At 58.1% G+C, this 115,343-nt stretch carries 98 protein-coding genes and 9 pseudogenes (1 of these 107 running past the window's edge); 44 read left to right on the top strand and 63 right to left on the bottom strand.

Features of this window, described 5'->3' with window-relative positions:
• From ABIE33_RS18375 to ABIE33_RS18355, 5 genes are all read left to right on the top strand, one after another.
• Positions 1-2,539, top strand: partial view of an efflux RND transporter permease subunit gene (locus tag ABIE33_RS18375; protein ID WP_429127707.1) — the 3' portion only. Its footprint begins 620 nt before the window's first position; the window shows 2,539 of its 3,159 coding nt (coding positions 621-3,159); its start codon lies off the left edge, out of view; it ends in the stop codon at positions 2,537-2,539.
• Between the two features lie 152 nt (positions 2,540-2,691).
• Entirely contained in the window at positions 2,692-3,984 is a 1,293-nt protein-coding gene (locus tag ABIE33_RS18370; protein ID WP_429127705.1) for an adenylate/guanylate cyclase domain-containing protein, read from the top strand.
• A gap of 404 nt (positions 3,985-4,388) precedes the next feature.
• Positions 4,389-4,676 carry a hypothetical protein gene (locus ABIE33_RS18365; protein ID WP_429127702.1) on the top strand — a complete coding sequence of 96 codons (288 nt, stop codon included), beginning with the start codon at positions 4,389-4,391 and terminating at the stop codon, positions 4,674-4,676.
• A 103-nt stretch (positions 4,677-4,779) separates the two neighbouring features.
• Complete coding sequence (locus ABIE33_RS18360; protein ID WP_429127700.1) at positions 4,780-5,241, top strand: transposase; 462 nt, start codon at positions 4,780-4,782, stop codon at positions 5,239-5,241.
• A 165-nt stretch (positions 5,242-5,406) separates the two neighbouring features.
• Positions 5,407-5,991 (top strand): hypothetical protein, encoded by a 585-nt coding sequence (locus tag ABIE33_RS18355; protein WP_429127698.1) that lies wholly within the window; start codon positions 5,407-5,409, stop codon positions 5,989-5,991.
• A 399-nt stretch (positions 5,992-6,390) separates the two neighbouring features.
• On the opposite strand, the gene ABIE33_RS18350 is transcribed toward ABIE33_RS18355, so the two are convergent.
• From ABIE33_RS18350 to ABIE33_RS18300, 11 genes are all read right to left on the bottom strand, one after another.
• Positions 6,391-7,647 (bottom strand): glycerate kinase type-2 family protein, encoded by a 1,257-nt coding sequence (locus ABIE33_RS18350; protein WP_429127695.1) that lies wholly within the window; start codon positions 7,645-7,647, stop codon positions 6,391-6,393.
• 3 nt (positions 7,648-7,650) lie between these two features.
• Complete coding sequence (gene urtE, locus ABIE33_RS18345; protein ID WP_429127692.1) at positions 7,651-8,346, bottom strand: urea ABC transporter ATP-binding subunit UrtE; 696 nt, start codon at positions 8,344-8,346, stop codon at positions 7,651-7,653.
• Positions 8,346-9,095 carry an urea ABC transporter ATP-binding protein UrtD gene (gene urtD / locus ABIE33_RS18340; RefSeq protein WP_429127690.1) on the bottom strand — a complete coding sequence of 250 codons (750 nt, stop codon included), beginning with the start codon at positions 9,093-9,095 and terminating at the stop codon, positions 8,346-8,348. The genes urtE and urtD overlap by 1 nt, the downstream gene beginning before the upstream one ends.
• Positions 9,092-10,189 (bottom strand): urea ABC transporter permease subunit UrtC, encoded by a 1,098-nt coding sequence (gene urtC, locus ABIE33_RS18335; protein WP_429127966.1) that lies wholly within the window; start codon positions 10,187-10,189, stop codon positions 9,092-9,094. Before urtC ends, urtD begins: the two co-directional genes overlap by 4 nt.
• 58 nt (positions 10,190-10,247) lie before the next feature.
• Positions 10,248-11,141, bottom strand: coding sequence for an urea ABC transporter permease subunit UrtB (urtB, locus tag ABIE33_RS18330; protein ID WP_429127688.1), 894 nt, complete (start codon positions 11,139-11,141; stop codon positions 10,248-10,250).
• Between the two features lie 53 nt (positions 11,142-11,194).
• Positions 11,195-12,448: a transporter substrate-binding domain-containing protein gene (locus ABIE33_RS18325; protein WP_429127685.1), complete on the bottom strand. Its 1,254-nt coding sequence runs from the start codon at positions 12,446-12,448 to the stop codon at positions 11,195-11,197.
• 70 nt (positions 12,449-12,518) lie between these two features.
• A complete protein-coding gene (locus ABIE33_RS18320) occupies positions 12,519-14,039 on the bottom strand; it encodes an amidase (protein ID WP_429127684.1) in 1,521 nt (506 codons plus the stop codon).
• Between the two features lies 1 nt (position 14,040).
• A complete protein-coding gene (locus tag ABIE33_RS18315) occupies positions 14,041-14,931 on the bottom strand; it encodes an alpha/beta fold hydrolase (protein ID WP_429127681.1) in 891 nt (296 codons plus the stop codon).
• A gap of 360 nt (positions 14,932-15,291) precedes the next feature.
• The gene (pyk, locus tag ABIE33_RS18310) at positions 15,292-16,710 is read right to left on the bottom strand and encodes a pyruvate kinase (RefSeq protein ID WP_429127678.1); all 1,419 of its coding nucleotides are present in this window, start codon (positions 16,708-16,710) and stop codon (positions 15,292-15,294) included.
• A 168-nt stretch (positions 16,711-16,878) separates the two neighbouring features.
• Complete coding sequence (locus tag ABIE33_RS18305) at positions 16,879-17,745, bottom strand: enoyl-CoA hydratase (protein WP_429127675.1); 867 nt, start codon at positions 17,743-17,745, stop codon at positions 16,879-16,881.
• Positions 17,742-19,034, bottom strand: coding sequence for a CaiB/BaiF CoA transferase family protein (locus ABIE33_RS18300; protein WP_429127673.1), 1,293 nt, complete (start codon positions 19,032-19,034; stop codon positions 17,742-17,744). The genes ABIE33_RS18305 and ABIE33_RS18300 overlap by 4 nt, the downstream gene beginning before the upstream one ends.
• Positions 19,035-19,209: 175 nt before the next feature.
• On the opposite strand from ABIE33_RS18300, the gene ABIE33_RS18295 reads away from it, so the two are divergent.
• Positions 19,210-20,082 carry a LysR family transcriptional regulator gene (locus ABIE33_RS18295; RefSeq protein WP_429127670.1) on the top strand — a complete coding sequence of 291 codons (873 nt, stop codon included), beginning with the start codon at positions 19,210-19,212 and terminating at the stop codon, positions 20,080-20,082.
• Positions 20,083-20,249: 167 nt separating this feature from the next.
• Here ABIE33_RS18295 and ABIE33_RS18290 read toward each other — a convergent pair whose 3' ends face one another.
• Entirely contained in the window at positions 20,250-21,689 is a 1,440-nt protein-coding gene (locus ABIE33_RS18290) for an amidohydrolase (protein ID WP_429127667.1), read from the bottom strand.
• A gap of 36 nt (positions 21,690-21,725) precedes the next feature.
• Positions 21,726-22,643 (bottom strand): GntR family transcriptional regulator, encoded by a 918-nt coding sequence (locus ABIE33_RS18285; protein ID WP_429127664.1) that lies wholly within the window; start codon positions 22,641-22,643, stop codon positions 21,726-21,728.
• A gap of 75 nt (positions 22,644-22,718) precedes the next feature.
• Between ABIE33_RS18285 and ABIE33_RS18280 the strand changes: the two genes are divergently transcribed.
• From ABIE33_RS18280 to ABIE33_RS18255, 6 genes are read left to right on the top strand one after another with little or no spacing between them, the layout of a single operon-like run.
• On the top strand, positions 22,719-23,879 hold the full coding sequence (locus ABIE33_RS18280) for a C45 family autoproteolytic acyltransferase/hydolase (RefSeq protein ID WP_429127661.1): 1,161 nt from the start codon (positions 22,719-22,721) through the stop codon (positions 23,877-23,879).
• 46 nt (positions 23,880-23,925) lie between these two features.
• Positions 23,926-25,497 carry an ABC transporter substrate-binding protein gene (locus tag ABIE33_RS18275; protein WP_429127659.1) on the top strand — a complete coding sequence of 524 codons (1,572 nt, stop codon included), beginning with the start codon at positions 23,926-23,928 and terminating at the stop codon, positions 25,495-25,497.
• 3 nt (positions 25,498-25,500) lie between these two features.
• Positions 25,501-26,451 (top strand): ABC transporter permease, encoded by a 951-nt coding sequence (locus ABIE33_RS18270; RefSeq protein WP_429127656.1) that lies wholly within the window; start codon positions 25,501-25,503, stop codon positions 26,449-26,451.
• Positions 26,448-27,263 (top strand): ABC transporter permease, encoded by an 816-nt coding sequence (locus ABIE33_RS18265; RefSeq protein WP_429127654.1) that lies wholly within the window; start codon positions 26,448-26,450, stop codon positions 27,261-27,263. The genes ABIE33_RS18270 and ABIE33_RS18265 overlap by 4 nt, the downstream gene beginning before the upstream one ends.
• A gap of 2 nt (positions 27,264-27,265) precedes the next feature.
• Positions 27,266-28,867 (top strand): ABC transporter ATP-binding protein, encoded by a 1,602-nt coding sequence (locus ABIE33_RS18260; RefSeq protein WP_429127651.1) that lies wholly within the window; start codon positions 27,266-27,268, stop codon positions 28,865-28,867.
• Positions 28,868-28,921: 54 nt separating this feature from the next.
• On the top strand, positions 28,922-29,269 hold the full coding sequence (locus tag ABIE33_RS18255) for a hypothetical protein (RefSeq protein WP_429127649.1): 348 nt from the start codon (positions 28,922-28,924) through the stop codon (positions 29,267-29,269).
• A gap of 169 nt (positions 29,270-29,438) precedes the next feature.
• Here ABIE33_RS18255 and ABIE33_RS18250 read toward each other — a convergent pair whose 3' ends face one another.
• Together ABIE33_RS18250 and ABIE33_RS18245 are read right to left on the bottom strand one after the other, a co-directional pair.
• Positions 29,439-30,344, bottom strand: a complete 906-nt coding sequence (locus tag ABIE33_RS18250) for an alpha/beta fold hydrolase (RefSeq protein ID WP_429127646.1) — start codon at positions 30,342-30,344, stop codon at positions 29,439-29,441.
• A 175-nt stretch (positions 30,345-30,519) separates the two neighbouring features.
• Positions 30,520-31,662 (bottom strand): carbon-nitrogen hydrolase family protein, encoded by a 1,143-nt coding sequence (locus tag ABIE33_RS18245; RefSeq protein WP_429127643.1) that lies wholly within the window; start codon positions 31,660-31,662, stop codon positions 30,520-30,522.
• A 306-nt stretch (positions 31,663-31,968) separates the two neighbouring features.
• Here ABIE33_RS18245 and ABIE33_RS18240 point away from each other — a divergent pair, with 306 nt between their 5' ends.
• Together ABIE33_RS18240 and ABIE33_RS18235 are read left to right on the top strand one after the other, a co-directional pair.
• A complete protein-coding gene (locus ABIE33_RS18240; protein WP_429127640.1) occupies positions 31,969-32,838 on the top strand; it encodes a LysR family transcriptional regulator in 870 nt (289 codons plus the stop codon).
• Positions 32,839-33,145: 307 nt separating this feature from the next.
• Positions 33,146-34,072 carry a LysR family transcriptional regulator gene (locus ABIE33_RS18235; RefSeq protein WP_429127638.1) on the top strand — a complete coding sequence of 309 codons (927 nt, stop codon included), beginning with the start codon at positions 33,146-33,148 and terminating at the stop codon, positions 34,070-34,072.
• Positions 34,073-34,194: 122 nt separating this feature from the next.
• Here ABIE33_RS18235 and ABIE33_RS18230 read toward each other — a convergent pair whose 3' ends face one another.
• Positions 34,195-35,076: an alpha/beta fold hydrolase gene (locus ABIE33_RS18230; protein WP_429127636.1), complete on the bottom strand. Its 882-nt coding sequence runs from the start codon at positions 35,074-35,076 to the stop codon at positions 34,195-34,197.
• 591 nt (positions 35,077-35,667) lie between these two features.
• Between ABIE33_RS18230 and ABIE33_RS18225 the strand changes: the two genes are divergently transcribed.
• Positions 35,668-36,678 carry an enoyl-CoA hydratase/isomerase family protein gene (locus ABIE33_RS18225; protein WP_429127633.1) on the top strand — a complete coding sequence of 337 codons (1,011 nt, stop codon included), beginning with the start codon at positions 35,668-35,670 and terminating at the stop codon, positions 36,676-36,678.
• 273 nt (positions 36,679-36,951) lie between these two features.
• On the opposite strand, the gene ABIE33_RS18220 is transcribed toward ABIE33_RS18225, so the two are convergent.
• A complete protein-coding gene (locus ABIE33_RS18220; protein WP_429127631.1) occupies positions 36,952-38,208 on the bottom strand; it encodes an MFS transporter in 1,257 nt (418 codons plus the stop codon).
• A gap of 446 nt (positions 38,209-38,654) precedes the next feature.
• Positions 38,655-39,584 (bottom strand): LysR family transcriptional regulator, encoded by a 930-nt coding sequence (locus ABIE33_RS18215; RefSeq protein WP_429127629.1) that lies wholly within the window; start codon positions 39,582-39,584, stop codon positions 38,655-38,657.
• 382 nt (positions 39,585-39,966) lie between these two features.
• Between ABIE33_RS18215 and ABIE33_RS18210 the strand changes: the two genes are divergently transcribed.
• The 3 genes from ABIE33_RS18210 to ABIE33_RS18200 all read left to right on the top strand — a co-directional run bounded on the left by ABIE33_RS18210 (position 39,967) and on the right by ABIE33_RS18200 (position 41,865).
• A complete protein-coding gene (locus tag ABIE33_RS18210) occupies positions 39,967-40,557 on the top strand; it encodes an NADPH-dependent FMN reductase (protein WP_429127626.1) in 591 nt (196 codons plus the stop codon).
• A 239-nt stretch (positions 40,558-40,796) separates the two neighbouring features.
• Complete coding sequence (locus ABIE33_RS18205; protein WP_429127624.1) at positions 40,797-41,270, top strand: DUF1348 family protein; 474 nt, start codon at positions 40,797-40,799, stop codon at positions 41,268-41,270.
• 4 nt (positions 41,271-41,274) lie between these two features.
• On the top strand, positions 41,275-41,865 hold the full coding sequence (locus ABIE33_RS18200) for a TetR/AcrR family transcriptional regulator (protein ID WP_429127622.1): 591 nt from the start codon (positions 41,275-41,277) through the stop codon (positions 41,863-41,865).
• Between the two features lie 302 nt (positions 41,866-42,167).
• On the opposite strand, the gene ABIE33_RS18195 is transcribed toward ABIE33_RS18200, so the two are convergent.
• Both ABIE33_RS18195 and ABIE33_RS18190 read right to left on the bottom strand, forming a co-directional pair.
• On the bottom strand, positions 42,168-44,159 hold the full coding sequence (locus tag ABIE33_RS18195; RefSeq protein WP_429127620.1) for a pyridoxamine 5'-phosphate oxidase family protein: 1,992 nt from the start codon (positions 44,157-44,159) through the stop codon (positions 42,168-42,170).
• A gap of 390 nt (positions 44,160-44,549) precedes the next feature.
• Entirely contained in the window at positions 44,550-45,164 is a 615-nt protein-coding gene (locus tag ABIE33_RS18190) for a pyridoxamine 5'-phosphate oxidase family protein (RefSeq protein ID WP_429127963.1), read from the bottom strand.
• Positions 45,165-45,270: 106 nt separating this feature from the next.
• Between ABIE33_RS18190 and ABIE33_RS18185 the strand changes: the two genes are divergently transcribed.
• The 3 genes and pseudogenes from ABIE33_RS18185 to ABIE33_RS18175 all read left to right on the top strand — a co-directional run bounded on the left by ABIE33_RS18185 (position 45,271) and on the right by ABIE33_RS18175 (position 47,445).
• Positions 45,271-46,197 (top strand): LysR family transcriptional regulator, encoded by a 927-nt coding sequence (locus ABIE33_RS18185; protein WP_429127618.1) that lies wholly within the window; start codon positions 45,271-45,273, stop codon positions 46,195-46,197.
• An 86-nt stretch (positions 46,198-46,283) separates the two neighbouring features.
• Positions 46,284-46,631: pseudogene (locus ABIE33_RS18180) on the top strand (ABC transporter permease); the annotation flags it as partial.
• Positions 46,631-47,445, top strand: a pseudogene (locus ABIE33_RS18175) (ABC transporter permease). The pseudogenes ABIE33_RS18180 and ABIE33_RS18175, both read left to right, overlap by 1 nt.
• Before the next feature lie 164 nt (positions 47,446-47,609).
• Here ABIE33_RS18175 and ABIE33_RS18170 read toward each other — a convergent pair.
• From ABIE33_RS18170 to ABIE33_RS18160, 3 genes are all read right to left on the bottom strand, one after another.
• Positions 47,610-48,941 (bottom strand): epoxide hydrolase family protein, encoded by a 1,332-nt coding sequence (locus tag ABIE33_RS18170; protein WP_429127615.1) that lies wholly within the window; start codon positions 48,939-48,941, stop codon positions 47,610-47,612.
• A 265-nt stretch (positions 48,942-49,206) separates the two neighbouring features.
• Positions 49,207-50,532: an acetamidase/formamidase family protein gene (locus ABIE33_RS18165; protein WP_429127612.1), complete on the bottom strand. Its 1,326-nt coding sequence runs from the start codon at positions 50,530-50,532 to the stop codon at positions 49,207-49,209.
• 1,020 nt (positions 50,533-51,552) lie between these two features.
• Positions 51,553-52,836 (bottom strand): epoxide hydrolase family protein, encoded by a 1,284-nt coding sequence (locus tag ABIE33_RS18160; RefSeq protein ID WP_429127610.1) that lies wholly within the window; start codon positions 52,834-52,836, stop codon positions 51,553-51,555.
• A 407-nt stretch (positions 52,837-53,243) separates the two neighbouring features.
• Between ABIE33_RS18160 and ABIE33_RS18155 the strand changes: the two genes are divergently transcribed.
• Both ABIE33_RS18155 and ABIE33_RS18150 read left to right on the top strand, forming a co-directional pair.
• On the top strand, positions 53,244-54,155 hold the full coding sequence (locus ABIE33_RS18155; protein WP_429127607.1) for a LysR substrate-binding domain-containing protein: 912 nt from the start codon (positions 53,244-53,246) through the stop codon (positions 54,153-54,155).
• Between the two features lie 130 nt (positions 54,156-54,285).
• Entirely contained in the window at positions 54,286-55,599 is a 1,314-nt protein-coding gene (locus ABIE33_RS18150; RefSeq protein WP_429127604.1) for an epoxide hydrolase family protein, read from the top strand.
• Between the two features lie 1,126 nt (positions 55,600-56,725).
• On the opposite strand, the gene ABIE33_RS18145 is transcribed toward ABIE33_RS18150, so the two are convergent.
• Together ABIE33_RS18145 and ABIE33_RS18140 are read right to left on the bottom strand one after the other, a co-directional pair.
• Positions 56,726-57,934 (bottom strand): MFS transporter, encoded by a 1,209-nt coding sequence (locus tag ABIE33_RS18145; RefSeq protein ID WP_429127602.1) that lies wholly within the window; start codon positions 57,932-57,934, stop codon positions 56,726-56,728.
• Between the two features lie 58 nt (positions 57,935-57,992).
• Complete coding sequence (locus ABIE33_RS18140) at positions 57,993-58,982, bottom strand: AraC family transcriptional regulator (RefSeq protein ID WP_429127960.1); 990 nt, start codon at positions 58,980-58,982, stop codon at positions 57,993-57,995.
• Between the two features lie 457 nt (positions 58,983-59,439).
• On the opposite strand from ABIE33_RS18140, the gene ABIE33_RS18135 reads away from it, so the two are divergent.
• Both ABIE33_RS18135 and ABIE33_RS18130 read left to right on the top strand, forming a co-directional pair.
• Positions 59,440-60,180, top strand: a complete 741-nt coding sequence (locus ABIE33_RS18135; RefSeq protein WP_429127600.1) for a response regulator — start codon at positions 59,440-59,442, stop codon at positions 60,178-60,180.
• Positions 60,177-61,505 (top strand): ATP-binding protein, encoded by a 1,329-nt coding sequence (locus ABIE33_RS18130; protein ID WP_429127597.1) that lies wholly within the window; start codon positions 60,177-60,179, stop codon positions 61,503-61,505. Before ABIE33_RS18135 ends, ABIE33_RS18130 begins: the two co-directional genes overlap by 4 nt.
• Before the next feature lie 180 nt (positions 61,506-61,685).
• Here the strand turns inward: ABIE33_RS18130 and ABIE33_RS18125 are convergent.
• A pseudogene (locus ABIE33_RS18125) lies at positions 61,686-62,050 on the bottom strand (organic hydroperoxide resistance protein); the annotation flags it as partial.
• A gap of 277 nt (positions 62,051-62,327) precedes the next feature.
• On the opposite strand from ABIE33_RS18125, the gene ABIE33_RS18120 reads away from it, so the two are divergent.
• Positions 62,328-62,897 carry a hypothetical protein gene (locus tag ABIE33_RS18120; protein WP_429127594.1) on the top strand — a complete coding sequence of 190 codons (570 nt, stop codon included), beginning with the start codon at positions 62,328-62,330 and terminating at the stop codon, positions 62,895-62,897.
• A complete protein-coding gene (locus tag ABIE33_RS18115) occupies positions 62,894-63,643 on the top strand; it encodes a hypothetical protein (RefSeq protein WP_429127592.1) in 750 nt (249 codons plus the stop codon). The genes ABIE33_RS18120 and ABIE33_RS18115 overlap by 4 nt, the downstream gene beginning before the upstream one ends.
• Here ABIE33_RS18115 and ABIE33_RS18110 read toward each other — a convergent pair.
• Both ABIE33_RS18110 and ABIE33_RS18105 read right to left on the bottom strand, forming a co-directional pair.
• A pseudogene (locus ABIE33_RS18110) lies at positions 63,606-63,722 on the bottom strand (4-carboxy-4-hydroxy-2-oxoadipate aldolase/oxaloacetate decarboxylase); the annotation flags it as partial. The gene ABIE33_RS18115 and the pseudogene ABIE33_RS18110 sit on opposite strands and share 38 nt — an antisense overlap.
• A gap of 124 nt (positions 63,723-63,846) precedes the next feature.
• Positions 63,847-64,737, bottom strand: a complete 891-nt coding sequence (locus tag ABIE33_RS18105; RefSeq protein ID WP_429127590.1) for a LysR family transcriptional regulator — start codon at positions 64,735-64,737, stop codon at positions 63,847-63,849.
• Between the two features lie 102 nt (positions 64,738-64,839).
• On the opposite strand from ABIE33_RS18105, the pseudogene ABIE33_RS18100 reads away from it, so the two are divergent.
• From ABIE33_RS18100 to ABIE33_RS18090, 3 genes and pseudogenes are all read left to right on the top strand, one after another.
• A pseudogene (locus ABIE33_RS18100) lies at positions 64,840-65,713 on the top strand (SDR family oxidoreductase).
• Positions 65,714-65,755: 42 nt separating this feature from the next.
• On the top strand, positions 65,756-66,229 hold the full coding sequence (locus ABIE33_RS18095; protein ID WP_429127587.1) for an AtaL-like protein: 474 nt from the start codon (positions 65,756-65,758) through the stop codon (positions 66,227-66,229).
• A 69-nt stretch (positions 66,230-66,298) separates the two neighbouring features.
• Positions 66,299-66,564: pseudogene (locus tag ABIE33_RS18090) on the top strand (NAD(P)H-binding protein); the annotation flags it as partial.
• A 41-nt stretch (positions 66,565-66,605) separates the two neighbouring features.
• Here the strand turns inward: ABIE33_RS18090 and ABIE33_RS18085 are convergent.
• The 7 genes from ABIE33_RS18085 to ABIE33_RS18055 all read right to left on the bottom strand — a co-directional run bounded on the left by ABIE33_RS18085 (position 66,606) and on the right by ABIE33_RS18055 (position 73,458).
• Positions 66,606-67,133, bottom strand: a complete 528-nt coding sequence (locus ABIE33_RS18085) for a haloacid dehalogenase (protein ID WP_429127586.1) — start codon at positions 67,131-67,133, stop codon at positions 66,606-66,608.
• A 28-nt stretch (positions 67,134-67,161) separates the two neighbouring features.
• Positions 67,162-68,211: a LacI family DNA-binding transcriptional regulator gene (locus tag ABIE33_RS18080; protein ID WP_429127583.1), complete on the bottom strand. Its 1,050-nt coding sequence runs from the start codon at positions 68,209-68,211 to the stop codon at positions 67,162-67,164.
• Positions 68,208-69,020, bottom strand: a complete 813-nt coding sequence (locus ABIE33_RS18075; RefSeq protein WP_429127581.1) for an ABC transporter permease — start codon at positions 69,018-69,020, stop codon at positions 68,208-68,210. Before ABIE33_RS18075 ends, ABIE33_RS18080 begins: the two co-directional genes overlap by 4 nt.
• Entirely contained in the window at positions 69,020-69,841 is an 822-nt protein-coding gene (locus tag ABIE33_RS18070) for an ABC transporter permease (protein ID WP_429127578.1), read from the bottom strand. The genes ABIE33_RS18075 and ABIE33_RS18070 overlap by 1 nt, the downstream gene beginning before the upstream one ends.
• A 97-nt stretch (positions 69,842-69,938) precedes the next feature.
• The gene (locus tag ABIE33_RS18065; RefSeq protein WP_429127575.1) at positions 69,939-71,072 is read right to left on the bottom strand and encodes an extracellular solute-binding protein; all 1,134 of its coding nucleotides are present in this window, start codon (positions 71,070-71,072) and stop codon (positions 69,939-69,941) included.
• Between the two features lie 179 nt (positions 71,073-71,251).
• A complete protein-coding gene (locus ABIE33_RS18060; RefSeq protein WP_429127574.1) occupies positions 71,252-72,331 on the bottom strand; it encodes an ABC transporter ATP-binding protein in 1,080 nt (359 codons plus the stop codon).
• Between the two features lie 290 nt (positions 72,332-72,621).
• Complete coding sequence (locus tag ABIE33_RS18055) at positions 72,622-73,458, bottom strand: inositol monophosphatase family protein (protein WP_429127571.1); 837 nt, start codon at positions 73,456-73,458, stop codon at positions 72,622-72,624.
• 144 nt (positions 73,459-73,602) lie between these two features.
• Between ABIE33_RS18055 and ABIE33_RS18050 the strand changes: the two are divergent.
• Positions 73,603-73,896 (top strand): annotated as a pseudogene (locus ABIE33_RS18050) (transposase); the annotation flags it as partial.
• Between the two features lie 110 nt (positions 73,897-74,006).
• Here ABIE33_RS18050 and ABIE33_RS18045 read toward each other — a convergent pair.
• The 8 genes from ABIE33_RS18045 to ABIE33_RS18010 form a co-directional block, all read right to left on the bottom strand.
• A complete protein-coding gene (locus ABIE33_RS18045) occupies positions 74,007-75,056 on the bottom strand; it encodes a 4-oxalomesaconate tautomerase (protein WP_429127569.1) in 1,050 nt (349 codons plus the stop codon).
• Positions 75,049-75,720 (bottom strand): 4-carboxy-4-hydroxy-2-oxoadipate aldolase/oxaloacetate decarboxylase, encoded by a 672-nt coding sequence (locus ABIE33_RS18040; RefSeq protein WP_429127566.1) that lies wholly within the window; start codon positions 75,718-75,720, stop codon positions 75,049-75,051. The genes ABIE33_RS18045 and ABIE33_RS18040 overlap by 8 nt, the downstream gene beginning before the upstream one ends.
• Positions 75,720-76,451, bottom strand: coding sequence for a PIG-L deacetylase family protein (locus tag ABIE33_RS18035; RefSeq protein WP_429127563.1), 732 nt, complete (start codon positions 76,449-76,451; stop codon positions 75,720-75,722). Before ABIE33_RS18035 ends, ABIE33_RS18040 begins: the two co-directional genes overlap by 1 nt.
• 21 nt (positions 76,452-76,472) lie before the next feature.
• Entirely contained in the window at positions 76,473-77,441 is a 969-nt protein-coding gene (locus ABIE33_RS18030) for a VOC family protein (protein ID WP_429127561.1), read from the bottom strand.
• Between the two features lie 3 nt (positions 77,442-77,444).
• Positions 77,445-78,452, bottom strand: coding sequence for an NAD(P)-dependent oxidoreductase (locus ABIE33_RS18025; protein ID WP_429127558.1), 1,008 nt, complete (start codon positions 78,450-78,452; stop codon positions 77,445-77,447).
• 11 nt (positions 78,453-78,463) lie between these two features.
• Entirely contained in the window at positions 78,464-79,990 is a 1,527-nt protein-coding gene (locus ABIE33_RS18020) for a tripartite tricarboxylate transporter permease (RefSeq protein ID WP_429127555.1), read from the bottom strand.
• Positions 79,991-79,995: 5 nt separating this feature from the next.
• Complete coding sequence (locus ABIE33_RS18015) at positions 79,996-80,451, bottom strand: tripartite tricarboxylate transporter TctB family protein (protein ID WP_429127552.1); 456 nt, start codon at positions 80,449-80,451, stop codon at positions 79,996-79,998.
• A 69-nt stretch (positions 80,452-80,520) separates the two neighbouring features.
• Entirely contained in the window at positions 80,521-81,555 is a 1,035-nt protein-coding gene (locus ABIE33_RS18010) for a Gfo/Idh/MocA family protein (protein WP_429127549.1), read from the bottom strand.
• Positions 81,556-81,734: 179 nt separating this feature from the next.
• Between ABIE33_RS18010 and ABIE33_RS18005 the strand changes: the two genes are divergently transcribed.
• Complete coding sequence (locus ABIE33_RS18005; RefSeq protein ID WP_429127547.1) at positions 81,735-82,772, top strand: cupin domain-containing protein; 1,038 nt, start codon at positions 81,735-81,737, stop codon at positions 82,770-82,772.
• A 103-nt stretch (positions 82,773-82,875) separates the two neighbouring features.
• Complete coding sequence (locus tag ABIE33_RS18000; RefSeq protein ID WP_429127545.1) at positions 82,876-84,129, top strand: flavin-dependent oxidoreductase; 1,254 nt, start codon at positions 82,876-82,878, stop codon at positions 84,127-84,129.
• 399 nt (positions 84,130-84,528) lie between these two features.
• On the opposite strand, the gene ABIE33_RS17995 is transcribed toward ABIE33_RS18000, so the two are convergent.
• Complete coding sequence (locus tag ABIE33_RS17995) at positions 84,529-85,521, bottom strand: ABC transporter substrate-binding protein (protein WP_429127542.1); 993 nt, start codon at positions 85,519-85,521, stop codon at positions 84,529-84,531.
• A gap of 158 nt (positions 85,522-85,679) precedes the next feature.
• On the opposite strand from ABIE33_RS17995, the gene ABIE33_RS17990 reads away from it, so the two are divergent.
• On the top strand, positions 85,680-86,162 hold the full coding sequence (locus tag ABIE33_RS17990; RefSeq protein ID WP_429127539.1) for a MarR family winged helix-turn-helix transcriptional regulator: 483 nt from the start codon (positions 85,680-85,682) through the stop codon (positions 86,160-86,162).
• Positions 86,163-86,250: 88 nt separating this feature from the next.
• Here the strand turns inward: ABIE33_RS17990 and ABIE33_RS17985 are convergent, their stop codons facing one another.
• The 4 genes from ABIE33_RS17985 to ABIE33_RS17970 form a co-directional block, all read right to left on the bottom strand.
• Positions 86,251-87,162, bottom strand: coding sequence for a fumarylacetoacetate hydrolase family protein (locus tag ABIE33_RS17985; RefSeq protein WP_429127536.1), 912 nt, complete (start codon positions 87,160-87,162; stop codon positions 86,251-86,253).
• On the bottom strand, positions 87,159-87,779 hold the full coding sequence (locus ABIE33_RS17980; protein ID WP_429127534.1) for an NADPH-dependent FMN reductase: 621 nt from the start codon (positions 87,777-87,779) through the stop codon (positions 87,159-87,161). The genes ABIE33_RS17985 and ABIE33_RS17980 overlap by 4 nt, the downstream gene beginning before the upstream one ends.
• Positions 87,776-88,468, bottom strand: a complete 693-nt coding sequence (locus ABIE33_RS17975; RefSeq protein WP_429127531.1) for a hypothetical protein — start codon at positions 88,466-88,468, stop codon at positions 87,776-87,778. Before ABIE33_RS17975 ends, ABIE33_RS17980 begins: the two co-directional genes overlap by 4 nt.
• 105 nt (positions 88,469-88,573) lie before the next feature.
• Entirely contained in the window at positions 88,574-89,629 is a 1,056-nt protein-coding gene (locus ABIE33_RS17970) for a Bug family tripartite tricarboxylate transporter substrate binding protein (protein ID WP_429127528.1), read from the bottom strand.
• Positions 89,630-90,010: 381 nt separating this feature from the next.
• Between ABIE33_RS17970 and ABIE33_RS17965 the strand changes: the two are divergent.
• Positions 90,011-90,259: pseudogene (locus tag ABIE33_RS17965) on the top strand (30S ribosomal protein S1); the annotation flags it as partial.
• Positions 90,260-90,499: 240 nt separating this feature from the next.
• On the opposite strand, the gene ABIE33_RS17960 reads toward ABIE33_RS17965, so the two are convergent.
• The 5 genes from ABIE33_RS17960 to ABIE33_RS17940 form a co-directional block, all read right to left on the bottom strand.
• Complete coding sequence (locus ABIE33_RS17960) at positions 90,500-91,309, bottom strand: citryl-CoA lyase (RefSeq protein ID WP_429127525.1); 810 nt, start codon at positions 91,307-91,309, stop codon at positions 90,500-90,502.
• Positions 91,306-92,490, bottom strand: a complete 1,185-nt coding sequence (locus ABIE33_RS17955; protein ID WP_429127522.1) for a CaiB/BaiF CoA transferase family protein — start codon at positions 92,488-92,490, stop codon at positions 91,306-91,308. Before ABIE33_RS17955 ends, ABIE33_RS17960 begins: the two co-directional genes overlap by 4 nt.
• Positions 92,487-94,025, bottom strand: a complete 1,539-nt coding sequence (locus ABIE33_RS17950; RefSeq protein ID WP_429127519.1) for a tripartite tricarboxylate transporter permease — start codon at positions 94,023-94,025, stop codon at positions 92,487-92,489. Before ABIE33_RS17950 ends, ABIE33_RS17955 begins: the two co-directional genes overlap by 4 nt.
• Position 94,026: 1 nt before the next feature.
• Entirely contained in the window at positions 94,027-94,518 is a 492-nt protein-coding gene (locus tag ABIE33_RS17945) for a tripartite tricarboxylate transporter TctB family protein (RefSeq protein WP_429127516.1), read from the bottom strand.
• A gap of 64 nt (positions 94,519-94,582) precedes the next feature.
• Positions 94,583-95,560 (bottom strand): Bug family tripartite tricarboxylate transporter substrate binding protein, encoded by a 978-nt coding sequence (locus ABIE33_RS17940; protein WP_429127513.1) that lies wholly within the window; start codon positions 95,558-95,560, stop codon positions 94,583-94,585.
• Positions 95,561-95,682: 122 nt separating this feature from the next.
• On the opposite strand from ABIE33_RS17940, the gene ABIE33_RS17935 reads away from it, so the two are divergent.
• Positions 95,683-96,480 carry an IclR family transcriptional regulator gene (locus tag ABIE33_RS17935; RefSeq protein WP_429127510.1) on the top strand — a complete coding sequence of 266 codons (798 nt, stop codon included), beginning with the start codon at positions 95,683-95,685 and terminating at the stop codon, positions 96,478-96,480.
• Between the two features lie 333 nt (positions 96,481-96,813).
• Here ABIE33_RS17935 and ABIE33_RS17930 read toward each other — a convergent pair whose 3' ends face one another.
• The 7 genes and pseudogenes from ABIE33_RS17930 to ABIE33_RS17900 form a co-directional block, all read right to left on the bottom strand.
• On the bottom strand, positions 96,814-97,557 hold the full coding sequence (locus ABIE33_RS17930; protein WP_429127957.1) for an alpha/beta hydrolase: 744 nt from the start codon (positions 97,555-97,557) through the stop codon (positions 96,814-96,816).
• Positions 97,558-98,318: 761 nt separating this feature from the next.
• Positions 98,319-98,450, bottom strand: a pseudogene (locus tag ABIE33_RS17925) (transposase domain-containing protein); the annotation flags it as partial.
• A gap of 427 nt (positions 98,451-98,877) precedes the next feature.
• Positions 98,878-99,816 (bottom strand): bifunctional methylenetetrahydrofolate dehydrogenase/methenyltetrahydrofolate cyclohydrolase FolD, encoded by a 939-nt coding sequence (folD, locus tag ABIE33_RS17920; RefSeq protein WP_429127507.1) that lies wholly within the window; start codon positions 99,814-99,816, stop codon positions 98,878-98,880.
• Between the two features lie 2 nt (positions 99,817-99,818).
• Positions 99,819-100,568 (bottom strand): amino acid ABC transporter ATP-binding protein, encoded by a 750-nt coding sequence (locus ABIE33_RS17915; RefSeq protein WP_281436429.1) that lies wholly within the window; start codon positions 100,566-100,568, stop codon positions 99,819-99,821.
• Positions 100,569-100,577: 9 nt separating this feature from the next.
• On the bottom strand, positions 100,578-101,264 hold the full coding sequence (locus tag ABIE33_RS17910; protein ID WP_429127504.1) for an amino acid ABC transporter permease: 687 nt from the start codon (positions 101,262-101,264) through the stop codon (positions 100,578-100,580).
• A complete protein-coding gene (locus ABIE33_RS17905; protein ID WP_192441347.1) occupies positions 101,261-102,019 on the bottom strand; it encodes an amino acid ABC transporter permease in 759 nt (252 codons plus the stop codon). The genes ABIE33_RS17910 and ABIE33_RS17905 overlap by 4 nt, the downstream gene beginning before the upstream one ends.
• A gap of 57 nt (positions 102,020-102,076) precedes the next feature.
• Positions 102,077-103,000 carry a transporter substrate-binding domain-containing protein gene (locus tag ABIE33_RS17900; protein WP_429127501.1) on the bottom strand — a complete coding sequence of 308 codons (924 nt, stop codon included), beginning with the start codon at positions 102,998-103,000 and terminating at the stop codon, positions 102,077-102,079.
• Positions 103,001-103,089: 89 nt separating this feature from the next.
• On the opposite strand from ABIE33_RS17900, the gene ABIE33_RS17895 reads away from it, so the two are divergent.
• Positions 103,090-104,091 carry a LysR family transcriptional regulator gene (locus ABIE33_RS17895; protein ID WP_192441351.1) on the top strand — a complete coding sequence of 334 codons (1,002 nt, stop codon included), beginning with the start codon at positions 103,090-103,092 and terminating at the stop codon, positions 104,089-104,091.
• Here ABIE33_RS17895 and ABIE33_RS17890 read toward each other — a convergent pair.
• Positions 104,079-105,059, bottom strand: a complete 981-nt coding sequence (locus ABIE33_RS17890; RefSeq protein ID WP_246806899.1) for an asparaginase — start codon at positions 105,057-105,059, stop codon at positions 104,079-104,081. The genes ABIE33_RS17895 and ABIE33_RS17890 overlap by 13 nt on opposite strands.
• A 174-nt stretch (positions 105,060-105,233) precedes the next feature.
• Between ABIE33_RS17890 and ABIE33_RS17885 the strand changes: the two genes are divergently transcribed.
• Genes ABIE33_RS17885 through purU form a run of 6 tightly spaced genes read left to right on the top strand, consistent with a single transcriptional unit; the run spans position 105,234 to position 112,604 of the window.
• Entirely contained in the window at positions 105,234-106,646 is a 1,413-nt protein-coding gene (locus tag ABIE33_RS17885) for an aspartate ammonia-lyase (protein WP_429127497.1), read from the top strand.
• Complete coding sequence (locus tag ABIE33_RS17880; RefSeq protein WP_192441358.1) at positions 106,643-107,899, top strand: sarcosine oxidase subunit beta family protein; 1,257 nt, start codon at positions 106,643-106,645, stop codon at positions 107,897-107,899. Before ABIE33_RS17885 ends, ABIE33_RS17880 begins: the two co-directional genes overlap by 4 nt.
• Before the next feature lie 8 nt (positions 107,900-107,907).
• The gene (locus tag ABIE33_RS17875; RefSeq protein ID WP_192441360.1) at positions 107,908-108,195 is read left to right on the top strand and encodes a sarcosine oxidase subunit delta; all 288 of its coding nucleotides are present in this window, start codon (positions 107,908-107,910) and stop codon (positions 108,193-108,195) included.
• Positions 108,192-111,155, top strand: coding sequence for a sarcosine oxidase subunit alpha family protein (locus ABIE33_RS17870; RefSeq protein WP_429127493.1), 2,964 nt, complete (start codon positions 108,192-108,194; stop codon positions 111,153-111,155). Before ABIE33_RS17875 ends, ABIE33_RS17870 begins: the two co-directional genes overlap by 4 nt.
• Positions 111,148-111,681: a hypothetical protein gene (locus ABIE33_RS17865; protein WP_429127491.1), complete on the top strand. Its 534-nt coding sequence runs from the start codon at positions 111,148-111,150 to the stop codon at positions 111,679-111,681. The genes ABIE33_RS17870 and ABIE33_RS17865 overlap by 8 nt, the downstream gene beginning before the upstream one ends.
• Before the next feature lie 38 nt (positions 111,682-111,719).
• On the top strand, positions 111,720-112,604 hold the full coding sequence (gene purU / locus ABIE33_RS17860; protein WP_429127489.1) for a formyltetrahydrofolate deformylase: 885 nt from the start codon (positions 111,720-111,722) through the stop codon (positions 112,602-112,604).
• A gap of 310 nt (positions 112,605-112,914) precedes the next feature.
• Here the strand turns inward: purU and ABIE33_RS17855 are convergent, their stop codons facing one another.
• The gene (locus tag ABIE33_RS17855; RefSeq protein WP_429127954.1) at positions 112,915-113,205 is read right to left on the bottom strand and encodes a hypothetical protein; all 291 of its coding nucleotides are present in this window, start codon (positions 113,203-113,205) and stop codon (positions 112,915-112,917) included.
• A gap of 255 nt (positions 113,206-113,460) precedes the next feature.
• On the opposite strand from ABIE33_RS17855, the gene ABIE33_RS17850 reads away from it, so the two are divergent.
• Positions 113,461-115,011, top strand: a complete 1,551-nt coding sequence (locus ABIE33_RS17850) for a KAP family P-loop NTPase fold protein (RefSeq protein ID WP_429127486.1) — start codon at positions 113,461-113,463, stop codon at positions 115,009-115,011.
• Positions 115,012-115,207: 196 nt separating this feature from the next.
• Here the strand turns inward: ABIE33_RS17850 and ABIE33_RS17845 are convergent.
• A partial coding sequence (locus tag ABIE33_RS17845) for a transposase domain-containing protein (RefSeq protein WP_429127951.1) occupies positions 115,208-115,343 on the bottom strand: 136 nt, incomplete at its 5' end.

The following is a 115,343-nucleotide window of genomic DNA, read 5'->3' as shown; positions in this document are numbered from 1 at the left end:
AGCGCTTCGCGCCCAGAACGCACAAGTTTCGGCCGGCGTTTTAAACCAACCACCCATTCAAACCGATGCTGCCTACGAAATCAACGTTCAGGCTCTCGGTCGTCTGACTACGCCTGCACAATTCGGTGACGTAATCGTGAAGTCCGACAGTTCTGGCCGCGTCACCTTCATCCGTGACATCGCTCGTGTGGAACTCGGTTCGATCGACTACGGTTCAATCGCTTACGCCGACCATTACCCCTCCGCGCCTTGGTTTGCCATTGCCACACCGGGTGCGAACGTCGTCGAGGTCGAACACGCTATCTGGGACAAGATGGCGGAACTGAAGAAATCATTTCCGTCAGACATGGACTACATGAGGATTTATGATCCGACGACGTTCGTCAGCCAGTCCATCCACGAAGTCATTGAGACAATCATCATCGCGGTCATTCTGGTCGTGGGCGTGGTCTTCATCTTCCTTCAGAATTGGCGGGCGACAATCATCCCCGTGATCGCAATCCCGATCTCACTGATCGGCACATTCATCATTCTCTCCGTGCTCGGTATCTCGATTAACAACCTTTCGCTGTTCGGCATGATCCTTGCGGTGGGAATTGTCGTCGACGATGCGATCGTCGTGGTCGAAAACGTCGAAAGGAATATGTCTCTCGGCATGTCGCCGCGGGAAGCAGCGCACAAGACGATGGACGAGGTGTCCGGAGCACTGGTCGCCATCGCAGCGACACTATGCGCCGTCTTTGTTCCGTCGGCCTTCATCAGCGGGATTTCGGGCCTGTTCTTCACGCAGTTTGCGGTTACCATCTCGGCATCGACGCTAATTTCCCTCATCGTCTCGCTGACCCTGAGCCCGGCTCTTTGCGCTGCCTTCTTGAAGTCACACCACGCCCATCAAAAGTCGCGCGGTGTTAAACGCGTCGTCGACAGCATTTTTGGACGTTTCAATTCGGGCTTCGAATGGCTGTCGTCGGGTTATGGCAAGATGACGGCAAGGCTTGTACGCGCGACAGCGATCGTCGGCATCGCATACATCGGGCTGATCGGCCTGACAGGTTTCCAGATGTCGCGACTGCCGGAAGGCTTCATTCCCGAACAGGATATCGGCTATCAGGCTGTTGTGCTGATCCTCCCACCGGGCTCAAGTCTCGAGCGGACGGACGAGGTTATCCACCAGGTCAAGGAAATCATTCTGAAAGTCCACGGTGTTGAGCACATGTCCCCAGTCGCGGGCCTTGACGTCACAACCAACACAATCGCCCCGAACGTCGGAACGATCTTTTATTCGCTGCCGTCCCTCTATGACAAGCACGTTCCCGGCATCACTGCCGCGACGATGCTTCCGAAAGTCCGCGCAGCCCTCGCCGGGATCAAAGACGCCGTCGTCATCGTGGTCAACCCTCCTGCCGTTCAGGGTCTAGGAGCCGCAGGTGGTTTCAAGTTGATGGTGGAGGACCGTGGGGACCACACGGCTCAGGAACTTGCCGACGCAACGAATACTCTCGTGGCCGCCGCCAACAAAGATCCGGCATTCGCTGGAGTGTTCACGCTCTACAATGCCGGCGCACCCTCACTCTTTGCCGACATCGATCGTGAAAAGGCGCAGAAACTCGGCCTGACGCCAAGTGACGTCTTCTCAACATTGCAGTTCTATCTCGGCTCGCAATACGTGAACGACTTCAATTATCTGAACCGCACGTATCAGGTTGTCGCCCAGGCGGATCAGCATTTCCGGAAAACCGCCGACGACATCGGCCGACTAAAAGTCCGCAACGCAAGCGGTGACATGGTTCCGATCAGCGCGGTTGCGAGCTTCCGGGACAGCACCGCGCCTTACCGTCAGCCGCGTTACAATCTGTACCCAGCAGCCGACGTCCTGGGGTCCGCAGCACCGGGCGTCGCCTCCGGCACGGCGCTTGAAAGGATGGAAGAGTTAGCCCAACAGGTACTGCCTCCCGGCTTCGAGATCGAATGGACGGAACTCTCCCACCAGCAAAAGCAGCAGGGCATTCCGACGATCGCGGTTTTCGCCGCTGCCGCGTTCTTCGTCTTCCTCGTGCTGGCGGCACAATATGAAAGCTGGAAACTGCCGCTGGCAATTGTTCTGATCGTGCCGATGTGCCTATTGGCGTCCGCCACCGGATTGAGCATTCGCGAACTTCCGATCGACATTCTTGCGCAGATCGGTTTCGTGGTGCTGGTCGGTCTCGCGGCAAAGAACGCGATCCTCATTGTCGAGTTCGCTCACCAACGTGAACGTGATGGCGATACACCCGAAGAAGCCGCCACCGCCGCCGCCCAGGTCCGCCTACGCCCGATCTTGATGACCTCCTTCGCGTTCATCCTGGGTGTCTTCCCGCTTGTCGTCGCGACGGGCGCTGGAGCGGAAATGCGCCAGTCCCTGGGTACTGCGGTGTTCTACGGAATGCTCGGCGTGACGATTTTCGGCCTGATCTTCACCCCCGCCTTCTACACATTCATCCAGAAACTGGGCACCAAGTCACGCACAGTGACGACGAATGGAGAGTCGGCTTACCGTTAGCTGACACGTCAAGCGGGTCCAATTGTTCCGCTTGACCCGGGCACCGATGATCGCCGGCGATGGGGTCCCATCGTCGGCGCCAAACAAAGCTCCATCGCTTTTCGGAAAGACCGCGCACGGCGCCTCTTCGACACAGACCAAGAAAGTGTTTCATGAACACGACCCCCACAAATCTGAGCTTCGTTCCTGGAGACGGTCAGTGGCCTCATCAGCGTCATAGCGTTCTCGACTGGTTGATGAATGAAACGCGAACGGAACGCTATATTGATAATCTCTTCGTCGATCTTTGCGAGCGACTGAACGCCGCCGGAATTCCGATTACGCGCGCAACGCTACATTTTCGCACCTATCATCCGCAATGGCTGGGCGCGCGGATATTCTGGCATGCTGGAAACGCGCAGGCGACGATCCATACCTTTGACTACGGCATGGAGAAGACCCCAGAATTCCTCCTGAGCCCGGCATTCGAGATCTACCAGGGATCCAGCGAAGTTAGACAACGTTTGGAAGAGGGACCATTTGAGCGCTCCTGGCCTCTTCTAAATGAGCTCGTTGAGCAAGGCTCCACGGATTACGTTGCCTGGCCGATGGACCATACTCTTGGCAGGAGACACTTCGTGAGTTTTTCGACGAGGGAGGCAGGCGGCTTCAAACTGGAACACTTCGCGTTCCTGAAAGACCTGGTCCCGGCGCTCTCATTGATAACCGAGATAAGGTTGAAAAACGTTCTCGCGAGAACGTTGCTTGAAACCTATGTCGGTCCCCATGCCAGCGAGCAGATACTCGCGGGCGCGACCACTCGCGGAAGCGGCGCTACCGTTAGCGCGGCGATCTTGATTTGCGACCTTCGGGATTTCACACAAATCTCCGATCTTTGGCAACGCGACGATGTGATCGAAATGTTGAACGCGTATTTCGATGCCATATCGGAGCCGATAGAGAAGAACGGGGGCGAAATTCTGAAATTTCTGGGTGACGGGCTTCTCGCAGTTTTTCCCCTCACTCACGCGCGCGCCTGTGCAGACCTTCTCGATTCCATCAGGCAGGCTCGAGGCAACATGGCCGCTCTGAACGAACAGAACCATGTCCGGAACAGGCCGATGCTGAATTACGGCATCGGCGTCCATGTCGGAGACGTCATGTATGGCAACATCGGATCCAGTAAGCGGCTTGATTTCACGGTAATCGGCCCGGCGGTTAACATCGCCTCGCGGCTGGAAAGTTTGACCAAGGAAATCGGACGCTCAGTGCTGGTATCCGGTGCCTTCGCGGATGAAGCACGCTGCTATACCGGGTTGGAGCGCATGGGCCTGTTTCCGTTGCGCGGGCTTGGTGAACCTATCGAGGTGTTCGCACTAAACGAAGCGAACGAGACTTGCGAACCGCCGGGTGACTCCTCTGTGATAACCGCGATCAGTCTCCCGCAATCCAGCCATGCGGCCTAGCTGTGGAGCCGGGAAAACAGAAGACGTCGATCGGCGAACTCGCGGCATGTTTTCAAGGGTGGATCCCTGCGTAGTGAATGCGGCCCGGCACAACGTGCTCGACCATCAATGGTTCGCCCCTGCATCAACAGAAACTCGTTGTGTCGCCAGGCCAAAGCACAACGCCTGAAAACCACCCAAACAACCGTATCGTAAGCGCGCGGAGGACCCGTCGACTTCGTTCAAACGTTAGACGTCGCAACCACTCTCCATTTTCAACGCGAGTGGCGGACACAATCGCCAACCCTTTCAGGTGGCCTGGGCTTGCTTGCACTCCGGCATCCATTGGAGCGATCGCGCTTCGCGAAGCGGCGGTGGAGAGCTCCTAGAGTCACCTACTACCTCTGCCGATAGGAACAATCGAGGTGAAGATCGCTGTTCGTCGTGATCTAACGACACCGCGATTGACGAAGGCTTCACCCGTGACGGTCGAACCGCCGAAGGAAAGATTGGCATTCCTAGCGAAGAATTTGATGGAGGCCGAAGGGAACGAATTCAGGACCTGCGGCGAGAGCGTCCTTACCGACCGACCATTTATCAATTGGCCACAACATTCTCGCATATCGTTGATTTATAACTTCTTCTTCCGAAGGATTTCTTCAGACACCGCTTACGACCGCGGCGATCTCACCCCCTTTCCCGATCCATATTGAAATGGCTCGCCTACCGAATGATAGGCAACAAAGAGCCGCTTTGGTGTGTTGACTCTGCAATTCACTCCGTTGAGAACGATTACGGCTACAGAGGGAACGTATGATGGCTGACGAAAATGCAATGGAATCGATTGTTCCTGTCGTCGACGGGAATGCGCCAGTGAAGGCTGCACGCAAGCAAAACAATTCACCAAGGCAGGCGAAAGCGGCCGGGGTAAAAAGGCAGGTCCCGCAGGAGACTTCGGAAAAAAAAGCGCCCGCTAAGGCTCGACTCACCGAACAAGAAAAGCTTGCGAAGCTTAAGCTGATTGAAGAACAGGTCAGTGGCGGCAAGACGAAAATCAAGGACGCGATCAAGAGCGCCGGGATCTCGGAACAAACCTACTATCAGTGGAAGCGAACCGTGATGCCTGTTGCTGAGACCAAAGACGAGCCTAGCTCAGGTGGAGACGATCTCGCCAATCTCATCCAACTTGAATCGGAGAACCAGCGCCTCCGTGTGCTTCTTGCCGAAAAACTGCGCGCGGAAAACGCGGAACTGAAGAAGAGGCTTGGGTTGGCGTGAGCCATTGAGATCGTTGTCAGTTTCATGGCCTTACAAGTCCCCTCGCCTTTCGATCAGCGGGCAGGTTGGTTGAAGCGGGTGAAGATGCGCTATATCTGTCGCCAAATTGCAGCTGCGGGGCTCGATACCGCCGGCTCGTACGATGCGTGTTAGGGACTACAAGGCATGAAATCGCGACACCCGAAATTCGTCATTGAATTCAAATCAAGCCGGCGGCAAACAAAGGCGCGCTCGAACTCCATTTGGGGAGATACCGACCTTAAAGCCCTGGCCCGCGAAGTTGAAACAGACTCATCTCAACTGTTTATCGCACCGCATACCGACAGTGCGCCGCCCTTCGCGGACGCCCAGATTTCCGACACGCGCAGCAAACTCGAAGTGCAAAGTGTTTCGGGCTCCATCACAGCCGCTTCGCCCGAGGGTCCTGGCGAAGGATTGGCAAATCCTGAAGAGGGCGTCGGTCTGTCTTCAGTTCCAGAGATTGCGAAGTGTGAACTGGATTCAAAGGTCGCGTCGACGATCGCTCCACCAAAACGTGCCAAACGGGGGCGCATGGTCACGCGCATAGGCGCTCCGAAGCGTATTGGTGTTGAGGTGGATGCACCCACGACACCCGCCGAAATCAATATGATCGACGAAATCGCCGCCCTTGACGCAGAGAACAAGCGCCTGAAGGCCGAGCTGGCCAAGCGGATTCACGCCGAGAACTTGCAACTCAGAATAATGCTTTCCCGATTCATACCCCAGTAGAAAACAGACTGTGACCGCACGACCGGCAATTCGCTGCGCGCGAAAGCCAAAGCCTGCGGCAGACGTTGCCGCTTTTGTTCAGCTGCTTGAGCGCGCGTCTTCGGCGATATGACGATCGGCAAACCAGCGCAACGCTTGCGCCGGCAGCCAATGGCAATGGCAATGGCAATGGCAATGGCAATGGCAATGGCAGATCCACCCTACCCGTTTCCGCGTCAACGCTTCGTCCACAACATGCGCGCAGGTGACCACATATCGGCCCAGCGCTAACCAGCCCGTACCATGGACGGCGCCCCTCATCGCGGATACGGGCGACCGGTTTAGTGTAGTGCAACGTCATGGGAGCGTTCCTTCGCGCAACAACTTCACAATCTTTTGTCCGACGAGAACTCCGAGCGTCTACTCGATAAGAATCGCCCGGAAATCATTGACGTTGACGCCAGTCGGGCCGACAACGAAGAGGTCATTAACCCGCTCAAAAGCCGTCCAGGAATCGTTCTGGAGGAGACACGCACGCGGATCAATACCCGCATCGAGCATTCGTCTCACCGACTTGTCGTCGGCGAACGCACCCGCATTGTCTTCAGAACCATCGATACCATCGGTGTCCGCGATAAGCGCTGTCACGCGGGACACACCGTCCAGCTCAATAGCAAGCGAGAGTGCGAATTCGCTATTTCTTCCGCCTTTTCCATACCCACGCATGCTTACCGTCGTCTCACCACCCGATAGTAGCAGCACTGGTTTCTTAAAGGGGCGGTCCCGTAATGCGATTTCCCTCGCGATGGCGGCATGGACGCCGCCAACAATGCTAGCTTCCCCTTGTATGGAATCCGAGAGGATGATCGCATCAATACCCCTGACCCTAGCTTCGGCCGCCGCAGCCTCGAGCGATCCGGCCGCGGATGCGATCAAAAAGGCTTCATTGCCCTGGAACCGAGGGTCATCCGGGTCAAAGGAGTCGGCCCTTTCCGACCGCAGGTGCATCATGACAGATACCGGCAGATCGATCCGATATTGTTCGATGAAGGCAAGGGCATCCATCCGGGTCGTCCTATCCGCGACCGTTGGCCCAGAAGACACTAGCGAAATGCAATCGCCAGGAATATCCGAGGCAATGAGCGAAACGACCTTGGCGGGGTATGCGCTTGCCGCCAATCCTCCGCCTTTCATTGTCGAGATGTGTTTCCTGATGGCATTCATGACCTCGATCGGCGCGCCCGATCGCAGCAAGGACGTGTTCACGGCTATTTCATCGTTTAATGTGAGGTCACCCCCGGGTGATGGTAGGAGCGCGGAACCGCCGCCGCAGATCAACGCGATGACGAGGTCATCTTTCGTCAGACCTGACACAGCCGAAACGAGGCGTTGTGTGGCCCGCAGACCGGCTGCGTCCGGAATGGGATGGGCGGCTTCAATGACCTCTATCCGTTCAGTTGGCGCGCCGTAGCCATAACGGGTAACGACGACGCCGCTCAAAGGGCCCTCCCATGCTCGTTCCAACGCCGCGGCCATTTGCGCCGCCCCTTTTCCAGCGCCAACCACGATCGTTCGACCTCTTGGCCGTTGTGGCAAAAACCGCGGTATGATGGCGTGCGGATCCGCCGCCCGTACAGCGGCCTGAAAACAATTCACCAGAAGCTCTCGTGCAAGCATCAGTCAGATCACCAAATGACGATGAATAAGGTCGTCTGAGAGGGTGTCCATTTTGCCGGACGCCACAATCCTTCCCTTTTCCATCATTGCGAAAAAATGCCCCGCGCGTCGAGCAAACTCGACATTCTGTTCGACGAGGAGGATCGAGATACCCGCTTCGCTATTTAACTTGACGATGAGGTGCTCGATTTCCGCCACGATGTTTGGCTGAATTCCTTCGGTAGGTTCGTCCATCAGTAGGAGCTTGGGATCCGAAGCCAGCGCGCGCGCGATGGCTAACTGTTGTTGCTGGCCACCTGACAAAAGGCCTCCGGGGCGCTCAAGATTGTCCATGAGGTATGGAAAAAGATCGCCGACGACGTCTGGGATTTTTGTGCGACCATCTGAGCGCGCATAGGTGCCCATCAGGATGTTTTCCTTCACAGAAAAATCCGGAATGATCTCTCTCCCCTGGGGAACATACGCCATGCCGGCACGTGCCCTCTGGTGGCTGGGCTTATGGGCGATTTCCTCGCCAAAGAAATGAATCATTCCAGTGGCGCGGTCGGTCAAACCCATCAAGGTGTTGAACAGCGTCGTCTTACCCGTACCATTCCGCCCCAGCACCACGGTGATATACGGGTGCATCACCGAAAGGGAGACGGAGTGCAAGATATGGCTTCGTCCATAGAAACTATCGAGGTTCGCGAGATGTAGCATCAGTGTATCCTCTGCGTTCCGAGGTAGGCATCCTTGACCTTCTGATCTTGTTCGATCATTGCGATAGAACCTTCCGCCAGCACGCGCCCCATATGCATGACAGTGATGATTTCAGCGATTTCGCGAATGAATGCCATGTCGTGCTCAACAACCAGAATAGTGTGCTTGCCTTTCAAGCGGTTGATGATCTCGGCGGTGCGCTGGGTCTCGGTCTGCGTCATTCCAGCGGTAGGTTCATCCAGCAAAAGGATCTTGGGGTTCTGAACAATCAGCAAGCCAAGTTCCAGCCACTGAGTTTGGCCATGGCTAAGCACTGCCGCCTGGCAATCCGCCTTATCGGAGAGATTGATCATCAGAAGAGTTTCATCCACTCTCGCCTGTTCCTCGTCGCCAAAACGGAAGCCCATATTGGCGAACACGCCCCGTTTTTGACAACTCGCGACAAGAAGGTTCTCGCGTACACTGAGGTCGCGAAATACCGTTGGGATTTGAAACTTTCGGCCTATTCCAGCACGCGCGATCGCGTGCTCATCCCAATTCGTGATCTCGACATCATAGAGTGACACACGGCCCTGGCTGCTTGCCGTCTTGCCGGAGATCAGATCCATCAATGTTGTCTTGCCGGCGCCGTTCGCCCCGAGCAGCACGCGGAGCTCCCCCTCCATAATTTCAGTCGAAACACCGTCGACCGCCTTAAAGCCTGAAAAAGAGACGCCGAGATCCTTGATAGAGAGTGCGACTGGCATCACGCATTCCTCCTTATGAGTGTCGGTTCCTGCCCGGCATTGACATTGGCTGCACCATTTTTGTTGTCCCGGCGCGTCAGACGGTCAGCGATGTCTTTCCCAAGACCGGCAAGTCCGCGAGGAAGGAAGAGGACGACGAGGATGAAAATCAAACCAATGATGGCCTTCCACGCTTCCACGAGGGCGTCGGTCTCGCTTACACCCGCCTCGATGACATTGATCAGGATTGCGCCTATACAAGCGCCTAGCAAGGATGATCGCCCGCCCAGCGCGGCCCATACGACCATAGTGATCGAAAACGACAGGTCGAGAAAAGTTGGTGACGCGAACTCGGTCACCACCACGAACAGCATTCCGGCGATCGCGGCGATGCCTGCTGAGACACAGAAGAAGAACACTTGATATACCGGTACATCAAAGCCAAGATAGCGGGCCCGGTTCTGATCGTCACGAATGGCCTGAAGGATTAGGCCCGCACGCGTTTCAGTTAGCAATCGAGAGCCAACCAACGCGATGCAGCATATAGCGGCGACCAGGTAATAGGTAGTGCTCGAATACGCATCGAACTCGTAGCCACCGACTGTAAGCCAACCAAGATCGGTCAGACCGTTGAAGCCATTGGTAAGCGACTGCATATTGACCACGAGTAGTCGCACCAGAAGGACAAGCGCGAGAGTAACGATCGAGATAAACACCCCGGCGATCCGCTTACGGAACAAAAGATTTCCAAGGAGGTAGGCGACGACGAGCGGCAGCGCGATACCCATGACGATACCAAACGTCTGCGACTGGAACGGCAGCCAGAGAAACGATACCTTGGTGATGCAGCAGAGTTCCGTGGGCGCTCCCGGCTCCGCATTCCAGAGCATGAAATCTGGAATCGGTTTGTCAGAACCCTGCGCCAGGCTTGTCGGGCTCGCGAGCTTCAACGACATTGCCAGCATGTAGGCGCCCATTCCGAAGAACAGCCCCTGTCCCAGATTAAGGATGCCGGCGTAACCCCAAGAAAGCGCGATCGCGATCCCAAGCATGCCGTAGACCAGAAACTTCGCGATGCGGTTTAAACCGAAGTCGTCCAGGAAAAGCGGCAACGCCATGACGACGATAACAAACAGAATATAGCAAAGGACCTCTATTCTTCTCGACGTGATCATCTCAGCGCCCCTTGTAGGAAAACAGGCCCTTCGGCCAATAAGTAATGATTGCGACAACGACAGCGAACACGACAGCCCGCGCCACGACATCGTTAGAGAGAAGGGCAACCATACCGTTGATCTGACCGAGCATCGTTGCCGCCACAACAGAACCCACAAGGCTTCCGACGCCACCGACAACAACGACCAGGAAACCATCCACTACAAGCGATGTCCCCATGTCTGGAAAAACGGTCTTGAAGCCAGCCATCATCACTCCCGCGATCCCAGCAAGTCCGGATCCGTAAGCGAAGGTAAGGGAATTTATCCTGCTCACATCGATACCTGAAGCCGCGGCCATTCGTGGATTTCGCATGATGGCGCGAACCTGCATCCCGATACTGCTGCGATAGAGGATCGCCCACGTGATAGCGGTCAACGCGAGTGTGACTAGAATGATGAACGACCGGTATATGTTGAGATCCAGTCCCGCGATGTTGACGGCACCGATCAGCCACGACGGTAGATCAACTCTTTGAAGACCCGAACCGAGCCCGGCGATGTGGATTCCGAAGAATGACAGACCACCCTCCAGACGCACCGCCTGTTGCAGAAGGATCGAAACCCCCCAGGTCGCCAGAAGCGTATCGAACAATCGTCCGTAAAGCCTTCTCACGATCAGTCGTTCGATAACATATCCCATCAAAGCCGCGGCGACGAAGGCAATAGGTATTGCCACCAGTAGACCGAGGTTGAGCCAGATACGAACCAATACCGCAGTATAGGCACCGATCATTACCATCTCGCCGTGCGCGAGATTGATAACACCCATAGCTCCGTAGGTAATCGCAAGACCGAGAGCTACCAAGAGCAGAATCGAGCCCAGACTCAATCCGATAAATATTGCATCCAACATGACGACACCCAATCTGTTGGCCGGCTGCCCACTGGGGCAGCCAGCAGCCTGAACTAGATTTTCAACTTCGCCGGATCGAGACCCTTCTGAGTGCAGAAGAGATTTGACGTCGTCTCGCCATAGGCGGCATAGGGCAGTGGCATGATCGGTTCTTTGAACTCATCGACGATCTTGCCCTGGCCATCGGCCTGCCATTGGGCGATACGGGGTGTGAGCCACGTATGCAGGTTCTGTGGTTCAATCTTCACACGACCGTCCGGTGCATCGAACTCCTGACCGCGGATGGCCTCGCGGATGGGGTCTGGAGAAATGTCGCCGGCCTTTTCAACCGCCTGCTTCCAAAGGAACACGGTTGTATAGGCACACTCCATGGCGTGATGGGTGACCGCCTTGGGGTCGTTCACGAACTTCCGGTAGCGATCGATGAATGAATGGTTGGCATCAGTGTCAATCGCCTGGAAATAGGGAAATGACGTGTAGCCGCCGACAGCATACTCGGCGCCCATAGCGGCAATTTCTATTTCGGATGTAACCGTGGCGCAGATTGGAAGTTTGTCGTGCGTCAGCCCCTGGTTCTTGTACTCGCGGTAGAAGGCCACAACCGAGTCACCGACGACATTCGAAAGAACAGCGTCGCAACCAGAGTTTTTGATCTTGTTCACCATGGCGCCCCATTCGGAGTCGCCCAGCTCAAGATGTTCGTCCGCCACCCATTCGGCGCCGTTTTCCTCAATCAAGATCTTGCAGACCTTGGACATTTCCTGAGGATAGATATAGTTGGAGCCGACGATAAAGAACTTCTTCTTGCCGAGAGTTTTGATAATCCAGGGAATAAAGTTCGACAATTGCTGGTTTGGTACAGCGCCGCCATAGATGACGTTGTCCGAGCATTCGTACCCTTCATAGTAAGTTGGGTAGAAGAACAGACTGTTGCGTCTTTCGAAGATGGGCAAAACAGCTTTTCTGCTCGCGGACGTCAGGCCGCCAAAGACAGTTCCGAGACGGTCCCGCACGACGAGCTTCGACGCTTTTTCGGCGTAGGTCTTTGGATCCGACGCCCCATCTTCTTGAATAGCTTTGATTTGTTTACCAAGGACACCGCCTTGGGCGTTAATCTCGGCGATTGCCATAAGGGTCGCATCCGCCAGAGACTTCTCGATGATGGATGTTCCGCCCGTCAGTGAGAACACAACCCCCACATCGATCGTATCCGCTGCCATGGCGCCTTTAGTGAAGAATGTCGGCGTAGCCAGCGCACCCGCGGTCGCGGCACTGATCTTTAGAAATTGGCGTTTGGTCGTAAGCATGATCATATCCCTTTTTGCGATATGCTCCTCCCGCTTCGCCTAGAGCGGGCGGGAGGTGCTTCCAAAGACGTTAACGGCTGACCTCATAGGCGTGGGCGGCCCGCAAAACGGTCGTTTCATCGAACGCTCGACCGGTGAACATCAGGCCGACGGGCATACCGCTGACGTCACGGCAAGGAACCGAGATCGACGGATGGCCGGTCAAATCGAAGGTCGCCGTGTTCCAAAGCATGTTGAGTGCTTGCGAAATATGCGCGCGGCGATCGACTTCCGGACTTGGAAGCACTTCGTGCGCAGTTTGGGGCGTAGTGGGCATGACCACGAGGTCATACTTGGAGAGCACCTGATCATAGGCGCTCGTCAGCCGGCGCGAGAGGTTCTGCGCGCGACCATAGAAGACACCGTGATATTGCTGCTTCATATACGCCGCCAAAATCACTCCGACCTTCGTCGTCGGCGAAAAGTCTCCGCCATTTGTCTTCATAGCCTTCGACATCGCCGCCATCTGCCGCGTGTTGTACCAGGCCTTGGTGCCATAAGGGGCAAGACCGTGATTGAACGCGTCCAGGCCGCCCTCAACCGCGACGGCTGTCCAAATCGGCATGACAGTACGATGCTCGGGCACGGATACCGTTTCGATGATGGCGCCAAGGCCACGCAAGTGCTCGATAGCTTTGAGTACCGTGCTATTGACGTATTCCATCGACTCGGGAGTGTGGAAACCTTCTTCGACCACGGCGATACGCATGCCCTTGATCGATCCCGTCAGAGCGCCGCTGTAATCCTGGCGTTCAATTTGCGTTGGTTGACGCGGGTCGGCACTGGTTTCGTCCTTGCCCGCGATAACCGACAGGAACAGTGCGGCATCTTCGACGGTACGCGTCATCGGACCGATATGGTCAATGGTCGGGTCAAAGCCGGCAATTCCCGTGTAGGGAACCAGTCCATGTGTGGCCTTCAATCCGACGATGCCGGACCAGGAGGCGGGCATACGGATCGATCCGCCCTGATCTCCCCCAAGAGCCATATCAACGAGGCCGGTGGCAACGGCGGACGCCGAGCCGCATGACGAACCGCCAGCCAGATACTTGGGATCGGCGGGGTTCAACCCCGGGCCATACGCGCTCGTGTGCCCGGCGCCTGAAAACGAAAAATCGTCTGTGTTGAGCATGGCGGTAATGTGCCCACCTGCTTCAAGGATACGCTTGACCACCGTCGCGTCGATATCCGGTGTGTAGTCATAGAGAAGTCGCGATGCGGCGGTCGTCGGGATCCCCGCGACGCTGACCGTGTCCTTGATGCCAATTCTCTTGCCGGACAGCGGCCCTTTCGTCCTGTCGACGGCCTTGACGTCCACATACCGAACGATAGCATTTAGAGGATCCTCGTTGCGAGTTGGTCGCGCGCCTGGAATTCGCACAGCCGGCGTAATCTCACGCACCGGGTCCGGCATTTGGTCGAGCTCGTCATAGGTGTCCAGATTGAGATTGACCAACTCATGGATTACGTCGAGTTCGGCCTCCGTCAAATTGACGTTGGTCTGGCTGCTCAACGTGATGATGTCTTGGCGTGATGGTCTGCGCAGAGTCATTTCATTCCCCTTTTTTGGTTGGTTGAAGCAAGAAATCAGTCAACAGCTGAAGCGTCTCTTCAGGCGCCTCCTCGGCGAGGAAATGGCCGCAGGCCAATCCCGCACCTTGAACATCGTCCGCTCTTTCACGCCAAGCATCGACGACGTCGAATAGTTGCCCCACCACGCCCAGTTTGCCCCAAAGGACCAAGAGCGGATGTGGTATCTTCCTGTGTGCATCGGCGGCGTCATGCTCAAGATCAATAGTCGCGGACGCCCGGTAATCCTCACAGGACGCGTGGATGGCCTCGGGGTCGCGAAAGTGGCGTACGTATTCAGCGATAGCTTCCTGCGAAAAAGCATCGGGCACGCGGCTCCAGGCTTTCAGCTTGTGTATCAAGTAGTAGTCCGGAGCGAGCCCGATCAGATGTTCAGGCAGGTCAAACGGCTGAATTAGAAAGTACCAGTGGTAGTACGCGGTCGCGAAACGCTTGTCTGACATCGCATACATCGTCTCGGTCGGCGCGATATCCAGCAATGCCATCCGATCCACGACACCAGGATGATCAAGCGCCATACGGTGTGCGACCCGCGCTCCACGATCGTGACCAACGACCGAGAACCTGTCGAAAGCCAGCGCCCGCATCAACTCCACCTGGTCCAGCGCCATGACGCGTTTGGAATAGTTGACGTGCCCAACTCCGCCTTCCGGCTTCTCCGACTTTCCGTAGCCGCGAAGATCGCTCGCCACGACCGTGAAGTGTTCTGCAAGCCGCGGCGCTATTTTATGCCACATAGCATTGGTCTGCGGGTAACCGTGCATAAGCAGCAAAGGAGGTCCATTGCCCGCAATCGCGGCATTAATTCTAATGCCGTCGACGTCTACAGCAATGTCCCTAAACCCAGAAAGCATCTCTTTCTCCCTTGCTTATGGTGTGAGTTTAGGGCGGGTTTTCTTATTGTAGAAATGAATTATTACAATAAGATCTATTCATTATTCCGTTATATGAGCGCGAACGGGAGCACTGACAATCGCCTTAAGTGATTGATCTCAAACAGGAGCCCCGGGCTGGTTGCGTTTCACTGGAGACGCCGATCGCAGACCATCTGGAATTTTGCGCTGTGAGGCAGGGATGAAGGACCTAGTGACCCCGCATGCCGTGATGGCAGTTCCCAGCGGTCCAAATACCGATGATTTTATTTTGCCAGAAACAGCATGTGCACGCGGGGTTTACAACAGGCCCTGGCGCCGTGTCACATGCCGTTTGGTCCTTCATTGAAGATGGGCAATCCGGAGCATGTTGGTCGCACCAGGTGTACCCAAGGGGATACCGGCGGAGATAATGATGCGATCGCCCGGCCCAGCGAAACCTTCGTCGCAGACAATACGGCAAGCCTTGCTGACCATACCGTCGAGATCGATCGCGTCGCCTGCTACGACGCAGTGCAAACCCCACACAATCGCCAGGCGGCGGGCCGTGGTGAGGATCGGCGACAACGCGAGGATAGGCACATTCGGACGCTCGCGTGAGGCGCGAAGGCCGGTCGCGCCTGAGGAGGTGTACCACACGATGGCAGACAGCTTCAGCGTCTCGGCAATCTGGCGCGCGGCAAGCGAAACCGCGTCAGCGCTGGTCGCCTCAGGTTGAGCGCGCTGCGCGTAGATGATGCCCGGATAATACGGCCCGCGCTCGACCTCGGTTGCGATTGAAGCCATTGTTGCGACAGCCTCCACCGGATAGTCGCCCGAAGCGGATTCGGCGGACAGCATGATTGCGTCTGCGCCTTCAAATACAGCCGTTGCAACGTCGGACACTTCAGCGCGGGTTGGCACTGGAGCCGTGATCATCGATTCCAACATTTGCGTGGCAACGACGACCGGCTTTCCCGCAACGCGGCAGGCTCGGATCAACTGCTTCTGGAGGCCGGGAACGGATTCCAGCGGCATTTCGACGCCGAGGTCGCCTCGCGCCACCATCAGCGCGTCGGACAGCGCGATGATTTCCTCGATGCGCTCAATCGCTTGCGGCCTTTCGATCTTTGACATTATGCCGACGCGGCCCTTGGCGATCTTGCTCACCTCGGCAACGTCTTCCGGGCGCTGCACGAAGGAGAGTGCCACCCAATCGACATTGTTGGTCGCAAGAACGGCATCCAGATCCACCCGATCCTTAGCCGTCAGAACGCCGACGGTCAGCAGCGAGTCGGGAAGGCTGACGCCCTTTCGGTCGGAAATCCTTGTGCCGGCAATGACCGTCGCGACGATGCTGTCGCCGTCGCATTTTTCAGCGCGAAGGGTAAGCTTGCCGTCGTCGATCAACAGGCGATGGCCCGGCTTGACCGCTTCGAGGATCTCCGGATGCGGCAAGAAAACGCGCGTTGCGTCGCCGGCCGCCAGGTTCCTGTCGAGTGTAAAGGTCTGGCCCACCTTCAGTTCCACCTTGCCCTCGGCAAACTGACCTACACGCAGCTTTGGGCCCTGCAGATCGGCGAGAATACCAATTGGGCGGCCGGAGCGCGCTTCGACGGAGCGGATACGCCGGATCAGACTGCGCATCAAGTCATGGCTGGCATGGCTCATGTTGATGCGGAAAACATCAGCACCGGCCACATGCAGCTTTTCGATCATCGCTTCGTCGCTGGAGGATGGTCCAAGGGTAGCAAGTATTTTAACGTTGCGATGACGCTTCATCAGCGGCTTCCTCATAGTGTCTTGCAGACGCACCGAGAGTGCCCGGCAATGCCAGCGGAGCGCGTGCTCATTTATTGGTGAAGGAATATGCGGAGATGAGGTCGCTTTGCGAGCTTACCATATCGAGAGCTCCCGCCCGGCGGACGAGCGACCGCGCGATGACCGCCTCTACTTGTTTCTGAAAACGGGAGCCCGTTTATTCAGAAAAGCCACCATCCCTTCTTTCTGCCCTTCTGTTGAGAAGGCTGCCTGGAAAAGAAGTCGCTCATACTTCAGTCCTTCAGAGAGCGGGCTTTCGTACGCGCGATTTACGGCCTGCTTTGCCATGCGAACAGCGGGCGCATTGTAGGATGCGATTGTATGGGCGGCTTCCAAAGCCGTCTGAAGCAGGTCTGTTGCGGCAACGACACGGGCGACAATCCCGACCTGCCTCGCCTCCTCGGCGCCGATATTGCGCCCGGTCAGTATCATATCCATCGCGAGAGATTTTCCGACAGCTCGCGTCAATCGCTGAGATCCACCGATACCCGGAAGGATCCCCAACTTTATCTCCGGCTGACCGAATTGAGCATCGTCCGACGCGATAATGAAATCGCATGCAAGGGCAAGCTCACAGCCGCCGCCCAATGCATAGCCGCTCACAGCGGCGACAATAGGTTTCGCTATATTGGCGATCTCATCCCACGACGCCAAAAAATCCCTCATGTAAAATTCACTGAAGGATTTCTCGACCATTTCCTCGATATCGGCACCCGCCGCGAATGCGCGAACGCTTCCCGAAATTACGGTCGCGCCAATGCGCTCGTCGCGATCGAATTCCTTCAGCGCATCCAACAGCTCTTCGCCGACTTGGCTACTCAGTGCGTTGAGTGTTTTTGGACGGTTCAGCGTAACTAGACCAACCCTTTCCCGTGTCTCGACGATGATCGTTTCATACTTTGCAGCCACGACCGCAGGCGTGTCTCGGCTATTAGCTTTTGCCTCGGCACGCGATGCGCGATCCTCATGTTGTTGGTTGGAAACGGTTGATGTCATTCCGCATCTTCTCCTTTGAACCCTTGATTGAGCCGAGCGGACGACTCCCTGCTCATTACGCTATGGCGGGCACTGTCGTCTGCTGTTTCCGCACTGGCATACGCGCCGCTGGCGGACATTAATTCGGAGAGAATGGCTTCTCGGTGCTCATTTAGCCCTGGCGCGCGCAAAGGAACGGATGGGTCCGGTTCGGCATAGCCCCCGATCTTTATGGGATTGCCGGCGGTCCGGAATGTCGCGGGTCCCTGGCCCTGGATGCTGACGATCATGTTGCGCGCGACCAACTGCGGATGGTCGAGCAGTTTATCGATCGTATTGATTGGAGCGCACGGTACGCCCGCCCCGTTCAATTCGTCGATCCAAGACGCGACAGAACGCTTTTTGGTGAGCGCCTCGATCGCCTCGACCATCACGGGCCGATTTCGGCACCGAAGGTCGTTCGTTGCGAACTGGGGATCGATGGCCAATTCTGGCGCACCGAGCGCATCCGCGAGCAACATGAACAATGTATCATTGCCAGCGGCGATGATCATTCGACCGTCGCTCGCTGCGAAGCTCTCGAATGGAGCAAGAGACGGATGGCCGTCCCCTGTCCTCGTCGGCACCATGCCTTCCACATCAAAACGCGCCAAGGCCGTCTCCATGAGCGCGGCCTGGCAGTCTAGCATCCCGATATCAACTTGAGCGCCCTGCGCATTCTTTGTACGCTTCAACAGGGCCGATACGATCCCCACCGTGGCGAACAGCGCCGCCCCAAGGTCTCCAAAGCTCGTTCCAACACGAGACGGCGGGCCATCCGGCCAACCTGTTAAGCTCATGACTCCACCCATGGCTTGTACCACCATGTCATAGCCTGGAAGGCCGCTTAATGGGCCGGTGTGCCCAAAACCGGAAATTGAAGCATAGACGATATGCGGATGCGTTTTCGCCAAACGTTCAGCGCCATAGCCGAGCCTATCAAGAACACCCGGTCGGAAATTCTCGACAACAACATCAGCGGTGCTCAGTAGCCGTTCGAGAAGCTCGCGATCCCGGGGAGATTTGATATCCAGGACGATACTCTCCTTGCCCCGATTGAAGCACATGAAGTAAGCGGATTCGCCCTCAAGAAACGGACCGAAGGCGCGAGTATCATCGCCGCTGCCGACCTTCTCGATTTTGATAACGCGAGCTCCAAGGTCGGCAAGGATCATAGTGCAGTAGGGGCCCGCCAACACGCGAGAGAAGTCGAGCACCGTTACTCCTGAGAGTGGTCCCTTATCCGCGGAACTGGTTGCTTTCGTATTCATTACCGCCTCCAGATTGAATTGGCATGCTCGCGCTGCTGAGGCTCGTTCGCCGACGCCGACCTTTGCGAGAAAGCCCACCTCATCCCCGCGGAACGTAGACGGTAGTTTTTCATTGCGGAAATGAATTTATTCAATATAACTTATTAACAACGCCGTTTTATGGGAGGAGCGCGCTATGTTCGAAACTGAACTCTTGCGAACGTTTGTGACCGTCGCTGAGTGTGGCGGTTTTAGCCGCGCCGCGGAGCGTCTGAATTCAACCCAATCGACGGTTAGCCACCAGATCAAGCGGTTGGAGATGCAGGCTGCCCGCACGTTTCTGCGCCGCACAACGCGAGCTATCGCCCTAACGGAGGACGGGGAGATCATGATCGACTACGCACGAAAGTTCCTTCGGCTGGCCGACGACGCGAAGCAACATTTCAACGCCCCTAAACTAGAGGGGCAGGTGCGTTTGGGCGCCTCCGACGACTTCGCGACCTATTCGCTTCCGCAGGTTCTTGCCCGGTTCAAACGGATCCATCCCAATGTGCGCCTATCCGTCGACGTCGGACTGAGTGGTAATCTTGTGGAGCGGCTGGATGCAGGCGACTTCGATCTTGTGCTCGGAAAACGCAAAATCGGTGACGAACAGGGGGAGTTTGTGTTTCGCGAGAAACTTGTCTGGGTCGCGTCGCCGGATTTTAAGCTGGCATCTGATGAGCCGGTTCCCCTCGCCGTTTACCCAAAGCCATGTCTCTATCGATGCATAGCGGTTGACGAACTCAATCGTGCTGGGCGCGATTGGAATGTCGTTTACACATCGCCGTCGTTATCTGGAATCAGGGCGGCGGCGATAGCTGGGATCGCGGTCACTCCGTTAGCCGCAAACTTCACGACGCCTGAACTGGTCCCGCTGACGACCGGTGAGAACCTGCCTGAATTACCGCAAGTGGAATTTGCTCTGTTCCGAAAAAAAGGACGCGAGACGAAAGCAAGCAGAGCACTAGCTGACCTATTGTTGAGATCGGAAGGTCTTGGGAGACCGCAGGGTCGGCTAATTGTGTGAGCCGAAGCGGGTAGAGGAACGGGTTCGGCACGGACACCCTGCATACTCCTAGGGAGACGTGTTCACGCCCCACATCCACAATTTGAGCAATAGCGTGTGCTCCCGCGTCAGCGAGGGCACCTCCCACGCTTGTAAATTTCCGCGGCCGGTGCCCTTGGTAGCTGGTCTCAGTCGAGGGCGCGAGGAAGCGCCGGCATGACTTCTGGACCAAGCGGATTGACGAACGGGTTGTTCGCGCGGAATGCCAAGTGTTCCGCGTTCGCCTGTTCTAACATCGCCTCGTCCTCGATCAATCTGGCTGCCACGCTTGCCATCGCCTTTGCCGCAAGCCTTAGCCCCTTGTGAGCGGCACTCGCCTTTCCCTGCGCAACAAGCTGCCAGGAATGTCCAGGGGTTCCAATCGCGTAGGAGGCCACGCGGCATTGGACCGTTGGGACCGCCCAGCTGACAGACCCCACGTCAGTGGATCCGACGGCGTGATCACTGCCGGAACCCAACGGATAGATGGACCGGCTCAAAGCCTCTTCTTTCGTTTGGATCAATCCGAACCGACCATAAGATGCAGCGACATCCTTGTTCGAGAACGTCTTCTGTATTTCGGCGGCGAAACTTTCGTCCGCATCATCGAAGTCGGGACCGCCGAGTGCTTCAAGGATCTCGTGCATAGCGCGTTCAAGAACGGGGCTGGCGACGAGGTTGGCGTCTCCACTAATCTGACGACGCTCGACGCTTGTACCTGTCATCATGGCGGCACCACCCGCGATCTCATTTACCCGGCCGACCAGATCCCACATTTCGCCAAGGCTACTCGAGCGGACAAGGAGGCGGTTCTGAGCGAAAGCCTGGACCACATTCGGAGCGGGGCCGCCAGCATCCGTGATTGCGTAATGAACACGGGCTGTCGAGGACATATGTTCGCGTAGGTAGTTGATGCCGATGTGCATCAACTCCAACGCATCCAGTGCGCTGCGGCCGAGTTGGGGAGCGATTGACGCGTGGGACGCGCGGCCGGTGAAACTATACTGGAGTTCAGCGCAGGCAAGGGAAAACGGTCTGTTAACTCCCGTGAACGCTGCCGGGTGCCAACACAGGCTGGCATCGACATCGTCAAAGAGTCCAGCGCGAACCATGAACCCCTTGGCAGAACCGCCCTCCTCTGCAGGGCATCCATAGTAGCGGACGCGGCCGGAGATCCCCTTCGAGGCGAGGTAGTCTTTCACGGCAATAGCGGCAAGAAGGGATCCCGCCCCTAAGATATTGTGCCCACAACCATGACCGTTTCCGCCCTCGGTCGCCTCCCTTTTCTCCGCGACGCCAGCCAGTTGGCTCAGGCCAGGCAGAGCGTCGTATTCGCCCAAGATAGCAATCACGGGCCCCGAGTCACCAGCCTCCGCGATAAAAGCGGTTGGTATTCCCGCAATACCGGTTTGAAACGAGAATTCTTCACGCTTCAGAAGTTCGAGGTGGGCCTCGCTAGACCTCACCTCTTCGAAATTGACCTCAGGCGTGTCCCATACCTTATCGCTGAGAGCACAGGCCTCCGCGGACTTCCTGTCCACGAAATCGTTGATAATCCGGTTAATCACAAGCACGACACCTTTCCACATGCGGAGTTTCGTATTTGGTTTAAACAAAACTCAGTATCAGGTGTCCGCTTGGCCCGTTACGCGACTGGCATCCGTCAGGTGCTTCTTCATTAGGAGCGAGGCCATCTCATGGTCGCCTTCGTCGAAACGATCAAGCATCTCAAGGTGCTCTTGGCAGTTTGTTTGGACACGCACCGCTCCATGTCTCCAATTGTAATTGGAGAGCCGGCGCAGCTGATTTTGCCTGTGCATGGCATCAGCCAGATATCGGTTGCCAGAAGCGTCACTGATACCTTGGTGGAATTCAGCGTTCATCTCGAAAAACGCGACACTGGAACTCTCCACCCACTCAGCTCGCATCATTCGCGTGTGTCGCTCGCGCATCATTGCGATCCAGCCGCCATCGAGGTGGAATTCCGGCTCCAGAATTGCCGCGCACTCGATCAGGATACGGAAACGAAAGCTCTCAGCTCTCGCTTTCGCATCCCGAACCGCGACCGTAAATTCCCATCCATAGCCTGAACGGCGCCGGACCATTCCGAGGTTTTCTAGACTTGTAAGCGCCTGGCGAACCTGAGGCCGATCTGCGGCCGTCATACGCATGACTTCGGCTTCGGTGAAGGCGTCTTTCAGTTCTCCATCGCGTCGAAATCTTGCGATCACGACTAAAAGGTCCTCGCCTGGCTCCTGAATTCTTGTGACCGTCGCGGGCGGCAGTTCGACAAGGATCATACCTCGGTTCGGTTGATACTCGAGAATTCCCTCTGATTGAAGGCGAGCAAGTGCAGCACGCACGGGTGAGCGAGAGACTTTCAGTCGCTCGGCCAGCAAGCTTTCATTTAACCGGTCTCCAGGCGCCAGCTGATCCTCATGCACAAGGCCAATGATCCGACGGGCGAGCGGATCTTGCAGTGATAAGCGCGGTTCCGACATTTTTCCCTTGCCATTCTGCGTGTAATCGTTTTTGTTGTTCACAAAATACACCTTTCAATCATTTACGCAAGACCGTTTCAAAGGCGGCCCTGCGGATTCAAACTCTGGATGAGCGTAATGTCGATGCCTCTTGATTGTCCTTTAATTGAAGTCTCTGGAACTCCGCTTGAGCGGGGCCGACAGTACGGCGAACAGGCGGTTGATCGCGTCAGGAAGGGCGTGGGGCACTACTCCGAACAAATACAGCGAAACGGCCTCAGCCAAATGGATCTTGAGGCAATCACCGACAAGTTCGCAGGCTCGATCGCGACTTTCGGGCAACACTACATCGATGAGATGAAGGGTATTGCGGAAGGTGCGGGGATCAGCTTCACGGACGTGATGCTTTTGAACGCGCGGACGGAAGTCCTGAAGATGGCTCACCGCCGTCAGAAGGGCGCCGGTGACTTTATTGATCCCGACGGCTGCACCGGTGTGCTCGTTCTGCCCAGCGCTTCAAACGACGGGAAGCTTATCCACGCTCAGAACTGGGACTGGAAGGCCGAGTGCGCCGAAACCGCTGTCGTCCTGAAAATTCGCCGTGACGATGGCCCAGACATTATCACCTTCACAGAAGCTGGGGGATTGGCTCGCACAGGGTTCAATTCGGCGGGCATTTCCATATCGGGCAATTATTTGGAATCGGATCGCGACTATCGCACGCTTGGCGTGCCATTAAGCGTTATCCGGCGAAATATGCTTGAGCAGAGACAGCTGGCCTTGGCCATGCAGTCGGTCTACGCCACTGCGAAGTCGGCCTCCAACAACATCATCATGGGACATGTCCACGGCTTTGGATTGAATTTCGAATGTGCGCCTAACGAGTCATTCCTCGTCCATCCGACGGATGGTTTGATCGTTCACGCGAACCACTTTCAGAGTCCGGTAGCACTTGCAAAACTCAAGGATTGCGGCATTGCGAACATGCCCGACTCGCTCTATCGCGACACGCGTGTTCATGAACTGCTGCGCGACAAGGTCGGCTCGATTACGGTGGAGCACGTCAAGAAGGCGCTGTGGGATGATTTTGAATCTCCCTTCGCGGTTTGCCGCCCTCCGCGTAAGTCGATGTCGAACAACCTGACAGCTACGGTCGCGATGATCGTCATGCAGCCGGCAACCGGGACCCTGCAGGTCTCCATTCTGCCTGCTCTCAACACGTCCTTCTTCGATTACTCGCTGACGATGGACGTGCAGGCAATCAACCAAGATGGCCGCCACCAGGTGGAGGCGGCGTAAATCAGATCAGGCGACTGATACCGCCGACAAAAAAGGGGAATTAGGAATGAAAATGAGATCGTCGATCGCCATCGCGTCCCTTGCCGCTCTTCTGGCTGGGGGCGTCACGTCGCCAGGCATGGCGCTGGAGGGAACACTACGCATCCGCATGAACGCGGATATTCGCAGCACTGACCCCGGCTTCAATAGGGACGCCAACACCGACGCCGTCGTGGGCCACATCGTGGAAGGCCTAGTCGGATACAAGGATGATGCCAGCGTGGCGCCACTCCTTGCAAAAACAATCCACGTCTCCCAGGACGGGTTAACCTATACGTTCAAGCTCCGCGACAACGTCACCTTCAGCAATGGTGAGAAACTGACATCAAGTGACGTGTTATTTGCTTGGCAGCGCTATTCGGCGCCGGAGAATGGCTGGCGCTGCTTGCCTGATGTCACGGGCAAGGGGGTGGCGAAAGTCACAAGCGTCTCGGCGCCTGACGCCTCGACCATAGTGTTCACCTTGGACAAGCCTTCGGCGCTTTTCCTTACAACCCTGGCTCGGCCAGACTGCGGTCAAACGGGAATTTATCATCGGTCCTCAATTGGCCCCGACGGAAAATGGATAGCTCCGATTGGAACCGGCCCATTCACTTTGTCTGAATGGCGAACCGGCCAGTTTATCGAGCTCAAAGCCAATCCGTCCTACTCGCCGATCGAAGGACCAGTGAGCGGCTACGTTGGCAACAAACAACCCCGCGTGGAGACCGTCCGATTTGTGATCGTGCCTGACGACTCGGCCGCCAAGGCGGCGTTGTTCACGGGGGATCTTGACGTGATCCCCGACGTCGACAACACCGACGTCGCCGATCTGAAAGCAAATGAAACTTTGGACCTACAGGGCCGCCCCGGCATGGGGCTGACTGCTCTTCTGTTTCAAACCAAGGACCCGTTGCTGTCCGATGTTCGGATTCGCAAAGCCTTGATGCTTTCGCTGGATCTGCCTCAACTCGCCGACGTGGTGAGCGGAGGGCAAGCAAAGGCCAGCAGTTCGGTCATTCCTCAACCGAGCCCCTATTTCTCGAAGGCGCAGTCGCAGGTTCCGGCACGCGATATCGCCGCCGCCAAAGCTCTGCTTGCCGAAGCGGGGTATAACGGACAGCCGATCACGTGGTTGACCACGGAGTTCTATCCGCAACTGTTCTCGGCGGCGGTTTTGGTGCAGGCAATGGTCGCCGAGGCTGGCATCAACATTCAAATCGAGACACTTGATTGGGCGACTTTGCTCGATCGCTACACTGCTGGTCGGTATACGGCGATGTCTTTCCTCTATTCGGCCCGCTTGGATCCATCGCTGTCGTACGACATGGTGAGTGGAGATAAGTCAGCGCAGCCCAATAAGGTCTGGGACAACGCGCAGGGCCGCGAACTCATGGCGCAAGCAAGGGTGATCTCGGACCCTGCAAAACGACAGCCAATTTTTGATAGGCTTGAGGACATGATCCGGGCCGACGTCCCACTGGTTGTTCTTTATTCCGGCACACGGATCATCGCCGTTCGTAAAGGTGTTGAGGGTTTTGCCATCTGGCCCCTCGGTCTGCCACGCGCTTGGGGCGTCTCCGTGATTGAGGGAAAATAGCTCATGCCCCAACTCGCGAGCTATGTCGGAAGGCGTCTGTTATGGACGCTTCCAACACTTCTATTGGTTTCCATCATGGTCTTCGTGATGGTGCGATCGATACCCGGAGATCCGGTGCAGTTAATGCTTGGCGACCAAGCGACCTCCGACGAAGTGCAGCATCTTAAGGTCAGGCTTGGACTGGATAAGCCCGTTCCTGTCCAATTCACGATCTGGTTAAGGCAGGTTCTGCACGGTGATCTGGGCAAATCCATCACTAACGATCGTCCTGTTCTTAGCCTTATGTTGGACCGGTTTCAGGTCACCGCGGTGATCGTGTTCCTCGCCGTCGGATCCGCTACGCTTATCGCTATCCCATCGGGTCTACTTGCAGCCTGGAAGCAGAATGGCCGCGTGGACGTCATTGTTGTCGCGCTTGCCACATTGATGATGTCGGTACCCAGCTTTTGGCTCGGCTTGCTTCTGCTGCTCGTTTTCGGGCTGAAGCTCGGTTGGCTGCCTGTTGTTGGTTTCGTGCCGTTCACGGAGAATTTCTGGTCTGCCATCACCTACATCGTATTGCCTGTTGTGACGCTGGCGCTGATCGAGGTCGGAGTGCTGACGCGAATGGTGCGTGCCAGCGCCATCGAAGTGTTGCGTCTGGAATACGTTACTCACGCCCGCGCAAAAGGCCTGTCCGAATTCAGAGTTCTTATCCGGCACGTAATGCCAAATGCGTTTGCCCCGACCTGGACGATGATCGGGCTCATTCTCGGAGGACTTCTGGGTGGCGCGGCAGTGCTCGAGACAGTCTTCACTTTGCCAGGACTTGGTCGACTTCTGGTGGATGCGATTTTCGCGCGAGACTACCCGGTCATCCAAGGTTGCCTCCTCTTTACTGCGACGCTTTACGTGCTCGTCAATCTCATCGTTGATCTTTGCTATCCACTCTTCGACCCGCGGGTGACGGCATGAGAAGTATAACCGCTCCGAACTTTATCCTCGGGGGCGCTCTCGTAGCCGGGGTGGCCTGTATGGCCTTCACCGCTTTGATCTGGACGCCCTACAATCCGATGGTTGTTAATCTGCGCGCGCGCACTCAGGCGCCGTCCTTTCAGTACTGGTTGGGGACAGATGAATTCGGTCGCGATGTGTTTTCGCGACTGCTCTATGGTGCATCTCAAAGCTTAAGCGTGGCACTATTAACTGTACTTGTCGCCGTTATAGTCGGCTCGTTGCTCGGACTAATGTCGGGATATGTCCGGGGCTTCACCGACCGAGTTTTGATGGTGTTCAGCGACGCCGTTCTGGCGTTTCCCGGTACTCTCTTGGCGCTCGGCCTGATGGTCATCATGGGGCCGAATAGGTTCGGGATCATTTTGGCTTTGGGAGTTGCTTACACACCTTCGGTGCTTCGCATCGTGCGCGGGACGGTCTTGTCTGCGCGCGAAAGAGAATATGTCGAAGCGTCACGCGTGGTCGGTAACTCCGAGATTTACACGATGCTTCGCCATGTTCTTCCAAATTGCGTGGCTCCGATCGTCGTGCTTGCGACTTCGATGTTCGGCTGGGTCGTGCTGGCCGAAAGTGGATTGAGTTTCCTCGGTCTAGGTGTACCACCGCCGTCGCCGACATGGGGCAACATGCTATCCGCGGCACGTCCTCATATAGAGAGCGCGCCATGGCTCGGGATTGCCCCCGGCCTCTGCATTTCATTGACTTTGCTCGGTATTAACCTACTCGGCGACGCGTTGCGCGACCGATTGGACCCGAGGATGGAGCGTTGATCATGTCCACGAGAAAACAATTATTGTCGGTCCGGAATCTCGGGCTCAGCGTCGCACCGGGTGTCGACATTCTGAAGGACGTCTCATTTGACGTTAAGGCCGGCGAAATCGTTGCCTTGGTTGGGGAGAGCGGTAGCGGCAAGACGATGGCGGCCAAGGCCTGCCTGCAGCTACTGCCCGAGGGTATCCGCGCGTCAGCGGGACATATCCATTTTGACGGAAAGGACATCCTTTCCCTCAGCGGGAGCGAGATGAGAAAAATAAGGGGCGCGCAGATCGGAATGATTTTCCAGGAGCCGATGGTTTCGCTTAACCCAAACATGTCAATTGGAGATCAGCTGGCCGAAGGACTTATCCTGCACGAAAAAGTAAGTGTCGCCGAAGCTCGGAGCCGCGCGGTTGAGATGCTAAGACGGGTCCAGATCAAGGATCCGGAATCATGTCTAGCGGCATTCCCGCATCAATTCTCAGGCGGCATGAGACAGCGGATCATGATCGCGTCAGTAATGCTGCTCAAGCCGAAACTGGTTATCGCGGACGAACCGACCACCGCACTCGACACTCTCACTCAACGTGAGGTGCTTGACGTAATGGTTGACCTCACCCGCAGTCAAGGCACGGCGGTTCTTCTCATCACCCACAATCTGGGGCTGGTGGCGAAATACGCCCAACGGATGGTCGTACTTGAGCGTGGACGCCTGGTCGAAACCGGTCCGGTCGATCAAGTGCTTCGCCGGCCGAGTGAAAACTACACCAGGAGCTTGATCGAAGCATTACCGAAGCGTCATAAGCGCGGTCTAACCTTAAGCGGGACTGAGCCTTTGATCGAAGCCAGAGACCTTGCGGTCACGTTCGCGGGCCCGGGTAACATGTTCTCGCGATCTGAAATGAAAAAGGCTGTGAAGGGCGTTTCTCTGATGGTCCGTCCTGGCGAAGCTGTCGCGATCGTCGGTGGATCCGGATCTGGCAAAACTACCCTTGGTCGAGCACTAATCGGTTTGATCCCCCATTCCGAAGGTGAGGTGGCTTTCCGCGGCGTGTCGATGAAGAACGCAGATCGACGGCACCAGCGGGATTTTCGCCTGTCTTGCCAGCTCGTTTTTCAGGATCCCTATTCTTCGCTTAATCCTCGACAGAAAGTCTCAAGCATCGTTGCCGAACCTCTCCGGCACGAGCGGGGACTTACCCGTGCGCAGACTGAAAAACGGGTGCGTGATACTTTGGAAGAGGTAGGGTTAGGCAATCATGGGGATCGCTTCCCTCACGCCTTGTCGGGTGGTCAGCGTCAACGCGTGGCAATTGCTCGGGCGGTAATTCGTAATCCCGCGTTTGTGGTAGCCGACGAACCCGTCTCTGCGCTGGACATGACAATCCAGCGTCAAGTTTTGGATCTGTTTCGGCGGCTACAGGCGCGCCATGGATTCGCGTGCGTCTTCATTTCACACGATCTCGCGGCAGTTTCCAGCGTGGCCGATCGAATAGTTGTTATGAAGGATGGCCTCATCGTAGAAGAAGGTACTGTAGACGACATCCTGGATCGCCCTATGCATCCTTACACCAGAGCGCTCCTGGACGCCTCCCCGACTTTAGAAATCGCCGCCTAGGGAAGGCAAACGCACAATAGGCGGGCAGAACGCCGTCAAGAGGCCGTCTCGACCATGGGCGTCGAACCCCAGGTGTGCTGGGCAGATGCGTTCAAGCGATTTCCGCCGCAGGAAGCCGGCTGCCCCCTATCCGCGGCCGGAATTGAGAATTGTGAACCGATGAGTGGTCACTTAGCGAAGATTTCACAAACTAAAGAAGCCAGACTAGGCCGCCAGGCGGAAAATCTGCTGGTGTCCGAAGAAAGAGCGTGTCGTTCGATTGGTGAATGTGCACCCAGCCTGCGTCTCCAAGCGCTTGATCTGGGAAACCGCCACGCTCGAAATGGAGATGAAGGCTATGAGAAGTTCTTGAACATAGGCGCTTCCACGGCAATCAAGAAATTCGGGGGTCGAGCCTATTAAAAATCACCGATGTCAATTGACCCTGGTGTCTGCACAAGGATCAGCAGAAAAGCGTGAGACGCTGCATCGGAAAAGAGGCCGCGTTTTCGTCCGGTGTGATCTTCGCGAGCCGGCAGGTCGCTATTGTTCAGCGGCCTGCCGCCCCGGTACGCGCGAAAACCTCAAGCCATCAAAGAAACGCCTGCAACTCGTCCAACAGCAGTTTGGGCACCTCTTCAGCGAGAAAATGCCCACACGGCAGCGCGCGCCCGCGTACGTTTGTTGCTCGTCGCTGCCAAACATCGACTACGTCGAATGAGTTACCGACCACACCTCTCTCGCCCCAGAGAACCAGCAGCGGCTGCCCGAGACGTCGATCTGCGTCAGCCGCGTCATGTTCCAGATCGATACCGGCCGCCGCTCGGTAATCCTCGCAGGCTGAGTGTACGGCTTCAGGGTTGGAAAAAGCCGCGACATACTCAGCCAACACCTCGTCCGGAAACGAATCCGGTGTCTTACACCAGGCGTTCAGCGTCTTTTGGAGATAATAGCCGGGGTCGGAGTTGATCAATTTCTCCGGGAGATCGTACGGCTGAATCAAAAAGAACCAGTGATAGTACGCGGTAGCAAACGCTTTGTCTGTGGCCTGGTACATCGTATCAGTCGGAGCGATATCCAGTAGCACCAGCTTTTCAACCGCCTCAGGATGGTCGAGAGCCAATCTATGCGCTACCCGAGCACCGCGATCGTGAGCGACAACGCTAAACCGATCGAAGCCAAGCTCCCGCATGACCTCGAACTGATCCTGCGCCATAGCGCGTTTGGAGAAGTTGATATGCGCTTCACCACCTTCCGGCTTTTGAGATCTGCCGTACCCACGCAGATCGGTTGCCACGACCGTGAACCGTCTTGCCAATGCAGGTGCTATCTTGTGCCACATCACATGTGTCTGGGGATAACCGTGGAGCAGGAGTAGCGGTGGCCCGCTCCCGGCGACCCATGCCTGGATCGTGACTCCCGATGTTGGGACTGTCAGTTCTTCGAAGCCTTGCATTATTGGCACGAAAAATCTCTCAGCTTTTTCGGGCTCGCTCATATCCATCCTCGATGCTTGGCCTGTTCATCGGCGTGACCTGCCCTAAGGAAAGGTGCCGGCCACCCCCGCCCCTCGCAACATGGACCAGCGTCGCAAGTGGGTAGATGTGGCCGGCTCTCGGCGCCGCTAGATCCGGGCCAGATCGGGGCGTGACGGCGGCGCCGAGGAGATCACCCTATTCGACCTCTTCGCCCAGCTTTGCCAGAGCGGGAGTGAGTCGGGTTTTTTCTTTCGGCAAGGGGATAGCTTCGATCTGACTGCGGACCGAAAGCTCCCGCTTGGCTTTTTCGTTCGCCAGTTGGCGCACGCGATATGCCTCAACCCTTGACAGTGTGCTGACGTCAGCGCGCCCGTCAGTACCGATGTAACGCACAGGCGCATGGTTGCGAGGATCGTACGTCACCGACAGCACATCGGGTCGTGCATAATGTCCGGTCGGGTCGGCCCCGGCCTTTGCATACAGAATATTGCTGAGGTCGATCTCAGCGTAGAGAATGCCCTCCTCGTCTTCCGCAAGCGGCTTTGCAAGCTCTGCGCCGTCGGGTCCGTAGATTCGTGCCCAGCCCCCACCGATCGGTAGGAGAGCACGCTGTTCATCCGTCTCGCAGAAGAATTCGATCGCACTTTTTCCAACGACTTGCGTCGAGCCAAGCACAAACGTCTGCCCCTCAATCGCATAGGACCTTGTCACCGTGGCGCTCGCCTCGACGCTCAATTGAAAGATGTCAGGCTGGAATGCGAACATGGCGGGCCATGAAGCAATGTGCACTTGCTCTCCCAGACTATACATCATGTACTTGCTTAGCGGCTGGAAATGCTCCCAGCAGTTAAGTGCGCCAACACGTGCGAAGGAAAAATCGTGGGTGAGAAAATCGGTTCCGTTGCCCTCACCGTAGATTGTACGCTCGACATGCGTCGGTTTCAGTTTACGGCGATTGGCAACGATATCGCCGTTTTCATCAATAAAGACCTGGCTCAGATAGCGGCTGCCACCATCTCGCTCGGAATAGCCCATGATGATGGAGATCTTGTTGCGGCGGGCAGCGAGCTGGAGGCGCTGCATTCGCTCATCACCAAGTTCGAGCGAATTTTCGTGATACTTCTGCAGGAACTTGAAGCCCCATTTTTGGTCCCCAATCCATGCCCAATACGGATATCCTGGGATGAACACTTCGGGGAACGCGATGATGTTCGCATCGTTGCGTGCCGCCTCTTCGATCAGCGCGATGGACTTGTCGATCGTTGCGTCGGCATCGAGCCATACTGGCTCCGCCTGAACGGTCGCAGCGCGAAACTTTCCTGTATATGAGATTGTCATTATTTCCTCCTCAGGGCGATTCAATCAGGTTCGTCGTTTAAAAATTCCGCCCATGACGAGCGGTGAGCCTTCCTACCTCCAATCGGTTGTTACGTTTTTCCGGGCCCCACCGATCCAACAGTCGGGGTCCCGAATAGCCCTGCGCAAGAACGGAAACCGCCGATACTGAAGCCGCGCTTAGCTCCTTCGCAGCCCTTGCCTAAACAGAACGTGAATAATAATATGCAATTCATCGCGAATGATGAAGACCCAACTCGCGAAGAGTTGCTTCTCATTATTCACAATTTGTGATGAATGGAGAGCGACATGCTTAACCTGACACTCCTGCGGACATTCCTGGAAATCGTGGAGAATTCCAGTTTCGCGGTTGCCGCTGACGTCCTGTCGCTGACGCCTTCAGCGGTAAGCGGTCATGTGCGTAGGCTCGAAGAACTCGTTGGAAAGCCGTTGCTCGCACGCACGACACGAACCGTTCGACCGACACCAGAAGGAGAAGTGCTCTATAGTTATACGCGCGAGCTTCTACGATTGGAGCAGGAGGCTCGAGCGAAGATAACCGGCAAATACAAGGCCGCGCGCTTGCGCGTGGGCGCATCCGAGGATTTTGCCAGCACGTGGCTACCTCACGTTTTGCGCGCTTTTCGAAGTTCCAACCCTGGGCTGGCGCTTGAGCTGAAAGTCGGCATGACTGTTAAGTTGTTGAATGACTATTCTCAGCGACGACTGGATATCGTGATCGGCAAGCAGTGGCGCCCAATTGAGGGGGGCGAGTTGCTATGGCAGGAAAATGTCGTGTGGGCTGGATGCGATGACTTTGATATCGCAGAGTCCGATCTGGTGCCCCTCGTCGCGTTTCCAAAACCCTGTGTGCTAAGAGAGTCGGCCACAGAAGCTCTGGCGGACGTAGGCCGTGGCGCCCGATTGGTCTTTGAAAGTCCCAGCTTCGCCGGGTGTCTCAGCGCGGCGCTCGCCGGGTTCGGCCTTACGCCGATAGCTCGAAGTCAACTCAAGCCGGGCTTAAAGGTTTTTGGTGAGGCGCATGGTTTGCCAACTATCCCAAACATGCAGTATCTCTGCTTTTACGATACCCAAAACACGCTCGCCCGGGATTTGATCGCGGCCGTTCGAGAAACGGGCGTCAGAACTCGTTTCGCCTATGATCCGCCATTCGCGTGACCTGTCATCTGCAGATAAACATCGCGCCTGCCATTTTCGACGCGCGCCGCCCAGGGACCGCACATACTACAGCGCTCGAATGGAACTGGAACGGAAAGTCGACGCCTTTGGGCGAGCGTCTCCGGCCGAGCCAAAGGTTGGTGTTGAACCGATCGCACACCTGGAAGAAGAATGATTGCCGGTTCTGACCTCAGGTCGGGAGCAAGCTAATACGGCGAACGGCAGAATGCCTACAGCACATCGAGTACCTCGGTTCAACCAAAGAGGCGCCGCGACAGCAATTCCGGTTTTAGTGAAAAGGAAGAACATGGACCGTATAGATGCGATGAGAGTATTTGTTTGCACTCTTGACGAGGGCAGCCTCGCTGCGGCTGGGCGCAAATTGAATCGCTCCCCGGCCGCGGTGACAAGGGCCATCAGCTTTCTTGAAGCACACGTAGGCGTCCAGTTGCTTCATCGCACGACCAGAACTATCCGACTAAGCGAAGCGGGAGAAAGATATGCGTCGGCCTGCCGCCGGGTGCTTGTCGACCTTGACGAGGCGGACCTCCTGGCCGCCGGTGAAACGAAGACGCCTAGGGGAACGCTGACGGTGACCGCCCCGCTGGTGAGCGGTGTTTCGATCCTGCGGCCTATACTTGATGCCTATCTCCGTGAACATCCGGAGGTCAATGTAAAGCTCCTGCTCCTGGATCGCACTGTCAGCCTGGTCGATGAAGGAATAGATCTAGGGCTTCGCATCGCACACTTGTCGGACTCGAACATGATTGGAATTCGGGTAGGAGAAGTGCGGCGCGTGTTGTGCGCAGCCCCTTCCTATCTCAATAGCGCTGCCGCAATCGACTCCCCATCTGATCTTACCGATCACCACTGCATCGCTCTTGCCCAGTTCGGCCAAGAGAGTTGGACGTTTCCTTCCCGAGACACCGGCGGTGCTCAGCGCCTGGTGCACATAAAGCCAAGACTGACGATTAATGGCGTGGCAGGCGTTGTCGCCTCCGCAATTGAGGGCAACGGGATAACGCGAGTACTCTCTTATCAGATCGCTGAATACGTAAAGAGCGGCGAACTAGAGATTGTTCTTCCCACGGACGAACCACCACCACTTCCCGTACACATCGTCGCCCCGGAAGGTCGCTTATCGGTACCGAAGGTTAGAGCTTTCGTCGATTTCGCCGTACCGAGGCTTCGAAAGGATTTCGCCGATCGACTACGCGCGTGCGCGGGAACCTAAACGACGAACACCGAGCCTCAGCGTCCGTCGCGCTTACACCGCCGGACTCGAGACTCGGAAGCGCAGGAAAAAGATCGCCCACAACCGTGGGCGACAAGTTAGCTCAGCTTACCTTTGCGTTGTTAAAGTGTACGCTCAAGAAAATCCTGGATAAGCGGAATGATTTCGTCCGCGCGGTCTTCCAGCGCGAAGTGTCCGCTGTCAATCAGATGGAGCTCAGCCTTGGGGATGTCCCGCTTGAATGCCTCAGCACCCGGGGCGGGAAAGATGGAGTCGTTCTTGCCCCAGACGATAAGCGTCGGCGGTTGACGATCGCGGAAGAACTGCTGGAACTGCGGATAGAGAGCAACGTTGTTGCGGTAGTCGAAGAAGAGGTCAAGTTGAATTTCGATATTGCCCGGGCGGTCCAGGAACTGCTGATCGTAGAGCCAATTTGCCGGGTCGACGCGTGTCTGATCGCGAACCCCATCAAGGTACTGGAACTTTGTGACATCCAGGGACATGAGCGGACGCAGAGCATCGCGCGTCTCTTGCGAATTGTTTGCCCAGTAGGCCTTGAGCTGATCCCAAAATGGTGAGAGTCCCTCCTCGTAAGCGTTACCATTTTGAACGATCATGCCAGTGATCCGCTCCGGATGGCGAAGGGCAAGGCGGAAGCCCGTCGGAGCGCCGTAGTCCATGACGTAGATCGTATAGGAGTTGATCCCGAGCTTCGTGACGAAATTATCGACGATTTCAGCATAGCGTTCGAAGCTATAGGCGAAGTCTTCCCTGCTGGGCATCGAGCTCAGGCCAAACCCCGGATAGTCGGGAGCCACAACATGGTAGCGGTCGGCTAGCACCGGGATGAGGTTACGGAACATGTGCGAGGAAGTCGGGAACCCGTGAAGCAACAGTACCGTTGGCGCATCAGTTCGACCAGCTTCGCGATAAAAGATCTCCAGGCCATCGATTTCAATAGTCCTGTGATGAATGGTCGGAAAGGTGTACTTAGCGGTCGTCATTTCGGTCTCCTGTCATTGACTTTCAGAGCTTCGATTGGCTGGTGGTTACATAAAATACTTCGCATTCTGACAGTATTGCCTTTGTGCGAAAATCAGCCTTACAAGTCCTGGAACAATCCAATGCGGTCTTTCGTGTCGCTTGACAGTTTTAGACACTGGCAGTTGCGGAGATTACTATCAGTAATTACTTCACAACCGCCCATTTTTACCTACCGCCGGTTGATCGAAATCTCGCGCAACGGTGGCATTTCATAGGGAACCTCCGCAGGCACGATAGCGCGATTATCATAGGCGCAGCTACCTCCTCGATTTTGAGGTCAGCTGGAAGACCGATGGGCAGATACCCGTGGATGTGCGCCTATGTCTTCGCTGACCGTTCGAAGCTGTCCTAGCTTCGCAGAGAGAATTCTAGGTTCTGCGATCACAGGTAACGAATTTCCATTCGATGGAAGTGCCTATTCTCCCGCTTACAGGGAGGCTCTCCTCCGCCCGACGAGCGTTAATCTACCGACGAATGTGCCTTACCTGAAGGAGGTGAGGCCATGCCCTCCGCAGCGCCACTTGCTGCGTAACCAACCATTGAGGCTTACAATGAGAAATCACGAGGCTGCCCAATCCACCCAACCAATTTACCGAGTTGGTCGCATCGCGAGCTATTTTGCCACCCTTTTCATAGCGAGCGCTATCGTGACGGCGGCGCCAGCTTTGGCCGGCGTCAAGGGCGCAACGCACGGAGGCAAAAGTGCAGCTGCCAACGAAGCCAAGCGATCGCAGTCCATTCATAAGGAAGTTTTCCTGGAGCGTAAAACACCCGCCTACTGGCGTGTGACCCTTCACAATCCCCCCTTCAACATCTTCGGCCCCGAGACAATCCCCCAACTCAACGAGGTCATCACAGCGATCGAGACTGACCCCGATGTTAAAGTCGTTGTATTCGACAGCGACGTCCCGGGCTTCTTTCTGACGCACTATGATTTCGTTCCGCCGCTGGCTCAATCGACAAGCCTCCAATCAGGAACCACCGGCTTGCATCCCCTGCCCGACATGCTCGTTCGCCTCAGCCGCGCGCCGGTAGTCTCAATCACGGAAATTCGGGGCCGTGCGACCGGGGTTGGCAGCGAATTGGCACTTGCAAGCGACATGCGTTTTGCCAGCAGAGAAAAAGCTGTCTTGTCGCAATGGGAGGTCGGAGCCGCACTCGTTCCTGGCGGTGGACCGATGGCGAGGCTTCCGAGGTTGATTGGGCGAGGACGGGCGCTTGAAGTGCTCCTCGGAGCTGACGACGTTAATGGGGAACTCGCTGAACGCTACGGCTACGTCAACCGTTCCCTTCCTGATGAGGAGCTCAACGGATTTGTCGATGCGCTCGCCACCCGGATCGCTACGTTTGACAAGCAGGCCATTGCCGATACGAAGAGGTTGGTAGACTTTTCAAGCCTGCCCTCGGATGCGGAAATCGGTGCGGGTTGGGATGCGTTTGTAACGTCCGTGCAACGTCCGCAAGCCCAGACGAAGATCAAGCGCTTGATGGAACTCGGACTGCAGACGAACGCTGACGTCGAAACCAGACTGGGCGACTACACGGCAACCCTCGGCCACTGAGTTCATGGGAGATTAAACGGAGGTCAGGCGCTTCGATTGAAAACCGTACTAGGCATGGGACTGACCGCGGGTTCGCGCTCGATCCCATGCCGACATATGTGTCAACCGGCCTCTTGGCACAGACGTCGTCGTTTCAAGACGTCGCCGCCAGCCAGATAAGGCCCTCGTATGCGCGGCGGCAATCAAGGTGAGATTCGTATTGTCTCAACCTGATCGTCGCGCAATACCGTCGTACGCATTTTCGCGAACACCGAACAACGCGATCATAGACAGTCAACCTTGCTCTGTCGCCATGACCTTGTTGGCGACTCGCTGGCTATCCGATAGGCCAACTACGAGAATTGCGGCGATCAGGGCTAACCCGGTCGAAATGGGCCAAAGCAAACTGTAGTCGCCGCTCCAATCGTACAAAGCTCCCCCGGTCCACGCGCCTGCTGCCGCGCCAATCGCATGTCCCGCTGACAAGATGCCCATTGATAGACCCAACACCTCCGTACCCATGCGGCTGGCAAGGTAACTCGAGGTTACAGGCACGGTTGAATAATCGAACAGGCCGAAGAGGACCGCGAAGACGATAAGCAGCGGATAGTTGTCCGCAACAAAGATCAAAAGTATGAAGGCCAACGCCCGAGCGATGTAAATAAATGCGAGTAGCGCCGGTCTGTGGCATCGGTCGGACAACCATCCTGCCGCAATCATACCGACAAGGTTAAGCGCTGAAAGGACCCCGTAGGAGGTGGCGCTTGGCAATGCTCCATAACCACAGAGCGTGGCATAGGGCATGAGATGCGTTTCAATGACGCCGCTCGTGGTAAAGCCGCAGATCGTGTAGCTCCAAAGCATAGCGTGGAACGCAGGGCTTTTAGCCAGCGCGCTCAGACCGTGGCGCTCGGAGTGCCTGTCGCCCCGGGCGACTAGGACCGGCGCGGTGTGCCCGGCTTGCCTACCCAAGGAGATCCATGTCACGGGAATAAGCAGGAGACACGCCGCTCCGAGCAACATAAAGGCGCTCCGCCATTCGCCGGTTTGCATCATAATCGCGAGCACCGGCATGAGAAAGAGTTGCCCTGCGGTTGAACCTGCCGTCCCGATGCCGATTGCGAGCCCTCGATTTTGAACGGCACGTTGGGCGATCGCCGCCGCGACGGTGTGCTGGGCAATCACCCCGAAGCCAATCGCACCGACACCGGCGAAGCCTACCGGCAACAACCACGCAGCCACCTCCGTGTGAGCAACCGCCGCCATAATCACGCCCAAACCAATGGCACCCAGTCCAAAGACTAAAAGCGTGCGAGGGCCGCGTCTGTCAGCCAGCCGACCGGCGAAGGGGGCGACCACCGCCATGACAAGGAGAGCGCTTGCGGCGATGCTGGAAATGAAGCTCCGCGACCAGCCGAACTCGGTCTGCCACAAGGGCATGGCGAGCGACAGCGACCCTCGCACCGTGTAGGCCAGCGCCAAGGTGACAAAACCGATAGCGACTGCGCTCCAGGTGCTAAAGTCGGCTGGCGATGAGCGCCTGCTGCTCATGAATATCTCCTGGTTTCAACATTGGGGGTCCGGCTGCAAGTGCATCCCAGGGGATTTTTCGCGTGAGCCTTTCCCGACGCCATTGGAGAAATTTCCTCTCGAGCGGCGATCGCGTCCTCGCTCGAAGCACACCGGCACTATTGATAGTGGAAGACGTTTACTCGCATTCCATACGCACTTGAATTGCCACCGCGCGGTACACAGTTCTTCGTGTCGCGGTACAATCGGATTGACGGAGGTTGCGTTATTTGCGTTAGCGAAGGGAGACCCTTCGGGTCGGCTCGATGTATGAGCGCTGCAGCCCGGATGCCGGCCTCGGAACGAGACATTATGACTTTTTGAGCGCCTTCAGAAAAGCAAACCCGCAGGGACCACCCGCATGTTGATGATGTCTGCGCCGAAAAAAGGCGCCAGAAGGCACTTCGATGGCTTGAAGTCGACCAGTTCTACCGAGCAGCTGAATCCGATAAACTTGGAGCCCACGTGGACTCCTGCCCGAACCGCTCGATGACCGAAGCCACAAATGCCCCTACCGCCGGCGTGACCTGACGGTGGCTCGGAAAAACCACACACATCATCTGATCGCGGCGCCTGTACCGCGGCAACACGGGTGCGAGCCTCCCTGCCGCCACGTCAGCGTTGGCGATTGCGCCGGGCAGCAAGGCAATGCCGAGGCCAGCGACGGCAGCCAGATGAAGGGCCCGAGTTGTAGTGGCAGCAAAAGGCCCTGCGACCTCCACCTGTTCCTCAGTGTTATCCGCACCCTGGAGCCGCCAAACGGCGCGGCCGGACGAATATGGCATCGTCAAGCAACGATGATCAACGAGATCTTTCAGGTTGCTGGGAACACCGTGGCGGCTGAGATAATCGGGGCTTGCAAACAGGCCCATAGATGCGATCGGCATCTGGTGGGCAATGTAGCCGGATCCCCCCGAGGCTCCACCACGAAACGCGACATCGATGCGATCTGCAATCAGGTCCGCCATCGCGTCGCTAAGCAGGAACTCGAACCGGACCGCCGGATACTTATCAAGAAACGCAGACACGAGTTGCGGAGTGAAGAAGTCCAGGAAATCTGCCGGGGCGGCAACACGCACAAGACCGCTCGGCACCTTGCTTCCTGCGGTAAGATCCTGGCTTGCCTGTCGTAACCCATCGATTGAGGCTGCGCAGCGATCGTGAAACTCCCGGCCCGCGTCCGTGAGCGTCAGCTTGCGGGTCGTTCGTTGCAGCAAACGTGCGCCGAGCTGCTCCTCCAGTCCCTGAATGCGGCGGCTGACCGTGTTGGGCGGCATACCGAGCCTTCGACCAACCTCAGAGAAGCTGCCGCAGCGAATGACCTGCACGAACAGGGCAATGTCGTTGAAATCAACCATGGCGATTTATTACTTCGTTTTTTGGACAGCTACAATCTGACCTTCCCATCTAATGGAAGAATTAGATCTGCGCTATCTCGAGTAGGCAAGCCAAGAGATCGCGCTGTGGTCAACATATCTTTCTTCCTCGTTGGGCGTTCTGCTCTCGCCCCTATGCCCCCGGAGTCGGAATTGCTCAGTGCCCGTGGGATCGGTCCTCAGGGCGCTGGTCTATTCGCTGCCTTACGGCGGTCACCACAACGTCGCCGGGTGTCGTAGCGCTGAGCCATGTCCAGCTCTCGCGACCGTGCCATCACGAACGATGAAATGACGGCTACCTTGAAAACACCCCCAGCACCGGATCTCTGCCCTTGTCAGTCCCTATCAGAAAATTGGAAAAATCATGAACAATCAGCCCAAGCCACGTATCGGTATTATCCTCGGCTCCACGCGCGAGAGCCGCTTCGCAGACAAACCTGCCAATTGGATCAGCGACCTCGCCAGTAAACACGGCGGTGCCACTTTCGAACTGATTGATCTACGGGAGTATCCGCTCCCGTTCTTCGAAGAGCAGATGTCGTTACTCTATGCGCCGGCGTCAAATCCCATCGCACAGCGCTGGGCGGCCAAACTCGCTACTCTCGACGGTTTCATCGTTGTGACGCCAGAGTACAACCATGGTGCTAGCGCAGTGCTCAAGAACGCGCTCGACTACGCCTACAAGGAGTTCAACCGCAAGCCGATCGCATTCGTAGGCTATGGCGGCGTCGGTGCGGCCCGCTCGATCGAACATCTGCGGATGGTTGCCGTGGAGCTTCAGATGGCACCTATTCGCTTCGCCGTGCATATCGGCATGGTCGAGTTCCTCGGCATCTGGCAACAGGGTAAGACGTTTGACGATTTTCCGCATCTAGGGGAATCGGCGCATGCCATGTTGGAGGACATCTTGTGGTGGACCCATACGCTGAAGACAGCGCGGGAAACCCAAGGTTGACATGGTGAAGAACAGCGGCGGACTGCTGGCCACGCACCGCCGCCATCTTCCTCTCCGCCACTCAAGTCGAGGCAATAAGAGATTGGTTTCAGGCAACGAGAGTTGATTTCGCGCGGCACTGAAAAACTTTTCACACCGGAAGATTGTCCGCTTGACGAACAGCGTGGATGCTCCATATGGGATTGTACCGATCGTAACACAATTTAACGATCGGTACATAAGTTTCGGAGTTCTACATCATGACGGAACAGCGACTACCCTTGCCGCCCTTCACTCGCGAAACCGCAGCGGCGAAGATCCGTGCTGCCGAAGATGGATGGAACAGTTGCGATCCACGCCGCGTGTCCCTTGCCTATACCGTGGACAGCTACTGGCGCAACCGCGCCGAGTTTATCCAGGGACGCGAGCAGATCGTGGCTTTCCTCACAAGGAAGTGGCGAAAGGAACTCGAATATCGGCTGATCAAGGAGCTGTGGGCTCATGATGGCGACCGTATTGCCGTCCGTTTCGCCTACGAACATCGTGACGACTCCGGCAACTGGTACCGCGCCTATGGCAATGAGAACTGGGAGTTTGACGAGCACGGTCTAATGCGTCGCCGCTACGCATGCATCAACGATATGCCGATCAAGGAAACCGAACGCAAGTTCTTCTGGGATAGATCCGGACCACGGCCCGCCGACCACCCGAGCCTTTCTGAACTTGGGCTGTAAACAAATGCCCAAAATGGTTGCGGAGCGCTCAGACGTAATCCCGGCCCTGGCCGAGATTTTTCGCGAATATGGCTTCGAGGGCGCGAGTATCTCGATTATCAACAAAAAGACCGGCCTGGGAAAAGGCAGCCTCTATCACTTCTTCCCGGGCGGGAAAGAAGAAATGGCGGCGGCGGTGCTCCGCGAAATCGACGAGTGGTTTGGAAAGCAAGTGTTCCAACCGCTCAGGAGCGCGGGCGATGCGCGCTCCGCCGTCATTGGGATGTGCGGGTCGATAGCCGCCTATTTCCGCTCTGGCCGACGCGTCTGCCTTGTTGGCGCTTTCGCACTCGACAATGCCCGGGACCGATTCAGCAAACTCGTCATGGACTATTTTTCTGAATGGCGTGCCGCGCTCGCCTCCGCTCTCAGGAGGAGCGGATGCCCCGAAACTGAAGCGCTTGCGCTATCCGAGGAGACAGTCATCGCCATTCAGGGAGCGCTGGTTCTCGCTAGGGCTCTTGATGAACCGGCGTTATTCGAACGAGCCGTCAAGCGCGTTCAGACAAGACTTCTTGCCGCTATCGCTGGATCCGGCCAACACGAAAAAGTCTGACCAGCCTGCGGACAACAGAAGGTCAAAGGAAACAGCGTCCACCCCCATCGCTCACGATTGACGTGGCCAATATTTCCTGAACCGCGCGTCCACGCAAACTTAGCCTCCGCTAGCGTCCGTGGAATAATCTAGACCCATCGCGAGCAGTAGCCCATTCCAACCTGCAGGTGATTAAGCTCCCCCTCAACAGGTTGAACACGGCTGCCCGCCAGCGCCATACATCGCTGATCTGACAAACTGGCGGCGCTACTGTCCGGTAAACCGTCAGCTATCCAAGTGGCGTGCGCAGCCTCTACAACGCTTCAGATCGCGAGACGCAGCTTACCTCCCGTCATCTCGCTGGGCGCGGCACAACAAATGAGCGCCTGACCGTCCGCGACAGGAAACGAGGGAGCGGATAGATAGCTCACGTTTCCTTCCAGTACGGACGTACTGCATGCCCCACAGCTTCCACTCCTACACCCGAATTCAAGATCAAAGCCCGCAAGTTCTGCCAGTTCCAAAAGCGATCCGCTCTCAGGACTCCATGTCAATTGCTTGCCCGATCGCGAAAACACAACGTTCACATCGGACGTGGCGACTGGGTTTTGGGCGGCCTCAGCGGTCATCTCCCGGCGGAGCGAAGATGGACCGAAAGCTTCGGAATGAATGCGGGCATCAGAAACGCCGAGCGAACGAAGCCCGTCATACATGGATTGCATAAAAGGACCAGGTCCGCACAGATAGAACTCGTAAAGGTCGACCGGCAAGGTCGATCGGAGAAGATCGATACTAATCCTACCCTCCACCGTATAATCCACTTCCGCGATCGCGTCGCCTGGGGAACTGAGCACCTGGATTACATGCAACCGACCCTCAGCCTCGGCCATTAGTGACGCGATCTCCGTAGCGAAAGCCCTCTCCCGCTTCGTTCTCGCCGCCTGGAAAAGCCAGACGGATCGCATGCGTCTTGTCCTCTTGGCCTCGTGCATCAAGTGTCGGATCATGGATACCATCGGCGTGACACCGACACCGGCCGCAAGCATGACTACGGGACACTCTTGCGAGGCGTCGATCGTGAACGCGCCTGAAGGCGTTCTCGCTTCGACTAAGGCACCGACCGGGAGTTCATGCAGATGAGACGAAACAAGCCCCGCCTTGTTGACGCTGATCCGATAGTACCCATCGGAGGGCGCGACGGACAGCGTGTACCGCCGGACATGGGCGTGTCCGTCTACGGTCACTCGCAGCGGCAAGTGTTGGCCGGGATCGAAGGATGCCACCCCGCTGCCATCCGCTGGCTCAAGGAGCAGCGACCGGATCGTCTCGCTTTCGGCGCTCACTTCGGCCACGCGAAATGGTCGCCAATCGGGAAGGGCAGCGGCACGGAGCCTCTCCGCAGCCCCGTTCCAGTCGCCGGTAAGCATCGTGTTGGGCGACCATCCCTTCTCATCGAATTTCCAGGACATCGGAAGACCCGACGGACGGAACACAACACGCTCGGGCCTGAACCTCCACAACCGTTCAGCACCCTGGAATGCTGAGATCTCGGGAGATGTCAGAACCACCTGCGTTCGCCCGGTCATTTGAAGCATATCGCCAGTAGCGAAATCAACGAACAGCAAGCCGGCTCGCGGATTCAACAGGAAATTGCCGAGTGTGTTGAAGAACAGATTGCCGGAAAAATCCGGCACGGTCAGAACGCCATCATCTCCAACACGGACAAACCCAGTCTTGCCCCCACGATGAGACACATCTATCTGTCTATCGCCGTCCTTCAGATCAACGTATGAGGCTACAAAGAATGTGTCCGCAGCCGCGATGATGGCTCTTGCCCGCTCAGTAAGCTCATGGCTGTGAACTGGTGGCTCGGACGCAGGCAAATTTGGATCCCGCGTAAATTCGTGCGTTCTATTCTGGATGTATTGCGGGCAGTTACCGAAGCTTTGACGCACTTCAATCGCGAACCTATCCGGCCCCAATCTGCGAACGCGACCGTTCAAGCGATTGCGCCTTCGCGTCTCAAGCTGAATTCCGAGCATCGCGACAGCGTTGCCGTCTTCAAAGCCGATGTCAGCGGGATCGGCGCTTTCCCGCGCAAGTTTGATCTCGAGAATCTCCGTAGTTGGTGAAGTAATGAAACCACGGCCACCCGCGCGGATCGTGGCCCAGGGGTCACCACCGGCATCCACAACACCGAAAACCGTAAAGGGCAACGCCGTAAAGAACTCTCGATGCTGATCCGGCATGTAGGTACGGACATAGTTCCGTCCAGGCCAGTCCATGCTCTCGACCACACCCATACTTTCCTGCATCGCAAGCTCTCCCGGATGCCAAGGAGAATCGGAGGGAGTTTGCCGTATGTCCGCCATTGCAACGTCCTATCGTGCCGAGAAATTGGGACATCACGGCTGAATCGAGCCGAATGCCATGTCAAACGGCTAAGCCGCCTCGGTCCTCGCAACGGCCACGCAACAAGGGCCGAGTGATTTCCGCAGTTGGCTGTTCTACTTCTCCTCGTTTTCGCGCAGTAGGCTATCAATCTGAAAAACGCTCTATCGCAATTCGAAAGAGTGGGCGGAACAGCCGATGATCTTTACTTCGTGACTTTCTCCACGAAAACCTGTCACGAATTTAGCCCTGGGGCGCTGGCCCCAATGTGGTTTAGGACCTCGGCGAACGCCGCCAAGTGGTCGTGCCGTTAGTCAGCCGAGCCTAGCGCGCAACTCGGCGTTTTCCGCTTCGAGTTGAGCCAGACGCTCGCGTAAAGGATGGACGGCCTTCATGACGTCGTCTTGAGTAAACCGGGGAACGATGTGCTGTTGACAGTTCCAGTCAAAGGCCTCAAGCCGCACACGAAAGATGCGCTCGGGTTTGGCCCTGTAAAGACCGTCTATGACCGCATCGGTCAGCGACGGATCATCACCCAGTCCCAGCTTCTCCACATAGGCATAGATTTTGAGGCGTGCCTGTCTTGGATAATCCATCAGGAAGAGGCAAGCGCGGTCGTTAGCAGCAAAATTCCCAGTACTGATATACTGGCGGTTGCCGCGATAATCTGCGAAAGCCAAGGTCTTGTCGTCAATCACCTTGAGAAAACCACGCGGGCCGCCGCGGTGCTGGACATAGGGCCAGCCTGTCTCGGACGTCGAAGCGATGTAGAAGCTGTCGCGCTCAGCGATAAACCCCCTTTCGCTCTCGGTGTATCGGTCGAATTTGCGATTCCCTTTGAAGTCCGACCATATCTCGTCGGAGCCCATTTCGGCCTGCGCCGCCCGAACGCTTGGCGTCAAGGCGATATCCATAAATCCAAACGGCATGGCCGCGCTCCAGCGATCAACTGCGATACCGACAGAATTAGGCATTTCGATTTGCGGGATAATCAGTTATTTTTGGTTATGACCTAACCAAAAAATGGTAAAGTGGATGGATCGTTTCGGTGCCATGTCGATGTTTATCAACGTCAACGATAGCGGCAGCTTTTCGGCTGCGGCGCGGCGGCTTGGCATGCCGCTGACAACAGTTGCGCGAAGAATTTCCGACCTTGAAGCGGCATTGGGCGCAAAACTTCTGGTGCGCACCACGCGCAGGCTCAGCCTGACAGATGCGGGGGTGACATACCTCGCGGCAGCGCGGCGCATTATTGAGCAGGTGGATGAGGCCGAGCGCGAAGTCGCGGGCGAATTCACTGCGCCGAAGGGCGAGCTAGTGATTACCGCGCCCATCCAGTTCGGCCAACTTCACGTCTTGCCGATAGTCGTGGAATTTCTCAGTCTGTTTCCCGACATCGATATCCGCTTGCTGCTGCTCGACCGAAATGTGCAACTTGTCGAGGATCAGGTGGACATGGCGGTGCGTATTGGCAGACTTCCAGATAGCGCGATGATTTCGACGGCAGTGGGTACAATGCGTACGGTCATGTGCGCCAGCCCGGAGCTACTGTCCGTCCACGGCACGCCCAAGACGGCGCAAGAGCTGCGGAAAATGCCATGCGTCGCCTTTGATGGACCCGGCCTCCTTTCCGACTGGCGCTTTACCGACCCGCGCACGAGAATGCCAGTCTTAGTGTCGATTACACCGCGCCTCTCGGTCACGACTGTCGAGGCGGCGGTCCGCGCGGCCCTTTGCCATGTCGGCGTTACGCGGCTATTGCAATATCAGGCGGCAGAAGCCGTAAACTCCGGGCGCCTGCAAATTATACTCGAGCCGTTCGAACCAGAGCCGGCACCGGTAAACGTCGTTCATGCGGCGCGAGGCCAAATACCGTTGAAGATGCGCAGCTTTCTCGACTTCGCTGTGCCCCATCTAAGGCGCCGCCTGCTTGAGCTCTCGGATGCAAAGAGTGAAAGCTAATCACTAAACGCCGCAAATGGAGGCAATTCCACCGGTTGGAACTCCTGCAACCAGATCTCAAACGTTCTTTTCCCCGCTCCTCGGGGATCTACAGCGTCATGAAGACGATACCGTCCGTCTATCTGCGCGCAGCCGCCTCGCTCGGTGCCCCGCCGCTCTCCGCCTTCTTGCGCGTCTACCTGCCGATGAGCATGCCAAGCGTCAGCGCCGGCGGCCTGCTCGTTTTCATCCTGGCGCTTGGCGACTACATCACCCCTGCGGTCGTCGGCGGCCCGCGTGACCAGATGGTCAGCTACTTCATCGCCTACTATGCCAACCAGGTGACCAACTGGGGCATGGCCGCAGCGCTGAGCGCCATCCTACTCATCGCCGTCCTGATCCTCTACGCAATCTACAACCGCCTGATCGGCATCGACCGACTGAGGATTGGCTGATGAGTACGACACATTCTTTCAATCGCCTCGTCACGATCGGTCTCTGGATCGCCGGCGGCGGCACAGCGCTTTTCCTGATGGCGCCGATCCTTGCAATCGTGCCGCTGTCCTTCAATGCAGAGCCATTCTTCACCTATCCGATGCCCGGCCTGTCGCTTCGCTGGTATGGGGAGTTCTTCTCCTCCGATGTCTGGCAGCTGGCGCTCGGCAACAGCATCATCGTCGCGATCTTCGCGACACTGCTTTCGACCGTGCTCGGAACGCTGGCCGCGATCGGCCTCAGCCAGGCCGACTGCCCGGCCCGCGCAACGCTGACTGCGATCCTGATTTCGCGGATGATCGTGCCGGTAGTCGTTGCCGCCGTCGGCATCTACTATGCCTTCGCCGCCGTCGGTCTGCTGAACTCCCTGACGGGCCTGGTGCTTGCCCATACGGTACTGGGTGCCCCCTTCGTCGTCGTCACCGTCACCGCCGCTTCTTCGACCACAATCTCATGCGCGTCGCCTCAAGCCCCGGCGCCACGCCGGTCGAAGCGATCTTGCGCATCATGCTGCCGCTGATCGCCCCCGGCGTTGCCTCCGGCGCCCTCTTCGTCTTCGTCACCTCCTTCGACGAGGTGGTCGTCGCTCTCTTCATCGCGGGCTCCGAGCAACGCACGCTGCCGCGCCAGATGTGGAGTGGCGTGCGCGAGACGCTCAGCCCGACGATCGCCGCCGTCGCCACCCTACTCATCATCTTCTCAACTCTCTTCCTCGCCACCGTCCAGTGGCTGCAGAAGCGGGCAGAGCAGCAGAAGATGCGGCAAGAAGGGTAGACAAGTTCTCCGCCTCCCCGCAGGAGCCCGGGATTGCCGTCCGTGGCAAGATCGCCGGGGGGCAAGGATATCGGCACAAACCAGAACATCATCGATGCTCGCGGTAGAGTGGCCCTCATGCCGGACCGGCGGACTGGGACGCGCTTGCGCACGCCCCCTGCCCATCAGCCCGGTTGACGGAGCGACTTGAACGACGCCCGCAGTTCCTTGACGAAGGCTTCCGGCTGTTCCCAGGCTGCGAAGTGCCCGCCCTTGGCAAGGCGATTGTAGTGGATCAAATTGGGGAATGCTTTTTCCGCCCAGGATCGCGGCGCCTGATACAGCTCGTCCGGAAACGCGCTGACAGCAACCGGAATCGTAATACCCTTAGGAGCGAAGAAGGCGAGCTTGTTTTCCCAATAGAGTCTTGCCGAGGACACGGCGGTATTCGTCAGCCAGTAGAGCGTGACATTGTCGAGCACGTCGTCGCGCGTCAGGCCTTCCCTCTCCCCATCGAAGACGCGGGCGATGAGTTCGTAGCTGCGTGCGTCATGGTCGAGCATCCAGCTGGCGAGGCCAATCGGCGAGTCCTCAATAGCATAGAGCGTCTGCGGACGTTTACTCATTTCCAGGGCGTAGGAGAGCCCGTTCTTGAAGAAGAAGTCGAGCTGATCATAAGCGCGGCGCTCGTCGGCCGAAAGATCCGAGGGCGCGGGGCCGCCGGCGTCCAGAGCCTTCTGGATCTTGGCCGGAACGGTCGCTGGCATGTTAGTATGGATACCAAGCAATCCCTTCGGTGCCTGGACGGCCATTTGCTCGGTGACTGCGTCGCCCCAGTCGCCGCCCTGTGCGACATACTGGGTGTAGCCCAGCCGCTTCATCAGCACGTCCCAAGCGCGCGCGATGCGCACCGGATCCCACCCGATCTCATTGGGCTTTCCGGAGAAACCATGCCCTGGCAGCGACGGGATGACCACATCGAAGGCATCGGCTTCGGTACCACCGTGGGCCGCAGGGTTGGTTAGGGGATCAATGATCTTCAGCTGTTCAATGATCGAACCCGGCCAACCATGGGTAATAATAACAGGCATGGCGTTCTTGTGCTTCGAGCGCACGTGAATGAAATGGATGTCGACGCCGTCGATGTTGGTGACAAACTGCGGCAAGTCATTGAGCTTCGTCTCGACCCGGCGCCAATCATACTTCGTAGCCCAATAGTCGGCCAACTTCTCCATGGTGGCGAGCTGCACGCCTTGGGTACCGTCGCCTACCAGTTCGCGGTTCGGCCACTTGGTGGCTTCGATGCGTTGTTTGAGATCGGCAAGTGCCGCGTCGCTGGCGTGGAACTGGAACGGCCGGATGGACTCGTCCGCGGTCGGCTTGCCTGCGGCAATAGTCTGGGCGGTAGATGGCGATGGGCTGCCGGCATTGGCGGCAATAGGGGGCAGCAGGACCGCGATCGCTCCCGATAGTGCGAAGGTGGCTAAGTTGGCAGTCTGCCAATAGCGTCTGGACATCATTACTCTCCTGATCAAGCGGTGAAACGATGCCAGCGGCATCGACAGCGGCCGTGAACATGTTGGAGCGGTGTATCCCAGATGTGTTCGGGAACTGGCGGCTATGTATCTCAATGTTTTCAAGTCGCACTCGGCGACCGATCGAAACGAACGACTTTGGCAGCAAGCGGGATCTCAAAAAAAAACGGGGCCGACATGGCGTCGACCCCGTTTCTGATTGGTTCTCGTCTTCACGGCATAGCTGAGAGACGCAGCAAAGCGGCCATCAAAGATTATATAAGCTCCGGGCGAAAGCCCCTATACCCTTCGCATCCAACATGCCGAGCGGAACGCGAAATGTTACGCGCGCCACGCCGGGATTGCGACCGATCTCGATCGCGCCGGCAATTGTCGCACGATTCATGACTTCCGGAACGCTGACGCCAAGCAGGTCGGCGGCACGCTCCAGCCCGTTCGTCGTCGCGCTGTTAAGGTTGGCGCCCGTGCCGATAAAGGTAACCGGCGCGTCAACCTCGACGTCGTGCACTCCGTGCTTGCGCGCGAGCTCCGTCACTCGCGCGCGCTCGACATCATCGAGCGGTTTTGCCAGGTATGGTACATCGTCCAGAACCGGTAGCAGGATCGGCCCGTCGATCTTAAGGCCCTTGATGATATGGACCTCCAGCGTAACCGTACCGGAGACATCGCAGGTATGGCCGGCAATCTCCCCATCTCCCTGAAGCGCATGCATGTCGCCGAGGTAAATGCCGCCACCCGGTACCTTGACCGGACAGATAAGGACCGCTCCCTCCCGCACCGTGTTCACATCCATGTGGCCGTCTGTTTTGTGTTCCAAGAGTTCGGCCGCTGTCAGGGAATAGGCATGCGGGGCGTCCTTCAGGAACTCTCCAAAATCGCCGGCGTTGTGCGAGTCCGGCATCGCTTTCGAGGGCGTGGTGCCCAATTGGCCAAGGAATGGCCTGAGGCGTGTTGCCACGCCGACGAGATCGGCTGGCGCGAAAGTCAGGATCGGATGCTGGATCGAGGCATCGGGCAACGCCATCAGACGTTCCGCATCGCTGGCGAAGCCTTCCGCCACGGACTTTCCGACGGTCAGACCCACTTTGCGCTCGTCATCGAATGCGATGGTGTAACCGTTGGTGAAGACGAACGGTGTTGCGTCAGCGCCGCAGTTGTCGCAGCGGATCGCAGTTTGCCCAATGCCCTCGACGCGGGTGCGCGGCCATTCCGCGCCGCATCCTGGGCAGACGGCCGCGCAGAAGGGATCTCCGTTGAAACGGCCCGCCATCACCTCATCGTTGCCGGATGCGGTGGCTGCCGACGTGACCACCAACGAGCGAATGCGGATTGCGATCGCATCGCCGATCTCGGCGCCCGCTACAGCGACCGGTCGCGTCACTTCATGGCCACCACGGATTTCCGGTGTGATCATAGGTCCCCAGCAGCCGGGCGCGGTGTTTGCAATGATAACGCCGCCATCGGCGACGGGACCGAGCATTGGCGCCTCAGGGTCGAGAATCCCATTGGTGAACTCGTTGACGAATACTGTTCGAGCACCAGTTGTCTGCCGCCCTATCGCCTTCTCCAGCATGTCAATTTCCTCCAGGTTGATTAATTTCAGGGGTTCGGCTGCCGTCTTTGACGGCGCGATCAACGATAAGCGAACGGATTTACGCTTGGTTCGGAACCATAAACGGCACTGGCCGCTACTACTCGCCGCAACCAGCCGACGATGGAGACGCCACATCAGAGAAAAACATCAAAAAGACGAGGTTTTCGGACGCATAGCACGACCGGATATCTCGAGAACTGTTGGAGATATGCATTGAATGTCCTCCTGATGAAACCGCAGCGATTACTCGGTCACTCCGCCGGCAGCTATCGTCCAGAGCTTTACTCTCGATTGTATCGGGTATGTGTACAGACACCTGTGAAATTGTATCAGGATGTACAAGGGCGAGCGGGGCCGGCCTGTTGGTCAGCGCGATCCACATCGTCGCCTTGTTTGATCGGGAAGTTCAAAGCCCGCGACAACAGTGTGAGCTCCACAAGCAGCAACCTTAGAAATGCAAGCATGAGGGCCGAACGATGCAGTGCCTCTATCTTCAATTCCTCCGATCACCGTAGGCAGGGTACCAAGCTTCCACTTTAAAGAACGCGTTACCGACCACGATCGCTTGGTGGTCGCAGACTGGCCCTCCCGCCAGAATTGTATAATACACCCATGGTCAGTTGCGGCAAAGCACTCGACGCCAGTTTGCTTGGTGTCATTCAGACGCCGCTGTGGGCGGATAGGCGTCTCAATAGGCAACCCGGCAAGGTTCCGCTTGCGCTTGGTGAAATGATTGGCGATATCTGGTAGAAGTTGCATCCCCAGCGCCGCATTCCCCCGCCGGCATCACGGCGAACCGGGCCAAAGGGCTTTCTTTTGAAGCGCAAGAGGCAAATGTTCGGCTAGCTTGATCCGACCTGCAGGCGACTGAGTTAGAACCCTTGGTCGAAACAATCCTAAAGATTGATAAGCAGCTGCATCAGAGCGATGCACAATGCCACTCGGCCTCCTGGCAAGGCCTCGAGCGGAGGCGAGCCTTCGCTCGCCTCCGGATCGTTTTTAGCGCAGCGATTTGAAAGCCGCCCTTAGCTCCTTGGCGAAGAGCTCCGGCTCTTCCCAAGCGGCGAAATGTCCGCCCTTATCGACCCTATTAAAGTAGACCAGGCTCTCGTAGCTCTGCTCAGTCCAAGTGCGCGGTGCTTGATAGATTTCGCCGGGAAATACCGTAACGGCGACCGGCACCTTGTTGATTACTCGGCGGGTAAATGGACCGCCACCCAACTGAGCGGCGTCCCAATAAGAGCGGGAGGAGGAGGTACCAGTGTTCGTCAGCCAATAAAGGGTGATGGCATCGAGGATCTCATCCTTTGTGAACGCTTTTTCGGGATGACCGTTGGTGTAGCTCCACGTGGCGAACTTCTCGTAATAGAAACTAGCCATGCCCACAGGGGAGTCAGCAAGCGAGTATCCGAGTGTTTGCGGGCGCGTGTTCATCATCTCCGCATAGCCGAAGCCTTGATTGTAGAACACGTCCAGGGATTTATAGGCAGCCTTTTCTTCGCCTGAGAGGTTCTCAGGCGCGGGTTGACGTGTGCGGACAAGCTGAACGATTTCGGGAGGCACAGTGCCCGGCATGTTTGTGTGAACGCCCCGCAGACCAGTCGGTGCCTGGATCGCCATCAACTCCGAGATGATCGCGCCCCAATCGCCGCCTTGCGCGACGTAGCTTTTGTATCCGAGCCTCAGCATAAGTTCGTGCCATGCTTTGGCTACGTGAGGCGGTGCCCAGTCTCCGTTTTTCGGCTTACCCGAGAAGCCGTATCCAGGGTACGTAGGCAGGACTAAGTGGAATGCATCTTCTCCCCGACCTCCATGGGCGGTGGGATCGGTGAGCGGCCCAATTACCTTCAGTAGCTCGAAAATCGATCCGGGCCAACCATGGGTCAGGATCAGCGGCAATGCGTTCGCATGCTTGGATCGAATATGCGCGAACTGAATATCCAGCCCGTCGATTTCGGTAATGAATTGGGGCAGCGCGTTCAGCTTTGCCTCGGCTTTGCGCCAATCATAGTCGGTCGCCCAGTATTGGACTAGCGGCCCCAAGGTGTCGAGTTGAACACCTTGTGTTTGACCATCGACGGTCTCGCGATCGGGCCAGCGAGTGGATGCAAGCCGACGTCGAAGATCATCAATATCGCTTTGCGGAACTTCGATCTTGAATGGGCGGATATCGGCGCTTCCATGCTGCGCTTTTAGGGTTGCTGGCAGCAAGGATATGGCTCCTGAAGCGGCGGCTGTGGCGAGAAGCGAACGCCGGGTGATAGAGAAGGAGGGCTGAGGCATGATCAAATTCCTTGAATGAGCTATGAGCCGACAATTTATCCCGGCTAGCTACAGCCGAGCCAAAGCGTTGGCCCGAGATCCGACAGCACGTTTCCTGGAGGGGCCCAAGGAGGCGAACGGCATCCGCAGATGCGATCCAGGTTCCACGTCAACGTGGCTGCAGCGACAGAAAATCAACCGCATGTATCTGGACTATGTCGGCAATCAACAGAATTGAAAGCCCATGTAGTGGTGGCGAGTCGGCGCGTCCCTCAACGAAGCCGCTCGTGGCTAGCTGAAAACCAATTTCGTGGGCTGCCTGAAAGCCGTACGAGCTCGCCAAAGGACACTCTAAGGAAGGCGCACTTCTCTCTCTTGACCGGCTCCCACTATCGCGTTGATAAGACAACCCAGCTTCAGGAGGCATCGTGGACCACTTGCTTGCACTGCGCACCTTTGTCCGAATAGCGGAGGCGGGATCTTTCGCAAAGGCCGCGGACACATTGAACCTGCCTCGCTCCACGGTCAGTAAGCTTATGCAGGATCTGGAAGCACATCTCGGGAGTAAACTTCTCGAGCGCACCACACGTACTCTTACAGTCACTATCGAGGGGGCGGCTTATCACGAGCGCGCCTTGCGGCTGCTAGCCGAACTCGACGATATGGACAATGCTGTTGCAAGCGCCCGCTTTGCGCTGAAGGGTCGTCTTCGCGTGGACATTGGCTCCTCACTTGCCAACCTTATCCTAGTCCCCGCATTGCGGGAGTTTCAGAAACTGTATCCTGAACTGGAGCTAGTCGTTGGCGTCAGCGATCGCCCGGTGGATCTTGTGGGAGAGGGCGTCGACTGCGTTATCCGGGGCGGCGCTCTGAGTGATACGTCACTGATTGCTCGGAGGCTCTGCGAACTCGATTACGTAACATGCGCCGCCCCAAGCTATCTGAGCGACAAGCAAGCACCGAATACCCCACATGAAATGGAGGCAGACCACCGTATCGTCAGCTACTTTTCGGCGCTTAGCGGCAAGTTAGTTCCAATGCGATTCTTTCGGGACGGGGAGCACGTCGAGTTTTTCGGGCGCTCTGGTGTTGCCTTGAACGAAAGCACAGCGCATCTGAAAAGCATACTGTCAGGACTGGGCATCGGCCAGACATTCGGATTCATGGCCCGCCCCCATCTTGAGACGGGCGACCTCGTGGAGCTTTTGCCCGATTGGACGCAGCCCCACCACACACTCTCATTGGTGTATCCCGCCAGCCGCTACCCAAGTGTAAAGCTCCGCGTATTCTCTGATTGGGTAGCGCTTCTCTTTGGCCAGTATGACATGCGAGGGCGTTGAGGCCATCATCCACTCCTATGGATTATGTTTCCACCGTGCAACACTTTCACGCGGACTGGAAGATTTCTAATCTTCTCTCCATTGCAATGGGCGTAGCAAGCCCGGCTCAACAAATTCAATGGAGACGACAATGAAAAACTTAGCGCGGTCCGTGCCGGCCGAGACAGATCCCGTCCGCCGTAGGCTTTTGCAAACTGTCACCGGAGCTTCCGCGCTATTGCTCCTAAATGCCGCCTCATCAAATGCTCGGGCGGGTACCCTTCCGGAGGAAATCTACGCGCTCCCCCCGGCGACCGAGGCCATCTCTCCATTCACGGTCAATGTTTCCCAGGACGCCATCGACGATCTGAAATTGCGACTTCGAATGGCGCGCTTGCCGGAGAGTGAGACGGTGGAGGGCTGGACGCAAGGGGTCCCCCTTTCGCAGGCCAAGGCATTGATCGCATATTGGCGTGACCATTATGATTGGCGCAGGTTTGAGAAACAGCTCAATGCGTTCCCCCAATACCGAACCAAGATTGACGGTCTCGGCATTCACTTCATCCATGTGAAATCAAAACACGAAAACGCGCTGCCGATAATCCTCACACATGGCTGGCCAGGCTCAGTTATCGAGTTCCTCAAGGTCATCGGTCCCCTCACTGACCCGACTGCGCATGGCGGGAAGGCGGAAGACGCATTCCACGTCGTCATTCCTTCGCTACCAGGATTTGGCTTCTCAGACAGGCCCGACGTCAATGGGTGGACCCTCCCTCGGATCGCGAAGGCATGGGCGACCCTTATGCAACGCCTGGGCTACACCCGTTGGACGGCGCAAGGAGGCGATTGGGGGACCGCGGTGACACATACACTTGCTCACATGCGCCCCGAAGGGCTGGTCGCCGGTCACGTCAATTGGCCACTCGTGTATCCCGACCCCGATAAACTACCATCGAATCCATCGCCGGACGAGAAAGCGGCTATGGAAGCCGTTGCTAACTTCTTCGACGATCAGTACGGCTACTTCAAGCAACAGGCGACACGCCCTCAGACAATTGGCTACGCACTTTCGGATTCGCCCGTGGGCCTGGCTATGTATATCTATGAGAAGTTCCAAGCCTGGTCAGACAACGACGGCAAGGTCGAGGACGCGCTCACCATCGATGAAGTGCTGGATGACATCTCGATATACTGGTTCACCAATACGGGCGCGTCTTCGGCACGCATCTACTGGGAAAACGGCCGTGCTGGACCGGGTTTCAACGCTGGACGGATTGAATTGCCGATGGCTGCGAGCATCTTCCCGCGCGAAATCTTCCGTGCCCCAAAGTCCTGGGCGAAGGCCAATTGGCCAAATCTCATTTATTGGAACGAGGTTGACCGCGGGGGCCATTTCGCGGCCTTCGAACAACCTAAGATCTTCGCCGAGGAGTTGCGCAAAGCTTTTAAGAGCATCCGCACTTAGCTCCGACGTTTGAGAATGGCCCGACGCACCATTTGAAAACTCGCGATCGATAAGTCATCTCAATCGGTTCGCTTCGAATTGTCCCTCAAGGGTTGAGAATACCACGGCCCAGCGCTCAAATTATAGGGAAGCCTGCGAACTGCAGGCTTCTTTTGCCATTTGTGAGAATCATACAACATTCATATGATGCCCAACGCACAACTACGTGTCGGACGGAACCCTATCAAAAGCTACATGTCGTTACCTGATCGCTACCTGATCGTTGTGACAGCCAGCCCTTTTGTCAGTTCACCGGATTACTTCACCTCGACGTTGAATGCCGGTACCCGGTCGCGCTCATCTGTTTCCATTCCCGATCGATTCCGCCTGGAACGTGGGGGACGACTGCTCACTAGTCAGGGGTGGCGACTGAGAAGTGTTAAATCCTTCATGTGTCGAACAAACGTGGTCAGGCCACGAACGTGATTGCTTCTTGCCACACGGGCCGATAGACGGCGCATGTCCGTGGGAGCTTTCAGATGTACGGCGAATGAGCCTCACACCCCACAAACCGAGCGCCGGCAGCGTATTGACACCACCGCGGTAGTGGTTGGCGACGCGTACTGTTTTGTATTGGCGTCGTAGGCGAAGATTGAGCTGCGAGAAAATACCGCCCGCTAGCAGACATCACCACCATCACCAACCGGTTGTTTAAGAAGGTTCTGTATATTCCGGGACCCGCACCGCGCTGTCAGTTGGAATGATAAGAAGGCCGGAGGGAACCACAAAGGCGTCGATGGCAAGTTTTAAGCTTCCGGCAACCCTGTTGCGGTCTCTCACCCATCCCTTCACCTAAGGTGTTGGGCAAGTCCTTTTACCTTTTACCAGGGCAAGTGAAAAAAGCGCGAAGCGCCGCGCTTTGAGCTTTCGAAAGCGGAAAGCCACACGCTTCGTCAGCAGATTGTACAAGATTGGCCACGAAAACACTCATACCAAGACTGGCAACCAGCTACCGTGCGATGGGATACTGCCCTCCCAAACCTATCTCGGCGCACACGGGGATGCGCCGAAGTCTTGTCCCTTTTTCGGTTGCTGCAATTAGACCACATCACCAGTTCGTTAATCTATCGCGCAGCGGCGGCAAAGGCTAACCGCGTGGCTGTAACAGTGCCAGCAAGACTGTCGACGTGGCAAGGATCGCGGTCAGCGTCACGGGTCCCGTGGCGCCATAGGTGTCCACCACAAAGCCGCCGACAACCGCACCGATGGTAATGGCGATTTGGAAAGAAGTGATCATCAGACTTCCCGCAGCCTCCAGAGCGTCAGGTGCCGCACGGGACAGGTTGATCGGAAGCACCACCGGTGCCATGCCAAATGCGATCCCCCAGAGTGAAGCAAATGCGAAGGCAACGCCGATGTGCGCGCCCCAAAGTACCAAAGCGATCGCCGCAAGCGCCATTAGTACGGCAGTGACCGTAACAGCTAAATGAATATTCGTGTCCGCCATACGGCCACCGACAACATTGCCGACTACCGCGGCAACGCCAAACGCTAGAAGCGCGGCCGCGATTGGGCCGGTTGAAAGGTGCGTAACCTGTTCGAAGAAGGGACGCAGATAGACCGACCCAGCGAAATGCCCCGTCATCAACAAGAGAATAGCAAGCATGCCAAGCTGAATGCCGCGCCGCCGTGTCAGCCGCACGACATCGGCGAGACTGTTGCTTGTGGTTGCGGGCAAAGTCGGCAGACTGAGCAACTGCATCAGCATGGCGAGGGCGGCCAGCCCCGCTGTCATGGCCATCGCAACACGCCAGCCTAGCCAATCGCTGATCAATGCACCCATCGACGGCGCCGCAATGGTGGCGAGCGAGACTCCGAGCGTAATGACGGCCATGCCCCGACCCGTCGCATTGGCGCCAACTAGCCTCGCCACGACGGCAAATGAAAGCGCCCAGAAACCGCTGAGCGCGATACCCAGCCCCGCGCGACCTACCAATAATAGCCAGAAATCAGTGGCTACCGCTGCAAGAATATTTGAGCCGATCGCCAACGCGCTGAGACCCACGAGCACCGTCTTGCGATTCAGTCGACCAATCAGGACATTGCTCAGTATCGCCATCACGGCGCCGACCGAAGCCGTGGCCGTAACGACCTGTCCGGCCGTTCCCTCGCTAATGCCGAGATCGCGAGCCATTGGAGTTAACAGGCCCGCCGGCAGAAACTCGGCCGACACCAGTGCAAAGCTGGTAGCTGCCATCGAAAGGACCCCGAACCAGGTGGCCGCATTCCAAGCGGCAGGCGCAGCGGTGTCAAGTCCTGCAACCACATCTTCAAGTTGCAATGTCGTATCTGTCATGAAGGATCTCCAAGGTTTCGAGATCTTCATAGACGAGAAGTTCTGGATGATATGTATTTTAAAGTCCGAAATCCATATCTATTCGTCCGGGAATTGTGCGTCGCACAACGCCGGGGGAGAGGTTTGTGATGCGTTTGAACGCCCGCGCGAAGGATGCTTCGGACGCATAGCCAAAACGGGCGGCAACCTCGGCTACCGATAGGCCGCTTTGCCCCAATAGCTCCCGGGCAAGCTGCATTCGCAGACGGGCGAGGTAGCGTGCCGCGCCCTCCCCCAAAACAGTGCTGAACCGCTCAGCGAAAATCGAGCGCGATTGACCCGCCAATCCAGCGAGACTTTCGAGGGTCCAGTTATAGCCGGGGTCTCGGTGCATGGCGGCCAGGGCGCGACCGATATGAGCGTCACGGATAGCGGCAAGCCAACCTTTGGTCGAGGCTCTATCGCAATTGACCGTACAGCGGATGAGCTGGGCCGCGAGCAGGTCTCCCATACGCGACAAGATGGTCGCACTTCCCATCTGCGGCCGTGCGATCTCCGCTGTCAGAGCCGCTAACAAAGGACCAACGATCGGGTCATTGCCGACCACATCGCATCCCTTGATAATGGGTGGCATCAAAGCGACCAAGGGGTAGAGAGCGCAGGCACCCAACGTCATGGAGCCGCAGAAAAGTATGCTGGTCGCTCCCGTTCCTTCCCTCACCACTTCAGAGACGTTGCTCCCCAAAGGAGTGATCTGAGCACCCGTAAGTGAGTCTCCCGCAACGTCCGGTGCGCTGGCCATCCGATGAGCGATGCCTTGCGGCAGTAGCACCACATCACCATCGTGCAGTTCCTGCCAGCCTTGCTCTTCGGTATGGATCCAGCATGGCCCCTTGCTGACAAAATGAAGACGAAGCAGCGGTTGTTGGGGTAGGGCAACACTCCATGGATGCCGGAGCTCGCAGCGACTGTAGTTGACGCCACTCAAGCGAAAATCTTGTAGGACTTCGTTAAGGGCATCCATCGGCATGTGTTGCGGTGAGGTCGGCTGGGACGAACGGTTAAGCATTTGCATCAAATATATGCAGGGCGTCCGCCTGGCAAGCGGAGACCCGTTCTACAACGGAGCGCGACGCCAGCAATTGGCCACTCAATGCGGAGCGACGCACAAGCGGGAGCGGGAGCCCCCGGCGCGGGCTATCATGATCGTGATCATGGTCGCGCCAGTTGACATCGCGGAGATGCTGACCACCGCCATGCCCATTACGTACGATAGGTGAACCGACGCAAACTCGCGCCAGTTCGACGAACTAACCATGAGGTGTGACGAGCGCGTCGCCACTCGTCCTGTCTTTCGGATTTCATCGGATGACGGTACGAAACCTTGCCAATTGTGTCGAAATGTATCCAAAGCCACTTGCGATACATTCCAATGCACATCCCAAGAATGCCAACATACGCAGGACACATCAATGACGCCATTCAGTCCGAGCGGATGTTCGTACCGAGACCAAGGATCGCGCTCGATGAACCATGTCGACCACGTATTGATCGTCGATGACGACCACGAGATCCGGGAACTCGTCTCAAGCTATCTTGAGAAAAGCGGTGTGCGCACAACAACTGTCGCCGATGGACGGCAAATGCGTGCCTTTCTCGAGTGCAACACGGTCGATCTCATCGTGCTTGATATTATGATGCCGGGTGACGACGGCCTCGTTCTCAGCCGAGAACTGCGCGCCGGCGCGCACAAGGCGGTTCCAATCGTCATGCTGACGGCGCGTTCTGACGAAATGGACCGCATTCTCGGTCTCGAAATGGGCGCTGACGATTATCTTACCAAGCCTTTCTCCGCGCGTGAATTGCTGGCTCGCATCAAGGCCGTGCTCAGGCGATCGCGCATGCTTCCTCCAAACCTGCAGGTCTCGGAAGCCGGGCAGCTACTGCGCTTCGGCCTGTGGAAACTCGATACGACCGCAAGACACCTTATCGACGCCGACGACACGGTCATTGCTCTGAGCAGCGCGGAGTATCGGCTGCTCCGGGTATTCATCGACCATCCGCAACGGGTGCTCAGCCGCGACCAGCTTCTCAGTCTCACGCAGGGGCGAGAGGCCGAACTTTTCGACCGGTCAATCGATCTGCTGGTCAGCCGCATTCGGCAAAGGCTGGGCGACGATGCCCGCGAGCCTATCTACATCACGACAGTGCGCATTGAGGGCTATGTCTTTTCGGTCCCGATAGAGATCATCGAGGCGCGCGAATGAACGCTGCCTCGCATAAAAGAAGCTTTCGACTGTGGCCGCGTACACTCCGGGCGGGCCTCTTTGTCATTCTGCTTGCCGGCCTGATCATCGCCCATGTGATGTCGTTCACCGTGCTTTTCTTCGAGCGCTACGCGTCGGCCAAATCGGTGATGTTCAATACGCTCGAAAATGACATTGCGACATCGATCGCGGTCCTAGACCGCCTGCCCGCGGCGGAGCGGCCCGCATGGCTCGACCGCCTAAGCCGCGACAATTACGGCTTCGTTCTCGGCCAGGGGACCCAAGGCAATCCGCCGCTCGATCCCGCGGCGAAAGAGATCTCCACTAACATTCAGCGCGCGATGGGCCCTCAATACCCCGTCAGAGTTGAGACAATCCCCGGCACGCGTCGCCGCCTGCAGGCGCATCTAACATTAGGCGATGGCGCGCCGCTGACGATCGACGTCTACCCAGAGGACGTCATGCCTTTGGCCAATTGGCTGCCTTTCGTGCTGGCGGCCCAGCTCGCACTGCTGCTGCTTTGCAGCTGGTTTGCCGTACGTCAGGCAGTGCGTCCGCTCGTCAATCTTGCCGCGGCCGCCGACACGCTTGATCCGAACCGGAATACGCCGCGGCTCAGCGAAACCGGCCCGCAAGAGGTCGCCTATGCCGCGACCGCCTTCAACGCCATGCGCGACCGCATCGCCCAATATCTCGTAGAGCGGGTGCAAATCCTCGCCGCCATTTCTCATGACCTGCAGACGCCGATCACCCGCATGAGGCTACGTGCGGAAATGGCAGACGATTTCACCGACCGGGAGAAGCTCATCCAGGATCTGGGCCAGATCGAAAACCTCGTCAAGGAAGGGGTTGCCTATGCGCGCAGCGCCCACGGCAATGTCGAGAAAATGACCCGCGTTGACCTCGCGTCGTTCATAGAGAGCCTTGTCTACGACTATCGAGACACGGGTAAAAACGTGAAAGCCAGTGAAGTCAATGTCGTGGCGATCACTACCCGGCCGCAAACACTGCGACGCATCCTCACCAACTTGGTGGACAACGCTCTTAAATTCGGCGACAGCGCCGAAATTGAGATCCAGCGGCTCGCCGACGACCGCGTGACCATCAAGGTCCTCGATCGTGGCCCGGGCATTCCGGAGGAACAGTTGGACGCCGTTTTGAAGCCGTTTGTGCGGCTTGAGACCTCGCGCAACCGCGACACCGGTGGAACCGGACTTGGTCTTGCCATCGCCCAGCAGCTGGCGGTGTCGATCAACGGCTCGCTGACGCTGAAGAACCGCGACACCGGCGGCCTCATTGCCGAAATTTCCATTAAACACTGCTAGGCTTCGCGCGCCGCGGGTCCCCTCTCGCCCACGGCCCGGGTATGCCTTACGGATCGAAGAGATCGCTTTACGCAGAATGCAGTCCGATTATCAATCGGTTAGGCAGATGGCAAACCGGCGAGCAAACACTAGGGCCACAAACAAGAGCGGCGACCTTCCGGCCGCCGCCCGGCGGGCGAGTTAGACGAGATTGATCGTCACGTCGATGTTGCCACGTTTGGCCTTGGAATAGGGGCAATTCTCGTGTGCGGCATCGATCAATTGGCGGGCAACGTCGTGTTCGATGCCAGGCAGACTGACGTTCAGCCGTGCCTGCAGAAAGTAACCGCCGTCGCGGTTGCGCAGGTCATTTGAGCATCGACGGCCAGGTCTGCGGGAAGCTCCACCTTCTGCTGGCCCGCGGCCAGGCCGATGGCGCCGATGAAGCAAGCCGGCCAGCCGGTGGCAAAGAGCTGCTCCGGGTTCGTGCCGGGACGAGAGCTGCCGGGTGTAGACAATTTCACATCCAGACGTCCATCGTCGCTGTGGGATGCCGGACGCTGTCCGCGTCAGCCTGGCAGCCTCTGCGCGGACACGCAGCCGCCACTTCAGCAAACGGGAAGCGGCTTTGTCCGTTGCCACTTGCCCGTCGATGGTCTTGGAAGGCATATCCGCTCGCCGGAACATATCCAATCGTCCGCCGTCGAAGAGATGCGTCTCCAGAGCGATTAACTTGCCCGACGCGCCCTATTTGAATGCTTAAAATCTCTCGGCAACTCTGGCTTTGACAAGGCGGGAGGTTCGTGTTTAGTGTCCTCAGTCCTAGGACAGAGGACAGTCACCATGAAGAGCCAAGACATAATCGTCCTGCTGAAGCTACTTAGCCTGCAAGACCAGGAACTCACAAAGGGTACAGATCAACTGCGATCTGAATCTCTTGGGGGCGACCCTTATTCGGTGCGAAATCTTGAAGCTCTGCTCGGGATCAGCAAAACCGAAATCGCACAGTCGATCAAAAGAAGCGTCGCTTCCGGGATCGCGCGGAAAGATAGTCGCACCAATGAACCAAGGCCACATCGGCGAAACCTTTTCGAGTTCATCACCCATGGCATTAGGTTCGTGTTTCCCGCACAGGTAGGGCCGATACAACGCGGCGTCCCCACCGCGTTTGCTGCGCCGATGCTTCAAGAGCTTCTCGTCAGCGGCGGGACCTATAACTACGTCTGGCCCTACTCCGCTGGACGAGAGATGGGTCAAGCGGTCGATCCCCTTTTCAAAAGCGTGCCGGAGGCCGCTTTGAAAGACGAGCGACTTTATGAGTACCTGGCACTGGTTGATGCGATAAGGCTCGGCAACCAGCGGGAAGTCGGTCTCGCCACCGATCAACTCAAGTCGAAGATCATGAGTAAATGACAGCGATCCGCGCTCAATTGCTAGAAATGCTCAAAGCCGTTGCAGCCGCACTTGGCGAGGATCTGCGTGAGCGCCTGGTCTTCGTCGGCGGCTGTACTACTGCGCTATTCATCACCGATCCCGTAACGCTCGAGGATGTTCGCGCCACCGATGACATTGATCTAATCGTTGATCTGACAGGCCAAGCGGCATGGGCACACCTTCAGGAAGAGCTTCGACAGCGCGGTTTTATGGAGGCGGCTGACGAGGAGGTGATATGCCGGATGCGTCTTGGTGCTCTCAAAGTCGATTTCATGCCCGACGACGAAGAGATCCTCGGCTTCAGCAATCGCTGGTACGCGAAAGGCATCGAAACGGCGACGAAGCATCAGCTTTCAGAAGACCTATCCATTCAGGTGCTGACGCCGGCGCTGTTTCTGGCGACAAAGCTCGAAGCCTTTGCCGGGCGCGGAAACGATGATCTTTTCATGAGCCGGGATGCAGAAGACATCCTTCTTATCGTCGACGGAAGAGAAAGCCTCATCGGCGAAATCACCACAACAGAGGACGACGTTCGGGAGTTCATAGCCGGCCAATTTCGCGCGCTGTTGGAGCACCGTGACTTCGATGACTTCCTTGAAGGCAACATCCGTGGTCCCGCCGGTCGCGTCGATATTGTGCGGGATCGCTTCGTCGCAATGAGCCATAGTGCGGATGGTGTCGTACAAGGGCAGCCGCCAGCACTTCATTGGCTGCCAGTCTCTTGACCACGCAGACGCCATCGTCGTCGGGGCTTACGAGCACTCCCGCACAGACGATGGGAACATTCACGTCGCCAAGTGAGTCGAACGGATTTCGGTAAAAATTGACACCGCAAGTTCGAGTAGATGTGAAAGGGCTAGTAGAGGACGCGGTCTTCATGAAGACAGTGTGCAAGCGCCTCCAAAGCGCTTGACCATCCCGCCTAATTTCAACGGGTATAAGCGGCCAACTCGTCTGGCGTCCCTTTAGGAAAGGCTTTGTTTAGGCAGTCGAGGAAGGCGGATACACGGGCGCTCAGCAGCCGACGCGATGGATAAAGTATCCACAGCGCGATCTCTGACGCTTCGACATCGCCCCAATGGATAAGCCTGCCGGCTGCGAGATCTTGACTGACAAGGGAGACAGGCAAACGTCCGGCGCCGACGCCCGCCAGGACCGCGTCACGGACCATAACGAGCGACGACAGGGACAGGACGGGATCGACCACGAAGTCCGATTTTCCGGTTGGCGTTACAACTTCCCAAGTTGAAATCGGACCGACGGCTCCACGCACAACAGCTGGAACATCGGTATCGTCCGCTGGTCGAACCAGACCGGGGCTTGCCACGACGACGAGCCGATCGCGCAGAAAGATTCGCCCAATCAGGCTTTCATCTGGATCGGGATTGACCCGGATCACCAAGTCATAACCTTCCTCCACCATGTCGACGATCCGGTCTTCCGTTGTCACCTCAAGTCGGACCTCCGGATACTTTAGCGCGAAGGTGGCGGCCAGCTTCCCCATGGCGGTCTGTGAAAAGAGCAGAGGAGCGCTGATCCGCAACCTGCCTCGCGGCTTCTCCCCACCTGAAGCGATCGCCGCTGCCGTCTCATCGATCTCAGTCAGCAGCATTCCCGTCCGCTCGTAAAGCGCACGTCCTTCCTGGGTGAGTTTCAACGCGCGCGCTCCGCGTTCGAACAGACGCAAATCAAGGCTGCTCTCAAGTTCCGCAACCCGGCGGGAAAGGGTGGCCTTTGGGCGGCCGGTGGCGCGAGCGGCGCGTCCGAACCCACCATGGCGTGCGACAAGATTGAAATCAGCAAGGGCAAGGAGGTCCATGTGTTCCACCAGTGAGACTATCTGTCCAAATATAGAATCTATCGGGCCGCCTGTGAACCACACATATTCGGGTTGTCTTCCAACCCAACCCGGAGAGATCTCATGACCATCCTTGTTACCGGCGCTACCGGCACAGTCGGCCGCCAGGCCGTCGAACAGCTCGCCAAGCGTGGCGCCGATGTGCGCGCTCTTGTCCGCGATCCGGCAAAAGCCAACTTTCCGGCAGGTGTCGCCGTCGTGCAGGGCGACCTGCTGGATGTAGACTCTCTACACAATGCGTTCTCTGATGTGTCCACCCTGTTCCTGCTCAATGCCGTGGTCCCGGATGAATTTACCCAGGCGCTGATCGCGCTCAACCTTGCCCGCGAGGCAGGCATTGAGCGGATCGTCTATCTGTCGGTGATCCATAGCGACCTTTATCTGAACGTGCCGCACTTTGCAGGCAAGTTCGGCGTCGAGCGGATGATCGAGCAGATGAGTTTCAATGCTACCATCTTGCGACCCGCCTACTTCATCAACAACGATCTGACGATCAAGGACGTCATCCTCGAACACAGTGTCTACCCGATGCTAATCGGCAGCAAAGGGCTTGCTATGATCGACGCGCGCGATATCGGCGAGATCGAAGCCTTCGAGCTGATCCGCCGCGAGCAAGCGACCCTGCCCCTCCCGCTCAGCCGGATCAATCTCGTCGGTCCGGATACGCTGACCGGTGGGGCCGTAGCCGCCATCTGGTCGGAGGTGCTGGCTCGCCCGATCGCCTATGGTGGCGATGACACCATCGGGTTTGAGCAGAACCTCAGAAACTTCATGCCAAACTGGATGGCCGGCCTACGATATGCGCTTGATGAGCGAGCGCTTTCTCAGCGACGGAATGCTCCCTGAGGCTGGCGATGTCGAGCGTCTGACCTCACTTCTCGGGCGTCCACTCCGCTCCTATCGCGACTTCGTCTCTGAAATTACAGCTTCGGCCTAATAACACGGCGCAGCACGCAACCTTACAATGAGGAAACCGACTATGATCTATTCAACGGCAACTATACCGGTCAATCCGGTTGGCGAAACCGCGCTGACCCGCTCGCAGGCATGGGCTGGCCTGGTAATGAAGGCTCGCGACGCCCGCGAGTTTCTTCCAGCCAATCTCTGCACCCGCTGCGAGGTCGTGGAGGAATGCGCGACGCATATCATACGTGAAGTCACGATCTCAGGTCAGGATCTGCGAGAAATCATCACCTTCGAGCCGGAAAGCAAAGTTACCTTTTTCCAGGTCACCGGTCCACGCGAAGGCGCGATCGTCAATGAGCTGTTCGAGGACGAAGCCGGCGCGCTTCAACTTCGGTTTTATTGCTATATCGGCCTGCGCGGCAAGGAGCCGAATGGCCCTGAAGAGCAGGCCGAACAGGCCTGGATGGACGGCGACAAGGGCTACAAGACCGCTCTTTTGTCGACGCTGAAGCGGACCCACCAACTGCTCGGAGAGGGCAGGCTCTGACCTTCACCAGAAGCCGAAGAAACGGGACTCCCTCTTGAGGGGCTCTCGCCTTAAAAGAGGAATGAAGCTATGACTAATACCGTAACCGATATCGTGCCGCATCACTCAAAGATCCTGGTTCTTGGAGCAACTGACATGACTGGCCGTTTAATCGTCAGCCAGACGCTGGCGCGAGGACATGATGTCACCGCGTTCGTGCGTTCCTCCGACAAGAGACGTGGTCTGAAGGGCGCAAAGCTCGCCGTCGGCGATGCCCGCGACTAAACAGCATGCGCCATGCTCTCAAAGGCAGGGATGCCGTTGTCAGTGCACTCGGCACGCCGGCCAGCCCGTTTCCCTGAGTTAGTGGAGGATTGGTCAATGCTACAATCCTGTCTCAGGCGCAGGATTGCAGCGCATGCCGTGAGGTGACCGTCCAATCCGCAATTGGGATGCTCTGCGCCGACGCAGCGACAACGACGGAATTGAACGTGACCCTGCGGCCGGTCATCGTGCGCGAAAGTGTTGCGATGGTCGCATCCTTCGCTTCGCCGGGTGGAACGCCATAGGCGAGAGATATATGCGGAGTAAAAGACGCGATGTCCCCTTGGCCGAAAACCTCGACAGCACACGCCTTCAATGCCAGCAGGTCTGAATGCCTGGCAAAGGCTGCGTAGAGCGATCGGTAGAACATCGTCGTGCCGACGATGTCGGCGACAGGGCACGTAAAGGTAGCGCGCCCCGAGACCACTCGGTCAACCAATCGAGCGAGCTCATCGCTTCCTCGCGGCATGTCCTCCATGAGAGTGAGATGCGGGACGAAGACCTCCGTTTCGAACTGCGCACCAAGGCTGGTCACGATGTCGCGGAAGTAGTCGAGATCGTCTGCGGCAGGCATCAGCCAAATGGAATGGAAATCGCTCATGCAAATCAGTTCCTAGGAATACCGTTGTTCAGCCAATAGTTCGCCCATTCTCGAGCGGTTTGACCGTGTTGCGGAAGATCAGCGGTAGATCGAGCTGGCTGACGATCGATGGCGCCCCCGGGTCTCTCAAACGCGCCTCAAGCACGCGGATGATCTCAGACGCCAATCTATCGGCATCCTGTTGGAAAGTCGTCAGTCGATACGCTCCCCACCGCGCCTCGGGTACGTCGTCGAATCCGATCACAGAGAGATCATTAGGGACCGAAACGCCGAGCACGTTTCGGGCATAGTCGATCAAACCGAAAGCCATGAGGTCGTTGACGCAGAATGCACCTTCGACGGCCCGAGCCAACAAGGAGGATGCTGCGAGATAGCCGCCGTCATAGTCGGTTCGGTCAGCACGTTCGACGATGATCTCAAGGCCGAGTTCGCCAGCGCGCTGAATATAGGCGCGCTCTCGCTCGATTAGGTTCGGACTGCCGACATGCGATGTAACAAGACCGATACGGCGCATACCGCGCGCAGCGAAGACTTGCACCGCCGTTTCCGCCGCCCGCGCATTGTTGACGCGCACGTGATCAGGCCCCTCCTCGTTGCGGCCAACCGCAATAAGCGGTTGCCCATTGCGTTGTGCGAGTTCGATAAAAGCCTTCGAGGGCATGCCGGAGAGAACGATCGTGGCCTCCGCCCGGTAACGCAACAGCGTCGCATGCGAGGCTTGTGAGGCCGTCTCGGACGTATCGGTCGGGATGAGCACCGGGACACGACCGCGCTCGACCAGCTGTCGCGACAGCGCCGAAATCTGAAGGGTCCGAAATGGCGTCTCCGGGTCGGAAGCAATCATGCCGACGAGCTGGCTGCGGTTTGCAAGCAGGCCGCGCGCCAGGTCGTTGACCTGATAGCCGAGCTCTTCGGCCGCCTTCATGACCTTTTCCCGCGTCGCTTTCGATACGCTCGCTCCGTGGGTGAACGTTCGTGACACCGCGGAACGGGAAACGCCGGCCCTTTCCGCCACCTCGTGCGCGCTGATGTAGCGCGGAAGATCGTCTTCCTCCGCGCCATCGCTTCCCTGATTCATCGCCCCACCTTCGACAGCACGTCCGCCCTGAGGAAACGCTCAACCACGAACATGAACGCGATTGACGGCACCAGCAAGATGAGGGCGGTGATCGAAGCTATCTGATAATTGCCACCGGAACCGGCGGTATAGAGCAGAAGCGGCAGGGTAGAAATATCCGGTGCACCGACGAAATAGGTGCCGGTGAACTCGTCGAGTGATTCCAGGAAGACGAAGATGGCGCTGGCCAGCAAGCCGGGTGCGGCGATCGGAAGCGTCACATCGAAAAAACCTCTCAACGCCGACGCCCCCATCGAACGGGCCGCCTCCTCCAGCTCTCTGTCAATGGCGGAAAAGGCAGCCGTCGCAATCCAGACTGCATAGACAAGCCCGTGCGTGACATGCACCAGAACGACCCCGAGCACCGTGCCGTTCAATCCGATCTGATAGAAGATGCGGGCAATGTTGACGTAGACCGGCAGGTTGGGGAAGGCTTGAGGGATCAGGAGGATCAGCAAGATCAGGCCCCGAAACGGCAACCTGAGCCTTGCGAGCGCGTAGCCGGCCGGGATGGCAAGGCCGATGGAAACGATGACCGTGAGCGATGCTATGACGACGCTCATGATCAGCGACGTCGTCGCGTTGCCCCGCGGCGAAAAGACATTCACCCAGTAAGAAAAGCCATATTGCAGCGGCAGCGCGTGGGGAAAATACCACCGCTCGGCGACCGCCCAAAGCAGCAGGTTCGTCAGCGGTCCGAAGATTGCGAATGCAAGCAATCCCAGACCGAGGCCACGAGGAATCCAATAGAGATCGAAGCGGCGCTCCATCAGCGGTGCTCCTTCATTGTTTGCCTGAGGTAGACCCAGGCGACGACACTGGTTGTCAACAGGGAAATCACACCGAGCGCATTGGCCACGCCGTAATCGCCGTAGGCGTTGATCCGGAAAGCCATGTTCGCAGTGATCATGGTCGGCGACTGCGCATTGATCATCATCGGCACGGACAGCACCGACATCATGGTGACGAAACTCAGAATAAGCCCCACCATCAATGTCGGCAGCACCTGCGGCAGGATGATCTCCACAAGTATGCGGAAACGCCCAGCGCCGAGGTTTCGGGCAGACTCGATCGTCGATCGGTCGAGCGAAGCCATGGCCCCAGCCAGCAGCAGGGTGACGAATGGCGTCTGCTTCCAGACAAAGGCGATGACGATGCCGCGCCAGTCGAGGAAGCTCATCGTCTGCGATGCGGAGAGGACCCCGCTTTCGACCAGCATGCTGTTCATCAAGCCGTTCTTGGCGAGAAATGTGCGCAGCACCTGACCGACGACGATGAAAGGAACGAACAGCGGCCATCGATAGAGCCACCGAAGAATAGCCACGGCGCGCGGGTTCGAACCAAGTGTGAGGTAACCACCGATCGCCACCGACATGAGGCCGATCAGGGCCGATGAGAGCGTGACAATGACGAGGGTAAACAGCACGTCGCCGCTATAGAGTTCGAACGCCTTGACGAAATTGCCCAGTCCGAAGCTGCCGGCCACATCAAACGCGCCCGTGATCGAACTGAAAAGCGGAACGATGAACAGCAGCAGCACGACGGCAAGCGTCGGCGCGACGAGAAGAAGACCAATGATGTGGATCGGCATGTGGTCACCCGGTTGCGACTGCGCGGCGCTCCAAGAAAGGATCACCGGCGGATAAAGTGAAAGGCGTCGCGGCTGGTGAGCCGCGACGCCCGCTGGATCAGTTGCCGACCTGACGCTCGTAGGCTTCCAGGATCGCCTTGTTGTAGGATGCGATCGGGAACGCCTTGCCGTTTGCGGCGAGATCCTCGGGCGAAATGTCGGTGAACAGCTTGGCCCATGTCTCCTTGTCGAGTTCGGCTTCCACATGCTTGGCATCGATGCCGGGATACCAGTTGAAGCGCTTCACGATTCCTTCGGCCTGAACCTTCGGGCTCGTGGCGAGATCGACGAACTTTTCGGCCAGCTCCTTGTTCGGGCTTTTGGCCGGGATGACATAGTGCATCGGCTGGCCCGGCATACCGGGGGACGGAAGCACCAGCTTCATTTCCGGCGGCAGCTGGCCGCTGGCCTTCCAGGAATAGAACATGTCGACCCAAACCGGGCCGATGGCGATCTCGCCACGGCTCAACATGTCGAGCGTCCCGGCGTTGCCGGGGGTGAGCGTTGCGTTGGTGGAGAAATCCTTGAGCTTGGCGAAGGCATCGGACCATTTGGCTCCCTCCGCCTCATCAAAGGGACCGTTGATCAACTTGTCAGCGTCGCCGCTGAAAGCATAGACCCAGCCCATGACGAAGCTGACGCCAGAGGCACCCCCCTTGATGCCGTTGTACCCGAACTGCTTGGGATTTTCCTTGGCCCACGTTACCAGTTCTTCGTAGCTCTTCGGTGGGTTGGCAACGAGAGCAGGGTTGTAGGCGAGCGCTGTCTGGCTGTTGAACATAGGCATAACGAAGCCGTCGACATTCGCACCGAGCGCCATCTTGGCATTGCCACGCGTCACGAGTGCGCCACTTGCGATCTTGCCCCGATAATTCTCCAGATACCCTTGTTCGACGATCGGTCCGGCAAACTTTTCGTGAACCACCGCAACGTCCGCGTCCCAGGTCTGCGTTCCTGCCTTCGACTGAGCCTCGAAGCGTTCAAGAATCTTCTGCGAGCCGGCATCTCCCGGTCCGGTGCCGACAGCGCGCACGGTATTGCCGGGGTTTTGCGCTTCAAACAGCGGACCGAGGTACTCGTTGATGTAGTCAACCATGTTCTGATCGCCGGCAGTGATCACTGTCAGCTCTGCCGCCATTGACGACGAGGTGGTTACGGCAAGCACAGCCGCCGCACTAAGAAATGCTCTCATCACAAAAACCTCCCAATGTGTGATAGTCAGTTCAGTATTTCTCGCGATCGACAGTTCGCACCACGAAGACCGCGTCTCTCAGATGAGCGCTGAATGCTGGCGCCTCACCTGCAGCGGAAGAGGCCAGGAAGGCCGCCCCCGCCCTGTGGAGGCCTCCCGCCTCCCCGCACGCCGTCACACTAGGTTCGGGCGAATATGAACAGTGCATCCTCTGGTACACGCACAAGAACGGTGCTTCCGGTTTCAAATGGTCGCTCCGCATCAACGATCAGCTTGCTCGAACCGAGCATGACGACATGCCGCCACGTTCCGCCCGGATAGCTGGATTGCTCAACGATACCCTTCAGCGCCAGTGAACCTGTAGATGCGGTGAGAGCCGTGTCATCTGCGGGCGCCAGATCAATGGCCTCGCTGCGGAACCTAGCAATGGCCCTGCCACTGGCAGCAGTACGGCCCCTGGCCGAAAGGGATGCGGCGCCATTGTGCGGCCCTTCGGCGACCTCGATCCGGTCGCCACTCACGTGGACATCAAGGTCGATGATATTTTCCGCGCCCATGAAGGCGGCAACGAAGTCGGACTCGGGACGGTTGTAGACCTCCTGCGGCGTTCCAGCCTGCGCGAGATCGCCGCCGTTCATGATGACGATCCGGTCAGCCATAACCATGGCTTCCTCGCGATCATGGGTGACGTGCACCGCTGTGATACCGAGCCGACGTTGCAAGGCACTGATCTCATGGCGGACTGTCAGCCGGATGCGAGCATCAAGATTGGATAGCGGTTCGTCGAGCAACAGAATCTCGGGATTGATAGCCAATGCCCGACCCAGTGCCACACGTTGGCGCTGACCTCCCGAAAGAGCGGCCGGTTTACGCTGACCGAGCGCATCCAGGCCCAAAAGCGCTTTCATCTCCGCCACACGCGCTGCCGCCGCTGCATTCGGCGCCCGCCTGAGCTTGAGCCCGTAGCCGATATTCTGGTCGACCGTCATATGCGGCCACAGGGCATAGGACTGAAACACCAGAGCCATGCCCCGCTTGTCCGGCGGCTGTCGGGTTACGTCGCGGCCACCGACCCTTATCGCGCCGCTCGTTGGCGCATTGAAGCCGGCGATCGTGCGTAAAAGCGTGGTCTTGCCGCACCCCGATGAACCGAGCAGTGCAACGAACTCGCCCTTGGCAACTGAGAGATTGATCCCCTTTAGGACTTCCACTTCGCCGTAGCGAACGCGCGTTTCAGCAATTTCCAGAAATCCACCCATAGTCCCCTCCCAAGGTCCGCTGGACACTCTCTTTGCACAGCCGTGCAATCACATCAAAACATCAACTTCTTCAGTGCGCAAGAGCAAAACCACAATGCCCAGCAATATGATCTCGTGACCTTCCCGTTCGCGCTGGACACGAGCAATCGCTCGGCGAAAGCCGGTTGGCTTTCGCAAAGAGTTAGCTGAACAGCTTTTTTGTGGGCCGTGCAAAAGTAGCCAAACCACGGTTCCCACAGGCCGCGCTCCACCCTTGTCACCAGGAGACACCTAGACGCGGATGACGACTTCTAGATGGCCTGCCCCATCTCAATTCGACCTTCGCCCTGAATAACATCCTCACGCTCCGCGAGCACTATCCCGGTCACATTGCTCAGTACCGCCGAGATCCGAGGGGCAGATGCGAGAACCGGACCTCCGGCCTCCAGCGTGCCAAGATCCAAAAACGGGCAGACCCGTCCGCCCGCCTCCTCCACCAGCAAGAGCCCGGCCAAACAGTCCCAGCTATTCATATGGATTTCGGCATAACCGTCACTTCGTCCATCTGCGACATAGGCCAGCCCAAGCGCCCCAGATCCCGCTCTTCGGGCATTGAAACCGGTGTAGAGCAAGGCATCGAGGATCGTCATGTAGCTGGCGTTTGGGACGCGCGCTGACCAGCCGAACTCGATCGAGGCGACTTGAGGCGCGGGCGTCTGAGCAGTCTGGATGGGTCGATCATTCAAGGTCGCCCCCGACCCACGCCGCGCGAAATACATCTCGTTCAGCGCCGGATTGTAGATGGCACCAATTTCCGTCCTCCCTTGCGACACGAACGCTATGGAAACGCAGAAATGGGGAATGTTGCGAGCAAAATTCGCCGTACCATCAATTGGATCGACGACCCAGATATTGTCACCCGACTGGCCTCCGGTTTCCTCGCCGAAGAAGGCGTCTTCAGGATATTCTGCCGCCAGTTGCTGACGGATGAACGTTTCGCATAAAGCGTCGGTTTCCGTGAGATAGTCCTGCGGCCCCTTGATCTCTATCTGTCTTGAGGCGCCGAAGCCTTGCATCACGATTTCGCCAGCCGCTCGAATGAGACTTCGCAAGAAGATCGCCCGCGATTCAAGACTGTTGGAATCCAATTTCACGCCCCCACCGCTATTATCACATCTCAAGCTTTCTGCACAGCTGTGCATTGTATGTCAAGACCATATGGGGCGGCTGGCGTGATCGCGCGTCAACGACTCCCCGTTCATCGAAAAGGCAAGGATCGCGCTGTGAGCGGTGGCTCGCAGTTCACCTCCATCGACTTCACCGCGGTGTTGAAGAAGGCCGAAATCGCCATCTCGATGGATGGCAAGGGTGCGTGGCGGGACAACGTGTTCGTCGAACGGCTCTGGCGTTCGATCAAGTACGAGGAAGTCTACCTCCACTCCTACAAGACCGTGTCCGAGGCCTGCGTCGGCATTGGCAGATATCTGACCTTTTACAATAGCCGACGCCCACATTCATCCCGTGACCGGCAGACGCCAAGTCAGGCCTACTTCAACGCGCTGGCACCAATGATGGGGGCGGCATAATCGAGGCGGTTAGCGAAACGCCCAAAACTGTTCAGACAAACCGAACCACCTCTGCCATCGCCCGTGCTGAGACTTGAGAGCCAAAGGCGATGTAGAGCCTGGCGCAATCCTCAATAGACCCGGCCATCGAACAGCTTGCGGGCCGTGCGCAATATGGCCGCGCTCCGGACAGTTCCGGCGTCTATTTCCAGAATGACCGAAGTCTCGCCTTCCGGATGCCCGACTGCGATCGTCTTCATCACGCCATCGGGAATGACGGCAACCCGATTTGCCGGCGAGCCGGGCAAAAGGGCCGCGGACGCGACACTGACTGCGCCAAAGACGCCGATGGCGGCGTGACAGCGGTGCGGGATGAAGGTCCGGGTGGTGAGCGCGTAGCCGGCTTGGGAATGGGCGACCAAGGTCATCTTGGGGACTGATTTCAGTGCAACGTCTCCTAGGTTCATCAAGGGACCGGCTTTCAGGCGGATTTTCTCGAGCCGCACCTTGAGGGTCTCGTTGGTGTCGAGTTCGGCCGGCGTCTCCTCGCCGGAAATACCCATGTCGGCGGCGGCGAGCACCACAACGGGCATGCCGTTGTCGATCAACGTGACCTCGATACCGTCGATCGTATCGACCGCATTTCCAGTCGGCAGCAGCGCGCCACAGCTGGACCCCGCGATATCCCGGAACACGAGCGGAATCGGCGCCGCCGTGCCCGGCACGCCGCTGATGGCCGCATTGCCCACATAGATCGGCTTTCCTCCCTGCGTGAGAACGGTCGCCGTCGCCACTTCACCGGTGTTTTCCATAAGGATTGTCACCTGCGTTTCGGTCCCGGTCGCAGCGACCAATCCGCGTTCGATGGCGAAAGGAGCGACAGCCGCCAGAATATTGCCGCAGGGCTGGGCGTCGGTGACGACAGCTTGCTCGACAAAGACCTGCAGAAACAGATAGTCGATATCGACGTCTTCCCGAATTGACTTCCGGACCACAGCGACCTTCGACGTCAGCGGGTTCGCGCCGCCTATACCGTCTATCTGGCGCGCGTCGGGTGAACCCATGACGTGGAGAAGGAGCGCATCGCGGGCCTGTGGGTCGGGCGGCAGATCTTTCGCGAGGAAGAACGCCCCTTTCGAGGTGCCGCCGCGCATCCACATGCAAGGCAGACCGTCAGACATATTTGAGCCCCTTTGCCGAGAGTTTTTCGCGCATGCCGTAGACATCGAGACCGAGCTCCCCCGCGATGAAGCGAGCTCGGTTATTCGCCTCCTTCTCTTCGCGCGCATGGGCGGCGGCGAGCACGTCACCGGCCGTGTGCCGTGGCACAACGCAGACGCCGTCGTCGTCGGCGACGATCACGTCGCCGGGGTTCACCAGTGTTCCCGCGCAGACGATGGGGACATTCACGTCTCCCAGCGTCTCCTTGACCGTGCCCTGCGAGGAAATATAGCGGGACCAGACGGGGAAGCCCATTTCCTGCAGTTCACGGATGTCGCGGCAGCCCGCCTCGATGATGAGGCCACGGACGCCGCGCTCCTTGAGCGCCGTCGCGAAAAGCTCGCCAAAATAGCCGGCGTCGGAAGGCGATGTCGGTGCGACGACCAGGATGTCCCCTGCCCGTGCCTGCTCGACGGCCACATGGATCATGGTATTGTCGGCCGGTGCAACGGAGACGGTGACCGCGTTTCCTGCAATTCGCCCGCCGGGATAGATCGGGCGCATGAAGCTCTGCATCAGGCCGACACGGCCTTGTGCCTCATGCACGGTCGAGACCCCTGATTTGGCGAGGCCATCGACAAGTTGGAGCGACGTGCGCTCGATGTTCTGGACGACGACCGGCATCAGAGTTGATCCACCGTGCGCGGGAATACGGACTGGAAGCCTTCGGCGTATTTCGCGGCACGCCCGCCCGATTGGCCACCGGAGTTGCGGGTGAAGTGGTTGGCGCGGTTCTCGGCGACACGGGTGTAGTATTCCCACAGATGCTCCTGGCCGAGCATGCATTCGATCGCCGCGCGCTTCTTTTCCCAAACCGGTGTGATGTCGAGGAAGACATCCGGTTTCCAGTTCATCTGCTCCGTCTGGTGCGGCTCGAACAGGTAGAGCTGCGGAGCGCCGAGCACTTTTTCGCCTGGATTGTGCCCCCAGGCCTGGGCAATCATCCGGCATTCCAGTGCGACGCTGGTCGCGTACATATGGTCGGTATTGTAGGGGTCGTATTGCGAGTGGCTGAGCATGAAATCCGGCTGCACCGCGCGGATGACATCGATCAGTTGGTCCTTGGCGGCGCGGTCCATTTCAAGTGGATAATCACCGAGATCGAAAAACCGGATATCATGCACATCGAGCGCGCGCGCGGCGTTCTCGGCCTCCTTGCGGCGCTCGGCCTTGACTTTCTCAAGCGTCATCTCCGGCTTCTTCCAAAGCTTCGCGCTCTCGCCGCGTTCGCCGTATGACAGGCACACGACGGTCACGTCGTACTCAAGCTGCTGATGCAGCGCGATGGCGCCGCCGCAGCGCCAGACGAAATCGGCGGAATGAGCGCTGACGACCAGCGCGGTTTTCTTGGTCATGATCCTGTCCCTAGCTTGCGATCAATGTTCGGCCACCGGCGGGGTGCCATGGGTATGAAAGCTCTCGATGGTTTTGAGCCCCCAGGCCTGGCCCTTCCGGCGCTCCGCTTCGTTCCAGATAACCGGCTGCCAATCGGGCGCCAGAACGAGGCGTGCGCCGGCGTTGGCCACTTCGACGCGGTTCCCCGCCGGTTCGTAGACGTAGAGAAAAAAAGTGCCCTGGACTGCGTGCTTGTGCGGGCCGGTCTCGATGAACACTCCATTCTCCAGGAAGATGTCGGCCGCCCGCAGCACTTCCTCGCGGCTATCGACGGCATAGGTGACATGGTGGAAGCGGCCTTTCGTCCCGGTATGATCGCCGGTATAGGCGAGGTCATAGGTCTTGTTGTTGACCGTGAACCAGCAGCCCATCACATCGTCCTCGCCAAAGACGATCTGCTCGGTGATGCGACTGCCGAGGGCCTTCGGAATGAAGTCGCGGATTGCCTTGACGTCGGAGGCAAGCAGGTTGACGTGGTCGATGCGGCGCACGGCAGCGCCACGCCCATGGAAGCGCTGCGCAAGGTTCTTGAGTGCCGGGGCCTCGGATGCCGGTGGTTCGTAGCGGCGCGTATCGTAATAGATCTCGAATACATGATTGTCTGGATCGCAAAAGCGATAAGCGCGGCCATGGCCGAGATCGCCTTCGGTCCAGCCGATACCGGCGCCAAGCGCTTCGATCGCTGTCACGCGGCGCTGCAATGCCGCCTCGCTGGTGCAGCGATAAGCGATGTGGCCGACGCCGGTCGTTTTGGCCGTCGTCAGCTTGAGCGAATGGAACTCGTAATCGTCCCAGCCGCGCAGATAGACGCTGTCGCCTTCGCGGCCACTCTCGGTCAGCCCGTAAACGTTGACGAAAAAATCAAGGCTCTTCTCGGGTTGGTCGGTAAACAGTTCGACATGGGCAAGATGGGCGATATCAAAACAGGGTTCGGTCAAGTTGATCTCCATTCGCTAACGGTCCTCGAACGGGAAAACGCCCGGTTCCGGGATGAAGTTGTCGGCAAAGCCTTGGATAGCGGTCATGCCCATCGTCCATCGTGCTTCCTCCGATCCGGCGCCGATATGCGGCGTCGCAATGAAGTTCGGCAGGCCAAGGAGGACATCGTCCTCGGGCGGCTCCACCGCGAAAGCATCGATGCCGGCCGCAGCGATGCGCCCGTCGGCCAGCCGATCACGCAACGCTGCCTCGTCGATGATGCGGCCGCGGGCGGTGTTGATCAGCACGCAATCCGGCCGGAGGCGATCGAGCACTTCAGCGGTGTAGAGCCAGCGGGTCTTGTCGGTGACTTGAAGATGGATCGACAGGACTTCCGAACGCTCCAGCAGTTCGTCGAAGGAAACAGCGCGTACGCCGTGCTCGTCGTAGAAGGCTGAGCGATCCCTGATGTCGTTGCCCAGGATTTCGCAGCCGAAGGGTTTCAGGAGCCGGATGAATTCCTGCCCGATCTCGCCCACACCGTGCACGCCGACCACCCGCCCGGAGAGCTGGCGTCCTATGCGCTGCAGCGGACGCTCTCCGGCACGCATGGCGAGGTTGCAGGCGCCGACATGGCGCAGCGCCATCAGCGCCATGCAGAATGCCAGTTCCGCCACCGAGCGTTTGTTGATGCCCGGCGTCCAGCCAATACGCACGCCATGGCGCTTCATCGCCGCGGGTTCGATCTTGTCTAGACCGACGCCAAGCTTTGAAACGACGCGTAACGCGGGAAGTGCCGAGAGCACGCGGTCGTTGATGGGTTCGAATGATACGATCGCCGCCTCGCAATCGGCGAGATAGGCGATCGTATCCTCTTCCGAGCGGTAGACAGTCACCCCTTCGGTGTTGACGCGCGCATCCGGATAGAGCGTCCTCAGATGCGCGACCAGACCGGCATGCTGGCCAAAGGAGACCGCCGGCACGGCGACGCGCCGGACAGGTCCCATTCCGAGGCTGCGGTCGGGAGTGGCCAAACCGTGCATGGCGGTTCTCCTCACGAAATTGCCGAGGCCGCTGCTGCTGCTCTCCTCATCGCACGCTTCTTGCGCAGGGTGCTGAAGGCTTGGAACAGAAACATGCTAGCCGTGATCGCCAGGATCGAGGCGCTGATAGGCCGGTCCAGGAAGCTCATGAAGCTGCCCTTGGAGATCAGCATCTCCTTGCGCAGATGCTCTTCCATCATCGGTCCGAGAACGAGGCCGAGAAGGATCGGGGCAACCTCGAAGCGCAGAAGCCTCAGCCCATAGCCCATGGCGCCGAAGAATAGCACCTGGCCGATGTCGAAGACCGAATTGCGGATCGTGTAAACACCGATGCAGATGAACACGACGATCGCCGGCATCAGATATTTGTAAGGTACCGTCACAAGTCGCACCCACACGCCGATCATTGGCACGTTGAGGATGAGCAGAAGGATGTTGCCGATAAGGAAGCTCATGGACAGGCCCCAGAACACTTCCGGGTGCTCTGTAAGAAGCTGAGGACCTGGCACGACGTTGTGAACCATCAGAGTGGCCAGCATCAGCGCCATTACCGCGTCGCCGGGGATGCCGAGCGTGAGCGTCGGGATGAAGGCCGTCTGGACATTGGAGTTGTTGGCGGCCTCGGGCGCGACGATGCCTTCTATGGCACCGTGGCCGAAACGCTCCGGCGTCTTGGAAATACGCTTTTCAAGTCCGTAGCTGAGGAAGGTCGCCGCCGTGCCGCCGGCGCCCGGCAACGCTCCGAAGATGCTGCCAATAAAGGTGCCGCGGCAAATCGGCCAAATCGACCGACGGATATCGTCGCGCGTCGGGATCATCGAGCGCAGGGTGATGTCCTTGGCGCCGATGACGCGACGGTTCAGGCTACCCGCATTGCGAATGATCTCCGGCACGCCGAACAGGCCGAGCGCCATGGCGACAAGGCTGACACCGTCATAGAGGTCGGGCATGCCGAAGGCGAAACGGACCTCACCGCTGGACACGTCGGTTCCGAACACGCCGAAGAGCAGGCCGAGTGCAATCATTGCAAAGGAACGGAATGGCGCGGCCGTTGCAAACAAGGCCGAAGCGACGAGGCCCATCAGCATCAGGCCGAAATACTCCGCCGAGCTGAATTGCAGGGCGATATCTGCCAAGGGCGGCGCGAGCGTCACGAGGATGACCATGCCAACGATGGAGCCGACGAAGGAGGCGATGGCGGTCATGAACAGGGCAACGCCGCCGCGACCGGCGCATGTCATCGGATAACCGTCAAGACAGGTGACGGCCGCCATTGGAGTGCCGGGCAGGTTGAGCAGGATCGACGCGGTCGAACCGCCATAGGCCGAACCGTAGAAGATGCCCGCGAGCATGATCAGTCCGGTGGCCGGCTGGAGATGGAAGGTGATTGGCAAGAGCAAAGCGATGGTCGACATTGCGCCTATGCCGGGCAAGACGCCGATGAGTGTGCCAAGCGCGACGCCGAGCGTGCAGTATAGCAACGCTTCCGGGGTGACCGCGAATTGCAGGCCGAACAGGATATTGTTCCAGAAATCCATCGCCTTCAGCTCCGACCGATTGCCTGGACGGGCACGCTAAGCCCGTAGACGAATACCAGGGTGGCGAAGACCGACAGTGCGATCGCCAGCAGCATCGCGTTGCGCACCGACAATTCCGGTTCGGCGCGCGTCGATACCATCACCGAGGCGAAAACCGCCGGCATCATGCCGGCATTTTCGATAAGGGCCGCGAAGACGGCGATTGCCGGCAGCACGGTGACAATGCCGCGCACGTGCGGCGTGTCGGGCGGTAGCGCGCCCTTGAGGCGGCCCTCGAAGAAGATGATGCCGAGGCCGAAACAGAAGATCGCAAGCGCGATGACGGCCGGATAGAAACCTGGCCCCATGCGGTGGAGTGTCCCCATCGGATAGCGGAACGCCTCCCATAGAGAGAAAAGGCCCACTGCGGAAACGAGTCCTCCCGCAAACCATTCGGTCTGATTTATTCCACGAATACGCATGTTTTCCTCCTCATGCATGTGGACGAGCGCGACCGGCCGATGCTCCTCCCAGCGGTCGCATGTCCGATCTCATTTCTTGGCGCCGGCCAGGCGATAGGCATCGTCGGCAAGTTTGACCGCGCGCAGGCAGTCGAAGACGCTGACGGCGGGCGCCTGCCCGCTCTTCCATCGGGAAAGCGCCTCTTCCAGGATGCGGTGGGACGGATTGCCATCCGGCAGACCCGGCATGACTTCTTCGCTGCGGGCGGAGACCAGTTTCAGCTGACCGTCCTTGGCGGTAAGCATCGCATCGGAACCACAGATCTTCATTTCACCATCGGCCCCGTCCAGCAGCTTGTCGGTGCCCCCGGCCTTGATGCCCTCAGTGGTCAGGCGCGGAAAGGCATTGCCGACCTCCAGCGTGCCGAGGACGCCGCTTTCGGAGCGGAACAGAACCGAGGCATAGTCCTCGACCTTTTCGCCGAGCGCGCGGGCGCTGATCTGCGCGCCAATCACCTCCACCTCCTCGCCGGTCAGCGCGTGAAACAGATCGAACCCGTGTGTGCCGAGATTGCGCAGGGCGCCTCCCCCGGAAGCCTCGGGATCGAGCATCCACGGAGAATCCCACGCCACGTAGCGGGCCGAGGAGAAGCGGTTCATGCGCACGTAGAGATGACTGAGGCGACCGAAGCGATCTTCGGTAGCCAGTTCCCGCGCTTTCAGGAAGAAAGGGGAAAGGCGCAGCGGCATCGGGATGGCGGCATAGCCGTTCAGCTCCCTTGCTTTTTCAGCGATGCCAGCCACTTCGGTGGCGTTCAGTCCCATCGGCTTTTCCATCAGGAAGGGATAGCCGTTGTCGAGCAGGTGGTGCGCCACGGCGGCCATGCGATCGTGGCGGCCGAGCGCCAGAACGAAATCCGGGCGCGTTTCTGCCAACATATCCTTGTAGTCTGAATAGACCCTCAGACAGCTCACCTCAGCGCCCCGGCGCGCGGCGATGCCGAAATCGTCGTCCTGGATGGCCGCGATCTCCACACCATCCATTCTTTGAAGCTGCCTTAGGTAAGCGGGATCGTAGAGAGCGTGCCAATGGCTGACGCCGATCGCCGCGACGCGAACATTCATGCCTTCCTCCTCCTTGGCCATAAGCAGATACTAATACTCCTGCACATCGCCTCACCTCCACCCCCACAACGGGATCGCTCTCGTTTTCGGCGGTTGACTATTGATTGGTATACTGATAATAGGCCTACATTGCAAGTGTGAAATTATATGCGCACCGCATTTCCAGGGAGGAAGATGATATGACAGCCAATGTCGCAAACCCGACACCATCGCAGCAGGCCGGGCTCGTTGAGGCGCTTGCCGAACACCACGTCCAACCACTGTGGGATCGCTACAAAACGCTGAACACCCGCGAGCCGCAGTACTACGAGCCGATGATATGGCCTTGGGAGGTAATGGAAAAACTCGTCGAGCGGGCATGCAATGAAGTGAGCATGGAGGAAGCGGAGCGACGCGCGCTACTGTTCTGCCACCCGGCGTTCCCTGGAACCGTCTTTACCACGCCGACCCTGTCCGGCGCGCTGCAGGTGCTCGAGCCTGGCGAATCTGCGCACGCGCATCGCCACACCCTGGCCGCGCTCCGGCTGGTCATGGAAGGCGATGGCGCCGAAACGATCACCGACGGCAAGGTGTGCCCGATGATCCCGGGCGATCTCATACTGACGCCCGCCTGGGCCTGGCACGAGCATCGGCACAACGGCACGAAGCGGATGGTGTGGTTCGATGGCCTAGACTATCCGCTCTCACGCTTCTACGGCACGGTGTTCTTCGAGGTCGGACCAGGACCGATCCCGGATCGCGGGCTTGCCAACATGGCCGACGAAGCATTGTCCGTTGCAGGGGTGCTGCCTGACGGCGACAAGGATGCCGTGCCCTACTCGCCGCTGTTTCGATATCCGTGGAGCCAGGTTTCGCAAGCCCTGAGCGCACTGATCCCCGCCAGGGACGGATCCCGCCTGGTCCGCTATACCAACCCGGTCGATGGCGGCCCAGTGATGCCTACCATCGATTGCTACGCGCTGAGGCTCGACGATGGCGTTCGCACTACCCCTGCCCGTAGCACAGCAACCGCAATGGCCGTTGTTATCGAAGGCGAAGGTGAGACCAGGATCGGCGAACGAACCTTTACTTGGAAGAAAAACGACGTCTTCACCCTGCCCCGTTGGCAGTGGATCGAACACAGCTCGACCGGCGCTCCAGCGACGTTATTCCTGATGACCGACCGCGAACTCACGAAGCGAATCGGCCATCTTCGCGAGGAGAAAGCTCAAGACTGACAGCGAGAGTGTCATCGGGGCCGTGGGGAGCGGCCTCGGTGGACAGCGATGGTAGGCGCGTGCGCTGGCTCGGTGGAAACGGGCCTGCGCTCAAGGAGGATTTATGTCGAAAAATATGGAAGTTCTCGTGATCGGAGCCGGCATCGGCGGGCTCACCATGGCTCTGGCGCTCCACAAGGCCGGCATTACGTGTCGGGTCTATGAAGCGGCTCCGGCCTTCAAGCCGCTGGGTGTCGGCCTCAACCTATTGCCGCACGCCATCAAGGAACTGGATAAATTGGGACTCGTCCAAAGGCTTCTCGCCAAGGGTATCGAGACCGGCGAATACTGTTTCTACACCCGTCACGGCCAACTGGTTTACCGCGAGCCTCGAGGCCGCGCCGCCGGATACGAAGTTCCGCAGATCTCTATCCATCGAGCCGACCTGCATCAGGTGTTGTCCGAGGCCGTCTACGAGCGAATGGGCCAAGACGCGATCGTGCTCGGACACAGGAACGTCATGCTGGATCAGAACGAAACGGGTGCCATCGCGCATTTCATCGATACCCTGACCGGCGAGCCCCTGCCATCCGTTCGCGGTGCCATCGCGATCGCCTGCGATGGCGTGAACTCCGTCACGCGTAGCACAATGCACCCCAAGGAAGCCAAACCGCGGTACGAAGGTACGACGCAGTACCGCGGTTCGACCGTCTGGAAACCATTCCTGACCGGCCGCTCCATGCTCTATTTCGGCACCTACGAAACCGGCAAGCTGATCATCTATCCCATGCGAGACAATGTAGATGATGAAGGGAACCAGTTGATCAACTGGGTCGTCGAAATCTCGCGCGATGATCTGCTGACCCGTGACTGGAACAAGACCAGCAATGTCGAAGAGTTCATCAAGCATTTCGAGCACATGAAATTCGACTTCCTCGACGTGCCGGGTGTGCTGCGCGGTGCCAAGGTCATCCTCGAATATCCGATGATCGATCAGGATCCACTTAGCCATTGGACCGAGGGGCGCATAACGCTGCTTGGCGATGCGGCACACCCGATGATGCCGCGCGGTTCCAACGGATCAGCCCAGGCGATCATCGACGCCAACACGCTTGCAGCGGAACTGGCCGCCGGCACAGACCCCCGGGACGCGCTCAGAGCCTATGAGGCCAAGCGTCTGCCGGCAACCTCGTCCGTCGTCATGGCCAACCGCGGTCAGGCACCCGACGCCATTCTGCGTGTGGTCGAGGAGAGGACCGGCGGCCGGCCTTTCGCCAAGATCGACGACGTCATTTCCCAGGAGGAATTGGTCGAATGGCAGGAGAACTACCGCAAGCTCGCAGGCTTCCGTGCACAAGATCTGAAGGCAGGAGCGTAGCTGCAGTCAATCCTGTCTGCAAACGGCCGATGCCACATGGGCCGAAGCAATCTCATCCGTAGGCGCCACTCTCCGCGTTGGTCGGATAGGATTTGAGCAGCCGGCGGGTAGGATCGGCGGCGTGACGGCGCCGCCGATCTTCACCGAACTCCACTCGGTTTGATGGTTCGTTCACTCGCCTGTCATGATGTTCGCTGCCCAATTCTTCGCCACGATCCTCGAACGCCGCCATCTGTTGTCGAACGATCACGCAGCCTTGGGAAGGATCGACTGAAAGTAACAATCCGGGTGATGACGCTGCCTCTGTGGGCCACGGCTTTTCGCGGGACTCAGATTTATCCTTAGCAAGCGGCCCGCACGATCCGGCACGCGCCGGAACGTACGGGCTTGTAGGTCGGCTCAAACGGATGCTGCTTCCAGCGTCTCGGGCGCGAAAAGCTCGTCCACTGCAACAAGTCGCCGCGACAGCCCCTGCTCATGATGGTAGCGCAGGAATGTCTCCAACGCTTGCCGATTGCCAGCCAATCCGTAAGGCCACCACGCGTCCCCCATCTCGCGCTTCGTCTCTTCGACATGGCTCATCAGCCAAGGCAGCATGACGGGCAACGCGGGCGCATCTCCGAGTTGATCGTAAATCAGCTTCTGCGATGCCGTGAAGGCCTTTTGCAGCGACTGTGCGATCCACCGGTTCGCCTGATACACGTCGCGACGGATGACGACGGTATGCATCATTGGGAAAATCCTCGTGCGGCGGAAGTAATCGCGCTCCGCCGAGCCGAAGTCGGGAAACAGTCGGGCCACCGCATCCGGTCGTGAGAAGAACGTCGATGGTGCGCGCGGCGACACGAGCGCATCGATTTCTCCGTCGACCAGCATCCTGGCCAGGGTTTGCTCAGTCCCGATCGGAGTAACCGAGATGTCTGCAGGCAGGTCGATCTTGATTTTTTCCTTACGGCCCGGCGCTTCTATGCCACCCGTAAAATGCGTGACACTGCGCGCGTCGACGCCGTAGTCGTCGGACAGGATGCCTCGGATCCAAACAGGCGCCGAGAGCTGGTACTCCGGCGCACCGATGCGCTTGCCGATCAGGTCGCGCGGATCGCGAATACCGCTCTTTGTCGAGATGTAGATACCGGAGTGGCGGAAGAAGCGGGATGGGAATACCGGGATCGCGATGAAGGGCGGTTCGTCCCATGTAAGCGATACCACGTAGGACGACATCGACATTTCAGACACATCGAATTCGCGGTGTCGCATCATACGGAAGAACATCTCTTCCGGGCCCATGGCCAGAAAATTGAGATCGATCCCGTCTGCCTGAACCGTCCCGTCGGCAAGTGCCGCCAACCGGTCGTAGGCTCCCGCAGCCAGCGTGATTTTGAGCTTCGTCACAGCATTTCCTCCTACCTGATTTTAATTGGTGTACATATGATATATCTACCATTTATTTTAGGAAGATGCAGCCAAAAATTGCAGGAATCACCGATAGGCGCTATGCTGATTAATTGACAACCAACTTTCTAAGCGCGAGCAATCACAGAGGATTTCTTATGTCCCTCGAGAACTTCTATGGCCGGCCAGGGCATCTGGTCCGGCGCCTCAACCAAATTTCCGTTGCGCTCTTTATCGAGGAGGCGGGCGACCTCGGACTGACGAACGTGCAATTCGCCGCTCTGAATATGATCCGGGAACTGCCGGGAATAGACCAAGTCACGTTGAGTGACCGGATCGCCATCGATCGGACAACCATTGTCAAGGTACTCGATCGGCTCGTCGAGAAAGGATTCGTCACACGAGACCGCTCGCGCGAGGACCGCCGCACCAACGTGTTGAACATCACAAGTGCCGGCATCGACGTGTTGAACAAGATTCTGCCGAGGCTTGACGTCAGCGACGCCCGCATCCTTGAACCCCTTGCCCCGCAGGACCGCGATAAATTCATGGAGATGCTGACGCGGCTCGTGCACGTGAACAATACATTCAGCCGTGCGCCATTGAACAAGCGGCCGGACTCCGCATCGGAAGAGGCCTAGCCCACGCCAGAACTCCCAGGCCGGGCCGCCCCTTGTGGCCGGCTCCGACCCTCCTGAGGAACTGGTAAGACCAGTCCGGCGGAATGCGCTAGTGCAGCCGGGATATGCCGCCCAACAACGGCTGCGGTTGCGGGTTCTGCCATGGCTGATACGCGCGCACCGCAACCTCCATCTCGCCGAGATCCTCGCAGGCCGCCACCAGATTGTCGCCGGGTCGGATCGGCCCAACACCTTGCGGCGTGCCGGTGAAGATCACGTCGCCAGGATAGAGCGTATAGTGCCGCGAGGCGAAGGCGATGATGCCGGCGGCAGACAGTTTCATATCGGCGGTGTTGGTCGCCTGACGGACGATGCCGTTGACCGTGAGCCTGAGCTCAAGGTGATCCGGATCGATCAATTCGTCGGCCAGCGTCAACCAAGGGCCAAGAACAGAGTAGCTGTCGAAGGATTTGCGGAAGCTACGGTCTGCGGCGCCGCGAAGCGTAATGTCGAGGCCAAGCGCGTAGCCGGCGACATAGTCAAGCGCAACGTCCTCGCCGATGTCGGACGCGGTTCGACCGATGACGACGGCGAGCTCGACCTCATGGTCAGTGCGTTCGTCGGTGAAGCGCTGCGCGATGCCTTCGGACGCGCCGACCAGCGAAGATGTAGCCTTCAGGAACAGTCCCGCCCGTTTGATATCGGGAATGTCATGGCCGGGTGAGACATTGCTGGCATGCATTTCATCGATATGCGCCTGGTAATTGACGGGCGCTCCGATCAATTTGCCGGGTCGAAAAACCGGCGACAGCAATTTTGCCGTGCCGACTGGAACCCAAGGCAGATGCGATAGGTCGCCATCCAGCACATCGGACAATTCGCCGAGCCCGGCGATCAGTGGATCGCTCCAGCGCAGGGCCGCATTGCATTTTTCGATGCGACGGGCCGGGGCGGTTATGTCGATGATCCGATCGTCCTTGATCAGACCCACCTGGTTATCGTTGAAGCGGCAGAGTTTCATGCCAATGTCCTTTGAAGCGGAACGCGCGGGACAGGCGCGTCGGAACGCAACCTGTCTGTGACAAAAACAAGCCGCTTGACCAGCGCGCTGACGCTTGCGCGTGCCGCATCGGTCGTCAGGTGGCCGTCTGCATCAAACGCCTCGCGAGCGTTCGGAATGTTGACACGCTCAGGCAGCACGATCGTGCCCATGCTGCTGAGGATGTCGCGCAGATGCGCCATTTGGCGCAGAGCGCCGAAGTACCCCGTCGTGCAGCCCATGATACCGGCAACCTTGCCGGAGAAAGCGACCTTCTCCGCCAGACCATCGTCTGCGCGAGAGACCCAATCGAAGGTGTTCTTCAACAGGGCCGACACGGAGCCGTTGTTTTCGGGCGATGCGATCAGAAAGCCGTCGTGTTCCATGAACATGCGCCGGAGCAGCCGTCCATTGGGTGTCGTGCCGTCACGGCGCTCTTCATCGGCGTGATATACCGGCATGGTGAATTCGTTCAGGTCGATCAGCGTCACGGTCGCGCCGAGGTCCCGCGCCTGGGCGGCGGCCTCGCTGGCCAAAAGCTTGTTGAACGACCCCTCGCGGGCGCTGCCGGAAAAGGCAATGATTCTGGGTCCGCTCATCGGGTGCTCCTCTTCATTTCGCTGTCTTCCAAGAGATGCGCAAGGCGATAGCGGTCCGCGAGAGGTGTCGGCGCCGCACCCGCCCCGATCAATGCGGCCGGACTGAATTTCCCCTTGGCCAAGTCGTCCAATGCCGTAGCGTCATAGGCTTCCAGGATCAGCACCCAGTCCTCGCTGTCATCAGGCCTTTGTCTCAGTTCGCGTTCCTTCGTCTCGGGCCGGACGGTTTCGGTTTTTTTCAACAGATGCGCGCCGACAAGGCCAGGGCACGTGCCGAGATCTGAGAGCTTCTCGGACAGGAACTGCGTCAATGCAGCCTCATATCCTGGCAGCGCGGAAAGCCGCACCGTCAGAACCTCGCTACCCACTCCCGCACCGGCAGTTGTGGCGACTTCGCACAGTGTGCGGTTGACGTTTAGGACTCTCTTCATGGTACGCGCGGTCCAATCACTTGGATTGTTGAGCCGTGCGAGATAGCCCGAGGACGTCATCACATCGAGATCCTCAACTTCGTAAATGACGAAGTAGTGGGCAAGCGTTGCATCGAGTGCCGCGCACCTTCGACCGCGCAGAAAACCGTCTATGCCGACCCGTTCGGGCAGATGCTCATGCGAATGCCAATCGTCGTGCGCCTCACGGTCCTGCATCGTCGTCCAGAGAACGACTGCCGCCTTGCCGGTCAATGCCATGCTTTCACTCCCACTCTCCTGCCAGGTAACTTCGGGCGCCACAGGGTGGCGGCGCCCTTGACGATGCCGGCACGTCGTTCAGACCCGCCGGCTATCGAGCTGCGCTCACTGAACTGCGTTCGCAGCCACGACGGCAGCGCCAAGGCGTTTGTGTTCGCTTTTGAACATGTCGGCGAACTCGGCTGGCGAGGCGCTTGGACGCACCGTAGTGCCGATGTCGGCCATCTTCGCGACGACTGTCGGGTCACTGTAGGCCTTGACCAGTTCGGCGTGCAGCCTGGTGATGATCGGCTTAGGCGTGCCCGTCTTGGCGACCAGGCCAAACCAGGCATTGAGCTGCGAATTTGGAAAGCCTGCCTCCGCCATGGTTGGAACGCCCGGCAAGTAAGCCGCGCGTTGTGTATCGGTGACGGCCAGGGCACGTAACTTGCCTTCTTTGATCATCCCCAGCGAGTTGGCCGGTCCGTCGAAGAAATAGCTGACCCGACCGGAAATGACGTCGGGCAGAGCATCAGTCGAGCCCTTATAAGGCACGTGTTCGGCGGAAATACCGGCCTCCGTCTTGAACATTTCGGCAACGAGATGCGAGCCGCTACCGACCCCCACAGAGGCAAAAGTCAACTCGCCGGGCTTCGCCTTGGCAGCCGCCACGAGGTCGGCGGGCGCCTTAAACGGGCTATCGGTCGGCACAAGCAATATATGCGTCGATGTAAATGCAAGCGTAATCGGCTCAAAATCCTTGAGCGGATCGTAACTTAGATCCTTATAGAGTGCCGGATTGATAGCGACGATACCGTGGCTGACCCACAAAAGGGTATGTCCATCGGCCTCCTTGCTCATGAACTCGTTGACCGCGACCTGGCCGTTGGCACCTGTCTTGTTCTCGACCACCACCGGCTGCCTGATACTCGCCGACAGTTTTTCCGCCGCGAGCCGCGCGCCGATATCACTCGATCCGCCGGCTGAGAACGGCACGATGATTGTAATGGTCTTTGTCGGAAACTCCTGCGCTGAGGCTGTCAGCGCGGTTGCCGCGACAACTGTGGCCGCAGCCAACGCCTTGTAAATGATGTTCATGCTTTTCCTCCCTAAAAGCGTGAGCCACCGGCACAATGAAGCGAAGACAATGTCTGCCGAACCTCCGCAGCAGACTTTTATCACAAACGCATCATTCTTGGCGGCACAAAAGATTGTATGCTGATTATTGGCTTGCTGTCAACGCGTATTGAGGTGGATGCCTCGATTGCGTCGTTCGCCGCGACTGCGACGCCGGATTTTATCGTTCCCGAGGAGCCCGCCGCCGGGCTGCCGAGTTGGCTGGCCCTGCTCAGGGACGTTGCAGCCCGCGCGGGGCGCCGGCCTGGACCCAGTTGCACCGAATCGGCGCCTGTATCCTTGTCGGAATGTAAGGCGGCGCAGCCCTCAACACGCCCAGGGAGCAAGGAGAAACGTCGCAGAAGGCATCTGGTAGGTCGCAAGCTTGAATGGATCCGGTCCGAGGGACATTTTGAGCGCCGTTCATAAACCACGGCCAGCGCATAGGAGCGTATCTCGCTCGACATCAAGCAACTCGGCACGGATGCCGTCAGCGATGCAGCCACCTCCGGAGAACTGCGCAAGCACTGAAGTCATTGCGGTGGTTGTATCGGAGTCAAACTCGACGGCCATTCAGACGTCACATCGTTCATCCACCGCGTTGACCTGGCGCTTGACCTGACGCTTGACCGCACCCAACAGCCTCCAGAGCGTTTCTCGGCCGGTCAGGTCGTCGACGCTCGCATCTCCTTTTTTCCAACTGGGACAGCGAGATGCAAAAAAGGAAGCTGTTGCTCTGTCCAACTCCGTTGCTTCGCTTGGCGACTTTTTGGTTTCACACTTTAGCTCCGCAACAAAAGCGATTAGGGAGATCGTGAAATCCCATGGAGTTAGTCGCCAAAGAACGCGGCAATCAGCGGCCCAGGGATTACTAAGCCTCCATCTTCATGAGATCTGGATCGGCTGCTTTCGACCCATGAGAAGGCTTGAACCACTTCAATCAACAGGGTAGCGCCACAGCCATTCACGTGGCAACGGGCCTTTGTTGCGTTCGGGTTGTTGAGATTGCTCCCATGCATGCGCCAGAATCCCGACAGAGCGGGACAATACAAACAGCCCCCGTGTGAGAGGCGCAGGGAACCCAAGTTCGCCGTAGACGACTGCGGTGGCGCCATCAATGTTGAGAGGAATGAGCTTGCCCTTGCGCAAAGCAACCTGGCGCTCGAGTTCGACCGCTATATTGACCAGTTTACCAGCGACGGTGCCTTTTTCGGCGTAGGTCTTCGTGATCTCGAGCAACCTCGGTGCTCGCGGATCTACGGGATGGAAGCGGTGGCCAAGTCCCGGCACATAGCCATTGCTCTCCTCAAAAAATCGCTCAAGACGGTCCGAAACTGCCTGCGGCAGGCCCTTGGTGTCGACGTCGGCGGTAATTTCCTGCAGAAATACCAGTGCCTGTTCACCGGCGCCGCCGTGTACATCGCCCAGCACATTGATCGCCGAGGCCATTGCATTGTTTATGCCGACGCCACATGTCGCGGCCATACGCGCGATCGCGATCGAGGGCGCCTGAGGGCCATGATCGACCGCGGCCGACAGAGCCGCGCCGAGCAGTCCTGCCTGATCTTCTGTCGGCAGTGCACCTCGCAACATCAGCCAGATCATCGCCGGGAAGCTGATGTTCCCGATCAGATCCTGGATCTCGTGGCCGCGCAGCCGGATGACGCCGGGGCGCATCTCGATAATATCGGTCCGCCACCAGTCCTCGGCCCGTTGGCGCCCCTGTTCCATGCCTTGCTCACTCATGCGTGTATCCTAATGGTCGATTGTGCGGCGATCTCAGCGAGGATCTCGGCCGTCTGTTCACCAAGCCTCGGCGGCCGTCGTGATGGCACAGGCGACTCGCCGTCGACCAGGAACCCGCCGCGAACGACGGTCAAACGATCAGCTCCGTCACTTGCGGAGAATGTCGTCATCAGCTTCCGCCTGATAACCTGGTCTTCGGCGAGTACCTGCGGGATCGTGAGTATCCGCCCTGCCGGGATGCCGCGCCGATTGAAGCGCCGCTCCCATTCCACCGCTGGCGCTTGCGCCAATGCCTGCTCGATCAGCAGCTTCAGTTCGCCGCGCCGCCGCTTGCGCTCGTCGCGCTTTTCGAAGCGCGGATCGTTGGCGAGTTCAGGCAGGCCGATTTCGTCGCAAAGCGCAACGAACTGTTCCTGTTTGTTCGCCGCGATGTTGAGCAGGCCGTCTCCCGTGACAAAGGAGCCCGAAGGGGCCGCCGTCATGTTCTCATTGCCCATAGCCGCCGGCTCCACGCCTGAGATCAGATAGTTGGAGACCGGCCAGCCGAGCGCGCTTAGGGTGCATTCGAGCATCGACACGTCGAGGAAGGCGCCTTCACCCGACCGTGACCTGCGCAATAGAGCCGACACAACCGCGAACGCACCGAATAGGCCACCTAGCGTGTCGGCCACGGGATAGCCCACCCGCAATGGCGCGGTCTCGGTCGTGCCGGTGATGCTCATGATCCCGGAAAGGCCTTGAATGATCTGATCATAGGCCGGGTTGTTGCGCATCGGGCCGTCCTGGCCGAAGCCCGAGATGGCACAATAGACAAGATCGGGACGTACCACTTTCAGAGTATCGTAGCCGAACCCCAGCCGCTCCATGACCCCGGGTCGGAAGTTCTCGATTAGCGCATCGGCGGTCGCGACAAGCTGAAGAAAGTGCTGCTTGTCGGTTTCGCTCTTCAGATCCAAAGCGATGGAGCGCTTGCCGGCATTCTGGGCGAGGAAGGAAGCGCCCATGCCCTGCGCGTTGAGTTGGGCAGAAGCGCCAAGCTGGCGGGCAAGGTCGCCTCCCAGAGGCGTTTCGACCTTGATGACATCGGCGCCGAGGAGGGCAAGCTGATATGCGCAATAGGGACCCGCGAGCACATTGGTCAGGTCCAGGATGCGCAGGCCGTCGAGGAGTTTTTTCGTCATCGATTGTTCCTTTGGTCAAGCGCAGGTGAATGTTCAACCGACGCCGCGCGACGATCCGAAAAATGCTTCCACAGTTTTGGTCCAATCAACGCCGTGAAAGCGAGTATGAGCAGCGACAGCGAGATTGGGTGCGTAACGAAGACCGACCAATCGCCGTTGGAGATCGTCATCGTCCGGCGAAACTGTGTCTCCGCCATCGGCCCGAGGATCATGCCGATCAGGACCGGCGCCGTCGGGAAATCGAAACGTCGCATAAGGAAGCCCATCGCCCCTAGCACGTAGAGAAGAACCAGATCGTAGGAGGACTGGGAAATGCCGTAGGTGCCGATGGTCGCAAAGACGAGGATGCCACCATAGAGCAAGGGCGGCGGGATCTTGAGCAAGCGAACCCAAAGGCCAATCAGCGGCAGGTTGAGGAGCACCAGCAGGACGTTGGCGATCAGCAGGCTGGCGATCAGTCCCCAGACGAGCGCCGGTTGCGTCTGAAGCAGCAATGGGCCGGGGTTAATGCCGTAGCTCTGGAAGGCTGACAGCATGATCGCCGCTGTTGCAGACGTGGGAAGCCCGAGCGTCAGCATCGGCACAAGGACACCGGCCGTCGAGGCGTTGTTCGCGGCTTCCGGACCAGCAACTCCTTCGATGGCGCCCGTCGTTCCGAACTCGTCCCGGTGCGGCGACAGCTTCTTTTCGATCGCATAGGAGAGAAAGGTCGGGATTTCGGCGCCGCCGGCCGGCATGGAGCCGATCGGGAAGCCGATGAGCGTGCCGCGCAGCCATGGCTTCCAAGAGCGCGCCCATTCTGCCCGCGTCATGTAAAGCGAGCCGCGCAAGGGTGTGATCTCATCCTTACCGGCATAACGACGGCCGGCGACATAGAGGGTCTCGCCGACCGCAAACAGGCCAACTGCCGCGACGATCATGCTCGTGCCGTCGAGCAGTTCGGGCACGCCGAAGGTGAAGCGCGCCTGCCCGGTTTGCATGTCGACGCCAATCATGCCGAGGAAGAAGCCGACAAACAGGCTGGTGAGGCCCCGTACCGACGATGGACCCAGCACGGCCGAGACCATGACGAACGACAGGACCATCAGCGAAAAATACTCTGCCGGTCCGAACTTCAGCGCCATGCCGACGACAACCGGAGCAAGGAAGGCGACTCCGAGCGTGCCGATAGTGCCGGCGACAAACGAGCCGATCGCCGAAGTCGCCAGAGCAGCTCCGGCCCGTCCAGAGCGCGCCATGCGGTTGCCTTCGAGCGCGGTCACGACCGTGGCGCTCTCGCCCGGCGTGTTGAGCAGGATCGACGTGGTCGAGCCGCCGTACATGGCGCCGTAGTAGATGCCGGCAAACAGGATGAACGACGCCTCTGGAGAGACCTGGTAGGTGATCGGCAAAAGGAGCGCGATCGTCAGCGCCGGACCGAGGCCGGGCAGGACGCCGATCGCCGTCCCAAGTGTGGTGCCGGCCAGACACCAGAGCAGGTTGATCGGCGTCAGGGCGACAGCAAAACCGGTCGCGAGTTGTTTGACGGTTTCCACGTCAACCTCCAAGAAGGTTCTCGACGACACCGCCGCCGATGTTGACACCAAGCACCTTGGCAAAGCCGAAATAGGCGGCAAGCGCGAGCAGCAGGCCGCAGGCTGCGTCGCGCAAAGGGCGGCGGCTGCCGAAGCCACGGGCGATCAGCAAAAACATAACGACGGAGGCAGCCGTGAAGCCGACGCGGACGATGAGGAGCACGTTGGCGACGAGCCCGGCCGCGACATAGGCGATGGATCGCCAATCGGGCGGAACCGACTTTTCTTCCTCGTCCTGCCACCCACCGCGAAGGGCTGTCCACAGGAGCGACACGCCCAATACCGTCAGACCGGCGGCCGTCAGATAGGGGAACACCGTCGGCCCGACCTTGGCATAGAGAGGCGAGACCGCCATGAGGCTGGTCTGCCAGGCAATCACGCCGGCGACGAGCAGAACGCCGATGCTGAGGGTCAGTTCGGGCAACGCCGGTTTCGAATGCGTGCGTGGGGGCATCTTTTGACCTCCGGCGGGCGGCCCTACTACGGGCAGCCCGCTAGGTTGCGTTCTTGGGAAGGGATCAGGAAGCGAGACCGAGGTCCTTCAGGATCGCTGTAATCTTCGCGGTGTCTTCGACAAGGAATTGCGAATAGGCCTCTCCGGTCAGAAGGATTGGCGTCCAGGAGCGCTTGTCCGTCTCGTCCTTCCAGGCCTTGCTCGTCGCCATTTTTTCGATCATCGCAATCAACGCGGCCCTGTTTTCCTCGGTGATGCCGGGAGGTGCAAAGATACCACGCCAGTTGAACAGCTCGACATCGACCCCTGCCTCCTTGAAGGTCTCCGCGTCGATGCCCGCCTGCCGTTCGTCGGCCGAAATGGCAAGGACGCGCAGCGTGCCGGCCTTGACCTGTTCGGCAAATTCGCCGTAGCCCGAGATGCCGGCGGCAACCTGATTGCCAAGAAGTGCTGCAAGCGCTTCACCGCCGCCTGCAAACGGTACGTAGGACAGATCAGTCGGCTTCACGCCTGAGGCTTTGGCAACGAGGCCGAGAAGGATATGGTCCGAGCCTCCGGCCGAACCGCCCGCGACCGGGACCTTGGTGGGATCTGCCTTGAGCGCCGCGACGAAATCCTGAAGTGAATTGAACGGCGAATTGGCAGGCACAACCAGAGCCAGGAATTCGCCCGTCAGGCGCGCGATTGGCGTCGTCTGCTCTAGGGTCGCCGGCGACTTGTTCGCGATAATCGCGCCGGTCATGACCATGCCGCCGACCATGATGGCGCTCTCGCGGCCCTTCCACTGGTTGATGAACTGCGGAAGGCCGACAGTGCCGCCGGCGCCACCGACATTGGTGATCTGCGCGCCGGAGATGAGGCTCTCGGCCCGAAGGACCTGTTCCATCGTCCGGGCGGTCTGGTCCCATCCGCCGCCCGGGGCAGCCGGCACGAATATCTGCAGTTGCGGCGCGTCCGATGCCTGCGCAAGGCCAAGCGTGCCTACAAGAGTAACGGCTGCAAAAGCAGTGGCGTAAGCCAGTAGATGACGTCGATTTAGCATTGCTTCCTCCCGGTATGACGCCACGGACAGCGTCGAAAGTGGGTCCTCCCGACCCGGGGCGTACAAATCGCAGAGGATCATCGTTCTGTCAAATAGAATTTAGTTCTGCTAGACAGAACGATTTGCAATCAGAAATCTTGGTGATAGGAGAATCGGAAACGTTTAGGATCGCCGCATTGAACACGAAAAACCCACAGCCAGAGGCAAGCGGACCGTCCGAGGGGGTAGCCGCGCTTGATCGCGCCATTGCAATCATGAATGCCTTTACGGTGACGGATCGCTCTTTGACGCTCGCGGAAATCTCTTCGCGAACCGGCCTGTACAAGAGCACGATCCTGCGGCTTCTTGCCTCTTTGTTGCGGGCAAGTCTGATGGAGCGACTAGATGACGGTCGCTATCGGATTGGACCGGCGGCCTTCAGATTAGGCTCGATCTATCAGCGCTCGTTGGTCACCGCGGAGGTGTTGTTGCCACACATGCGCGCGCTGAATGACCAGAGTTCAGAGAGCGTCGCCTTCTATGTGCTTGCCGGAGACGTCAGAACCTGTCTCTACCGCATCGAGGCGAAGCATGCGATCCGCTACACCGTGCGGGAAGGTGACGTGCTCCCACTGTCCGCCGGCTCCGGTGGAAGGGTGCTCGCGGCATTCTCCGGCCAACCGGGCGAGCCCTATGAAACGATCCGCAAAAATGGCTTTCACATTTCGCTAGGCGAGCGCGATCCCGAGACAGTCGGCATTTCTGCGCCGGTTTTCGGCCCGGGCGATACGCTGCTCGGCGCGGTGACGCTTGCCGGGCCTCGCTCACGTGTGGATGAGCCGTTTATACGAAAGATGATCGAGCCGTTGTTAAGGACAGCCGCGAACATGACGGAATCCTTTGGGGGGGAACCGAAGCTCTCCGCAGCGGTAAGATGTTGAGGCACCGAGGCGAAGTCACGACTAGCGCTTGGCTGACGACCTTGTGGCGGTCGGTAAAAGTGTCCTGCACGAACGACGACGGTCATCTCGTATTGCTCAATTTGATCCTGGTAGCCTGGAAACTATTGAGATCAAGACCCTAAGCAGAGCGGTCGTCCGCTATGCGGTCCAAGCACCAGTCTGGGATCCGGTGTTCGGATTGTGGGCTCTCATTTCGCCGTCAAAGACCCTTAGACTAGGCTCTTCGAGCACTTGCACTGAGGCCCTTCTGCAGGCAATCCCGGCCGGAGACAGCAACGTCACCCGGCCGGATCGGCAATTCGATTTCACTTTCTATTTCGCGAACGCGGCGCGTAGTTCGTTGCTTGCCTGAGCGATTGCGGCCTTGGCGGCCCCGCTGTCGGCGAGGGCATTCAGCATCACGAAGTCATGAATGGTGCCGATATATCGCGTCGACGTGACAGCGACGCCAGCCTGCAACAGTTTGCGGGCGTAAGCCTCCCCCTCGTCACGGAGCAGATCGTTTTCTGCAACGATAACCGTCGCACTTGGCAACCCCTCGAGTTGCTCTACGGTGGCCTTTAGTGGGAAGGCCAACACATCATCGCGCTGCTCACTGGGGAAGTTCGCGTCCAGGAAGTAGTCCATTGCTTTGCGGGTCAGGAATGGCCCCTCTCCGAACTGCCGATATGACAGATTTTCCGAGACATCATCGGTCACCGGGTAGAACAACACCTGATGAACGATCCTGGGGCCTCCCCGCTTTTTGGATAGCAGCGTGACGGCTGCCGCCATGTTGCCGCCCGCGCTGTCGCCCGCGACGGCAACTTTGTCAGCATCGATATCGAACGCGATGGCATGCTTGGCGACGTACTCGAGTGCCGCATAGGCCTGCTCGTTATTTTCGGGGTACTTCACCTCTGGGGCATTGTCGTATTCGACAAATACCACCGCGGAGTTTGTCTGTGCCGAGAGTTCGCGGATCAAATGATTATGCGTGTTCCGGTCACCCATGACCCAGCCGCCCCCATGAAAGTAGACAACGGCAGGCAGTAAGCCGCGCGCATGGGCCGGGATTCAGCAGGTTTTGGAAATCGAGGCCGAAAAGAGGGACAACATCCTCAACTTGACACAGCTCTCCCATGAGCATCGGACTATTCCTGTGGTCAAAAACGATCGCGAACAGCCGCAGACCAATAAATCCGGGGCCATAGCGTAGGCGGTTAGAGGCGAAGGTGCCAGTCATCTGCGCCTCCTCTGACGCTTCTGTCGCTCGACATCGCGGCCGAGAGGATGCAGTTCTCGACGTCGTCTTCTCCAATTTTCTTGAGGTAGCCGACCAATTCAAGAAAGTCTTCATCTGGGAGGCTAGTCAAAAGCTCCGGATGATTGGTTATGATCCATTTTTGAATCTGCGCGCTAAAGCTGTCTTTGGGCGCTCCCTCCATCCGAAGGTCAGCAACTTTCACATAGAATGGCGCAATGATAGCTTTTGTAAATCGCGTGCCAGTAGCGCTTTTAGCGCTATCTGGGACGCATTGGAAGATTGCAGACTCCAATCTCTGAAGTGTTGTCTGCGGATCATACGGTAGTTTGCCAGTATCCGTTTGGGGTCTTCTATATTGGATACTTTGATCGTGGCGATCAGGCCACCTGCTACGATCACTGTTGCGACGAGGATAAATAGAACGCGCATATCGCCCCCTGGTTGACCGTAGGAATAACTAGAGAGGGTCAAAAAATCATACATCTACTGCGTGCAATTTTAACTGAATGTGCGTTTGTGTGGAGATATTCGCTTGCGCTTTCGGGCGGTCATGACGCTGGCTGGATAGAATCGGATACGCCCAGGGGAGCAGCTCATCGATCCGGTTCTGCGTGTGGCTGGAGACGGTGGCAGTTAGCGTTGCGGTCAGATAGGCCAGCGGATCGACGGCATTGAGTTTGCACGTCTCGATCAACGACGCGATGTAACCGCCCGATTGTTGCCGCCTGCCGAATAGGGCCTTGATGGCCTAAGACACGTCTTTAACGACGTCGTAAGCCTTCGGCGAGGTATGGGATGCGTGTCGAAATTCCTGGGCAGGAACGGCGGCGTCGGGGGGGTGGTGAACACAAGCTCGACATTGTCATGTCGGTTGGAGTTTCTGGCGCTACGGTCACGGAGGTGGCTCATCGGCACGATGTGACGCGGCAGCAATTTACACCTGGCGCAGTGAACTGAAGAAGAAGGGACTGTTGTCGCCGTCCGCGAATGCGGTGTTTGTTCCTTTGGACATGAATGCCGTGGAGATCGAGCGCGGTGAGGACCGTCAGGAACCGTCTGGGATGATCGAGTTGCGATTGAGCCGCGGTCGCAGTCTTTGCTTCGACAGCGGCGTGTGCGCCGGGTAAAGTTCAGTTAGCTTGGCGCTGAAACTCATTAAGCACGCCAATGCCATCTACCAGTGAAAAGGCGTTCTCGTCCGGTTCGGGCAGACCGTTGCGCCGACAGAACGCTGTCCAGGTATTGAAAAGCAGGCAGGCAATGGTCATGGGTCCCACCCCACCCGGCACCGGTGTAATCGCATCCGCCACTACGGCGACGGTCTTGAAATCCACGTCCCCCACGAGACGCGCCGTGCCTTCCCTCTCGACTCGGTTGATTCCTACGTCGATAACGGTAGCGCCGGGCTTGATCCAGTCGCTCTTGACCATCTCCGCGCGGCCTACAGCAACGACCAATATGTCGGCTTGCCGGCAAAGGTTCGGTAGGTCGAGTGTGTGCCGATGCGCGATCGTGACGGTGCAATCGTCCGCTAACAGCAGCTGCGCCATCGGCTTTCCAACGATGTTGGAGCGGCCGATGACGACGGCGTGCATTCCTTTTAGTGACCCGAGTTGCCCGCGCAACATCATCATGCACCCAAGCGGTGTACATGGTACCAATGCTTTCTGACCGCTGCCCAGCAATCCGACATTCGAGATATGAAACCCGTCAACATCCTTGGCAGGCTCGATGGCATTGATCACGCGCTCGGTACTGATGTGCAGGGGCAGAGGTAGCTGGACGAGTATGCCATGCACGCGGGGATCGGCGTTCAGCTCAGCAATCAGTTGTAGCAACGCGGCTTCCGACGTCCCCGCATCCAGGTTGTACTGAAAAGACACCATGCCCGCGTCAACGGTCTGTTTCGCCTTATTCCGAACATATACCTCAGACGCAGGATCGGAGCCGACAAGCACGGTCGCCAGCCCTGGCGGCTCCCCTTGGTACTCCTTGAGCCCTGCGATTTGCGCGGTTATGTAGTTGCGCAATCGCCGCGCGAAAGTCTTCCCGTCTATTACTTTCGCCATTGTTACAACACCTTGGAAAGAAACTCTTTCGTTCGAGGATCGCGGGAGCTGGTGAAAAACTCAGCCGGCGGAGCGTGCTCGACGATAACGCCCTTGTCAGTGAAATAGACCCGGTCCGCAGCTTCGCGAGCGAATCCCATTTCATGCGTAACTAGAATGCAGGTCATGCCGTCTTGGGCGACCTTTCTGACAGCTGCAAGGACCTCCTTCACCATCTCCGGATCAAGCGCAGCGGTAACCTCATCGAACAGAATGACTTCCGGTTCCATGCAGAGTGCGCGAGCGATCGCGACACGCTGCTGTTGACCACCGGAGAGTTCACCAGGGTAATTGTTCGCCTTGTCGGGAAGGCGCATGTCGGAGAGCAATTTGCGGGCCCGCTCCTCAACGTGTCGGCGTGGCTGCTTCAAGACCTGAATGGGTGCCATCGCCACGTTTTCCAGAACCGTCTTATGCGGGAAAAGGTTGTACTGCTGGAATACCATTCCCACCCGATGGCGAAGTTTGACCCGATCGAGTTTGGGATCGCTGACGTTGATTCCCCCGACATCGATCGAGCCTTGGTTGATCGGCGTCAGGCCGTTGATCGTTCTAAGGATTGTCGATTTGCCGGATCCCGAAGGCCCGATAATGGCGACGACTTCGCCTTTGCGAACGTCCATATCGATGCCACGCAGCACCTCAAAAGAACCGAAAGCCTTGCGCACACCGCGGAGCGAAATCAAAGGCGGGGAATTAGGAGAAAAGATCATGTCAGCACCTTATTTCGTACGGAATCGGCGTTCGAGCACCAGCGACAACCGATTGATCGGCCAAGCATAAAGAAAGAACATTGTAAGGAGGGCGAGATACATGGGGATGAGAACACGCGAGTCGCTTTGCGCTTGGACTGCGGCCTGCGTTCTTCCCAGGGCCTCCTCTACGCCAACGATCATCGCAAGTGGCGTCGCGGTAAGCAGCAGTGCGTACAGGTTCATCCATGGCGGGATCATCCGGGTGATGCACTGAGGCAGAATGATCCGGAACAGAGTTTCACGCCGGCTGTAGCCGAGTGCCTCGGCCGCCTCCCATTGACCATGCGGCACGGACCTGACGGCACCCCGCACGATCTCGGAGAAGTTCGCCGCGACCGGAAAAGAGAATCCGATGGTGGCCCGCAGCCAGCTTGGCAGTTGGATCACGCTCCCAGCGATGGTGATCTGAAAAGGCATCAGGAAGATGCAGTAGAAGAGCAACACCAACCACGGCGCGTTGCGGAAAAGTTGCGTGGCTACCCTCGACGGCGCGCCCACGACCCATCCGGGAGAAAGTTGCCCCAAGCCCAGAAAGGTGCCCATCATGGTTCCTACGGCGATGGCGAGAAGGCTCATCAGGACGTTGAGGGCGAAGCCCTCGAGAACGAAGGGCATCCACTCGAGAACTTGAGCAATCAGATTGGCGGTACTCATTGCCCGTCTCCCAAGCCAAATCCTGGCAAGCGCATCATTGCTTCGACCCTGTTGATGATAAAAACGACCGCTCCCGTCAGCAGCAGGTAAATCACGAGCATCACGTTCATCATTTCGATGGTGTTGAGTGAATCTGACCAGATCTGATTGGAGACGTAGAGAAGTTCCGCGACACCCACAGCGTACGCGACGGTGGTCGCTTTCGTGAGATCAACCAGGTTGTTCGCCAGTGACGCGAAGGAAAACCGGAGCGCTAGCGGCACCGTAACATTCAGAAAAGCTTGTCTGCGACTGTAGCCAAGGGCCAGAGCCGCCTCTTCAAACGACGAGTGGACGGCACCGACCCCGGCGCGAAACGTTTCGACATTGAACGCGCCGGAATACAGCGACAACGATATGACCGCCCACGTGAAGCTTCCGATCAAGGGCTGCGGCAAACCGATTTCGTTCTGCCCAACTGGCATGATGCTGCCGACGGCAAAGTAGAAAAAGTACATCTGCACGAGGAGCGGAGTATTGCGGAAGACCGCGACGTAGCCGCGAACGACCGCCGCCGCTGGACCTCCACTCAACGTTAGGATGGCCGCGCCGATTGCGCCAATCATGATTGATAGGAAGGCGCTGGCGAGAATAAGGAGCAGGGTGTTTCCGAGCCCTGTGACGAAGCGGTCGAAGTCGAAGGCGTCGTAAAAGATGGTCAGATTTATCCCCGAGGCCGCCAACTCGTGGAAAAACGTCTGAATGTGAGTAATCATTGGTCGATCCTCTGTATGTCCGGCGCAAAAGTGCGCCGGACGATTGATGTGCAAGGATCAGTCGATGTGATCTTTCAACGCGTCATGCATCTTCAGAAGGAAAGCCGAATTCTTGATCCCGTTGTCGGCTTCTAGCTTGAGCAGTGTACCATCCCGATGCATTTCGGAGATCATGCCCGCGACGAAGTATCCGAAAGGCCCAAACTGATCCGCCTGACGGACCGCCATTCCCCATGGGGTGTCGGCCTGAATGGGCAAGGGCATCTGATAGTCCGCCCACCTTGCATCCGAAAGCCGGACGTTGATCTGATTGTCGTCTTCAAGGAGCCCTATGCAGCGCCCTTGGGTCATCGCAGCTTCAGTTTCAGCGGTGCCTGCGAACGCAAGCACTTTCACGCCGAATTTCTCTTGAGCGGGCTTGTTATACCAAGCGCCCTGAACCGCGCACACCATTTGCCCCGCGATCTCGCTCCACTCCGTCGCCTTGACCGATTTCGGGAGGAATACCGTGTAGCCGGACGAATAGTAATTCGGGTGGACGAATGCGACGATCTTGCGACGTTCCGCCGTGTCGGAGGCCGAGGCGATCATCAGATCAATCTGGCCCTGCGCTAGGAACTCAAAACGATTTGCCGAAGTAACTTTCACGAACTCCGCCTTGACGCCCAAGGCGTCGGCGATCTGTTTGCCGACATCGACTTCCATCCCCTTGAAGCTGCCGTCGGAGGCGCGGTACGACCACGGAACGTAGTCGTCTTTCGTGCCGATCTTCAGGACCCCGGCCGCTTTGACTCTGCAAAGCGTGTCAGTCCCGCATTCTACCTGTTGAGCCGCTGCTAAGGTGCCGACGAGGGCGACGCTGGCGCCAAGAACAAGTGCTTTCAAACTCATCATTTTCGTTCCCCTGGTTGAGGTTGTTCGGGCCTCCCGGTCGCCAATCGCGTTGTCTTGTGGTGAGGCGGATTGGAAGACCTGCTGCATTTTTAGTGTCTCGGATAAAACCGGTTGCTTCAATTAGAATTCGCCACTAGTACCAGAATTACTGAATTGCATTAACGGAGGTAATTTAAATGCCGCTTCCGGATCTCCACGCACTTGAGATAGCGACCATCGTTATCGAGACTGGAAGCATGAGCGCAGCAGCCGCTCAGCTTGGTATGACCCAATCCGCAGTGTCCCAAGCAATGAAGCGGGCGGAAGCCCAGGTGGACGTAACGCTCGTGCACAGAGATCGCAGGCCGCTGGTGCCGACGGAGGCCGGCCGAGTGCTGTTGGCGCATCTCAGAGAGATCGCCATACGCGCGGAGAGGACAATCGAGGAGGTGCGCGCGACTGCATTTCGCCCGGAAAAGCAGGACTTACGGCTGGGGATGGTCGACACGTTCGCCTCCGCGGTCGGACCGTTGCTGATCCGTGACCTAATGGAGGGCGCGGTCGCCCTAAGGGTTACAGCGTTCTCCGGCTTGGCGCACGCCCACACCGACGCCTTGATGCGCCACGAAATCGACGCCGCTATCACATCTGACCCTATGGACGAGCTCGACGAATTGATGCGCTTTCCGCTTTACCGCGAACCCTTCTTGCTTGTGGCGCCGGTGGCGTGGGTGGACACTTTGCGCGGGCGTTCGCTCGGAGACATGCTTTTTGAGCATCGTCTAATTCGCTATAGCGCCCGTTCACATATGGGAATGCAAGTAGAGAGGCATTTGAGACGCCTGCGGGTAGAACATCCTCATGTTCTTTCCTTCGACACGTCGGATTCGCTTCTCGCCATGGTCGCGGGCGGCGTCGGCGTTGCGATCACCACGCCCCTGTGCCTGATGCAGGGGGCGATTCATCTGCCGGCTCTTGCTGTCCTTCCTCTGCCCAGTCCCGGGTTTTCACGAGAGCTGACGCTTGTGACCCGGCGTGGCGAGTTCGACACGCTGGGTCCCCGCATCGCGGCCGCGGCGCGGGAAATGCTTGAAAGGCACACCCTGCCGCAAATCGTTAACCAGATTAGCTGGTTCGCCGAAATCGCGGGCGACATGATTTATCGGACACCCGTTCCGGACGGTGATCAGACCGATTGAAAGACCTTCTCGATCTGTTGGCGCGTGTCGCCTCGCGCTAGGCATAGCGCGAGCAGAATCCGAGCCTTCTGCGGGCTTAGGTCGCTGCCGGCGATGATCCCGACCGAACGGTGGTTCGCACTGTCCACCACTTGTCCTGCGCCCGTTCGGCAGGACTGCACGACGACGATTCCTTGCGACACCGCATCGGCCAGGGCTTCCACTTCCCCGGGCGTACCAATTCCGGGACCAAACCCGGCCGAGACGATTCCTTTAGCTCCTGCCTCGACGAACGCTCGTATCGCAGCGCCGTCCGCGCCCACGTAACTCATCGCGATATCGACGCGCGGCAACGCTCGCAACAGATCGTGTGAAAATGGCTTATGGTCGCGGCCATCTATGCGGGGAATATTCGCCCTTGGGCCGTCGACGAAACCCAGCGGACCAAAGTAGGGCGACTGAAAGGCGTTCAAACGGAGCGTATGGGTCTTCGTTACGGTGCGTGGCGAATGGATCTCGTCGTTGATGACGACGAGAACGTCCGGGCTCTCAGTCGTGGCGGCGGCCACGCGTATTGCTGCGGCCAAGTTGGCGTGAGCATCTGAGGAAATACCGCTCAACGGGCGCATAGATCCCGTGACGACCACCGGAACCTCCCGCTCCAGAACTAGAGACAACAGCCAGGCGGTTTCCTCAAGACTAGCGGTCCCGTGTCCGATGACGATTCCGTCGATCTCTGGATCGCCAGAGAGCTGTTTGCACAAGTCTACCAAGTCGACCCAGTCTCCGAAGCAGAGAGCCGTGCTGTCGAACTGGCGAAAGTTGACAGGCCTTATGTCGGCGATCACTCCTTGGATGCCTGTGCGGGCTAGCAAGGTTTCAGCGTCGACCCGTTTTCCGGTGGCGTTGTAGTCGAGCAAATCGAACGGGTCCGTCCCAATGGACGCGATAGTTCCCCCCGTGCCGATCAATGCAATTGTTGGAAGCATGCTGCCCTCCCATTGTTCCTCGCACATGGATATCTAGCCTGCGAGAGCCGGGGCAATATCGACGCCCCACAATAAGCAGAGTTAATATTAGAAAGTATTTTGTCTTAACTCGCCGTTCTTGAGTTCAAATTCCGCGTCCGTTTTGTCATGCTTTGAGGCATCGCTTGATCGGACTTGGAAAATCCCATGCCAAATACCAGAACAGACACAGATAGCCTCGGCTCTCGGGAATTGCCGGCCGGAGCATTATACGGCGTCGCGACACTTCGCGGGCAGGAGAACTTCGACATTTCATTTCATAAGCTCGGAGACGCGCCTGAACTGCTTAAGGCTCTCGCTCGCATCAAGCATGCGGCTGCGGCGGCCAACCGCGACATCGGTATACTGCCCGCCGATCTCGCGTCCGCCATCATCGCGGCATCCGTGGAAGTGGAAAACGGCCTCCACGCCGAGCAGTTTATCGTGGATCTGCTGGAGGGCTCTGGCGGGACCTCCATCAACATGAACGTAAATGAAGTCATCGCCAATCGCGCCCTTCAGATCCTCGACGAAGAGCCTGGAACCTACGATCGAATTCATCCCAACGACCACGTCAACACCGGCCAGTCTACAAACGACGTGCTGCCTGCGGCCGTCAAGCTTGCCGTTTACGACAAGTCCGAATCCCTCATCGAGGCTATGGCCCATCTGGCAGCAGCGCTTGAGGATCGCGCCGCAGCGTTCAGGAACGTACTGCGGATCGGCAGGACATGTATGCAGGCGGCACAACCGATGCGACTTGGCCAGGCGTTCGGCGGCTATGCCGCCGCCATTCGCCGACTGGTGGACAAGCTCGCCACCACTCGTGACGAGATGCTGGTGTTGCCGCTCGGCGGGACGGCGATCGGCACGGGTCTAGGCTCTGCTCCTGGATATCGAAACGCCGTCTATCGCCATTTGCAAGAGATCGTCGGCGCGGACGTGCGGCCGGGCGAGAACATGTTCGACGCCATGCAGAATGCAGACGCATTCGCGCGAGTGTCGTCAGAGATCCGGATCTGCGCTGAGGTGATTGGAAAGATAGCATCCGATTTGATCATCCTTGCTTCTGGTCCGAATAGCGGCGTTGGGGAGTTGCGGCTCCCCTCTGTACAGCCGGGCTCTTCGATCATGCCCGGCAAGGTGAATCCGGTTTTGCCGATGATGATGCAACAAGTCGCATTTGCCGTCGTCGGGAACGATGCGTCCGTCTCACTCGCTTCGTTGCAGGGCCAGCTCGAGATCAACCATTTCGAGCCCGTCATTGCATCGCGTTTGTTCGATTCGATCGAGCTTCTCGCTAAATCCACCCGAATTTTCGCAGACAAATGCATTGCCGGCGTTGAAGCCGACGAGGAACAGTCTCTGAAAAATCTGATGCAATCCTCGGCGCTGGCAACGGTCTTCGTGCCGAAGCTGGGTTACGCCGAAGTCTCCCGGCTCGTGCAGGAATCCGTCGCCAATCGGCGTCCCTTTATCGAACTTGCCATTGAACGCGGCCTTCTGACCCACGACGAGGTCCTGGAGGTTGTTCGCGAGAGCACAGACTATCGAGAGGAACTCGCATGAACGACTATTCCGCCCTTTCCATTCTACGCCACGGTTTCAGGGGAAACCGATACTGGTCGCGAGCGTGGCGCGATCCAGCCCCGCAACCCAGCTACGAGGTTGTTATCGTCGGCGGAGGCGGTCACGGTCTCGCGACGGCCTACTACCTTGCCAAGGAATTCGGGATCCGGAACGTAGCGGTACTTGAGAAGGGATGGCTGGGCGGAGGAAATACGGGCCGCAACACGACAATCGTCCGCTCAAACTACATGATGCCGGGCAACACGATGTTTTACGAACGGTCGATGCAACTCTGGGAAAACCTGAGTCAGGACCTGAATTACAACGTGATGATCTCACAGCGCGGCCAGTACAATCTATGCCATTCGCCCGCTCAGATGGATGCCGCCCGGCGACGGGGCAACATCATGCGCGCCAACGGCATCGATGCTGAACTGTTCGACCGCGCTGAAGTCAAACGTCGCCTTCCCTATCTCGATTACTCGGAAAACGCTCGATTTCCGATTCATGGCGCGATTTACCAGTCGCGCGCAGGCACCGCTCGCCACGACGCAGTGGCCTGGGGGTATGCCCGCGGCGCGGACAAGCAGGGGGTTGATCTCATCCAGCAATGCGAGGTGACCGACTACATTTGGGAGAAGGACAGAATTGTTGGGGTCGAGACCACACGTGGGCCCATCCGCGCAACGAAGGTGGCCCTAGCCGTCGCAGGACACACCGGCCATCTCGCGGCGAAAGCGGGTTTGCGCCTTCCTATCGAAACGCATGCCCTGCAAGCCTTTGTGACCGAGCCCCTGAAGCCTCTTGTGGACAGTGTAATCTCTTTTGGCGCAGCCCACTTCTATATCAGCCAGTCTGACAAGGGAGGTTTGGTATTGGGCGGAGACCTCGACGGCTTCAACTCTTATGCTCAGCGCGGCGGCCTGCCGATCGTCGAACATACCCTTCACAGCGCCAAGGCCCTCATGCCCTCTCTGTCTCGACTACGCCTCCTGCGCCACTGGGCCGGCGTGATGGACATGTGCATGGACGGCTCACCGATCATCGGAAAGATGCCTGTCGAAGGACTGTGGTTGAACGGCGGCTGGTGTTACGGCGGCTTCAAGGCGACGCCTGCATCTGGATACTGCTTTGCTTGGACAATTGCCAAAGGCGAACCGCACCCCGACAACGCGGAATTCACTTTGGAGCGCTTCGAACGAGGCTACCAAATCGATGAAAAGGGCGCAGGCCCCCAACCCAACGCCCATTGAGGTGCAGAATGTTGCGAATCCATTGCCCAGTCTGCGGGCTTCGAGACGAAACAGAGTTTACATATGGCGGGGACGCCAGTGTCAGCCGTCCAGATGTGAACGAGGCCACCGCCAAGCCTTGGATCGACTACGTTTTCATGCGTGATAACCCGCGGGGTCCACACAGAGAATACTGGCATCACGTCAGTGCCTGCCGGCAATGGATAGTCGTAGAGCGTGACACCCTCACCCACCAGATTTTCACCAGCCATCTGGCCCGCGAATTGGCCGATCGCGCAGACGAGGCCGCAGCATGACAGCTCGCAGACTTTCCAGCGGTGGGCGCATCGACCGTAGCCGTACGATCAACATAAAATTCGACGGGCGCACCTTTTCCGCCCACCCCGGCGACACGTTGGCGTCCGCTCTGCTGGCCGGCAACCAAACGGTTCTGGCGCGCAGCTTCAAATATCATCGACCACGAGGACTGATGGCGGCCGGCGTGGAAGAACCTAACGCGTTGGTGCATCTTCGCGATGGCGGCCGCCACGAGCCCAACTCACAGGCCACGATGGTTGAGGCTTTCGACGGATTGACGTCTACCTCTCAAAACGCCTGGCCCAGTCTGCAGTTTGACATCGGCGCTGTGAATGGATGGCTTTCGCGATTCTTCGGAGCCGGATTCTACTACAAGACCTTTATTGGCCCGTTCAAAGGCACTGCCTACTGGATGTTCTGGGAGCGGATCATTCGAAGGGCGGCTGGCATGGGCAAAGCTACCACGCTTGACGACCCGGACACGTACGAGAAAATCAACGCGTTCTGCGAAGTGTTGATAGTCGGCGCCGGACCATCCGGAATCGCTGCCGCGCTCGCTGCCGGCCGAAAAGGCGCGGACGTCATCCTGGTCGAGCAGGATTACGCTCTAGGCGGTTCGCTCCTCAGCGAACAAACTGGAACCCGATCCGACAACTGGCTCGCGAACGCGACGGCCGAGCTGCACGACTTGCCCAATGTTCGTATCTTGCCTCGAACAACAGCGTTCGGGGCATATGACAACGAGGTGTTTGGGCTCGTCGAGCGCTTGCATGACCACGTTCAAACGCCTCCTCCCGGAAAACCGCGCCAACGTTACTGGGTCGTTCGGACGCGCCGGGTCATTTTGGCGACCGGGGCAATCGAGCGGCCAATGACATTCGCCGGCAACGACGTGCCGGGCGTCATGCTTGCGTCTGCTGCGCGGAAATACTTGAACCGCTACGCAGTTCTGGCCGGAAACAAGGTGATCGTGGCGACGAACAACGACAGCGCTTATACGCCAGCGCTCGACCTTGCAAAAGCTGGGGCGAAGGTGATCATCTGCGACTTGCGCCAGAGCCCGCCCGCCACACTCGCCGAAGCGGCCCTGGTAGCCGGCATCGAGATAAAGACGGGGTATGCGGTCCTCAAAGCTGTTGGCGGCAAATCAGTGACCCATGCCTATGTCGTTTCGGTCGACAGCAGCGGCAGAGCGACCAACAAGCCGACCAAAGTCGCCTGCGACCTCATTGCAGTATCAGGGGGGTGGGCTCCGGCTCTTCATTTGTGGAGCCAACGATTTGGCAAGCCGCCGTACAACGCGAATTTGGACGCGTTCCTGCCCCCGGTTGAGAACGGCGCCTACCGTAGCGTAGGCTCGCTCGTCGGGGCAGTCTCGCTTCAGGATGCGCTATTTCAAGGGCATGCCGCGGGCGGCGGCGAGGGCAGAGAACCCAAAGTGTCCTCTCCCGATGACTTCTGGGGCAGCGGACTGATGCCAACGACCGTCATCACCCAGGAAGACGGCAGCACTCCAGGTAAGGCTTTCGTGGATTTCCAACACGACGTGAAGCTTGCGGACATCGACCAAGCGCACCTTGAAGGTTACGTTTCGGTCGAACATCTGAAACGCTACACCACCTCTGGCATGGCAGCCGATCAAGGTAAGACTTCGAACCTTAATGCACTTGCTCGCATGGCCACGTTGCGTGGGGTGAAGATCCCGTCCGTGGGCACGACCACATTCCGCCCGCCTTACACGCCGGTAGCCATTGGCGCTATCGTTGGCCACGAGCATGGCCTGCATTTTCGGCCAACGCGTCTTTCAACGATTCACGAGTGGCACAGCAAGAACGGCGCGAGAATGATCGAGGCCGGCGCCTGGCTCCGGCCCTGGTACTATCCTAGCAAAGGGAAAGGCTTGCAGGACGCCTACGTTGCCGAGGCGGCACATGTGCGTGAGCACGTGGGCATGGTCGACGTGTCGACGCTCGGTAAGATCGCGATACAGGGTCCCGACGCGGCAGAGCTTCTCGATCGCGTCTATGTGAACGGCTTCAAGGCCCTGCAGATTGACCGCCTTAGGTATGGCGTGATGCTGCGCGAGGACGGCATCGTCATGGATGACGGCGCGACAGCCCGACTGGGAGTGAACGAGTATTTTATGTCCACCACGACGGCGAACGCCGGCAAAGTGCTCGCAATGCTGGAGCATCTGCTGCAGACCGCATGGCGAGACCTTAAGGTGCATGTGACGACGGTCACCGACCAGTGGGCTGCGATTGCAATAGCGGGACAAAAATCCCGGCAACTCCTGATGACAGTCACCGGCGCAGATCTGAGCAACGAAGCGTTGCCCAACAACCATCTCGTTTATGTTTCAGTGGAGGGAGTGCCGTGCCGGCTGCATCGCATGAGTTACTCTGGGGAGCTGGCTTACGAGCTCTACATCCCCTCAAAATCGGGGCTCGCGGTATGGGAGGCCCTGATCAAGGCGGGCGTGCCGTTCAACCTCAAGCCATATGGCACCGAGGCAATGGGCGCGCTTCGTATTGAGAAAGGTCACGTCGCCGGGGCCGAAATCGACGGTCGCACGACTTTGAAGGATCTAGGCTTGCAGGGCCTTGCATCGATCAAGAAGCCGTTCGTCGGCTCTGTGCTGCGCAAGCGCGCGGTTCTGGAAGACCCGAGCAGGCCGCTGCTCGTAGGCTTAGAGATTTTAGGAGAAACCGGGGCGAAGGCCGGCTCGCTACTTTTTTCCTTGAACACGGCGACGAAGGGCCATGGCGAAGGCTGGGTCTCGTCGACCACCTATTCCCCCGCGCTGAAGAAGAACATAGCTCTCGCATTGCTATCCCGCGGGCCTCAGCGGTTTGGGGAAACCGTCCAAGTCGTTGATTTCGTCGGCAATCAGACCGTGGAAGCGAAGGTTGTACCGCATCAATTCTTTGATCCTGAGGGGCATCGTCAGAATGGCTAAGTTGCAAGCAATCCCGCTTCGAGGCGCGACAAGCGACGGGGAAGTGGTCGAGGTACGTGAGATCGACACTCACTTCCTGATACAAATAGCTGGCTGGAGGCATTTCAACGAGGTTGCCGACCGCGCGCTTCGGACACTGTCCTTATTTTCTCCCAAGGACTTCCGGTCGCCTTACCGGCGCGAGGGTGCTACGGCTTGGCGCATCGCTCCCGACAGGGTACTGATCCGTTCGTTCGAAAAGCCGGACCTTGCAAGCTCAGAAGACTTGGTGACGCTCGATCTGTCCGATGCGCGCGTATGTCTTGTGATAGAGGGTGCGGGAGCCGCGCCGTTGTTGAGTCGCGTCATCGCGCTAGATTTCTCTGAAGGCTCCTTCCCCACCGGAACATTCGCCCAATCAGCGCTCCACCATGTCGGCGTCCTCGTGGACCGGACTGGACCCGAGCAGTTTACGCTGCTGATTCCCACGACGTGGGCGGTTTCGCTGACGGATCTTCTCTCCCACCACCTTGCCAAGGCAGCCTGAGACGCCGCGTGCATCGACCAAAATTCCTGGAGCGCCCCGTGGACAACTTTGTTCTCACAGTCCAATGTCAATCGCGCCGCGGCATCGTTGCGGCCATCGCCGGTTTCCTGGCTGAGTATGGTTGCAACATTACCGACTCGGCTCAGTTTGATGATCCGCAGACATCTGAGTTCTTTATGCGGATCACCTTCCGTTCCGAAAAAGACGCCAACTTGCAGGAACTGCAAGACGCCTTTGCCGCTGTCGCGTCGGCGTTCGACCTGAAGTTCGCTTTTCATGACGCCGCATATCGGGCCAAGGTTCTTTTGATGGTCTCTAACTTCGGCCACTGCCTGAACGATCTTCTTTATCGTTGGAGGATCGGCGCTCTTCCGATTGACATAGTGGGCGTAGTTTCCAACCACCTGACGTATCAAAAGCTGATAGTGAACCACGACATTCCATTTCACCATGTAAAAGTAACGAAGGACAACAAAACAGAGGCGGAAGCGCGCCTGCTAAGCCTCGTGGAAGATTCCGGAACGGAGCTGGTCGTTTTGGCGCGCTATATGCAAATCTTGTCTGACAACGTCTGCAGGAAGATGGCAGGGAAGGTCATCAACATTCACCACTCGTTCCTGCCGTCATTCAAGGGAGCGAACCCATATAAGCAGGCTTTCGAGCGCGGAGTGAAGCTAATCGGTGCAACAGCCCACTACGTGACCTCCGATCTGGATGAAGGGCCGATTATCGAGCAGGACATAGTTCGGATAACGCACGCCCAGTCCCCGGATGACTACGTCAGTGTGGGACGGGATGTGGAAGCACAGGTCCTTTCGCGTGCAATACATGCTCACATCCACCATCGGGTATTCGTCAACGGAAACAAAACCGTTGTGTTCCCTGCCAGTCCCGGAAGCTTTGCATCGGAACGAATGGGCTAGAGCCCCCCGGCGGCTCACTGTCTGCAGAAGCGTGAGATTTTCTGAGGGACCGTCCCTGCAGGTTCGCTAGCTCAGGAGCGGAAAGGCGGTGCTTGCCACCGCCTTTCTTGTCTCACCAGCCTTGCTCTCGCGAATATTGCGAACGAGGGTGCCGTCTGACTTGCATCGAGCAGCACTCTTGGATTGTTTCTCATCTTTCGGAGGCAATCTTCCGGTTGGGCCATGCCGCTTTTAGGTCGTACCACCAACGGCACACGGACTGTTCCTCCTTGTGGACCCACCCTTTCGATTCCGCTTGTTTCGCATTATGTCATTCCTGATCGCCCTGCATGATCCGCAGCGCCCGGATCATGTCCGCGGCATCGAGAAGTGTATCTCGCGCATCCTCCGGTGACAGATCTCGCGCGCGCGACGATGCTACTTGCAAGTCGATCAGAACGTCCCTCGCGCGCCGACGATCAACCCGAGGTGTCTGCTCACGCATCTCGCGGATCGTGTCGACGGATCGGTCAAGAGGACGGCTTATCTCGTGTGCGGTCAGCTTCTCGATCTCGTTGGCGGCTCTAATCAATTCGGAGATAAATGCGGGAATAGAAGACATGGCGGTGAATGTGTGGTCTTGCTGTGCGACTTCAATGTTGCGTTGGTCGCGCAAGGGTTTCTAACGACACAAGGAGTCGAGTCAATGAGGCTCATCAGTCCGCCTTTCCCACCGCCCATCCTTGGTTGAGGCGTCGCCCGTGCGCGCCCGGTACTTTTCTGTAGCTGGCGAGCGAGAACCCGGAACGGATCGACAAGTGAATCGAACTGCTGCAAGACGAGGCGAGGAGAGAATACCAGCGCGAGTGATACCTATATGTACGAGAAACAATCGGCAAAGCTCCAGAATTTTGACGCCAGCGGTCAACCAAGCGCTTGGGATGGCGACCTTCTGGGCCGTCAGGACGACGCCGAGTTCTTGCTTCGGTTTATCGTGTCACGGGTTGATGAGCGAAAGCGCGCGGGCCGACGGGGTTCTTACGTGTTGAACGTTGACGCGGAGTGGGGCCACGGCAAGACGTTCTTCATGCGGGGGCTGTTCGAGGACATACAAAAGACCGAGCATCCAGCCGTGTTCATCGATGCATGGAAGAACGACTTCGGAGACGATCCGTACACGCACGTGATCTCGGAAATAGAATCCTACTTTAAGGGGTTCGTGGAAGACGACCCCAAAACAGGGCCCCAGGCTAAATTCAAGAACGTTTACAAGGCGGTGAAGAGCAATGCGGGGAAGATTTTCTGGACCGCACTGAAAGGTGGCGCGAAACGCGCGACCCGCTACGTCATCGGAGAAAGTACTGACGAAATCATCGAGGTTGTCCAAACCTACACACCCGAGGGCGGGAGAGAGATTGCCAGCGGATCCTTCGAGGAAATCGAAAAATCGGTGACCGCGGTGAACGACAGCATCATCGACGCGTTTGCAGACAAGAGGATGCAGGAGTTCGAAGAGGCGAAGCAAAGCCTGGCGAACTTCAAAACCAGTCTTGCGGAGCTTCTCAGGGCGTTCGAGGAGCATACTGGCAAGAAGCTTCCGCTGTTCCTGCTCATCGATGAACTCGACCGTTGCAGGCCGACATACGCTATCACGATGCTGGAGCGGATCAAACACCTCTTCGATGTAGACGATGTCGTTTTCATCCTCTCAACCGATACACAGCAGATATCCCACGCGATCAGGGCGATTTACGGCGCCGGGTTCGAGAGCAAACGATATCTCCAGCGGTTTTTCTCGCGAACCTACCAGTTGCCCAAGCCTTCTGTTGACGAACTTGTAGAGACACTGGTCGCGGACAGCGGAGTGGATCCAGACAAATGGTCGTCACCTGGCATCACACCGGACCACGTCAGCTTTCTGGCTAAGGCGTCCTATCATTTCGACATGAGCCTGCGGGATGTCAAACAGTCCGTCGACATTCTCCTGAGTTTGACCACGACCTGGCAGGAAAAGGGAAAGATCGAACTCAGCCTCATGTATCCCCTCATATTTGGGTTTCTATCAGGCCAGGACATCGACAACTTGGGTGAAAACGGTTGGCTTTGGAGGCGTGCTGCGCAAATAGACGATTGGATCGAAAACGACGTTGGCAGCTTCGACGGTTTCAAGCGTTTCAACCAGTTCAACAAGCGCGGTGATGTCGTCCTTGAGTTCCTGCGCAAGCTGCGACAGCCGCTTTATGAAACCATGCGAGTGCAAGTCTCGGAAGGTTCGGCAATTCCGACGTATACCGTGGCATACGTCGATGACCAGCTGAAGCGCGAATACCATCTTCGCTTTAGCAACGTTGTTCGGGAAACAGAGCGGGGTGACATGTTGAAATATCCGGCGCTGATCAAGCATGCGGGAAATCTAAGGATTTATTGAGGTCTCCCGGTATTAGCCGCCGGTGGCCGCTTGTGACTCAATCCGAGTTGTTCGGCGACAAACGGCCTCACATCTGGGAAGAATCGGCGCCAGCTCCTCTTGGTTTGATACAGCAAGTAGGTCCGAATGATCGTAAGCGGGTAGGCCATCCCACGTAGCGCGGTTTCGAAAGATCGTAAGCGGTGACGTGAGGCCGTTACTTCTTGAAGTTCCAGGGCATCAGAGCGTCGAGATCGGTTGATGGCCAACCTGCGGCGATACGCTCAAGCGTCTGCGTCAGCCAGGCCAGCGGATCAACTTCGTTCATCTTGGCGGACTGGATGAGCGTAGAG

The organism is Ensifer sp. 4252 (assembly GCF_050434565.1).
Taxonomy (GTDB): domain Bacteria; phylum Pseudomonadota; class Alphaproteobacteria; order Rhizobiales; family Rhizobiaceae; genus Ensifer.
The sequence above is the reverse complement of the archived record's forward strand: the minus strand, read 5'-3'. Positions and strand labels throughout refer to the sequence as shown.

What these genes read in the sequence shown, in the direction of transcription:
- folD (WP_429127507.1), bottom strand. Translation starts at nt 99,816, where the DNA reads ATGGCGAAAGTAATAGACGGGAAGACTTTCGCGCGGCGATTGCGCAAC.
- ABIE33_RS17895 (WP_192441351.1), top strand. Translation starts at nt 103,090, where the DNA reads ATGCCGCTTCCGGATCTCCACGCACTTGAGATAGCGACCATCGTTATC.
- ABIE33_RS18115 (WP_429127592.1), top strand. Translation starts at nt 62,894, where the DNA reads ATGACAGCGATCCGCGCTCAATTGCTAGAAATGCTCAAAGCCGTTGCA.
- ABIE33_RS18350 (WP_429127695.1), bottom strand. Translation starts at nt 7,647, where the DNA reads ATGCTTGCACGAGAGCTTCTGGTGAATTGTTTTCAGGCCGCTGTACGG.
- ABIE33_RS18360 (WP_429127700.1), top strand. Translation starts at nt 4,780, where the DNA reads ATGGCTGACGAAAATGCAATGGAATCGATTGTTCCTGTCGTCGACGGG.
- ABIE33_RS18240 (WP_429127640.1), top strand. Translation starts at nt 31,969, where the DNA reads ATGCTTAACCTGACACTCCTGCGGACATTCCTGGAAATCGTGGAGAAT.
- ABIE33_RS18065 (WP_429127575.1), bottom strand. Translation starts at nt 71,072, where the DNA reads ATGAGAGCATTTCTTAGTGCGGCGGCTGTGCTTGCCGTAACCACCTCG.
- ABIE33_RS17910 (WP_429127504.1), bottom strand. Translation starts at nt 101,264, where the DNA reads ATGAGTACCGCCAATCTGATTGCTCAAGTTCTCGAGTGGATGCCCTTC.
- ABIE33_RS18085 (WP_429127586.1), bottom strand. Translation starts at nt 67,133, where the DNA reads ATGAGCGATTTCCATTCCATTTGGCTGATGCCTGCCGCAGACGATCTC.
- urtB (WP_429127688.1), bottom strand. Translation starts at nt 11,141, where the DNA reads ATGTTGGATGCAATATTTATCGGATTGAGTCTGGGCTCGATTCTGCTC.
- ABIE33_RS18060 (WP_429127574.1), bottom strand. Translation starts at nt 72,331, where the DNA reads ATGGGTGGATTTCTGGAAATTGCTGAAACGCGCGTTCGCTACGGCGAA.
- ABIE33_RS17985 (WP_429127536.1), bottom strand. Translation starts at nt 87,162, where the DNA reads ATGAAACTCTGCCGCTTCAACGATAACCAGGTGGGTCTGATCAAGGAC.
- ABIE33_RS18170 (WP_429127615.1), bottom strand. Translation starts at nt 48,941, where the DNA reads ATGTCCAGACGCTATTGGCAGACTGCCAACTTAGCCACCTTCGCACTA.
- ABIE33_RS18250 (WP_429127646.1), bottom strand. Translation starts at nt 30,344, where the DNA reads ATGAGCGAGCCCGAAAAAGCTGAGAGATTTTTCGTGCCAATAATGCAA.
- ABIE33_RS18325 (WP_429127685.1), bottom strand. Translation starts at nt 12,448, where the DNA reads ATGCTTACGACCAAACGCCAATTTCTAAAGATCAGTGCCGCGACCGCG.
- ABIE33_RS18210 (WP_429127626.1), top strand. Translation starts at nt 39,967, where the DNA reads ATGAACAATCAGCCCAAGCCACGTATCGGTATTATCCTCGGCTCCACG.
- ABIE33_RS18105 (WP_429127590.1), bottom strand. Translation starts at nt 64,737, where the DNA reads ATGGACCTCCTTGCCCTTGCTGATTTCAATCTTGTCGCACGCCATGGT.
- ABIE33_RS18305 (WP_429127675.1), bottom strand. Translation starts at nt 17,745, where the DNA reads ATGACATCAACCGTTTCCAACCAACAACATGAGGATCGCGCATCGCGT.
- ABIE33_RS18245 (WP_429127643.1), bottom strand. Translation starts at nt 31,662, where the DNA reads ATGACAATCTCATATACAGGAAAGTTTCGCGCTGCGACCGTTCAGGCG.
- ABIE33_RS18135 (WP_429127600.1), top strand. Translation starts at nt 59,440, where the DNA reads ATGAACCATGTCGACCACGTATTGATCGTCGATGACGACCACGAGATC.
- ABIE33_RS18295 (WP_429127670.1), top strand. Translation starts at nt 19,210, where the DNA reads ATGTTCGAAACTGAACTCTTGCGAACGTTTGTGACCGTCGCTGAGTGT.
- ABIE33_RS18095 (WP_429127587.1), top strand. Translation starts at nt 65,756, where the DNA reads ATGATCTATTCAACGGCAACTATACCGGTCAATCCGGTTGGCGAAACC.
- ABIE33_RS18280 (WP_429127661.1), top strand. Translation starts at nt 22,719, where the DNA reads ATGTCGATGCCTCTTGATTGTCCTTTAATTGAAGTCTCTGGAACTCCG.
- ABIE33_RS18000 (WP_429127545.1), top strand. Translation starts at nt 82,876, where the DNA reads ATGTCGAAAAATATGGAAGTTCTCGTGATCGGAGCCGGCATCGGCGGG.
- ABIE33_RS18225 (WP_429127633.1), top strand. Translation starts at nt 35,668, where the DNA reads ATGAGAAATCACGAGGCTGCCCAATCCACCCAACCAATTTACCGAGTT.
- ABIE33_RS18220 (WP_429127631.1), bottom strand. Translation starts at nt 38,208, where the DNA reads ATGAGCAGCAGGCGCTCATCGCCAGCCGACTTTAGCACCTGGAGCGCA.
- ABIE33_RS17990 (WP_429127539.1), top strand. Translation starts at nt 85,680, where the DNA reads ATGTCCCTCGAGAACTTCTATGGCCGGCCAGGGCATCTGGTCCGGCGC.
- ABIE33_RS18230 (WP_429127636.1), bottom strand. Translation starts at nt 35,076, where the DNA reads ATGACGACCGCTAAGTACACCTTTCCGACCATTCATCACAGGACTATT.
- ABIE33_RS18320 (WP_429127684.1), bottom strand. Translation starts at nt 14,039, where the DNA reads ATGACTCTGCGCAGACCATCACGCCAAGACATCATCACGTTGAGCAGC.
- ABIE33_RS18190 (WP_429127963.1), bottom strand. Translation starts at nt 45,164, where the DNA reads ATGCCGTTTGGATTTATGGATATCGCCTTGACGCCAAGCGTTCGGGCG.
- ABIE33_RS18070 (WP_429127578.1), bottom strand. Translation starts at nt 69,841, where the DNA reads ATGCCGATCCACATCATTGGTCTTCTTCTCGTCGCGCCGACGCTTGCC.
- ABIE33_RS17975 (WP_429127531.1), bottom strand. Translation starts at nt 88,468, where the DNA reads ATGGCATTGACCGGCAAGGCGGCAGTCGTTCTCTGGACGACGATGCAG.
- ABIE33_RS18260 (WP_429127651.1), top strand. Translation starts at nt 27,266, where the DNA reads ATGTCCACGAGAAAACAATTATTGTCGGTCCGGAATCTCGGGCTCAGC.
- ABIE33_RS18080 (WP_429127583.1), bottom strand. Translation starts at nt 68,211, where the DNA reads ATGAATCAGGGAAGCGATGGCGCGGAGGAAGACGATCTTCCGCGCTAC.
- ABIE33_RS18300 (WP_429127673.1), bottom strand. Translation starts at nt 19,034, where the DNA reads ATGAATACGAAAGCAACCAGTTCCGCGGATAAGGGACCACTCTCAGGA.
- ABIE33_RS17890 (WP_246806899.1), bottom strand. Translation starts at nt 105,059, where the DNA reads ATGCTTCCAACAATTGCATTGATCGGCACGGGGGGAACTATCGCGTCC.
- ABIE33_RS17945 (WP_429127516.1), bottom strand. Translation starts at nt 94,518, where the DNA reads ATGCCCCCACGCACGCATTCGAAACCGGCGTTGCCCGAACTGACCCTC.
- urtC (WP_429127966.1), bottom strand. Translation starts at nt 10,189, where the DNA reads ATGGCGTTGCCGCTTTTCCTGGACGACTTCGGTTTAAACCGCATCGCG.
- ABIE33_RS18130 (WP_429127597.1), top strand. Translation starts at nt 60,177, where the DNA reads ATGAACGCTGCCTCGCATAAAAGAAGCTTTCGACTGTGGCCGCGTACA.
- pyk (WP_429127678.1), bottom strand. Translation starts at nt 16,710, where the DNA reads ATGAAGCGTCATCGCAACGTTAAAATACTTGCTACCCTTGGACCATCC.
- ABIE33_RS17980 (WP_429127534.1), bottom strand. Translation starts at nt 87,779, where the DNA reads ATGAGCGGACCCAGAATCATTGCCTTTTCCGGCAGCGCCCGCGAGGGG.
- urtE (WP_429127692.1), bottom strand. Translation starts at nt 8,346, where the DNA reads ATGCTACATCTCGCGAACCTCGATAGTTTCTATGGACGAAGCCATATC.
- ABIE33_RS18355 (WP_429127698.1), top strand. Translation starts at nt 5,407, where the DNA reads ATGAAATCGCGACACCCGAAATTCGTCATTGAATTCAAATCAAGCCGG.
- ABIE33_RS18165 (WP_429127612.1), bottom strand. Translation starts at nt 50,532, where the DNA reads ATGCTGGAGAAGGCGATAGGGCGGCAGACAACTGGTGCTCGAACAGTA.
- ABIE33_RS17915 (WP_281436429.1), bottom strand. Translation starts at nt 100,568, where the DNA reads ATGATCTTTTCTCCTAATTCCCCGCCTTTGATTTCGCTCCGCGGTGTG.
- ABIE33_RS18185 (WP_429127618.1), top strand. Translation starts at nt 45,271, where the DNA reads ATGGATCGTTTCGGTGCCATGTCGATGTTTATCAACGTCAACGATAGC.
- ABIE33_RS18010 (WP_429127549.1), bottom strand. Translation starts at nt 81,555, where the DNA reads ATGAATGTTCGCGTCGCGGCGATCGGCGTCAGCCATTGGCACGCTCTC.
- ABIE33_RS17865 (WP_429127491.1), top strand. Translation starts at nt 111,148, where the DNA reads ATGGCTAAGTTGCAAGCAATCCCGCTTCGAGGCGCGACAAGCGACGGG.
- ABIE33_RS18215 (WP_429127629.1), bottom strand. Translation starts at nt 39,584, where the DNA reads ATGGTTGATTTCAACGACATTGCCCTGTTCGTGCAGGTCATTCGCTGC.
- ABIE33_RS18195 (WP_429127620.1), bottom strand. Translation starts at nt 44,159, where the DNA reads ATGCAGGAAAGTATGGGTGTGGTCGAGAGCATGGACTGGCCTGGACGG.
- ABIE33_RS18045 (WP_429127569.1), bottom strand. Translation starts at nt 75,056, where the DNA reads ATGTCTGACGGTCTGCCTTGCATGTGGATGCGCGGCGGCACCTCGAAA.
- ABIE33_RS18205 (WP_429127624.1), top strand. Translation starts at nt 40,797, where the DNA reads ATGACGGAACAGCGACTACCCTTGCCGCCCTTCACTCGCGAAACCGCA.
- ABIE33_RS18020 (WP_429127555.1), bottom strand. Translation starts at nt 79,990, where the DNA reads ATGGATTTCTGGAACAATATCCTGTTCGGCCTGCAATTCGCGGTCACC.
- ABIE33_RS18035 (WP_429127563.1), bottom strand. Translation starts at nt 76,451, where the DNA reads ATGACCAAGAAAACCGCGCTGGTCGTCAGCGCTCATTCCGCCGATTTC.
- ABIE33_RS17955 (WP_429127522.1), bottom strand. Translation starts at nt 92,490, where the DNA reads ATGACGAAAAAACTCCTCGACGGCCTGCGCATCCTGGACCTGACCAAT.
- ABIE33_RS17870 (WP_429127493.1), top strand. Translation starts at nt 108,192, where the DNA reads ATGACAGCTCGCAGACTTTCCAGCGGTGGGCGCATCGACCGTAGCCGT.
- ABIE33_RS17850 (WP_429127486.1), top strand. Translation starts at nt 113,461, where the DNA reads ATGTACGAGAAACAATCGGCAAAGCTCCAGAATTTTGACGCCAGCGGT.
- ABIE33_RS18275 (WP_429127659.1), top strand. Translation starts at nt 23,926, where the DNA reads ATGAAAATGAGATCGTCGATCGCCATCGCGTCCCTTGCCGCTCTTCTG.
- ABIE33_RS18015 (WP_429127552.1), bottom strand. Translation starts at nt 80,451, where the DNA reads ATGCGTATTCGTGGAATAAATCAGACCGAATGGTTTGCGGGAGGACTC.
- ABIE33_RS18120 (WP_429127594.1), top strand. Translation starts at nt 62,328, where the DNA reads ATGAAGAGCCAAGACATAATCGTCCTGCTGAAGCTACTTAGCCTGCAA.
- ABIE33_RS17905 (WP_192441347.1), bottom strand. Translation starts at nt 102,019, where the DNA reads ATGATTACTCACATTCAGACGTTTTTCCACGAGTTGGCGGCCTCGGGG.
- ABIE33_RS18005 (WP_429127547.1), top strand. Translation starts at nt 81,735, where the DNA reads ATGACAGCCAATGTCGCAAACCCGACACCATCGCAGCAGGCCGGGCTC.
- ABIE33_RS17960 (WP_429127525.1), bottom strand. Translation starts at nt 91,309, where the DNA reads ATGAGTGAGCAAGGCATGGAACAGGGGCGCCAACGGGCCGAGGACTGG.
- ABIE33_RS18075 (WP_429127581.1), bottom strand. Translation starts at nt 69,020, where the DNA reads ATGGAGCGCCGCTTCGATCTCTATTGGATTCCTCGTGGCCTCGGTCTG.
- ABIE33_RS18290 (WP_429127667.1), bottom strand. Translation starts at nt 21,689, where the DNA reads ATGTGGAAAGGTGTCGTGCTTGTGATTAACCGGATTATCAACGATTTC.
- ABIE33_RS18200 (WP_429127622.1), top strand. Translation starts at nt 41,275, where the DNA reads ATGCCCAAAATGGTTGCGGAGCGCTCAGACGTAATCCCGGCCCTGGCC.
- ABIE33_RS17855 (WP_429127954.1), bottom strand. Translation starts at nt 113,205, where the DNA reads ATGTCTTCTATTCCCGCATTTATCTCCGAATTGATTAGAGCCGCCAAC.
- ABIE33_RS18030 (WP_429127561.1), bottom strand. Translation starts at nt 77,441, where the DNA reads ATGGAGATCAACTTGACCGAACCCTGTTTTGATATCGCCCATCTTGCC.
- ABIE33_RS17880 (WP_192441358.1), top strand. Translation starts at nt 106,643, where the DNA reads ATGAACGACTATTCCGCCCTTTCCATTCTACGCCACGGTTTCAGGGGA.
- ABIE33_RS18265 (WP_429127654.1), top strand. Translation starts at nt 26,448, where the DNA reads ATGAGAAGTATAACCGCTCCGAACTTTATCCTCGGGGGCGCTCTCGTA.
- ABIE33_RS18235 (WP_429127638.1), top strand. Translation starts at nt 33,146, where the DNA reads ATGGACCGTATAGATGCGATGAGAGTATTTGTTTGCACTCTTGACGAG.
- ABIE33_RS18040 (WP_429127566.1), bottom strand. Translation starts at nt 75,720, where the DNA reads ATGCCGGTCGTCGTCCAGAACATCGAGCGCACGTCGCTCCAACTTGTC.
- ABIE33_RS18315 (WP_429127681.1), bottom strand. Translation starts at nt 14,931, where the DNA reads ATGCTTTCTGGGTTTAGGGACATTGCTGTAGACGTCGACGGCATTAGA.
- ABIE33_RS18255 (WP_429127649.1), top strand. Translation starts at nt 28,922, where the DNA reads ATGGGCGTCGAACCCCAGGTGTGCTGGGCAGATGCGTTCAAGCGATTT.
- ABIE33_RS18145 (WP_429127602.1), bottom strand. Translation starts at nt 57,934, where the DNA reads ATGACAGATACGACATTGCAACTTGAAGATGTGGTTGCAGGACTTGAC.
- ABIE33_RS18025 (WP_429127558.1), bottom strand. Translation starts at nt 78,452, where the DNA reads ATGCACGGTTTGGCCACTCCCGACCGCAGCCTCGGAATGGGACCTGTC.
- ABIE33_RS18140 (WP_429127960.1), bottom strand. Translation starts at nt 58,982, where the DNA reads ATGCTTAACCGTTCGTCCCAGCCGACCTCACCGCAACACATGCCGATG.
- ABIE33_RS18150 (WP_429127604.1), top strand. Translation starts at nt 54,286, where the DNA reads ATGAAAAACTTAGCGCGGTCCGTGCCGGCCGAGACAGATCCCGTCCGC.
- ABIE33_RS17940 (WP_429127513.1), bottom strand. Translation starts at nt 95,560, where the DNA reads ATGCTAAATCGACGTCATCTACTGGCTTACGCCACTGCTTTTGCAGCC.
- ABIE33_RS18270 (WP_429127656.1), top strand. Translation starts at nt 25,501, where the DNA reads ATGCCCCAACTCGCGAGCTATGTCGGAAGGCGTCTGTTATGGACGCTT.
- ABIE33_RS18160 (WP_429127610.1), bottom strand. Translation starts at nt 52,836, where the DNA reads ATGCCTCAGCCCTCCTTCTCTATCACCCGGCGTTCGCTTCTCGCCACA.
- ABIE33_RS18370 (WP_429127705.1), top strand. Translation starts at nt 2,692, where the DNA reads ATGAACACGACCCCCACAAATCTGAGCTTCGTTCCTGGAGACGGTCAG.
- ABIE33_RS17900 (WP_429127501.1), bottom strand. Translation starts at nt 103,000, where the DNA reads ATGCAGCAGGTCTTCCAATCCGCCTCACCACAAGACAACGCGATTGGC.
- ABIE33_RS17875 (WP_192441360.1), top strand. Translation starts at nt 107,908, where the DNA reads ATGTTGCGAATCCATTGCCCAGTCTGCGGGCTTCGAGACGAAACAGAG.